Here is an 86,798-nt window from a genome sequence, read left to right as displayed (position 1 = left end):
GCTGCCGCTCGACGCTACACCGCTGCGGGTGGCAAAACCATGACGGTGGCCACAGCCCGGTCACGCGCGGCCTGGGCCGGCAGCCGCGGCCGTGCGGGCCGCAGCGGACGGCGGCCACGGCCTGCTACAGTACGTGCATGCAGTTCCCGATCCGCGCCGCGTGCGCCATGCTCCTCGTTTGCTGGTGCGGTCTTGCCCAGGCGCGCGCGCCGGCCAAGGCCGCCACCACCCCGCCGCCCGACGCCGCCCAACGCGAATTCGCCGCCGAGGTCGAGCGCGACGGAGGCCCGCCGGCTGCCACGGTGCTGGCCACGCTCGCCGGTGCCAAGCGGCAGCAGTCGATCCTCGATGCGATCTCCAAGCCTGCCGAGGCCACGCGGACCTGGGCCCAGTACCGGCCGATCTTCCTCGGCCAGCAGCGCATCGATGCCGGCGTGACGTTCTACCGCGAACACCGCGAATTGCTCGATCGCATCGGCGCCGAACAGGGCGTCGCGCCCGAGATTCTCGTCGCGATCATGGGCGTGGAGACCGGCTACGGCAAGATCACCGGCAAGTATCGCGTGCTCGACGCCCTGGCCACGCTGGCGTTCCATTATCCGCCGCGCGCCCGGTTTTTCCGTGGTGAGCTCAAGCAGCTGTTCCTGCTCGGCGACGCACACCTGGCCTATCCACTCGACGAGCTGCGCGGCTCCTACGCCGGCGCCATGGGCTGGGGCCAGTTCATGCCGACCAGCATCGCGCAGTGGGCACGCGACGAAGACGGCGATGGCCGCATCGACCTGTGGAACTCGCTGCCCGACATCAGCGCGAGCATCGCCAACTATTTCGTCGCGCACGGCTGGCAGGCCGGCGCGCCGGTGGCGATCCGCGCGCAGCCGGCCGCCACCGCCACGCCGCCACCCGAGCCCGGGCTCGATCCGGTCTATACCGTGCAGCAACTGGAAGCCTGGGGCTATGCGCCGACCGAGCACGTCGATGCCGCCACGCCCGCAACGCTGCTTGCGCTCGAAGGCGAGCGCAGCGTCGAGTACTGGCTCATCTTCGGCAACTTCCGCGCGATCACCCGCTACAACAAGAGTCCCATGTACGCGCTGGCGGTGTACCAGCTCGCGCAGGCGATCGCGGCAGGAGCCGCGGTGCCGTGACTGCGCTGGTGCGGCTGCTGGTGCTGGCTGCCTGCGTGCTGCTGGCGGCCTGTGCCAGCCGAGCGCCGCGCCCTGCCGGCAATCGCTCCGACCAGGCGCCGGCAGGCACGCACGATGCGGTCGATGACCTGCGCAAACCGCAGTCGCAGCGCTACCGCCAGGGCAGCGACGATGGTCCGGCGGCGCCACCGATCGACGTGTCGAAGATCCCCGAACCGGTGCCGAAGGTCGAGCCGCGCGCGCGCTACGGCAACAAGGACCGCTACGAGGTGCTCGGCAAGAGCTATCGCGTGCTGCCCGATGCGCGCGGTTACGTCGAGCGCGGCATCGCCTCCTGGTATGGCAACAAGTTCCACGGCTACCTGACTTCGTCGCTGGAGAAGTACGACATGTACGCGTTCAGCGCCGCACACAAGACGCTGCCGCTGCCCAGCTACGCCCGCGTGACCAACCTCGACAACGGCAGGAGCGTGGTCGTGCGCATCAATGACCGCGGTCCGTTCCACGACAATCGCGTGATCGACCTGTCGTATGCGGCGGCGGTCAAGCTTGGCGTTTGGCCCAAGGGCACCGGTCTGGTCGAGGTGCGCGCGATCGATCCGGCCCACCCCGACGCCGCCGTCGCCTCGCCGCGTGCCGCGGCACAACCGCTGCCGCCGTCGGTGGCGGTCGAACGCGCGCTCGACGCCACGCCGCTGCCAGTCGGCAGTGCGCGCATCTACCTGCAGCTGGGCGCCTATGGCGAGCGCGCCAATGCCGAGCGCGCGTTGGCCAATGCGCAGCGCGCGGGTCTGCGCGAGGTGTCGATCGCGAGCGTCGCGGTCGATGGCCGCACCATCCATCGCGTGCGCGTGGGCCCGCTCGCCGACGCCAACGCGGCCGATGCGCTCGGCGCGCGCATCGAAAAGCTCGGTCTCGGCACGCCACGCGTCGCGATCGAACGTTGATCGTGCATGAATGCGCCCGCGGTCTGCCGCTGCGTGGCCACCACGTGGGCGTGTCTTGCCAGGAACGCTCTGCGACAATCGCGGTCTTGAAGTACTCGCCCGGATCGGATCACCCGCAATGAAGCTGTCGTACCTCGCCGTCATCGCCGCCCTGCTGCTCGCCTTGAGCCCCGCCCACGCCAATCCGCGGAAATCGAAGCGTCCCGCCAACCGTCCTGCAGCCACCGCACCTGCCAAACCGGCCAAGCCCGCCGCTGCCACCGCTGCCGCCGCAACTGCCGCGGTCGCTGCCGGCGCCGCTGCAAGCAGCGCTGCCGAGCCGGCCGCGCCGGCGGCGCAGCCGCTCGATCCGAACGCGCCCCGTCCGCAGGCGGTGCCCAGGCCCGCCGCGCCTGGCAGCGCCCAGCCCGGCGCGGGTCCGACACCGCCGCCGCCGGCGATCGATGCCAAGGCCTGGCTGCTGATGGATTACGCCAGCGGCCAGGTCCTTGCCGGCGACAACATCGACACCCGCGTCGCGCCAGCCTCGATCACCAAGGTGATGACCTCCTACGTGGTGTCGGCCGAACTCGCCCAGGGCAAGATCAAGCTCGACGATGCGGTCACGATCAGCGAGAACGCCTGGCGCGGCGGCGGCGCCGGCACCGATGGTTCGACCAGCTTCCTCCAGCTCGGCAGCAAGGTGCCGCTCAAGGATCTGCTCTACGGCATGATCATCCAGTCCGGCAACGACGCCGCGATCGCGCTCGCCGAGTTCGTCGCCGGCTCCGAGGCGACCTTCGCCCAGCTCATGAACCAGTACGCGCAGCGACTGGGCATGACCGGCACCCACTACATGGATGCCAGCGGCCTGCCCAACCCCGATCACTACACGACCGCGCACGACGTGGCGCTGCTGTCGCGCGCGCTGATCCACGACTACCCGGAGGAGTACAAGGTCTACGCGGTCAAGGATTTCGAGTGGAACGGCATCAAGCAGCACAATCGCAACACGCTGCTGTGGCGCGACGACACGGTCGACGGCATCAAGACCGGGCACACCTCGGAGGCCGGCTTCTGTCTTGCGACCTCGGCGCGGCGCGGCGACCAGCGCCTGATCGCGGTGGTGATGGGCGCGCCAAGCGAGAAGGCGCGCGCCGACGACAATCAGGCCCTGCTCAACTACGGCTTCCGCTTCTTCGAAACGCAAAAGCTGTATGCCGCCAAGGCCGCGCTGGTGTCGCCCGAGCTGTGGAAGGGCGCGACGCCGACGCTGGCGTTGGGCGTGGCCGAGGACGTGCTGGCGACGTTCCCGCGCGGTCGCTACGGCGAGCTCAAGGCCAGCCTGCAACTGCCGGCGCGGCTCGTCGCGCCGATCGCGCAGGGCGAGCAGGTGGGCCTGCTCAAGGTCGAACTCGACGGCAAGACCCTGCTCGAGCGGCCGCTCATCGCACTCGCCCAGGGCGAGGAGGGTGGCTTCTTCAAGCGCATGAGCGACGGCGCGCTGCTGTGGTGGAAGGGCGATGCCGGCCCGGCCGTGTCGACTGCGGCCCCCAAATCGCCGTGAGCCTTGCCGCAGCGCCTGCCGCCCCCATCTGGCGGCATCGGCCACCTCGCGTGGCAGGCAGGAACCGGACATGAACGACCTCGGCGAACTCCACCCGCAGAATCCACGGCAGGGCTTCCAGTTTCCCGGCGTGTTCGAGATCACCGCGATGGGCAGCGCCCGCGAGCGGCTCGAGCACGAGGTCGTGCGCATCATCACCGAGGCGGGACTGGCCGTGCTCGCCGAGGCCGTGCGCGTGCGACCCTCGCGCGAGGGCAACTACGTGTCGGTGACGGCGAGCTTCACCTGCCCCAGCCGCGCCAAATACGACGAGGTCCACGCCGCGCTGCGCGCGCATCCGCACATCCGCTGGACGCTGTGAGCCGCGCTGTCGCGGGCGGCGCCGTGTGTCGGCCCCGATTCGTCGGTCGTTCCCCCGCGCTCAGGGGCCCCGCTGGAAAAGCGGCGCGCTCCTGCGCGCAGAAGTCGCTGACGAACGTTTCGCTCCCTCTGTAGAGCGGAGCTTGCTCCGCCCCACGGCGGGTCCATGGCGCGGCTCGTGCGCAAGCGCTCAATGTCGCGCGCGGGGCTGGGCCAGCAGCCGCACCGCCGCATTGGCGGGCTCGAGCCGCTGCAGCGTCGCGACCGCGTACTGCCAGGCACCCGCATTGTCGGCTTCCAGCCGCGTGCGGTTGGCGACCTCGGCCTCGGGCCAGGTGGTCGGGCCGCACTGGCTGCTCGTGTAGCTGCCCTGGTCGGCTGCGGCCCACTGCACGAACGCATCGTCGGGCGCAAGTCGCACCGCGCGGGCGACGATCTCCTGCGGCTTGGGCAGCAGGCGGTTGGCGGGATTGTCGTTGTCGAGCCAGATCCGACCCGCAAGCACCTGCACGCGCGGTGAGCCGTCGCTGCGCAGGATTTCGAGCTTGTCGCGCTGCTGCTGCCGGTAAGCCGCGACGTCAGCCTCATCCACCGTGACGGTCGTGGCCACTGCCGGCAACGCGGTCGCGGCGAGGGCGAGGGTCAACGTCGAGCCGAGTACGTGCTTGCGCATGTTCCACCTCCGTGCGTTGCGGCGTCGCGGCCAGTCTGGCAGCGTGAATCTGGCCATTTGCGGCCAAATCGGCGACAGTGTGCGCAGATCTTTCGCCCCACACCCTGCCTCATGTCCCGCCCCATCCTCGTGCGGCGCCTCGGCCGCCAACCCTACGTGCCCGTGTGGCACGCGATGCAGGCGTTCACCGACGCGCGCGGCCCCGATACGCCCGACGAGCTGTGGCTGCTCGAGCACGAGCCGGTGTTCACGCTCGGCCAGGCCGGCAAGTGGGAACACGTGCTGCTGCCGGGCGAGATTCCGGTGGTGCCGGTCGATCGTGGCGGCCAGGTCACCTACCACGGCCCGGGCCAGATCGTGGCCTATCCGCTGCTCGACCTGCGCCGGCTCAAGCTCGGCGTGCGCGAACTCGTCTGCGGCATCGAGCAGGCGCTGATCGACACGCTGGCCGAGTGGAACGTGGTCGCGGTGCGCCGCGCCGGCGCGCCGGGCGTGTACGTGGGCGAGGCCAAGATCGCTGCGCTCGGCCTGCGCGTGCGGCGCGGCTGCTCGTTCCACGGCCTGGCCTTCAACATCGACATGGACCTGGAGCCGTTCCACCGCATCAATCCCTGCGGCTACCAGGGCTTGGCCGTCACCCAACTGGCCGATCTCGGTGGGCCCGGCTCGCTGGCGCCGGTCGAGGACGTGCTGCTGGCCGAGCTGGTGCGCCAGTTCGGGCTTGAGCCGCAGCGGGCGCGTCCCCAGTTGCCGTCTGTCGGCCGTGATGCGCCGGTCGTACCGGCACGCTGAAGCCGCGCGCGCGACGAGGGAACGATCGGCGCTGCGGCATGGTCGTAGGCCCCGCATCCGCCGCGCGCCCGCAGCCGTCTGCAACATGGTGGCTGTCGGCGATCACGGCCAACCCCTATGATGGCAGGCAGGTCGCGGCTTGTGACCCGGCACGCGGGAGCGCGTGACTGCAAGGTAATCCAGTGGAGAGTGCAATGCGGAAATTCTTCGTCCTCGCGATCGCGCTGGCGTTCGCGAGCGCCGCCGTCGCCAAGCCGGCCGACACGCAGTCGGCGCCGCCGCTGCTCAAGCCAACCCCGACGCAGGCCGAGGCCGCGATCTGGGCGACGCGTTTCCTCACCCACTTCCACTACAAGCCGACGCCGCTCGACGATGCGATGTCGGAGCAGATCTACAAGCGCTACCTCGACGCGCTCGACGGCGACAAGCTGTTCTTCACCCAGGCTGACATCACGAAGTTCGACCAGTGGAAGGACAAGCTCGACGACGCGATCTACGACCAGGATCTGTCGGCGCCGTACGCGATCTTCAACATCTACGAGCAGCGCGTCGGCGATCGCGTGGCGCATGCGCGCGCATTGCTGGCCAAGGGCTTCGATTTCAGCAAGGACGAGAGCTACGACTACGACCGCGAGAAGGCGGCCTGGCCCAAGGATGACGCCGAGGCCAACGAGCTGTGGCGCAAGCGCATCAAGAACGACTGGCTGCGCCTCAAGCTCGCCGGCAAGTCCGACAAGGACATCCGTGAGACCCTCGACAAACGCTACGCCAACTATCTCGATCGCGTGCGTCAGCTCAACAGCGAGGACGTGTTCCAGACGTTCATGAACGCCTATGCCTCGTCGATCGAGCCACACACCAACTATCTGGGCCCGCGGGCTTCGGAGAACTTCGACATCTCGATGCGGCTGTCGCTGGAGGGCATCGGCGCCGTGCTGCAGCGTGATGACGACTACATCGCGATCCGCGAGATCGTGCCCGGTGGTCCAGCCGCGCTGTCGGGCAAGCTCAAGGTCGGCGATCGCGTCGTCGGCGTGGGCCAGGGCGAGAGCGGGCCGATGCTCGACATCATCGGCTGGCGCATCGACGACGCGGTGGAGAAGATCCGCGGCCCGAAGGACACCACGGTGCGGCTGGAAGTGCTGCCGGCCGATGCCGGTCCCGACGGCAGCCACTTCACCGTCGCGCTCGTGCGCAAGAAGGTCTCGATCGAGGAGCAGGCGGCCAAGAAGTCGATCATCGAGGTCAAGGACGGCGCCACCACGCGTCGCATCGGCGTCATTTCGCTGCCGACCTTCTACCAGGATTTCGATGCACGTCGGCGCGGCGACAAGGACTACAAGAGCGCCACCCGCGACGTGGCCAGGCTGCTCGCCGAGCTCAAGTCCGACAACGTCGACGGCGTGCTGGTCGACCTGCGCAACAACGGCGGTGGCTCGCTGGCCGAGGCCACCGACCTCACCGGGCTGTTCATCGGCAATGGCCCGGTGGTGCAGGTGCGCAACGCCAGCGGCCAGGTCGAAGTGGAGAAGGCGCCCGAAAAGAAGATGGTCTGGGACGGCCCGCTGGCCGTGCTCGTCAATCGCGGCTCGGCTTCGGCCTCGGAAATCTTCGCCGCCGCGATCCAGGACTACGGCCGCGGCGTCATCATCGGCGAACCGACCTTCGGCAAGGGCACGGTGCAGAACCTCGTCGACCTCGACGACGTCGCGCACAACGAGAAGCCGGCGTTCGGCGAAGTCAAGATGACGATCGCGCAGTTCTTCCGCATCAACGGCGGCTCGACCCAGCTGCGCGGCGTCACGCCCGACATCAGTTTTCCGCTCACGGTCGACGCCAAGGACTTTGGCGAATCGAGCTACGACAACGCGCTGCCGTGGACCTCGATCGCCGCCGCCAAATACACGCCGACCGGTGAGCTCAAGGCGATCGTGCCGATGCTCGAGCAGCGCCATGCGGCGCGTGTGGCGAACAACGTGGCGTGGCGCAACTTCGAGGCCGACGTGGCCGATGCGCGCGCGCTACGTGCGCAGAAGACGATCTCGCTCAACGAGAAGGTTCGCCGTGAGCAGCGCGACGAGCAGGATGCCAAGCGCAAGGCGCGCGATGCGGCCACCAAGGCGGCGCAGGAAGGCACCGCCACGGCGACCGACGCCAAGCCCGCAGGCAAGGCCCACGCCAAGGCGGATGCCGCGACCGGCGGCAAGGCGACGCCGCCGGGCGCTGACCGGGCCGCAAGCGCGGCCGCTGCCGCCAAGGCGGCCGACGGCGCGCCAGCATCGGCGCTCGACGAGGACGATGGCGATGTGCCCGACCTGTCGGGCGACGATGGCCTGCAACCCGACGAGCGCGGCGTGAGCAAGGATCTCGCCCGTGAGAAGGAAGCCAAGCAGCGCCGCGACGTGATCCTCAACGAGGCCGCCCACATCCTGTCCGACGAGATCGATCTCGTGCGCGCTGACGTCAAGCTGGCCCAGCAGGTGCTGCCGCACGTCGCGCGCCCGTCGCTCGACTGACGCGCCGCTGCGGCCACCGGAGCGAACCGGCAGCCGCAGTGGCGGTTGCCACGGTCAGGGCGCGGTGACGGTCTCGAAGCCGTCGGCGAAGATCAGGTCACTGCCCTGCAGCTCGAATGCACCGATGTCGGGTCCGCCGCCGACGCTGCGTGCAAAGCCGGCGCCGCGCTGGTCATAGGCCAGTGCATCGGCGTTGCTGCCCGCGTCGCGGGCGGGACTCGTCGTCGCCAGCGCGTGCGTCTGCGTGGGCCCGCCGTTGTCGGCCAGCGGCAGCAGTTGCGGGTCGGCCGTCAGCGTGTCGCCCGGCAGCGCGAAGGCGGTCGCCACGATGAGATTGTGGTCACCCGTGACGGTTGGCTGCTCACCGCTGCCGAGGTCGGCGCCGCTGCTGGCCGTATTGCCCGCGATGATCGTGCTGCGCAGCGTGGTGGCCAGCGCGTAGGCCAGGTACACGCCGCCACCGCCGTAGCTGGCCGTGTTGCCGGTGATCGTGCTGTTGGTGACCGTCAGCGTGGCGCCGCTCGCGGCGTCGCCGCCGTGGTAGAGGCCACCGCCGACCGCGGCAGCGGTGTTGCCGGAGATCGTGCTGTTGCGGATCGTGACGACGCCATCGGCGACCGCGCCGCCACCGGCGACCGCGCCGCTGTTGCCCGACAGCGTGCTCGACTCCAGCGTGAGATCGCCGCGTGCCAGCACGCCGGCGCCGGCGCCGTATTGGTCGCTGCTGTGACAGTCGCGCACCGCGGTGTCGACCAGAGTGATGCTCGCCTGCGAAAACAGGCAGCCGCCGCCGCCCTGGTAGTAGCCGTTGGTGATGGTGAGGCGCTCGATGCGCAAGGTGCCGGCGCCATAGTGGGTGAGCACGCTGCCGGCATCGCCGCCGTCGAGCGCGAGCGGCGTGGCCGGCCCGTGCAGGGTCAGAGAATCGAGATGGGTGCTGATCGCGCCCTGGGTCAGGGTGATGCTGGAGCAGCTCAACCCACTGAGGTCGACCGTATCGCCGCTGGCTGCGCCCGCCACCACGCTGCGCAGCGTGCCGCTGGAGCCATCGTCGGCGCAGCTCGTTACCGGCAGCGTGGCGCCGCCGCGCGTTGCTGCCGGCAGCGGCGCGTTCCGGCGCGGCAATGCGTGACGACCGAAGCTGCGCGCGGCTTGCAGGCGGGCCTGCAACGGCACGCTTGCGCGAACGGTCGCTGCGGCTGGCGTCGCGCCAGCCGCGGCAACCGGGCCGGCGATCAGGCTGGCCAGCGTGAACGTGATCGCTGCGACGAGCGGCTTGGGCGCCGGCATCGCGCGCAGGGCATTGGGAAACGAAGGCATCGGGAAACTCCGTGACAGGTCGAGGGCAAGATCATGCCGCCGCCGCAGGTCATGCCGGCGGCGGCGGTCGTGTTTCATCATAGGCGATGATGCCCGCTGGCCGCGCCGTGGCCTGCGGCCGCGTGGCACCCGGTCAGTGGTAGCGGCGCCGCAGGAACTCGAAATACGCGCGCAGGCCCTGCGCCTCGCCGCCGCGCGGACGGCCGGGCTTGTCGCCGTCGTTCCATGAATAGACGTCCAGATGCGCCCAAGCCTGCGCTTCGGGCACGAAGCGTTCCAGGTACAGCGCGGCCGTGATCGCACCGGCATGGCGCGAGGCGCCGGCATTGGCGAGGTCGGCAACGTGCGATTCGAGCATCGTCAGGTAAGGCCGCCACAGCGGCAGGCGCCACAGCGGATCACGGACGGCGTGTGCGGCGTCGAGCAACTGCGTGGCGAGTTCGTCGCGATTGCTGAACAGCGCCGGCAGATCAGGGCCGAGCGCGATGCGCGCAGCGCCCGTCAGCGTGGCGAAATCGAGGATCAGGTCGGGCTTCTGCTCGGCCGCATAGGCCAGCGCATCGCACAGGATGAGGCGGCCCTCGGCATCGGTGTTGTCGATCTCGACGCTGATGCCGGCACGCGTGGTGATGACCTCGCCCGGCCGCATCGCGTTGCCGGCGATCGAGTTCTCGACCGCCGGCACCAGCAGCGTGAGCCGCACCGGCAGGCGCGCGCCGAGCACGAGGCCGGCCAAGGCGATGGCGTGGGCGGCACCGCCCATGTCCTTCTTCATCCAGCGCATGCCGTCGGCGCTCTTGATGTCGAGACCACCGCTGTCGAAACACACGCCCTTGCCGACCAGCACCAGATGCGGCGCATGGGCCGGACCGTGCGTCAGCTGGACCAGGCGCGGCGCGCGATGACTGGCGCGACCGACCGCGTGGATGGTCGGAAATCCCGCCGCGATGAGCTCGTCGCCGACCCAGTCGCAATAGTCGGCGCCGTGCGTGGCGGCGAGTGCGCGCACCTCGGCCGCCAGCTGTTCCGGCCCAAGGTCCTCGGTCGGTGTGTTGACGAGGTCGCGCACGCGGCAGGTGGCCTGTGCGAGCGGTTCGACGCGGCTGGCAACCGCGGGGTCCACGACCAGGCGCGCCGGCGCCCGCGGCGCCTTGCGGTAGCGCGCGAACCGGTATGCGCCCAGGGCCCAGCCGAGCGCGACCTCGGCGGCATCGAGCGCGAGGCCGCGCCGATCGAGTGCGTAGGTGCCGGCGGGCAGGCGCAGCGGGAGCGAGGCGAGACCGAACAGGGCGTCGTGCGGATCGCAGCCGGCCAGCATCGCCAACGGGCGGCCGTCGCTGCCGGGCACCGCCACGAAGCCGCCTGCTTCGCCGCTGAAGCCGTTCGCGGCGCACCAGGCACCGGCGGTGGCACCGAGCGCGGCGGTGATCGCGCCCAGGCTCGCGCGGTCGACCACGATCAACGGCGTGGCATCGCCTGCGTCCGTCGCCAACTGCCAAGCTTCCATCGCATCGCTCCTGCCGGATCGGCCGTCCGCCGGTTCAGCGAACGATATAGGGTTTGAACGCAAACGTGGTGGCCGCGCCGCTGCGCGCAGCGGCCACGACGATGTAGTAGCGCCCTGCGGCGACCTCGTCGCCGGCAAGGTCGGCGCAGGCCATGCGCGCGGCCGAACGCGCCCGGCCCTGCGCGTCGAACCACTGCCAGCCTGCCGCGCTGCCGTCCCATGCCTCGACGCATGCAAGGTCCGCAGGGTGGGCCACGAGTCGCGCATTGTGCGCGAGATCGATGGCGAAAGTGCGCGTCTGCCCGGCGCCGAGTGTGACCTGCTGCCAGTCGTCGTCGACGATCGGCTGGGCCGCGGCGGTATCGGGCACCAGGCCGCTGGCACGCTGCGTGGTCGCAGCGGGCGCGCGCCGGGCCGCCTGCGCCTGCAACTGCCATTGCGCGGCGCGGTGCGAGGCGAGCAGCGCGTCGTCGCCCGTGATGGCGAGGTCGAACGCGCACGCGCCCTGCAGCGCCGCATCGATCACGCCGGCCGCGCGGCAACGTGCTGCCGCCGCTTGCAGCGTCGCCGCATCGGGCGTGGCGGGAGCCTGCGGGAAATCCAGCCGCTGGTAGCTGGCGGTGCCGGTGCCGTCGGCGTAGTCGAACAACGACTCGTCGGGGCGGATGCGCCACGATTCGAGGAAGGCGTCGAGCCCATCGTCCGAGCGCACGACGCTGCCGTCGCGCGCCGTGCGATCATTGTCGGCATTGCCATCCGCGCTGCCGAGCAAGCCGCGCTGGCCGGTCAGGTCGGCGTCGCCCGCGATGCGGTAGCGGAAGTCGATCCAGCCGTCACGCAAGTGCACGAACACATGCGAGCCGTCTGGCCAGACCATCGCCACCTCACTGGGCACCCCGCGGCGCGACCACATCCCGACGGCGCCGCCAGCATCGAGATCGATCTGGCGGAAGGCGGCGCCCCCGTCGGCCAAAGGCTTGCCATCGAGCAGCACATGCGGTTGCGGCAGGACGTACACGCCGATGCGATGCGTGCCGATGCCGGCCGCGATTGCGCTGATGCCGGCGACCTGGCGGCTGTCGCGCCACGGCTCCTGCCGCGTCTGCAGGCGCAGACCGTGCGCACTGTCCATCGCCCAGAACTCACCGGCCTTCTGGGTGCTGATGAACACACCGTCGGCGCTGACGTAATGCGGGTCGCCCATGCCGCTGCCGCCACCGGCCGCGGGCGGAACCGGCGCGCCGCCAGCGCCCGAGGTCGAGCCGCCAGCGGAATCAGGGCCGTCATCCGACGCGGAGTTCGCGCCGCTGTTGGCGCCCGAATTGGCGCCACCACCGCCGCTCGAGTTGGCATCGCCGCTCGCGCCCGAGTTCGCACTATCACTCGTGCTCGAGTTGGCATCGCCGCTCGTGCCCGAATTGGGGCCATCACTGGTGCTCGAGTTGGCATCACCGCTCGCGCCCGAATTGGCGCCATCACTCGTGCTCGAGTTGGCATCGCCGCTCGCGCCCGAATTGGCGCCATCACTGGTGCTCGAGTTGGCATCGCCGCTCGTGCCCGAATTGGTGCCATCACTGGTGCTCGAGTTGGCATCGCCGCTCGCGCCCGAATTGGCGCCATCACTCGTGCTCGAGTTGGCATCGCCGCTCGCGCCCGAATTGGCGCCGTCACTGGTGCTCGAGTTGGCATCGCCGCTCGTGCCCGAATTGGCGCCGTCGCCCGTGCCCGAGTTGGCGCCGCTGTTGGTGCCCGCGTTGGCGCCTGAGTTGGCGCCTGAGTTGGCGCCGCCGCCCGTGCCCGAGTTCGCGCCGGTGTTGGCGCCTGAGTTGGCGCCGCCGCCCGTGCCCGAGTTCGCGCCGCTGTTGGCACCCGAGTTGGCGCCGCCGCCCGTGCCCGAGTTGGCGCCGGTGTTGGCGCCTGAGTTGGCACCGCCAGCCGTGCCCGAGTTGGCGCCGCTGTTGGTGCCCGCGCTGGCGCCCGAGTTGGCACCGCCTGCCGTGCCCGAGTTCATGCCGCCGCCGGGCCCGGCACGGTTGCGGCCATCACCGCCGTTGCCGCGGGCGCCATCGGCGCGACCTGCGCTGACTGCGCGCGAATTCGATGCAGCGGGTTCGTCGGTGGCGGCCCGGTGCGCCTGTGCGAGGCCGATGCCTGCGAGCGGGGCCAGGAAGTCGATCAGCGCGGGTGATGCCGTGGCGGCGGTTGGCGGTGGCGATGACGCGTCGTGGTCGTCGCCGGTGCGATGCTGCAGCGTGCCGTCGGCGCGCTGCAGCCAGCGTTCGATACGACCCTCACGATCGCGCCGCAGCCATTCGATGGTTTCGTCACGATGGATGCGTTGCTCGATCGCCGCCTGCCCCGCGCGCTGCGGCAGCGTCATGCGCAGCACGTCGGCTTGCGGCCAAGCCGCGGTGTCCGGCGCCGGCGCGCCCGTGTTTGCCGCTTGCTTGCCGCACGCGGCCAGTCCGGCGAGGACAGTCAGAACGCAGCTGCGGAACAATGCCTGTCGGTGAGCCATGACGCCCCTTCCTCGTTGGAAGTCGGTGATGTCAGGGCAATACGCAAAACCGTTGCCCAGCGGGGCATGCGCCGGTGTCGGCATCGGTCGCGGCGAGGATGCGGCTCGCGAGTTCGCCAAGATCGCGCAGTTCGAGATCGGGACGCACGCCGGCCAGCGCGCCATGCGTCGGCCAGCGGCCACCGCTGCGATTGAGCCATGCGCTGCGCAAGCCGGCACTGCGCGCGCCGGCGACGTCGAGTTCGGGATCGTCGCCCACGTGCAGCACGTGCTCGGGCGCCAGCCCCAGCCGTGCGCAGGCGGCGTGGAAGATGCCGGCGCTGGGCTTGGCCATGCCCAGCTCGCGGGCGCTGAAGCTCGCCCTGAAATGACGCTGCAGGCCGATGCGGGCGAGATCGGCATTGCCGTTGGAAATGCTCACCAGCGGCACCCGTGCGGCGAGCGCGGTGAGCGCAGGCAATGCGTCGGCATAGAGGCTAACGTCGTTGCGCGCCTTGAAATACACCTCGAAGGCCTGCTGCACCAGCGCCTCCGAATCGATGCCACTGCTGCGCAGCGCGTGACGCAGCGTGAGCAGACGCTGCGCAGTGAAATCATGGGCCAGGTCCGGTCGCTGCGCGCTGATGCGATCACGCAGCTCGCGCAGCGCCGCGATCGGCCAGGCCTGTGCCACTGCGGGCAGGTGCTGCCGCAGCCACGCATCGAGCGCCTGCTCGGCACCGCCGATCGCCGGCTCGACCGGCCACAGCGTATCGTCGAGATCGAGCGAGACGGCAAGGATGCGCACGAGGCCGATCGGCTTACTTGCCTCCGGACGAACGCGGCTTGGGCTTGGCTGCCGCCTTGTCGCGCGGGGCGGGTTTGGCTGCGGGCGGCTCGGCCTGCTGTTGTGCCTTGGCGGCTTCGGCGCGGGCGAGGTTGGCGCGCGCGGCCTCGGTCGAGTCGGCGGCCGGCGCGGTCGCCACCTTCGCCGCCAGCACCGCACGTGGCGCCGACATCGGCTGGCTGTCGGCTGGCGCCGCGGCGGAGGCAGCGACGGTTTCGCGGCCGATGCGCTCGTCGATCAGGGCCATGCGGGCCTGGTCACGTGCGACCACGTCGCCCGCATCGGCATACGGAATGAGGTCGTGCTTGCGCAGGATCGCCTTGGCCGCCGGCGTCTGCAGGAACGCGGCGAAGCGTCCGACCGCGTCGTGGTGCGGCGAATCGGCGCGCGTGACCATGTACAGCGTGATGAACAACGGATAGCTGCCGTCGGCCACGCTCTGCGTGGAGGCACTGACGCCTTCGATCGCCAGTGCGCGCACCTTGGTGTTGCCGCGCGTATTGGCCAGCGTCGACAGGCCCAATCCGGCCGGATCGAGCGTGATCGCCTCCTCGAGCTTGGCCGTGTTGATGTACAGGCGCGGCGCGGCCACCGGCTGGTTGCCGTTGCGGTACACCAGCGCGCGCAACGAGTACTCCACGCCGTCGAGCGGACTGGCGATCGAGTACAGGTTGATCGGTTTGTCCGGGCCGCCCACATCCTGCCAGTTGGTGATGCGGCCAAAGTAGATGTCGTGGATCTGCTTGAGCGTGAGGCTGCGCACCGGGTTCTGCGGGTGGGTGATCAGCACCGCGCCATCGAGCACCACCGGCGTGAAATCGAGGCCGGCCTCTTCGGTCCGGCGCGCGTACTTGCCACGCGCCGAGGTGGCGAAGTCGGCGCTGCCCTGCGCCACGGCGTCGAGCCCCGACAGCGTGCTGAACGGCTGCAGGCTGATCGTGCCGAGCTTCTGCCTGGCGTACTCCTTGGCCAAATCGTCCATGATGGCGCGGCCGGTGGCGTGGTCGCCGCGCCAGACCAACTGATCGGCGGCGGCCACGCCCGCGCCATGGACGAACATCAACACAGCGGCTGCCCACAGGCAGCCACGCAACACGATCGCTTTCATGCCAATCAACCAGACCCGAATCGCAAGGCGCGCACCTTAGCACGCGCCCCGCAGCGGCACCTGAAGACGCGCTCACGCCCTGCTTATTGCAGCAGCAGGTAGAACGCCTCCTCGCCGCGCAACAAGGTCAACATGAGCTGGCGCGGGCGCTGCGCCAGCTGGCGCCGGAAGTCCTCGCTGCCGGCCAGGTCGCGGCGATTGACCGCGACGATGACGTCGCCCTTGCGCAAGCCGGCCGCGAACGCACGACTGGCGTCGCTGATGGCCTGCACGCTCACGCCGCCGACGCCTTGCCGGCGCAGGCTGTCGTCGAGTTCGCCGAACTGCACCCCGCTCAGGCGCGGATCGAGCCCGTCGCCGCGGATGAGCTGCAGCACCGGTGCCTTGAGCGTGGTGCTGACGCTGAGTGCGGCGCCATCGCGCTGCACGCCGACTTCGACGTCGGTACCGAGCGCGGTCAGCCCTTCGATGTTGTGCAGGTCCTGTTCGTTGGCGACCGGCTTGCCGGCCAGCGACACGATCACGTCGCCGGCGCGCAGGCCGGCGCCGGCGGCAGGCGAGCCGGCGCGCACGCGCGTGATCACGGCGCCGCGCGGTTCCTTGAGGCCGAGCAGGCGTGCCAGCTCGGGCGTCACGTCCTGGGCATCGACGCCGAGCGCGCCGCGCTTGACCGTGCCGGTGGTGACCAGTTGGCGCATCACGTCGACGGCGAGATTGGACGGGATGGCGAAGCCGATGCCGACGTTGCCGCCCGAGGGCGAGTAGATCATCGAATTGATGCCGACCAGCTGGCCGCGCAGGTTGACCAGCGGGCCGCCCGAGTTGCCGGGATTGATCGGCGCATCGGTCTGGATGAAGTTCTGGTAGCCGGCACCGCGCAGGCCGGTGCGGCCCAGCGCCGAGATCATGCCGTGGGTGACGGTCTGGCCGAGCCCGAACGGCTCGCCGACCGCGGCCACGAAGTCACCCACGCGCAGCGTCGAGGAATCGGCGATCGGCAGCGCGACGAGCTTGTCGGCGGCGATCTGCAGCACGGCCAGATCGGTGTCGGGGTCGGTGCCGAGCACCTTGCCCTTGAGCGCGCGACCGTCGGCCAGCGTCACCGTGATCGCGTCGGCGCCTTCGACCACGTGGTTGTTGGTGAGCACATAGCCCTTGGCGGCGTCGACGATGACGCCCGAGCCCAGTGATTGCTGCACGCGCTCGCGCGGCATGTCGGGCACGCCGAAGAAGCGGCGGAACACCGGATCGTCGAAGTAGGGATTGCGCACGGCCACGCGCGTCTGCGAGGCGATGTTGACCACGGCCGGCGTGACGTGCTCGAGCATCGGCGCCAACGACGGCAGCGGCGTGCCGTCGACGATCGGCGGCGGCGCTGCGCGGGCTTCGCGCGTTGCGCCGTGGCTGGCCAGCACGATGCCGAGGGCCAGGCCCAGACCCAGGGGCAGCAGCAGGAGAACGGCGCGGCGCAGCGAGGCGAGGCGGGATGACGACATGGCAAGGGCATCCATCGAAGCGGGTAGACGGAACGTTACAGACCACACGCGACGGGTTCGAGTGCGCCGGCGGCGCCTCCGGCGCGGCGCCTGCTGCAACCGGCGTTCAGCTTGGCGGGCGCCGACTGCTGCATTGCGGTAGCGGACAGGCTTTACAGGCGAGCCGCGTTCGGCGTACTGTCACACGTCGGCGTCACAAGATGTTGTGGTTGCACGCGCTGGCTGCAACTACTGCTTGTGATCCCATTGAAGGGGAACGTACGTGTCCGCCTTGGGAGAGGTGGTGCGTCGAAGGTACACAGCGCAGTGCGGTTGGACCGGCTGTGCCAGCAAGGGAGAACAACGAGATCCATGAGCACGGTCCGCCTTGAGCAACTCGCGCGCGGCGCGGTACAGATTCCGATGCAGCCGGCGTCCTGGGACATCTGGGACAAGAAATACCGGCTCAAGTCCAAGCAGGGCGAGCCGGTCGATGCCGACATCGACCACAGCTACCAGCGCATCGCCCGTGCGTTGGCCGAGGTCGAGGCCACGCCCGACAAGCGCAGCTACTGGTACGAGCGCTTCCTGTGGGCGCTGCGGCGCGGCGCGATCCCGGCCGGGCGCATCACGTCCAACGCGGGCGCGCAGGAGCACAAGCCCAAGACCTCGACGATCAACTGCACGGTGTCGGGCACCATCGAGGACTCGATGGACGACATCCTCGGCAAGGTCCACGAGGCCGGCCTCACGCTCAAGGCCGGCTGTGGCATCGGCTACGAGTTTTCGACGCTGCGTCCGCGCGGCGCCTATGTGTCGGGCGCGGGCGCCTACACGTCCGGGCCGCTGTCGTTCATGGACATCTACGACAAGATGTGTTTCACGGTTTCGTCCGCAGGCGGCAGACGCGGCGCGCAAATGGGAACCTTCGATGTCTCGCATCCCGACGTGCGCGAGTTCATCAAGGCCAAGCGCGAAAACGGCCGCCTGCGGCAATTCAACCTCTCGCTGCTCATCACCGACGGCTTCATGGAGGCGGTCGAGCGCGATGCCGACTGGCCGCTGGTGTTCCCGGTGCACGTGAAGGAGCAGCACGAGGTCGACCTCACCGACGCCGCCACGGTGGTATGGCGCGACTGGCCGACCCACAAGAACTACGTCACGCGCGACGATGGCCTGGTCGCCTGCAGGATCTACGGCCACGTGCGGGCGCGCCACCTGTGGGACATGATCATGGTCTCGACGTACGACTACGCCGAGCCCGGCTTCATCCTCATCGACCGCGTCAACGAGATGAACAACAACTGGTGGTGCGAGAACATCCGCGCCACCAACCCCTGCGGCGAACAGCCGTTGCCGCCCTATGGTTCCTGCCTGCTCGGCTCGGTCAACCTGACCACCTTCGTGCGCGATCCGTTCGGGCCCAAGGCGCGCTTCGACTGGGACGAATACAAGGAAGTCGTGCGCGTGTTCACGCGCATGCTCGACAACGTGGTCGAGATCAATGGCCTGCCGCTCGAGCAGCAGCGTGCCGAGATCCTCGGCAAGCGCCGCCACGGCATGGGGTTCCTCGGCCTGGGCAGCACGCTGACGATGCTCAAGCAGCGCTACGGCAGCGCCGAAGCCTGCCAGTTCACCGAGGACGTGGCCCGCGAGATGGCGCTGGCTGGCTGGGAAGTGGCGCTCTCGCTGGCCAAGGAGAAGGGGCCGGCGCCGGTGCTGGCGCAGGAGTTCACGGTCACCGGCGAAATGTTGCGCCGGCGGCCCGAAATGGCCGCCGACGGCTGGCAGGTCGGCGCGACGATCCCCGGTCGGGTGCTGCACGCGCGCTACAGCCGCTACATGCAGCGCGTGGCCGAGGTGGCGCCCGAACTGGTGGCCGAGCTGGCCGAGGTCGGGGCGCGTTTCACCCACCATTCCTCGATCGCGCCGACCGGCACGATCTCGCTGTCGCTGGCCAACAACGCCTCCAATGGCATCGAGCCTTCATTCGCGCACCACTACAGCCGCAACGTGATCCGCGAGGGCAAGAAGTCCAAGGAAAAGGTCGAGGTCTACAGCTACGAGCTGCTCGCCTACCGCGAGCTCATCAACGGCAAGGCCATGCCCGGTTCGCACGAGCCCGGCGAGAAGCTGCCCGACTACTTCGTGGCGGCCGACGACATCGGCCCACGCCAGCACGTGGACATCCAGGCCGCCGCCCAGCGCTGGGTCGATTCCTCGATCTCCAAGACCGCCAACGTGCCCACCGACTACCCCTACGAAGACTTCAAGGACATCTACCGCTACGCCTGGCAGCAGGGCCTCAAGGGGTGCACCACGTTCCGCTTCAACCCGGCGGCCTTCCAAGGAGTGCTGGTCAAGGAGCATGATCTGGCCAACACCACCTACCGCTTCGAGCTCGAGGACGGTTCGGTGGTGGAAGCAAAGGGCAATGAAGAGATCGAGTACGATGGCGAAACGCACACCGCGGCCAATCTGTTCGATGCGTTGAAGGAAGGCTACTACGGCAAGTTCTGAGGGCCGCGTCCGGACAGAGACGCGGCAGGTGCCGGTGGACGGGAGTCACTGCAATCCCTGCCTGCCGGCCGACGAGCCGCAGTGGTGTCGCGTCAAGTCATTTTCGACCAGTCCGTTCGTCCACAGTCAGCCAAAACTCGGAGAGGGGATTCGACCATGCACAGTGAAGGCGGTTCGTTCGACAGTTTGAAGGAAGGTGCGGCGCAGATCGGTGGTGCGATCAGCGACGCCGCAAGCGCGGCGGCGACATCGGTCGGCAACGTCGTCAGCGACGCCAGACAGGCGGTGGAAAGCACCGTGAAGAAGGCCGCCGACACCGCCGTCACGGTGAAGAAGCAAGCCGCACGCCGCGTGCAGGGCGTGGTGGCCAAGGTCAAGCAGCTCGCCAGCAAGGCCGAGGCCAGCGAGAAGAAGGCCGTAGCCAGCGCCAAGCGCGCAACGAAGAAGGCCGCCACCAAGGCCAAGAAGGCGGCCGGCAAGGTCAAGGCCAAGGCCAAGGCGGACCGGCGTGCAGTGAAGAAGGCGGTCAAGAAGGTCGTCAGGAAGGCCGCTGCGGCGAAGAAGGCCGTGAAGAAGGCGGTGAAGAAGGCCGTCAAGAAGGCCGTGGCGAAGAAGCCGGCCAGCAAGGTGGCGAAGAAGCCCGCCAAGAAAGCCGTCGCCAGGAAGCCGGCGAAGAAGGCGATCAAGAAGGCTGCCGCCAAGCCCGCCCGGAAGGTCGTCAAGAAGCCCGCGGCGAAGAAGGCCGTGAAGAAAACCGCCAGGAAGGCGGCGCGCCGCCGCTGAATCCTGCTGGATGCGATCGGCCAGCCTCGGAAGCGGCTGGCCGACGCCTCGAACCCGCAGCCCGGAGCAACCATGGCTACCCGCAGACGCACCACGATGTACAGCAGTGCCGGCAAGAAGCTCTATGCCGTCCGCAACGCCGATGGCACGTTCAAGGACATCCAGACCTATCAGCGCGCGCATGCCGCCGATCTGCGGCACAAGAGCAAGGCCGAGCTCGAGGCGGCGGCCGGCAAGCCGCCCCGCAAGGCCGCAAAGAAGGCCGCCGCCAAGAAGTCGACGGCGAAGCAGGCGGTGACGAAGGCCGCGAACAAGGCGACCGCCAGCAAGCCGGTGGCGAAGAAGGCGGCGAAGAAGGCCGTCAAGAAGGCCGTCAAGAAGGTCGCAAAGAAGGCGGTCACGCGGCGCAGCACGCGCTGACTGGCGCAGCACCGGACCAGCAACCCGACCCCGGCCGACGCCAGCGTGCGTCCGCCGCCGGTCACGTATTCCGAGTCGAAACCGATGAAGATCACCAAGAAGATCAAGGCCTATACCGTCGTCAAGCCTGACGACACCGCTCCGACCATGGCGCCGGCCGCGACGGCCGGCACGACGACCGATGCCGGTGCCGAAGTCATCCAGATGCACGAGAAGGTCGAGCGCCCCGAGACGCTGATCGGCGCCACCTACAAGATCAAGTCGCCGCTGTTCGAGCATGCGTTGTACGTGACGATCAACGACATCGTGCTCAATGCCGGCACCGAGTACGAGCTGCGCCGGCCGTTCGAGATCTTCATCAATTCCAAGAACATGGACCACTTCCAGTGGATCGTCGCGCTTACCCGCATCATGAGTGCGGTGTTCCGCAAGGGTGGTGACGTGACTTTCCTGGTGGAGGAACTCAAGGCCGTGTTCGATCCGCGTGGCGGCTACTTCAAGGCGGGCGGCGTGTACATGCCCTCGATCGTGGCCGAACTCGGCAACGTCATCGAGCAGCACCTCAAGATGATCGGGCTGCTGCACGATCCCGAGCTCGACGAGAACCAGAAGAAGCTCATCGCCGAAAAGCGTGCGGCCTACGAGGCGCGCACAAAAAAAAAGCCTGAAAAACGCCGGGTAGACGAAGCCGGCGGCGCGATCAGCGCCGACCTCGCAGGCGCCGGCGGCGAAGCCGCCCGCCGCGATGCCGATGCCGGCGACGCCGCCACCACCAGCAGCAGCGCATTTCCCGCCGGTGCCACGAGCTGCCACAAGTGCAACACCGCGGCCGTCATCGTCATGGACGGCTGCGAGACCTGCCTCAACTGCGGCTATTCCAAGTGCGGCTAGGCGCCTGAGCGGCGCCGGCTGCTGCGCGCTGCGCAGCGGCGTGACCGGCGTCACCATTGCCCGCCACCCGCAGTGCTGTAATCGTTCGCGTTGCGGACGTTGCTGGCGGAGGTCGTATGCGTTGGGCTTGGTGGTGGGTCTTGCTGCTGGTGGGTTCGGCTGCGCACGGCGCGGCCTTCCACGTCGATCCGGTCACTGGCAGCGACAGCAGCGGCGATGGCAGTGCCGCGCATCCGTGGCGCTCGCTCGCGCACGTGTTCGACGCGGGACTCATCGAGACGCGCGACTGGCCCGACTATCCCTATCAGCCGGGCATGACACTGGTGACGGTGCATGCCGGCGCACCGGTACGGGCGGGCGACACGATCTACCTGCGCAATGGCTACCACGGCGACGTGTCGATCCAGCACGCCTACAACAGCGCGCCGATCACGCTCGCTGCCGAGCCTGGCCATATCCCGCAGCTGCGCAGCCTGCTGGTGCGCTCGGCGCAGAACTGGATCATCCGCGGTCTCGCCGTGAGCCCTTCGTTTGGCGGCAACTATGAGCCGATGACGATCGTCGAGGTGGCCAACCATTCGTGGTTCGGCCCGAGCTGGGACGTGACCATGTCGAATCTCGACGTGTTCTCGGTCGCCGATGCCTCGGCGTGGGGTCCAAACGAATGGGTCAACCTCGCCTCGAGCGGCGTCGCGATCGAGGGTGATCGCGTGAGCCTGTCCGACAGCCGCGTGCGCAACGTGCGTTTCGGCATCTCGGTCGGCGGCGAGGACGGCGTGGTGCGGCGCAATCTCGTCGATGGCTTCTCCGCCGACGGCCTGCGTGGGCTCGGCGATCGCGGCGTGTTCGAGTACAACCGCGTGCAGAACAATCTCATCGGCGACGAGTTCGACGCCAACCACGACGACGGTTTCCAGAGCTGGTCGTATGGCGCCGGTGGCGTCGGCACCGGCGAAGTCGTCGGGGTGGTGTTGCGCGGCAACGTGTTCATCAACGCGACCGATCCGTCCAATCCGCTGCGCAGCGAAATGCAGGGCATCGGTTGCTACGACGGCTTCTTCCGCGGTTGGATCGTCGAGAACAACGTGGTCGTCACCGACCATTGGCACGGAATCAGCTTCTACGGCATGCGCGACTCGCGCATCGTCAACAACACCGTCATCGACCTCGCGGCCGGCACCCCGGGGCCGCCGTGGATCATGGTGCATGACCACAAGGACGGCCGCCGCAGCAGCAACGTCGTGGTGCGCAACAACCTCGCTGCCGACTTTTCACTCGATGGCGACGGGCTCGTCATCGATCACAACATCCAGTTCAACGCCGCCACCGCGACGAGTCTGTTCATCGCCCCGCCGTTCGACCTGCATCTGCGCGCCGCGGCGGCGGCGATCGACGCCGGCAGCGCCACGCTGGCGCCCGCGCTCGATGTCGAGGGCACGCCGCGCCCGCAGGGCGCCGGCTTCGACATCGGCGCCTACGAGTATCGTGGCGACCTCATCTTCGCCAACGGCTTCGACGCCGCCGGTCCGGGCTGAGCCTGGCGGATCAGGCACCGCGGCAGGCCGGCCCGGCGCGGGCGCCGGCATGCTGCCGCGATGGCCGCAGGCCGTTCTTGGCGCCGGCGTTCAGCCGTCGAAGCCGTCGGCAAAGATCGCATCAGCGGCGAATTCGTAGGCGCCGATGTCGATGACGCCGTTCACGGCGCGTGGCGCGCCGGCGCCCGGATGCACGTAGATGCGCGTCGGCGACAGTGGCTCGCCGGCGCCACTGCCCGGATCGATGCCGGCGTCGATCACCGCGCTCGCGCTCGGCAGCAGGCGGTAGTCGTAGTTGGCCGCATCGAGGAACAACGCCGCGTTACCCGCGTAGTTGTGGTCGAGCACGGTGTCGCCGCGCGAACTGATCGTGCCGTTGCCATGGAAGATGTTGTTGCGCGCCAGCGCCGGCTGGCTGGCCCCGTTGGCCAGCTGCAGGAAGGTGCCGGCGCCGCGGTCGTTGACGAAGGTGTTGTTCACCACGAACAGGCGATGGTCGGTATTGCCGCCCGCACCTTCGCTCAGGTAGTCGAGCATCGCGCCGTTCTGGCTCGTCGCCGGCTGCTCGATCAGGTTGCCGATCACGAACGCGAGCCCGCCGTTGGGCAGCGTGAGCTCATAGCTGTCGCTGCTGCCGGTCTCGCCAGTGAGGCGGTTGTAGAGGATGTCGTTGCGGATCGCGCGCGACTTGAGCAGGTGGCCGACCTCGGCATGGTGCGACCAGTTGTGGCGGAACACGAGCCGGCCGACTCGGCCGATGTAGAGGTTGTGCGTATAGCCGTCGCCAAAACCGTTGTGGGCGAACTCGCTGTACTCGATCGTGATCGTGCTGGCGCTGTCGGCGCTGGTCAGGATGCCGTTTTCGTTGTGGTGGAAATACACCTGGCGCAGCGTCAGGTTGCGACCTTCCTGGCGGATTGCAGCGCCATTCTCGTCGGGCACATGGCAACCCGACATCTCCACGTTCTCGATCGTGGTGTCGTTGCCGACGATGACCCAGATCGCCTTGCCCTGCGCGTGCTGGCCGTTGGCAGCGATGTGCGGGCGGCCGTTGATGCCGCGCAGGGTGAGGCCATTGCGGCTCCAGGTGCAGACATCGCCGGCATAGTTGCCGGCCGCATCGACCAGGATCGTGTCGCCATCGCCGGCCGCGGCAACCGCGGCGCAGGGCGTCGCGTAGGGCTGGCCGGGGCCGACCTGCCGCGTGGCCGCGTGTGTTGTGGCGGCAAGGCCAGCCAGCAGCAGGGGCAGACAGCAGTGGCAGCGCGCGGGCATGGCGGCTCTCCGGCAGGTTGGCCGATCATGCCATCGCCGTGCGTGCTCGTCGCGCGGGTGGGTCGCAGTTCGCGCGACGCCGGGCCACGCATCCCGGTTAGGATGGCACCATGATCCGACTCTCCCTGCCGCGCTGGCTGCGGCGCCTCGCGTGGCTGCTGTTGGCACTCGTCGTGGTGGCGCTTGGCATCCTGCTCGGGCGCGCCTTCGAGGCACGCGGCAAGCCCGAGCTCATGCCTTGGCACCGACTCGTGCTGGCGGCCGAGGTGCATGCCGATTCATTGCCGGCGCAGGCCCGCTGGGCGGACTACCTCGCGCGCGAACAACGTCTGTTCGATGAGCTGCGCAGTGCGCTCGCCGCGGCGCCGGTATCGGGTCGGTTGCGCTACGAGGTCGACAGCCACATCGGCCCAGCGGCCGCGGCGCGCGACTGGAACCGCTCGTTCGAATCCACGCCGCCCGCGCCGCGCGGCGGCGTGCTGCTGTTGCACGGACTCACCGATGCGCCCTACAGCGTGCGCGGGCTGGCCACGCTGTACGAGCAGGCCGGCTTCGCCGTGATCGCGCCGCGCCTGCCCGGTCACGGCACGATCCCGTCCGGCTTGCTCGACGTGCGCTGGCAGGACTGGCGTGCCGTGGTGGCGCTGGCCATGCGCGAGCTGCGCGCCCGCGTGGGACCGGACCGGCCGCTGCACATCCTGGGTTATTCCAATGGCGGCGCGCTCGCCCTCGACTACACGCTCGATGCCCTCGATGCGGATGGCGACGCACTGCCACGACCGCAGCAGCTCGTGCTGGTCTCGCCGATGATCGGCCTGCGTCCGTACGCCGGCCTGTCGCGCTGGTTGCCGCTGTTCGGCGGCATCGAATACTTCGAGAAATCGCGCTGGCTCGACATCCTGCCCGAGTTCAACCCGTTCAAGTACAACTCGTTTCCGGTCAATGGCGCGGTGCAGTCGTACCTGTTGACCACGCGCCTGCAGGCACGTCTGCTCGCGCTGGCCAGCAGCGGCCGCAACCAGCGCCTGCCGCCGATCCTCGGGTTCCAGTCGGTGCTCGACGGCACGGTCAGCAGCCATGCCGTGGTGCACTCGCTGTTCGAGATGCTGCCGGCCAACGGCAGCGCGCTGGTCCTGTTCGACATCAATCGCGCGAGCCTGCTCGCCGACATGTTCAAGGTCGACGCCGCCAACGCGCTCGACGTGTTGCACGATGACCGCCCGCAGACCTATCGCGTCGATGTGCTCGGCAATGCCGATCCGGCGACCCTGGCGCTGGTCGAGCGCCGCTACGACGCCGGTGCGCGCGACGCCGTCGTACGTCCGCTGCAGCTCGCGTTTCCGCCCGAGGTGTACTCGTTGTCGCATGTGGCGCTGCCGTTCGCCTGCGACGATCCACTGTATGGCATGGAGCCGCGCATGGACGAGGATTTCGGCATCCGGCTCGGCACGCTGCGCCTGCGCGGCGAACGCGGCGCGCTGGTGGTGGCGGCCGACCAGTTCAGCCGCCTCGGCTGCAATCCGTTCCATGCCTATCTGCGCGAGCGCATCGCGCAAACCTTGCCGCCGCCGCCCGCCAGCGGCGCGGGCGCGGCGCCGTCACCCTGAGCGCGGCGACCCGCTGACGGCCCGCCGCGCTGCGGGCTCAGTCGAAGCCGTCGCGGAAGATGCCTTCGCTGCGCGCCGGGCCACCTTCGAACAGGATCGCGTTGGCGCTGGCCGGGCGATAGCTGCCGAACTGGCCATTGTCGAGCGTGAGCTCCCAGGTGTCGGCGGCGATCCGATTGGCGCGGACACTGAAGTCATGCCAGCCCAGCGTGGCCGGATCGCCCGGGATCGCCGGGCCGAAGTAGCGCATGCCAAAGCCGCTGCCGAAGCTCGCGCCATGGAACTTGAGTTTCACCTTCGCGCTTTGGCAGTCCTGGATCTCGAAGCGCGCGAGCTGGCGCGGGTAGACGTAGTCGTCGCCATAGCTCGACACGTCACGCCCGTGATAGGCCGCATACACCGATTGCACGTCCATCGCCTGGCTGCATTGGCCCGCCAGTGGGGTGATCGAAACGGTGAAATACGGCTGCAGCGTCGCCGGTTGGGCGTTGCCGTCGGCGCTGGCGCTGGTCAGCGAGCCCACGCCCGGCTGCAGCGCATCGGCGATGCCGTCGGCGTTGCCGTCACCGCCGTTGGGCGCCGCCTGTTCAACCGCGTCGGGGACGCCATCGGCATCGCTGTCGGGCAACTGGGTGATGCTCCACACGCCACTGGTGGAGCCGGCGTAGAGCACGCTCGGATCGACCGGGTCGACCTGCAGCGCGGTCGCGGCGTCGGCCGGCAAACCGATGCTGATCGAATGCCAGGTGGCGCCGCCGTTGCTGCTCTTGTACACGCTGCCCGGATTGGCGTCGCTGCCGGCGCCCGAGGCATAGAGCACGTTCGGTTGTGACGGGTCGACGAGAAGTGCGCGAATGTCGGTGGCGCTGATGCCGTTGCTTGCGCTGCTCCAGTTCGCGCCGCCATCGACCGTGTGGTAGATGCCGCCGCTCGCCGCGCCGCCCACGCTGAGGTCGACCACCGAGCACCACAGTTCGAGCGGGTTGGCCGGGTTGATCGCCAGGCTCAGCACGTCGAGCGCGGTATGGCTCGAGCCGGCGCGACGCGGCAGACCGTTGCTGCGGAACACCCAGTTGGCGCCGCCGTCAGTGCTCCTGAATACACCACTTTGGATCGTGGGTGCGGCCAAGGCGGTCGCGTCGTAGTTGGCGCTGGTGCCGACGTACAGTTCCTGCGGATTGAGCGGGTTGATCACGATCGGCACCACGAGCACGGACTGCCGCTGCGGGGTCGCGGCGTCGATCGGCTGCGGGATGCCGGTGTCGCTGCTGAGCCACGAGTCGCCGCCGTTGCCGCTCTTTAGGACGCGGAAGCTGTCGGTGCCGGTTGCGCCATCGTGCTTGCCGTTGGAGGTCGCATACAGCGTCTGCAGCGGCCCGCTTGCGCACGGGCCAGAAGGGGGCGGCGCCGCGCACGAACGCGGATCGAGCACGAGATTGCGCACGGTGCCGACATTGGCCGCCGGCGGGTTGCCGCTCACGGGCAAGCCCACATCGATCGTGGTCCAGGTGCCGCCGCCATCGAGGCTGCGGTAGATGCCGCCGTCCCTTGCATCGAGGTCCGGATAGGGCCCGGCGCGCCCGGTCGCATACAGGCGCGTGCTGCCGATGCCGCCGCTGCGGGTGGTCGGGTCGATCGTGATCGAACGGATCTGGTAGGCACCGAGATTGGTGTTGGAAGGCGCCCATGACGAGAATGGCGTGCCGGGGCCGGCGTTGTTGCCGCGGAACAGCGCTGGCGAAGGTCGGAACGCGTCGCCATACCCGGCGAACATGCGGTGGGTGGCCGCATCGTGGAACATCGCCAACGCACGGATGTTGGTGGCCGCCAAGCCATCGCTGCGCGCAGTCCAGCTGGCGCCGGCGCTGGCACTGAAGTAGATGCCCGCTTCCTCGGTGCCCAGCCACAGTTGTGCGGCGGCGGGATAGTTTGGATGCATGACGATGCGGTTCACCGACGCCGGCATGCCGGCCGTCACGATGAGGCCGGTCGTGAGCGGCGTGCTGCTGACGCCGCCGTCGGTGGACCTGGCCAGGCCCTTGTAGCCACCGATGAAGACCGTGTTGGGCGTGGCCGGATCGGCGCGCACCGCCATGATGCTGTTGTTGTAGGGCGGCCCGAGCAGCGGCCCGGTCCAGCTCGCGCCACCATCGTCGCTGCGGTACAGCGCATCATCGACCGCCGCATAGACCTTGCCGCCGGCGCCGAAACTGATGTCGGTGACACCCATGTAGTACGACGCACTGCCGAGCGTGCCGGTCCAGCTCGCGCCGCCATCGGTACTGAGATAGATCGACTCGGTGTGCAGCGGGTCGGTGGCATCGTATCCGCGTGTGCCGGCGAGCATGCGCAGCGGATTGGCCGCATCGATCGCGAGGTGCGCGAGCGGCACGCCGGCCGGCAGGCCGCTACCGCTGGCGGTGAAGCTGGCCCCGCTGTCGTTGCTCACGAGCACACCACTGGTCTCGGTGACGAGGTAGAGCCTGCCCGTGCCGCCCGGCGCATCGACGATCTGGTTGACGTCGTATGCGGGCCGGCTGTAGCCGGTCAACGCCCAGTTGTCGCCGCCGTCGCTGCTGCGATTGACGCGACCGACACCGTCGACCAGCCACAGCGTGTTGGCTGCCTCGGCGTCGATCGCGAGCGAGATGCCGGCGACGCCGAGACTGCCGCTCAGGCCGGCCTCCTTGCGCACCCAGCTCACGCCGCCATCGTTGCTGCGGAAGATGCCGCCGCGGGTTCCCGCGTAGAGCGTGCCCGGGGCGGCCGGGCTCACGTACAGGCGATAGACGATGCCGCCATACGGCCCTTCCGAGGTCCAGGTGCCGCTGCCGGCCAGCAGCGGGCCGCTGCAGACGGCGGCGGCTGCCGCCAGAATGAAGGTGCGTGGTTTCATCGTCGTGCTCCCCGTGGCGCATGCAAGGGACGGCGTCGGGCGCCATCCGGTACGGCGAGTGTGCACCCTGGCCTCGCCACCATGGCGTGACGTGCGAACGGGCTTGGGCGTGCGTGGTACGCGCCGCGAACGTGACGGGGTTGGCAACCGCGAGCAGCCGTGGCCAGCACCCGGAGCCGCGTCGCGCGCGGCTCGCTTTGCGCCGCCGCCTGCGATTGCGCAGAATGACGCGATCGCGGCACGCGTGCCGCCGTCCATCACCCGTCCCGTCCGCGAACCGTTGCCAGCCCGGTCGGCTCGCCCGCAGCAGGAACCCAGCATGAGCAGCATCGAGGTCAAGGTCCCCGACATCGGCCACTACAAGGGCGTGCCGGTCATCGAAATCCTGGTCAAGCCGGGCGATGCCGTTGCCAGGGATCAGGGTCTGGTCACGCTGGAGTCGGACAAGGCGACGATGGAGGTGCCCTCGAGCGTGGCCGGCGTGGTCAAGGAATTGCGCGTCGGCATCGGCGACGAAGTGGCCGAAGGCAGCGTCGTCGCGCTGGTCGAGGTCGCCGCTGCCACCGCGGCCCCCGCACCGGCAACAGCAGCCGCAGCGCCGGCACCGGCCGCTGCGGCATCAGCGCCGGCCGCGGCCCAACCTGTCGCCAGCAGCGGCCGCCAGCCCGACTTCGACTGCGACGTGGTGGTGCTCGGCGCCGGGCCGGGCGGCTACGCCGCGGCCTTCCGCGCCGCGGACCTCGGCCAGAGCACCGTGCTCATCGAGCGCTACGCGCAACTGGGCGGTGTCTGCCTCAACGTCGGCTGCATCCCGTCCAAGGCGCTGCTGCATGCCGCGCGCGTGATCGACGAGGCGCTGCATGCCGGCGAACTCGGCATCGAGTTCGGCCGCCCGCGCTTCGATATCGACAAGCTGCGCTCGTACAAGGACAAGGTGGTGGCGCAGATGAACGGCGGCCTCGCCGGCATGGCCAAACAGCGCAAGGTCACGCGCGTCACCGGCGAGGGGCGTTTCATCTCGCCACATGAGATCGAAGTCGCCACCGCCGAGGGCACCAGGCTCGTGCGCTTCCGCCACGCGATCATCGCGGTGGGCTCGCGCGCGGTGAAGCTGCCCGGCATGCCGTGGGATGACCCGCGCATGATGGACTCGACCGATGCGCTCGCGCTCGCCGACATCCCGCAGAAGCTGCTCGTGGTCGGTGGCGGCATCATCGGCCTGGAGATGGCCTCGGTGTACAGCGCGCTCGGCAGCCAGGTCACGGTCGTCGAGCTCATGGACCAACTCATGCCGGGCGCCGATCCCGACCTCGTGCGTCCGCTGCAGCAACGTCTGGCCAAGCGCTTCGCCGGCATCCATCTCAAGGTCAAGGTCGCCGGCATCGAAGCGACCAAGGCCGGCCTCAAGGCCAGCTTCGAAGGCGAGCAGGCGCCCGCGCCGCAGGTCTACGACCGCGTGCTCGTCGCGGTGGGACGCGCGCCCAATGGCGGCCGCATCGATGCCGACAAGGCCGGGGTCCTCGTCAGCGAACGCGGCTACATCGCGGTCGACCGGCAGATGCGTACCAACGTCCCGCACATCTTCGCGATCGGCGACGTGGTGGGCCAGCCGATGCTCGCCCACAAGGCGACCCACGAGGGCAAGGTCGCGGCCGAGGTGGCGGCCGGACACAAGAGCGAATTCGTCGCCCGCGTGATCCCTTCGGTCGCCTTCACCGATCCGGAAATCGCCTGGGTCGGCGTCACCGAGAGCGAGGCGAAGCGCCAGGGCATCGCCTATGGCGTGGGCAAGTTCCCGTTCGCGGCATCGGGTCGCGCGGTCGGCATCGGCCGCACCGAGGGCTTCACCAAGCTGCTGTTCGACGAGGCCACCCAGCGCGTCATCGGTGGCGGCATCGTCGCGCCGAGCGCGGGCGACTTCATCGGCGAGGTCGCGCTCGCGATCGAGATGGGCTGCGAGGCCGCCGACATCGGCCTCACGATCCACCCGCATCCGACGCTGGGCGAATCGGTCGGCATGGCGGCCGAGGTCTACGAAGGCACGATCACCGACCTGTATTTGCCGCGCAAGAAATAATTCCGCCTGGTCGTCGTCGTTGGTTGATGCGTGGACTGCCCGATAGCTCTTCACACAGTTTTCGCAGGTACCACGCCATTACGATGTCGATGGGGAGGTGACCGTGTTGATTATTGACGTGGCATGGGGGGGCTAGCAATGCTCGCAACTTAAGCCCATCTTGGCTCATCAGGATGTTGCTTTCCGATACCCCGTGGCGTACACCTGCTACACGTAACATGTTGATATAACTAAATAATATGAACTCGAACACTCGCTCCTGCCGCGATTCTTTCTGAGTTCTCCGCCGCCCTCCACGACGGCGACCTGCTGGCTTCCCACCGACTCGCTCCCGCCGCCTTCACGCGCCGGCGCAAGCTGACGCTGCCGCGCGTACTGGCGCTCATGCTCAGCGGCATGTGCGCGCGTGCAGACGCAGCTGGATTCGTTGTTCGCGCAAATCGGCGGCGCGCCAGTGCGCGTGCACGGGGCGACGCGCCAGGCGTTTGCCAAGGTGCGTCGCGGCTTCTCCGCCACGGTGTTCGACACGCTCAGTGCGCACCTGCTGCGCCTGGCGCAGCCGTGTATCGACGCCCATCGCTGGCACGGCTTGCGGGTGGTCGCCGCCGACGAATCGCGTCTGCGCGTGTCGACCCGCAAGGGCGCCGCGCTGGAGGCCGATCGCTACGCCTTCGGTTTGTATCTGCCCGGCGCGGAGCTGACCTTGCACGCCGCCCTGCATGGCGCCGACGGCTGCGAGCGGCAGATGCTCTTCGAGGCGCTGGATGCGACGGAGGCGGACGATCTGCTCGTGCTCGATCGCGGTCTGATCGGCAATACCGTGGTTGCCTCCCTGCGCCAGCGTGGGCGCCACTTCTGCATGCGCGTGGACGCGAGCGGTTACGCCTGCGTGCGCGCCTTCCTGCGCAGCGGCAAGAGCGAGGCGCTTGGTGCGGCTGGAGCCGCCGCGCCCGGCCGATCGCCTGTCCCATGAGCTGGAGGAGCTGCCCACCACCGTGCGCCTGATTCGCGATGTGACGCCCAGCGGCTCCATCCGCATCCTGATGACCTCGCTGCTCGATGTGCAGCGCTACCCCGCGCACGCGTTCGGCGCACTCTACCATCGCTGCTGGCGCATCGAGGAAGCCTTCAAACGCATCAAACACCGACTGCGACTGGAGGCCGTCAGCGGCCTCACTCACCTCGCCTTGCAGCAGGACTTCGCCGCCAAGATCGTCGCCGACAACCTGCACACCTTGCTCGCCACCGCGCACGATGCGGCGGCCATCGAGCCCGAGGTCGTTGCCACCAGCCGCCCCAATCGAACCTATGCCCTGGGCGCGCTCAAGCCGATCCTCGCCGGCTGCCTGCTCGGTCTGCGCCATCGCCTGCGCACCCTCGGCGCCGCGCTTGACGCGATCGCGCGCAACCGATGCCGCATCCACCTCGGTCGCGCCTACCCGCGGCCGCCACGAACCAAGCCGCATCTGCACTGCGCCTATCGATTCAGTTGTTGAGGGCCGGGGATGGACGCGTTAAGTTGCGAGCATTGATTGGGGGGCTACGATCTATCCGCCTCGCGTCGAGACTAGGTATGACTGGAGCGAAAATGTCACGGAAACTTCTTGCCAGCGCGATGTGCGTCCTCACATTGGTGCCCGCTACATGGCTGGCTGCCGCAACGTTGGACCATAGGCGAGCAACCCCCAGTTACGGCACGATTCAATTCACCTATGTCCGATCTGATGGCGTGCAAATCAGGGAAACTCGAGCCATCGACATGGATTTGTATGTGACCTCGGGAGGTAGGAACGTCGACCCTGTCCAAGGGGTACAACAAAGTGAGTGCCAGCCACCGACGCTACCAACTGTTCCGGTCTTTCCGCCGCCTGCTCCGCCACCAAATCCGTTGGACTTCCCGCCGAGCGTTTCCAACGTAATCATCTACCAGGATCCGATAGGGGGATCTCAAGGTGGGTGGTGGCAAAAGGTTGAATATCGCCGCCGGACGTTTCCGAAACCCGATGGTACTTGGGCTCCTCCAGGGGATTGGAGCCCACCGATCACCAACCAAGGTCAAGGCCCGCATCCGAACGCGATATGCAACTCTTCAGAGAGTTGATTTTCTACAGCTGCCTTTGGCAGTGAGGGGGTTGGGGCGCCGCAGCTGGCGCTCCAATTCCGTGGCAGTGCGCACGACTGGTGTTCGTTCGCCGGATCGTCGTCTCAACCCGCGCTGCGGATCAGCACCGAGGTCGCGTCGATCTGCAGCTCGCGCGCAGCCGCCGCCTTGGCGCCATCCTTCTTCAGGTGCTCCTGCTCCTGCGCCGACAAGGTCTTTTCGCTGAGCGTGCCGTAGACCACGGCGTCGCCCTTGGCGTCCTTGGGCACGCCGAAGGCGTGATCGTGCATGATGACGCGCGCGAACTCGCCGTTGCTGGCGCTGAGTACGAGCCAGCACCCCTGCATCTGGCACACCTGGGTGATGCGTCCGCTGAACGCGCCGCTCTTGCCGATCAGCGCCGCCGGTTTCGCCACGACGTCGTCCAGGCTCAGCGGCGCCGGCGGCGTGGCCGGCAGGCTGGCGCCATACACGGCGCCCTCGGCGGTGGTCTGCACCGGCGCGATCGGCGCCATCTCGGACTTGGCGCCGTGGTCGTGGTGGCCGGCCTCGTCGTGCGCAAAGGCGGGGGCGGCGAGCAGCAGGGACAGGGCAAGGGCGAGACGCATGGCGTGGTTCCTCGGCAGGCTGAAACGCCGATTATGCCTGTGCCGGCGTGTGACGGTGGGTGCCGGGTGGTGGGCGTGGCCGCGGCGGTGCGATTGCCGGCATTGCGCGGGGCGGCGCCAGCCGTGCGATCATGCCCGCGCTCGCAGTGGGGAGGAGATGCATGATGCAATGGCTCGGCTGGCTGGTGGCGCTGCTCGCGATCGCGGCTGCCTTGTGGTTCGTGCGCGCGTGGCGCGGCGAACAGGCACGCGCCAACGAACTGCTGTACGAGAAGATGGATCTGGAAAACGAGCTCGACACGATGCATGCCGAGCGCGTGGCCAATCCGCCACCCGATCCGATGCCGGCGGCGATGCCGGCCGCAGCCGTGCTGGCGCCGTCGAGCGAATCGCCGGCGGTGCAGATCGCGCTGGCGCACCTGCGCGAACTCGGCACGCAGATCGAGGACTACCGCAAGTGCAATCGCGCCTACGACCTCGCCGTGCAGCAGTGCCTGCAACCGCTCGAATTGCTGATCGGCGCCGATGCAGCGACCATGGCCAGCGCGCTCGGCCACATCGACAAGGCGCGCAAGCCGTTGTTCGCGGCGCGCGCGGCCGTGCAGAAATCACCGCTGCAGCGCGCCGCAGCGGCGCTCGATGCCGCCTGCGCGGCGCTGGCCGATCCGACCGAGGCGGCGACCGATGGGCTGACAACCGAGGCCGCGCACACCGCACCCGCACCGTGACGCGATGACGACCTGCCTGGTCTTCGGTGCCAGTGGCATGGTCGGTCAGTTCCTGCTGCCGCGCCTGTCCGCAGCGGGCCTGCGCGTCCTTGCCGTGAGTCGTCGCGCGCAGCCGGCGCTGCCCGACGGGCAGTGGTTGCAGGCCGCTCTCGACCAGCCGTTGCCGGTGCCGCCGGGCAGCGAGGCGACCATCAGCTGTGGCCCGCTCGATGCGTTCGCGCGCTGGTATGCGGACGCCGCGACCGGCGCCGGTCCCGTGGTCGCGCTCGGATCGATGAGCGCCGTCAGCAAGCGCACTTCGCCCGATCCGCTCGAGCGCGAGCTTGCCGCGCGCCTGGTGGCCAGCGAACAGCAGCTGCTTGCCAGCGCCGCGCAGCGTGGTGCGCGCGCCGTGATCCTGCGGCCGACCCTCATCTATGGCAGCGGCCGCGACCGCTCACTGGCGCGCATCGCGCGCTTTGCGCGGCGCTGGCGCATGTATCCGCGCCTGCATGGCGCCAGTGGCCTGCGCCAGCCCGTGCATGCCGATGATCTGGCGCAGGCCTGCCTGGCCCTGCTGACGCCACCGGCTGCCGGCGTCTACGCCGTCGGTGGTGGCGAACGCCTCGACTGCGCGCAGATGATCGAGCGCACCTGCTGTTCGCTCGAGGTGGCCTGCCTGCCGATCCCGTTGCCGGTGGCCGTGCTCGGCTCGCGCGCGATCGCCGGCATCGCGCGCGCGATGGGCTGGGGCGCGCTGCATGCGGCCAGCATCGCGCGCCTGCGCGAGGACCTCGTTGCCGACAATGGTCCGGCCGCGCGTGATTTCGGCTGGGCACCCCGCCCGTTCGAGCCGGCGGCAGCGAGCTGGCCGCGCCTGCCGTGAGTGGCGGTCGCCGGAAGGCCGCTGCCGGCGCCGGCGCGCACGCGCAGCGGGACACGGTTTTTGCGCGCGCTGCGCACGGCTGCGGACCGGTGTCGGCAGCGGCGCACCATACGCCACCGCATTTCGCCGCAGTGCAGCGTTGCCAAGCCTTGATTGGAGCGCCTAAGATGGCCCGGTTTTCACACTTTCTTCGCATTCGGGACGCAGCCAGAAGGGGCTTGTCATGCAGCTTCGATTGATCACACTTGCGGCCGCCGCCGCGTTGGCATTGGGTACGTTGGCCGCCCCGAGCGCGCATGCGTACGATTACCGGGCACCGGTCGCGCCGCACACCGTGGTGGGCTTCGATCCGAGCCACAGCGTGATCCCGTTCCCGAACAATCTGCTGTTCGCGGGCACCACCGATCTCACGCTCAACATCCCGGTGGCGGCTGGCGCGCCCGACGCGATGCCCAAGCAGGCCATGAATGCGCAGGACGGCTTCAGCACCAGCGCGCCGTGGTCGATGACCTTCTCGGCGCCGATCGATGCGGCCTCGCTGGCCGGCAACGTGCACCTGTACGAAGTCACGCTGAGCGGTCCGGCCGGCGCCGTGACCGGCGTCGTGCGCGAACTGGCCTCGCCGGCCGAGTTCGTGGCCACGCTGGCGGCCTCCGACAGCACGGGCAAGACGATGGCGATCGTGCCGACCAAGGCGCTCAAGCAGCGCACTTCGTACATGGCCGTGGTCACCACCGGCGTCAAGGACGCGGCCGGCGGCAACGTGCGCGGATCGTTCACCTACCTGCTGGCCACCGGCAAGCGCGCGCTGTGCGCGGGCGGTCATTCGACCTCGCCGGCACTGCCCGACGCGACCGCCTGCCAGCTCGAACCGCTGCGCCAGCTCGTCAACGCGCAGGAAGCCGCGGCGCAGGGCGCCGGCATTGCGGCCGGCTCGATCGCGATGTCGTGGACGGCGACGACGCAGAGCATCACGCCGACGCTGCAGGCCGTGGCCGCGATCACCCAGGCTTCGCCCGCCGCCGAAACGCACACCGCGTCGACCGGCATGACGCTGGCCAGCCTTGGCCTGGGCCTGCCGCCGATCGCCGACATCTACGTCGGCACGATCAAGCTGCCGTACTACCTGGCCGCACCGACCCAGGCCGATCCGCTGGCGCCGCTGACCAAGAACTGGAACGCCGCGCCGGGTGCCTACATCCAGCAGTGCGCCGGGTTTGGCCTCGATCCGACCTCGACCAACCTGACCGCCTGCAACCCGATCCCGGTCGCCAAGTCGGCCGAGGTCGTGCCGCTGCTGCTGACCTTGCCCAACGCGGCGTCGGGCAAGACCAAGCCCGCCGCGGGTTGGCCGGTGGTGATTTTCCAGCACGGCATCACGCGCAATCGCACCGACATGTTCGCGATCGCGGGTACGCTGGCGGCCCAGGGTTTTGCGGTGGTCGCAATCGACCTGCCGCTGCACGGCATCACCAGCACGAGCAACCCGTTCTACATGGGCAGCTCGTCGCCGTTCGCGGCGCTCGGCGCGCATGAGCGCACCTTCAACCTCGACGTGCAGAACAACACCACCGGCGCCGCCGGTCCCGACGGCACGATCGACAGCTCGGGCAGCCATTTCATCAACCTCGCCAGCCTGCTCACCTCGCGCGACAACCTGCGCCAGGGCGTGGCCGACGTGATGCAGCTCGCCCACGCAGCCGGCACGCTGCCCAACGTCGACGGCAGCAATCCGCGCTTCGTCGGCCAGTCGCTCGGCAGCATCGTCGGCACCGTGGTGATGGCGGTCGACCCGTCGATCAAGACCGCCGTGCTGAGCGTGCCCGGTGGCGGCATCGCGCGCCTGCTCGACGGCTCGCCGACCTTCGGTCCCGTGATCCGCGCCGGCCTCGCTGGTGCGGGCGTGGTGGCGGGGACGCCGGCCTACGACAGCTTCATGCTGGCCGCGCAGACCGTGGTCGATTCGGGCGACCCGATCAACTTCGCCGGCAACGGCACGCTGATCGCGCCGCAGGCCGCCGGCACGCTGCCTTACCGCAAGAACATCCTGTTGCACGAAGTGATCGGTGGCGGCGACGTGCTGCCCGACCAGGTCATTCCCAACCGCGTCGCCAGTGGGCCGCTGTCGGGCACCGAGCCGCTGATCGCCGCACTCGCGCTGCCGGCCATCGATCATTCGATCGCGCCGAGCGCCGATGGCATCCATGCCGCCGCCCGTTTCGTGCAGGGCGTGCATGGTTCGCTGCTCGACCCCACCAGCTATCCGTATGCGACGGTCGAGATGCAGGGCGAGATGGCGAGCTTCGTGGTCAGCAATGGCGCCGCGCTCGTGGTCAACAATCCGACCGTGCTCAAGCCGGTACCGACACCCTGAGCCACGTGCTCCAGGCAAACGAAAAAGCGCGCCCCGGTGGCGCGCTTTTTTTTGCCCGGCAGGCCGCGCTGCGGTGCGAGGCGCGCGGCTCAGTCGAGCTGGATGTCGGCCAGGCGACGCAGTGCCTCGGCGTATTTCGCCGCGGTCGCGGCGATGATCGCGGGCGGAACATGCGGCCCCGGCGCGCTCTTGTTCCAGTCCAGCGTTTCCAGGTAGTCGCGCACGAACTGCTTGTCGTAGCTCGGTGGGCTGCTGCCCACGCGATACTCGTCGGCCGGCCAGAAGCGCGACGAATCGGGCGTGAGCATCTCGTCGACGACGTGCAGCCGGCCTTCGGCGTCGAGGCCGAACTCGAACTTGGTATCGGCGATGAGGATGCCGCGGCCGGCGGCATGGGCTGCCGCGAAGTCGTAGATCGCCAGCGTCGCCGCGCGCACCTGTTCGGCAAGCTCGCCGCCGATCAGCGCAACCACCTCATCGAAGCCCACGTTCTGGTCGTGCGCGCCGACCGCGGCCTTGGTCGAGGGCGTGAAGATCGGCTGCGGCAGGCGCTCGGCCTGGCGCAATCCAGCCGGCAGGCGGATGCCGCACACCGCACCGGTGGCCTGGTAGTCCTTCCAGCCCGAGCCGATGAGGTAGCCGCGTGCGATCGCCTCCACCGGCAACACGCGCAGGCGCTTGGTGATCACGCTGCGTCGTTCGTACAGGGCGGCATCCACGCCGGCCGGCAGCGCGCTGGCCACGCTGCGTCCGGTCAGATGGTTGGCAATGAGCTGGCTGGTGCGCGCGAACCAGAAATTGGAGATCTGGCACAGCATCTCGCCCTTGCCGGGGATCGGGTCGGGCAGCACCACGTCGAACGCACTGAGCCGGTCGCTGGCGACGATCAGCAGCTCCTGCGCCGACAGTGCGTAGACATCGCGCACCTTGCCGCGGTGGACGAGTTCGAGGCCGGGCAGATTGGATTCCACGAGTACGGTCGGCACGCGCTGTTCCCGCTGGCGAAAGGCCGCCATTGTAGCGATGCCCGGCGCGGCGGAAGGCCTTGCTAGAATGTGCGGCTTCACCGCCGCGACGTCTCGCTCCCGTGTCCAGCGCCGCCTGCCACCACGTCCCTGCCTGCCGCACCGCGCGCCGCGAGGCCGCGCGGTGAGGATCGTCGGCAAGATCGTCGGCGCCATCATCGGCGTGCTGCTGTGGCGCAACCCGGTCGGACTCGTGCTCGGTGGCGTGCTCGGCCACATCTACGACCAGGCCAGCGAGCGCCTGCGGCCGCCCCGCTTCGACCTCGACTTCGTCGGCCCGCTGTTCGCCTACGCCGGTGCCCTGGCCAAATCCGACGGGCGCGTCTCCGAGCCCGAGATCGTCGCCGCCGAAGCGCTGATGGGGCGCCTCAACCTCGATGCCGAGGCGCGCCGCGTGGCGATGGCGCGCTTCACGGTCGGCAAGCAGCCCGAATTCAACAATACGGTGCCGCTGGCCGAACTCAGGAACTGGTGCCGTGGCCGGCGCGACAATGCCTTCATCGTGCTCGACCTCCTGCTCGATCTCGTCTACGCCGAGGGCCTCGTGGTGCAGCCCAAGCTCGCGCTCGTGCAGAAGCTGTGCGCGGCACTGGGCGTCACCGAATACGAGCTCACCGCGCTGTCGGCGATGAAGGGTTACGGGCCGGCCTGGCATCGCGCGCAGTACGAGCGCACCGCGCGGCCGCGCGAGCGTGGCCCGTGGCAGGAAGCGCCGCCGCCCCCGCCTCGGCGACCCTCCGAAGTCGATCCCTACGCCGTGCTCGGCGTGGCCAACGACGCCGACGACGCGGCGGTCAAGCGGGCCTATCGCAAGCTGATGAGCCAGCACCATCCAGACAAACTGGTGGACGCGCCCGATGAGGTGCGCCGCCGCTCCGAGGAACGCGCGCGCGAAATCAACGCCGCCTATGAGCGCGTCCGCGAACAGCGCGGCCAGCGCTGACTGCCACCACCCCAATCCCGCCCGCGCCTCCCGCAGGTATCTCGCCATGGCCAAGCAAAGCCCGATCATCGCTCCCTCGATCCTGTCCGCCGATTTCGCCCGCCTCGGCGCCGAGGTCGATGCCGTCATCGCCGCCGGCGCGCAGTGGATCCACTTCGACGTGATGGACAACCACTACGTGCCCAACCTCACGATCGGGCCGCTGGTGTGCGCGGCGCTGCGCAAGCATGGCGTGAGCGCGCCGATCGACGTGCACCTGATGGTCAAGCCCGTCGACCGCATCGTGCCCGACTTCGCCCAGGCCGGTGCCAGCCTCATCAGCTTTCATCCCGAGGCCAGCGAGCACGTCGATCGCACGATCGGCCTGATCAAGGATCACGGTTGCCAGGCGGGCCTGGTGTTCAATCCGGCCACGCCGTTGACGTGGCTCGACCACGTGCTCGACAAGCTCGACCTCGTGCTCATCATGTCGGTCAATCCGGGTTTCGGTGGTCAGGGCTTCATTCCCGGTGCACTCGACAAGCTGCGCGAGGCGCGTCGTCGCATCGATGCCAGTGGTCGCGCGATCCGGCTCGAGATCGACGGTGGCGTCAAGGCCGACAACATCGCCCAGATCGCGCAGGCCGGCGCCGACACCTTCGTCGCCGGCTCGGCGATCTTCGGCGCCGCTGACTACGCCGCCATCATTGCGCGCATGCAGGCCGCGATCAGCGGCGGCTGAGCCGCGCCGCGCAAAAAAAAACCGCGCCGGGGCGAGAGGAGGGAGGGGAGCGCCCGGCGCGGGCCTCGCGCGAAGGGCGCGGATGCAACAGCGTCCGCGCCGCGGATCAGATCACCTGCCAGTCGGCATCGACGGCGCGCTCGGCCGCTGGCGGCGCGGCGTCGCTGCTCAGCTCGCGCCACCACGATGGCGCGATCATCGCTTCGGCACCGAGCCACAACGCCGTGGCATCGTCGTCGGACGCGGTGGTCGTGAATGAGCGCAGTGGATCCAGCAGCAAGTTCATGGCGACTCCATCATCAAGGCTGCAATGCAGCGAGGAAACCGAGCAGCAGGGCGCCGATCGCGACGACCACGCGCAGGCTCTCGCGGCCATGAAGTTCGGCGTTTGGATCGGGTGGGTTGGCGTGCATGTGGCGCTCCGCTGTTCGGCACGGTGCAACTACACCGCCGCGGCCGGCCCTGCCGGCGGCGCGCGGCGGCGCTGGCGCCGACGAGTTGTGGCATTTTGCGGGCGTTGCAGGTGGCGCCATTGCGCCGCCGCGCGCCGCCGGTAAGCTGGCCGCAACCACCACGGAACCCGTCATGCCACGCCACATCGCCATCGTCGAGGATGAACCGCTGATCCGTGCCAACTACGTCGAGGCGCTGACGCGGCTGGGCTTTGAAGTGCGCGGCTATGCCTCGCGGCCCGAGGCGCAGACCGCGTTTGCCCAGCGCCTGCCCGATCTCGTCATCATCGACGTCGGGCTCGGTGACGAGCTCGAGGGCGGCTTCGAGCTGTGCCGCACGCTGCGCGCCCAGGCGGCCACGCTGCCGATCCTGTTCCTCACCGCACGCGACTCGGATTTCGACGTCATTTCGGGCTTGCGCCTGGGCGCCGACGACTATCTCGCCAAGGACGTGTCGCTGCACCAGCTCGCCGCGCGCATCCACGCGTTGCTGCGCCGGGTCGACGCGTTGCGTCAGCCGGTGAGCGCCGACAGCGTGATCGAGCAGGGCCCGCTCAAGCTCGAGACCGAACGCATGCGCGTGAGCTGGAATGGCGTCGACGTGCCGCTCACGGTCACCGAGTTCTGGATGGTGCACACGCTGGTGCGCTTCCCCGGCCACGTGAAGAGCCGCGACCAGCTCATGCGCGATGCACAGGTCGTCGTCGACGACGCCACCATCACCTCGCACATCAAGCGCATTCGCAAGAAGTTCATCGCCATCGACCGCGCCTTCGATGCGATCGACACCGTACACGGCGCCGGGTATCGGTGGCGCAACCCTTGAGATCGCCAGGCGCCATCGCACACCGGCGATGCGCTCGCGCCGACCGGCGCTCGCGCACCGCGGCGGCCGTTGCGCGAGCGCATGGCCGTCGCGCCTCCAGCCGCGCCGCCGGCCGATCGACGGCGGGTCACTGCCGAGTGCCGGCGCCATGTCGCTGCGCCTGAAACTGCTGCTCGCCGCGCTGTGCACGCTGGCCCTGCCGTGGGCGGGCTGGCAGTTCGTGCGCCTCACCGAGCAGCTCCTGCGCGAGGGCCAGCAGCAGGCCTGGCTGACCACGGCGCACCTGCTGGCCAAGGCGATGCAGGCACGCGGCCTGCAGTTGCCGGCCGGCGAGGTGGCCTATGTGCAGACTGCGCGCGAGCCGCTGCTGATCGATGGCTACGATGACGACTGGAGCGCGTTGCGGCCCTACGCGCAGGCGATGGGTCCGGCCACCGACGCAAACAAGCTGCGCGTGACGCTGGCACGCCGCGACGGCGATCTGTATCTGCTGGCGCAGGTCCGCGACGCCACGCGCGCACGCTTCGATCCGGCCGATCCGCGCAGCGCCAGCGGCGACCACGTCACGCTCGTGCTCGGCAAGGATGGCCGCACCGCGCGCTATCGGCTCATCGGCGCCGCACCGGGCAGCTTCGTGGCAGTGGCGCAGGGCGCTGCGCCCGAGTTGCCCGAGCAACTGCAAGGGGCATTGCAGGACGATGGTTCGGGTTATCGCATCGAGCTGCGCATCGCGCGCCCGTTCGCGCCGACGCGACTGGGTATCGCGGTCCACGACTCGGCGCAGCCGGGGTCGGATACGCCCGAACTGCGCCAGCTCGTCGGCGATGACGCCGCACTCGCGCACAACCTGCAGTCGTTGCTGCCGGCGCACACGCGCGCCCGCGTGGTGCTGGTCGACGGCTGGGTGCTCGCCGACGCGGGCGAGCTGCGCGCGGATGAGTTTCCATCCGCGCAGCGCGCCGGCGGCTTTGCCGCATGGCTGTATCGGCACTTCTTCGCCGCATCGGCCGATGCGGCGCAGCCACTGGCTGGGCGGCGGCCGCGACTTGACGCGGGCGAAGTCTGGCAGGCGCTGTCGGGCATCGCCGCGACAGGCTGGCGTCCGGCCGAATACGCCGGCGCGGTGGTGCTGGTGGCTGCGGTGCCGCTCGATGCGGGGCCGCGCGCGCACGCTGCGCTGCTGTTGGAGCAGGCCAACCCGACGCTGCCGCTGCTCGCCAACCGCGCGCTGGCAGGCCTGGTCAGCGCAACGCTGGTCGCATTCGCGGTGGCCGCCGCAATCCTGCTGCTGTTCGGCGCCTTGCTGTCGTGGCGCTTGCGGCGCCTGCGCAACGCCGCCGAGCAGGCGCTGCGCGCGGGCGGTCGACTCGACGCGCCGATGCCGCTGATCGACTCGCGCGACGAGCTCGGCGATCTCGCACGCAGCTTCCGCAAGCTGCTCGACGAGATCGGCGCCTCCACCGACTACCTGCGCACGCTTGCCTCCAAGCTCTCGCACGAGCTCAACACGCCGCTGGCGATCGTCAAGTCCTCGCTCGACAACCTCGAACATCAGGGCGTGCCGGCGCCGGCGCGGCCTTACCTCGTCCGCGCGCGTGACGGCGCCGATCGGCTCGGCGCGATCGTGCGCGCAATGAGCGAGGCCAGCCGTGTCGAGCGCGCGATCGCCGCGGCCGAGGCCGAGGACTTCGACCTGCGCGCGCTGGTGGCAGGCTGCGGCGACGGTTACCGGCCGCTGGCGGCACCGCGCGAACTGCGCCTGCAGTTGCCCGCCGCGGCGCTGCCGTTCCATGGCGCTCCCGAGCTGATCGCGCAGGCGCTCGACAAGCTGTTCGACAATGCCTGCTCGTTCACGCCGCCCGGCGGTTGGATCGCGCTCACGCTGGAGGCGGGCAGCGACGGCGCGGCCTGCATCCGCGTGGCCAATGCCGGCCCGCCACTGCCGGCAGCGATGCACGAGCGCGTATTCGATTCGCTGGTGTCGCTACGTGACCGCGCCACGCCGGGTGGCGCCACGCCGCACCTGGGCCTGGGCCTGTACGTGGTGCGCCTCGTCGCCGAGTTGCATCGCGGCCATGCCAGCGCCAGCAACCGCGCCGAGGGCGATGGCGTGGAATTCGTGCTGAACCTAGTCGGCATGCCGCGGCGGCCGCTGGCACCCGGCGCGACGCGCTGACGGCTGCCGCAGCGGAGCGCTGCCGCCCGGCTCGCGCACGGTTCCGCAACGCCGCACCCATGTCCAGGCCTGCACCGATCGTTGCGGGATTTTGCCGCCGTTTCGCGTAGGCCTCATCATCACCGTCCACAACCAGGCCCAGGGCAGGCAACCGGCATGACCCGTCAGCGCATCATCGCTTCCGCCATCCTCGCGCTGGGCTGCGCGCTGCCGGCGTGGTGCCTCGCCACCTCGGCCGTGACCAGCGGCCCGCAGATCGACTACCAGCCCGCGGTCATCCGCTCCAGTGATGACGGTGCGCGCATCGTGGTGTTCGAGCGCCTCGACAACGCAACCCTGTACGGCGACCTGTGGCTGACGCGCTCGACCGATGGCGGCACGAGCTGGAGCACACCAGCGGCGATCATCGCCAGCAGCGCCAACGAACGCCATCCGGCATTGCTGCAACTGGGCCCCGCCCGGTACTTGCTGCTCTATCTCAAGGGCGGCAGCACCAATTCGAGTTTCCGCATCTGGCGCGCCACCAGCAGTGACGGCATCGCGTTCAGCGAACAGGGCGCGCTCGATCTGGGCTGGAGCACAGGCGGCGAGATCAATCCCCACGCGATCATGCATGCCGATGGCACGCTCACGCTGAGCTACCAGCGCATCGGCGGCGGCAGTTACCTCGCGCAGTCCACTGACGGCGGCGCCAGCTGGGACCTGCTGCGCACGCCGATTGCCACCGGCAGCCAGTTGCCGCGTGTCGCCAGGCGCGAGCGCGACGGACTGTATCTGGCCAGCTATCAGGTCGGCAGCAGTGCGCTCAAGATCTACGTCAAGACCACTCACGATCCCTACGACTGGAGCGCGCCAGCGCAGGAGTTTGCCGCCAGCGGCAACAACCACGACTCGCTGCCCGTCGTGCTCGCGGACGGCGCGTTCGCGCTGTTCTGGATCCGCCAGAACGGCAACGGCTTCGATCTCGCCGTGCGCCGCTCGCCCGACGCGGTGAATTGGGCTGCACCGATCGCGCTGACCAACACCCCGAACGAGGATGACGTGGAGCCGCATCCGCTGGTCGGCACCTCGCCGCGCGAGGTCGAGCTGTACTGGGGCCGTGCCACCACTGCGATGGATTACGACATCGTGCGTCTGCCGGCTGCGCCGGTGCTTGATGACGTGGTCTTTGCCGACGACTTCGACGGAACCTGAGCGCCTGCGTCGCGCGCCACAGGCGCGGGGGCGGATTGTTGCGTTGCGGGATCGCCTGCTATCGTGGCCGGCCACGCCGTTGCCGGATGCCGTCCCGTGATCAGCCGCCAGCAGTTCGATGCGCTCGCCGCGCAGGGTTACAACCGCATCCCGGTCGTGCGCGAGGTGTTGTCCGACCTCGACACGCCGCTGTCGGTCTACCTCAAGCTCGCCGACGGGCCGTATTCCTACCTGTTCGAGTCGGTCGAGGGTGGCGAGAACTGGGGTCGCCATTCGATCATCGGCCTGCCATGCCGGCGCGTGTACTCGTTGCGTGGCCACACGCTCAGTGTCGAGGAACTGGGCGAGGTGATCGAGTCGCGCGAGGTGCTCGATCCGCTGGCCGAGATCGAGGCGATCCGCGCCAGCCACCGGGTCGCCCCGGTCGCTGGCCTGCCGGCGTTCTGCGGCGGTCTGGTCGGCTACTTCGGTTTCGAGACCGTGGGCTGGATCGAGCCGCGGCTCGCCTCGACCCAGCACGACGAGCTCGGCACGCCCGATGCGCTGCTCATGCGCAGCGAGGAAGTGGCCGTGTTCGACAACCTCAAGGGACGGCTCTACCTCATCGTGCAGGCCGATCCGCGCGAGACGCACGCCTATGCGCGCGCGTGCCGGCGGCTGGACGAACTCGTGTTCCGGGTTCGTCATGGCGCCTCGACCTATCCCGACGTGCTCGATCCGCGCGCCCTGATCGAGACCGATTTCCAGTCGAGCTTCACGCGCGAGCAGTTTGAGGCGATCGTCGCCCGCGCCAAGGACTACATCCGCGCTGGCGACATCTTCCAGGTGGTGCCCTCGCAGCGCCTGTCGGTGCCATTCCGCGCGCGCCCGGTCGACGTGTATCGCGCCTTGCGCGCGCTCAATCCGTCGCCCTACATGTACTTCGTCGACCTCGGCGCCACCCAGATCGTGGGTTCGTCACCCGAGATCCTCGTGCGGCTCAAGGAAGGGCGCGTGGTGGTGCGGCCGATCGCCGGCACGCGCCGGCGCGGCGCCACGCCCGAGGAGGACGTGGCCCTCGAACGCGAGCTGCTGGCCGATGCCAAGGAGCGCGCCGAACACCTCATGCTGATCGATCTGGGCCGCAACGACGTCGGCCGCGTCAGCAAGACCGGCAGCGTGCGCCTGACCGAGAGCTTCGTCATCGAGCGCTACTCGCACGTCATGCACATCGTGAGCCAGGTCGAAGGCGAGCTGCGCGACGGCCTGTCGTACATGGACGTGCTCAAGGCCACGTTCCCGGCCGGCACGGTCAGCGGCGCGCCCAAGATCCGCGCGATCCAGATCATCCAGGAGCTCGAGCCGGCACGCCGCAACATCTATGCCGGCGCGATCGGCTACATCGGCTGGAACGGCGATGCCGACACCGCGATCGCGATCCGCACCGCGGTGATCCATGACGGCCGTCTTCATGTCCAGGCCGGCGCCGGCGTCGTGCACGACTCCGATCCGACCAAGGAATGGGAGGAGACGATGAACAAGGGGCGCGCGCTGTTCCGCGCGGTGGCGCAGGCCGCGAGCGGCCTGTGAAGCGCCCCGCCTGCGCGACGACGCTGCACTGACGTTCGCCCGCAGCGCCTGGCATCCGCGGCCGGGCGGCGGGGCGGCGACCACCGCGCGCGACTGCGCCGCGCCGCCACGTGGTGGCTGCGGGCGGTGGCCCAGGCCCGCCACTTCGCGCCAGCCGCCTGACCCGGCCGTGAGCGGGTCAGCGCGCGGCCAACTCGGCGAGCAGCGTGTCGAGCTGCACGAAGGTTTCGGTCATCGCGTCCTGCGCGCCGGTGCCCGCGGCGTCGAGTGCGGCTGCGCTCGGATACAGCTCGCGCAGGATCAGCAGCGTTCGCCCATCGCGCTCTTCGAGTGTCACGGCGGTGACCGATCCCGCCTCACCCCCCTCCTCGTTGGTCCACACGATGCGCCGTTCGGGCACCACTTCGAGATAGGTGCCGAAAAACGCCATCGCGGTGGCCGCATCGTCACCGAATACGAGGCGGTACTTGCCGCCGCTGCGCACGTCCATCTCGCACGAGCGCAGTGTCATGCCCATCGAGCGCGGCAGCCACCACTGCCGGAACAGCTCGGGCCTGGACCACGCCTCGAACACGAGTCGCGCCGGCGCGTTGAACGTGCGCGTGACGACAACCTCGCGCGGTGACGTTTTCCGCACCACCGTGCGTGCGGATTCACCGTCTTTTCTGGCGACCACGGGCCTTCTCCTTGCGTTGCAGGACGTCGATGACACCGTCGAGGGCTTCGAAGCGCGCGTCCCACATCCGGCGGTAGCGCGCGAGCCACGCCAGTTCCTCGTCGAGTCGACATGGACCCAGACGGCAGGTACGCACGCGGCCGACCTTTTCGGTGCTGACGAGGCCAGCCAGCTCAAGCACGCCGACATGCTTCTTCATGCCCGTGAGGGTCATGTCGAAGCGATCGGCGAGGTCGCTGATGGAGGCGTCGCCGTTGGCGAGCTGGGCGAGAACGCCGCGCCGCGTGGCATCGGCGAGCGCGGCGAAGGAGGCGCTGAAGCGGGACGGGGAATACTGAACCATATGGCTCAGTGTGGACCGCTTGCGGTGCGCCTGCAAGCTGTGTCGCGCGGCCGCCGCAGAAAGCCCGCTCCAGTGCCGAGTCGAGATCAGGCGCCGGCATCCCCTGGCGTTTGGCCAGCGCCGGCGCGCCGCGCCTGCGCGGCGCTCCCCAACGCCGGCCTGGCGCGCTTGCCCGATACGCCCATCACCCCTAGGCTTGCGCTGATGGGCGTGCTCGCGATGCGTTCGGGCGCCGGTCGGCTCGGGCGGCTCGCCAGTGCCCGGCCACTGGCGCCGGGCGCGGCCAGGCACCGGCGAGCGCCGGCACGCTGCGCGCACAATCCCCATGAAACCAACCCACTTCAACAGGTTGCCGGATCCATGCTGCTGATGATCGACAACTACGACTCGTTCACCTTCAATCTCGTGCAGTACTTCGGCGAGCTTGGCGAAGAGGTGCGCGTGGTGCGCAACGACGCGCTGGACCGCGCCGCCATCAGCGCGCTGCGGCCCTCGGCGATCGTCATCTCGCCGGGACCGGGCACGCCCGACGAGGCTGGCGTGTCGCTCGACCTGCTGCGCGAGCCGCTGCCCGGCGTGCCCGTGCTCGGCGTGTGCCTGGGGCATCAGGCGATCGGCCAGGTCTTTGGCGGGCGCGTGGTGCGCGCGGGCGAGATCATGCACGGCAAGACCTCGCCGATCCGCCATCGCGGCGTCGGCGTGTTCGCCGGTTTGCCCGATCCGTTCCAGGCCACGCGCTACCACTCGCTCGTGGTCGAGCCGTCGAGCCTGCCCGATTGCCTCGAGGTCACCGCCTGGACCGAGCGCGCCGACGGCTCGCGCGAGGAGATCATGGGTCTGCGCCATCGCAGCCTGCCGATCGAGGGCGTGCAGTTCCACCCCGAGTCGATCCTTACCGAACACGGCCATGCCCTGCTGCGCAATTTCCTCGCGCAGGGTCTGGCGAGGGCCGCCTGAGCCATGACGATCACCCCGCAGGAAGCGCTGCAGCGCACGATCGAACACCGCGAAATCTTCCACGACGAGATGGTCGGCCTCATGCGCCAGATCATGCGCGGCGAAGTGTCACCGACGCTCGTCGCGGCGATCCTGACCGGCCTGCGCGTCAAGAAGGAGACGATCGGCGAGATCGCCGGCGCGGCGCAGGTGATGCGCGAGCTGTCGGCCCGCGTCGATGTCGGCACGCCTGCGCATTTCCTCGACATCGTCGGCACCGGCGGCGATGGCGCGCACACCTTCAACATCTCCACCGCGTCGATGTTCGTCGCGGCGGCCGCCGGCGCCAAGGTGGCCAAGCACGGCAACCGCAGCGTGTCGTCGAAGTCGGGCAGTGCCGATGTGCTCGAGGCGCTCGGTGCCGCGATTGACCTCGCGCCAGCCCAGGTGGCGCAGTGTTTCGCCGAGGTCGGCATCGGTTTCATGTTCGCGCCCAACCACCATCCGGCGATGAAGGCGGTGGCGCCGGTGCGGCGTGAACTGGCCGTGCGCACGATCTTCAACATCCTCGGCCCGCTGACCAATCCGGCCGGCGCGCCCAACATCCTCATGGGCGTGTTCCACCCCGACCTGGTCGGCATCCAGGTGCGTGCGCTGCAGCGGCTGGGCGCGCGGCGCGCGCTCGTGGTGTGGGGCCGCGACGGCATGGACGAAATCTCGCTCGGTGCGGCGACCAAGGTCGGCGAACTGCGCGATGGCCAGGTGCGCGAATACGACATCGAGCCCGAGGATTTCGGCCTCACGATGGCGTCGAGCCGCAACCTGCGCGTGGCCGACGCGCAGGAATCGCGCGCGATGCTGCTGGCCGCGCTCGGCGGTGGCGGCGGCATCGCTCACGACATCGTCACGCTCAACGCCGGCGCCGCGCTGTACGCGGCCGACGTGGTGGACTCGATCGGCGCCGGCATCGAGCGCGCCCGCGCGGCGATCGCCAGTGGTACCGCCCGCGCCCGCCTTGACGCCTTCGTCGCCACCACCCAGGCGCTGGCCGCCCGCGGCGGTGCCTGAAACGACCTGCCACAAACCGATCCCGACCCGCGCCAAGCATGGACATCCTGCACCGCATCCTCGCCCGCAAGGCCGAAGAAATCGCCGAACGCTGCGCGCGCCTGCCGCTGGCCGAACTGGCCGCGCGCTGCGCCGACCTGCCGCCCACGCGCGGCTTTGCCGACGCGCTCGAGGCGAGGATCGCCGGCGGCCACGCCGGCGTGATCGCCGAGGTCAAGAAGGCCAGCCCTTCCAAGGGCGTGATCCGCGCCGACTTCGATCCGGCCGCGATCGCCGCGAGCTATGCGCGCGCCGGCGCGGCTTGCCTGTCGGTGCTCACCGATGCCGATTTCTTCCACGGCAGCGAGGCCTGCCTGCAGCAGGCGCGCGCGGCCTGCGCGCTGCCGGTGCTGCGCAAGGACTTCACGATCGATCCCTATCAGGTCCACGAGGCGCGCGCGATCGGCGCCGACGCGATCCTGCTGATCGTCGCCGCGCTGGACGATGCCGCGCTGCTCGAACTCACGCTGTTGGCCAGCGAGCTCGGCCTCGATGTGCTGGTCGAGGTCCACGACGAGGCCGAGCTCGAGCGTGCACTCGACCTGCCGGTGCGGCTGATCGGCGTCAACAACCGCAACCTGCGCACGTTCGAGACTTCACTGGAGACGAGCCTGCGCCTGCGGCCGCGCGTTGCTGCCGGGCGCCTCTTGGTGGCCGAGAGCGGCATTCACGCGCCGGCCGACGTGGCCATGCTGCGTGCGGCCGGCATCGATGCCTTCCTCGTCGGCGAGGCCTTCATGCGCGCGCCCGATCCGGGCGCCGAGCTGGCGCGCCTGTTCGCAGCCTGAGCTATACGCTCAGCCGCGCCAGCGCACCGACGGTGGCTGCCAGCGTGCGAGCGCTTCGCGCGTGCGCAGGCGGCCAAGTTCGATGAGCTCGCTGGCGCGATAGAACTCGTAGAACGCGCTCGCATTGCGCGGAATCGTGATCAGCAGGTCGGGCGGCTGGGCAGCGAGCTTGAGCCGCGTCATCGTGGCCTGCATCACGTCGAGCGAGCGCGCGAACAGCTCGATGACGCCGGGATCGTGTTCGGCGGCGCGTTTCTCGTGGCGTTCGGCGAATGCATCGAGCAGGGCCGCAAAGCGGCGCTTGCGCGGGCCATGGCCCGCCTCGTGGCCGGCGTCGCCATTGCTGGCGGCAGTGGTGGCCGCAGCCGACGCGGCGCCACTCGCCGCCGCAGGCGGCAGCGCATCGTCGAGCGATTCGGCCGGCGCGTTGACGTCGACGGCGATGGTGGCCTCGGTGAGGTCGCGCAGCGTCGGTGACACCGGCAGCGGATTGAGCAGGCCGCCATCGACCAGCAGGCGACCTTCGTAGCGGTGCGGCCGGAACACGGTCGGAATCGCGATCGAGGCGCGGATCGCGTCGAACAGGCAACCGCGCGAGAACCACACCTCGCGATGTGCGTCGAGGTCGACCGCGACCGCGGTGTAGCGCACGGGCAGGTCCTCGATGCGCACATCGCCAACCAGCTTGCGCAGCTCGAGGCCGATGCGGTCACCCTTGATGAGGCCGCCGCCGCGCCAGCTCCAGTCGACCAGCCGCAGCACGTCGAGCCGCTGCAGCGGGCTGACGAAGTCGCGGTAGGCCTCGAGCTTGCCGGCGGCGTAGACGCCGCCGACCAGCGCTCCCATCGAACTGCCGGCGATGGCCTCGATCGTGTAGCCCTGCGCGCGCAGCTCCTCGATCACGCCGATATGGGCGTAACCGCGCGCGCCACCCGAGCCGAGCACGAGCGAGATGCGCCGCGGCGCCGCCGGCGCCATGGTGGCGGTCATGGCCGTGGCTCCTGATAGGCACCCAGCGCCAATTGCAGCATGATCTTCATCTCCTCGCGCAGCGGCACCGGCGCCACCACCTCGGCATCGGCCCCGTAGCGCAGCACGTCCATCAGCAGCTCGCGCGAATTGGAATAGGGCAGTTTGAGTTCGTAGCGGCCGTCGGGCAGGCGCGTGCCCTGCTGCTGCGAATGCCAGTGTTCGTCGGCGACCCAGCGCGCCGCGTGCGGGGAGAAGCGCAGCGTGGCCCAGGCCTTGGGTGCGCCCGAGAAGATGCCGTAACTGGCGGCCAGATGCGCGTCGAGTTCCTCGGCACCGCGATCGAGCGCGGCCTCGCCCAGCGCCAGTGGCGCCTGGATGCGATCGAGCGCAAAGCTGCGCAGCGCGTCACGGCTGTGGTCCCAGGCATCGAGATACCAGTTGTCGCGATAGTGGGCCAACCGCTGCGGCGACACCACGCGCTCGGTGCTCGCATCGGTCGAGCGCGCGCGGTAGCCGAAGCGCAGGCGCTGGCGCGCCAGCACGGCGCTGGCAACCGTGCGGAACACATGCTGGTCGAGGCGGCGCGAGCCGCTCGCCAGCACGCGGATGCGCTCGACCGGCAGGCTCTTGCCGCTGCTGTGATCCGACAGCAGGCGTTCGATGCGGGCGCGGAAGGGCGCCAGCGCGCCGGCCAGCACTCCAGGGTCACTGCGCCCGAGCAGTTCGTTGAGCGCGAGCAGCGCGGCCAGTTCCTCGCTCGACAGCCACAGGCCCGGCAGTTCGAAGCGGTCGCCCTCGCCGGCGGCATAGCGGAACGCGGCCTGTTCGCCCTCGCCGCCCTCGATCGGCGCGCCGAGCGCGTCGCGCAGGAAGGCGATGTCGCGGTACACGGTCGCACGCGAGCAGCCCAGTTCGTCCTTGAGCTGGGCGAACGGCACGGGATAGCGCGCCGACTTGAGCGTGCGGTGCAGGGTCAGGATGCGTTCGTAGCGGTCCATGGATTGTCCTGAAGGCAGGCGCTTTTGCGTTCTGTGGGCTGACGCCGGTGTGGCATCGTACAGGTGCCGCGTCGGCGTGGCGCTGTGACGCGATCAATGACCCCGATACAGGAGCAGACGATGACTGGTTTTTTCAAGGCCGCGACCCTGATGGTGCTGCTGCTGGTGCCCGCGCTGGCACCGGCTGCGGCGAGCGACGAATTGCGCAGCGCATTCGTCAAGTTCCTCGCGGCCAAGAGCTTTCGCGCCACCGTGACCGACGTGAAGAAGGGCAAGCAGCTCTCGCAGATGAGCTTCGTCGCGCCCGACCGCTACCGCATCGACGCCAACGGCAACGTCAGTGTCGTGATCGGCGACACCATGTACATGGATCTCGGCGGCGGCCAGTTGCAGCCGCTGCCGGTGCCGGGCGTGGGCAAGCTGATCGCGCAATATCGTGATCCGACCTTCGTCGACGACATCGCGGCGGGCATGCAGGTGCAGCTCGTCGGTGACGACAGCCTCGATGGCGAGCCGGCGCGCGTGTATGCCTACACCGTCAGTCGCCCCGTGAAGGCTGCCGCCAAGGCCTGGGTTTCGCTCGCCAGCGGTCTGCCGCTGCAGGTCGAATCGACCGCCACGATGCTGGGCCGCGCCAGCACCACGCGCGTGCGCTACCAAGGCTACGACGACGCGGCGATCCGCATCGACGCGCCCTGAATGACGGCCGGGCGGATTGCCGGCCCACTGCGCCGCGTCCGCGGCGCACGGCGCCAGCGGCGCCCGCTTTGCGTATGATGGCCAATCCAGTCCCGCGGGCGGCGGGTTGCGCGGGCGCGCGCAGCGCCGTCCGCCGTCCGCACCGCGCACCATCGGTGGAGATGCGATGAAACTGCTGCCCCTGCCTGGCCTCATCCTCGTTGCCGCCCTGCTCGGCGCCTGCGCCGCGCCGGTGGCGAAGAAGCCCGCCGTCGTCGCGGCGCCGGTGACGGCACCGCCACCGGCATCGGTCGCGGCGGGCCCGGCGCCCGATGACAATCTCAATGCGGTGGCCTGGACCCAGACGTCGGTCGAGCACGACCTCATCTACCGTGAGGTCTACCGCAACGCCACCGACCGCCTCGACCACGCACTCGCCGACCGGAGCTGGGATGCGCTGCCGCACGAGGAGCGCACGGGTCCGCTGCGCGGACTCAAGCCCGCGATCATCCTCGACATCGACGAGACCGTCCTCGACAACACGCCCTATGCGGTGCGCCGCATGCGCGAAGGCAAGGGTTACGAGAGCGCGTCGTGGCGGCAATGGTGCGAGGAGAAGGCCGCCAAGCCGCTGCCGGGCGCGCTCGAGTTCACGCGCCATGCGGCCAGCCGCGGCGTCACCGTGTTCTACGTCACCAACCGCAGTCACGATGTCACCGACGCCACCATCGCCAACCTGCGCGAGCAGGGCTTTCCGCTGGCCGCCGGCGAGGATGTGGTGCTGGCGCTCGGCACGGTCGTGCCCGGCTGCGAGCCCAGCGGCAGCGACAAGGGCTGCCGGCGCCGCCTGGTCGCACAGCACTACCGCGTGCTGATGCAGTTCGGCGACCAGCTCGGTGATTTCGTCGATGTGCGCGACAACACGCCGGCCGGGCATCGCGCCGCCGTGGCGCCGTATCTGGGCTGGGTGGGCGAGCGCTGGTTCGTGCTGCCCAACCCGACCTATGGCGCCTGGGAAGCGGTCCTGTTCGGCAACGACTGGAAGCTGCCGCCCGAGCAGCGGCGCGCATTGAAGTACAGCAACATGCATTGACAATCAATGCGTTACACGATACAATTTGATGTATTGCATTACAAATAACCGCTAACTAGAATAGCGCTGACGTTTTTCCGACGAGTGGGTCCACGCCCCGTTGGCGAGACGCCAGACATCCCCCTCCGGCATTGCCGGACTTGACCCGGCCGATTCCCATCCGCCGGGTTTTTTTATGTGCGTCGCAGCGCGCACCGCTGCGCCCGGCTGCCACTGCGGTTCACCCGCGACCTGCTAGAGTGCCGCTCCTGTTTCCACCAACAATCCTGGGTACGTTCATGTCCAAGTCCCTGCTTCGCACCGCCCTGCTGGGCGCCCTGCTTGCCTTCACGATCGGTTGCCAACAGCAGTCGCAGGACGCTGCGGCGCCGGCGGTGCAGGGTGCGCAGGCCAATTCCCCCGATGCCGTGCTGATGGCGACCGTCAAGTCGCTCAAGAACGGCGACTTCGACGGCCTCATGAAGAATGCGCTGCCGCCGGCCGAGTACGCCCGCATCAAGGCTGACTGGGGCAAGGACCAGGAGCCGATCAGCGACGAGGATCGCGCCAAGTTCGCCGAAACGATCGGCAAGCTGACCGCGCCCGACGCCGAGAAGACGCTGTTCGCCGAGATCGAGCCGCAGCTCAGCGCCTTTGACGCGCAGTACCAGCAGCAGGTGCCGATGTACGTGGCGATGGGCACGGGCTGGCTGCAGAGCACGATCCAGCAGAACAAGGACATGTCCGAGGAGGCCAAGACGCAGGCGCTGGCCGCCGTCAACGCGCTCGGCAAGTGGGTCACCGACACGCGCTTCACCGATCCGGACAAGGTCAAGCAGGTCCTCGCGATCGCGGTCAAGGGCGCGCGTGACCTCAACCTCAAGACGCTCGACGAGGCCCGTGCACTCAGCTACGACGAAGGCATGGCGAAGGGCCGGGCCGTGTTCGGTTCGTTCAAGGATGCGCTCAAGGTGTATGGCCTGTCGCTCGACGACACGCTCGATTCGATCAAGGCCGAAGTGGTGTCCAACGACGGCAAGAACGCCAAGCTCAAGCTCAGCTACACGCTGCTCGGCACGCCGCTGACGGGCGAGGCCGAAATGGTCCAGGTCGATGGCCGCTGGTACGGCAAGGACACCATCGACAAGCTCAACGAGAAGGCGCTGGCCAGCAATGGCGCCGGCAACGGCGCGGTGCAGGCCGCCGAGGGTGCCGCCAAGGCACCGTCCAAGGACTGATCCGCGGCCGCGTGCGGCGCACGCGGACACCGACAGCGGCCGGCCCTGGTGGTCGGCCGCTGTCGTTTGCGGACACAGCCGCTAGACTGCGCGCATGAATGAACCTTCGACCGCGGCGGCCGCGCCCGCCGCCGCGCAGGCGCCGGCCTGGTTGCGGCTGTTCGGGGCCCTGTTGCGACCATGGGTACGCATCCAGCGTGCGCCCGAGGACGTGCGCGCGCTGCTGCCCGAGGATGAGCGTCCCACGGTCTACGTGATCGAGCGCTACGGCCTGTCCGACACGCTGATCCTCGAACGCGCGTGCAAGGAAGCGGGCCTGCCTTCGCCCTATGCGGTCGAAGGTCGCCTGCCGATCAAGCGTCGTCGCGCGGTGGTCACCTTGTCGCGGCGGCCACGCCTGTTCGGTCGGCCGCCGCACCCGACGCGCTCGGAGACGCTGAGTCTGCTGGCCGAGGTGGTCCGCGCCGATCCCGAGCGTGACGTGCGCCTCGTGCCGGTGTCGATCTTCGTGGGTCGCGCGCCGCAGCGCGAGTCGGGCTGGTTCTCGGTGTTGTTCTCGGAAAACTGGGTCGTGGTCGGCCGCTTCCGGCGCCTGCTCGCGCTCGCGCTCAACGGCCGCGACACCCTGGTCGAATTCGCCGCGCCGGTCAGCCTGCGCGAAGTGGTCGCCAGCAGTGCCAGCGCCGAGCGCGGCGTGCGCAAGCTGCAACGACTGCTGCGCGTGCATTTCCGCCGCGAGCGCGCCGCCGTCATCGGTCCCGACCTGTCGCATCGGCGCACGCTGATCGACGGCGTCATCAACGCCGCGCCGGTGCAGGAGGCGATCAGGACCCACGCCGGGCGCGACGGTGTCGACGCGGAAGTGGCGACGGCCAAGGCGCGCGCCTTCGCCTGGGAGATCGCCGCCGACCAGTCGCACCTGGTGGTGCGCTCGGCCTCGTTCCTGCTCACCGCGCTGTGGGAGAAGATCTACCGTGGCGTGCATCTGCACCACTTCGACAAACTGCGCGAAGTCGCCAGTGGCCACGAGGTGATCTTCGTGCCGTGCCACCGCAGCACCACCGACGATGCGCTGCTGCCGTACCTGCTGTATCGCAACGGCCTGGCCGTGCCGCATATCGCGGCCGGGGTCAACCTCAACCTGCCGCTGATCGGCCCGCTGCTGCGGCGTGGCGGCGCCTTCTTCCTGCGCCGCAGCTTCAGCGATCCGCTGTATTCGAGCGTGTTCCGCGAATACATGAGCCAGCTCATCGCGCGCGGCATCTCGCTCATGTACTTCATCGAAGGCACGCGCTCGCGCACCGGCCGCATGCTGAGCCCGCGCGGCGGCCTGCTGTCGATGACGCTGCGCAGCGTCCTGCGCCAGCCCGATCGCCCGGTGGTGTTCCAGCCGGTCTACATCGGTTACGAGAAGATCATGGAGGGCGACTCCTACATCGGCGAGCTGTCGGGCAAACCCAAGGAGAAGGAATCCTGGGGCGGGCTGATCCGCAATCTCGGCGCGCTGCGCCGCAACTACGGCACGGTCAGCGTCAATTTCGGCGAGGCCGTGTTCCTCACCCCGCTGCTCGACGGCGTCGATGCCAACTGGCGCGACGCGATCGCCGATCCCGAGGCCAAGCCGACCTGGCTCAAGCAAGCGGTCGACGTGCTCGGCGAGCGCATCCTCGTCAACATCAACCGCGCCACCGACGTCAATCCGGTCAACCTGCTTGCCATCACCATGCTGGCCACGCCCAAGCACGCGATGGCCGAGGCCGATCTCGTGGCGCAGATCGAGTTGTCGCGTGACCTGCTGCAGGCGCTGCCGTATTCCGAGCGCGTGACCGTCACCAGCCAGTCGGCCGCGCAGATCATCGGCCACGGCCAGGACATGCAGTGGATTCGCCGCGTCGCGCATCCGCTCGGCGACGTGCTGGCCGTCGACGAAAAGCCCGGCGTGCTGCTGAGCTACTTCCGCAACAACGTCACCCACCTGTTCGTGGCGGCGGCCTGGATCGCCTGCTGTTTCCTCAACAACCGCCGCATGGGGCGCAGCTCGATCCTGCGCCTGGGTCGCATCATCTATCCGTTCGTGCAGGCCGAATTCTTCCTGCCGTGGGACAGCGACGGCTTCTGCGCGCGCCTGCAGCAGACCATCGACTTCCTCGTCGAGCGCGAACTGCTGCATGCCAGCGCCGACGGCCGCATCGTCAGCCGCGGCCCCGGCCAGACCGATGCCGCGTTCCGCCTGCGCGTGCTGGCCGACAACCTGCTGCCGGCGATCGAGCGCTACTACATCGCGCTCGCGCTGCTGGTCAGGCATGGACCGGGCACGCTCAGCGCCGGCGAGCTCGAGACCTTGTGCACGCTCAGCGCGCAGCGGCTGTCGCTGCTGCAGGAGCTCAACGCACCCGAGTTCTTCGACAAGAGCCTATTCCGCGGTTTCATCCAGAAGCTGCGCGAGCGCGGTGTGGTGCGCGTGGGCGAAGGCGGCAAGCTCGACTTCGATGTGGCGCTTGCCGACGTGGTGCGCGACGCGCGCGTGATCCTCAGCCGCGAGATCCGTCACGGCATCCTCAAACTCACGCCCGAAAAGCAGGCCGAACTCGCCCAGGCCGGCGGCGCCGCCTAGGCGCCGCCAACCGGCCGACCTCGGCCAATGCCGGCGTCTCTCAGCTGCCGAACAGGCGCCCGATCCAGGCCGTCGCCGCCATCGCCAGCGCGCTCCAGAACACCACGCGCACGGCACCGCGCAGCATCGGCGCGCCGCCGGCGCGCGCCGCCGCTGCGCCGAGCGCGGCCAGCGCGATGAGCGAGCAGGCCAGCACCGCCGCCAGCAGCCGATCGCGGCTGGCGATCACGCTCACGAGCAGCGGCAGGGCGGCGCCGCTGGCGAATGCCGCGGCCGACGCCAGCGCGGCTTGCAGCGGCCGCGCGCGCAGCTCCTGGGTGATGCCGATCTCGTCGCGCGCGTGCGCGCCGAGCGCATCGTGCGCCGTGAGTTGCTCGGCGACGCGACGCGCCAGCGTGGCTTCGAGCCCACGCTGGCGGTAGATTTCAGTGAGTTCCTCGAGTTCGTCCTGCGGTGCGGTCGCGAGCGCATGACGCTCGAGCGCAAGGTCGGCATCTTCGGTGTCGGCCTGCGAGCTCACCGACACGTATTCGCCCGCGGCCATCGACAGCGCGCCCGACACGAGCCCGGCGATGCCGGCCAGCAGGATCGCATGGCGCTCGGCGCCGGCGGCGGCGAATCCCGCGATGAGGCTCGCGGTGGACACGATGCCGTCGTTGGCGCCGAGCACGGCTGCGCGCAGCCAGCCGACACGGGCGCTGCGGTGTTGTTCGTGATGGTGCGTGAGCATGCTCAGCGCCCGTCCGAGGCGGGCACGCCCACCGGCGTCACCGGTTGCGCGCGCAGCGCCGGCACCGGCTGCGCGGCGAGGCGCTGCTGCAGGTTCGCGATCGCCGCGTCGAGCTGGGCGTCGCCGCCGTGGCCGGTCGCCCAGGGCAGGTTCTCGACGTCGATCTCGGGCGCCACGCCGCTGCCCTCGACCAGCCAGCGGCCGCTGAGGTCGAACTGGCCCGTTTCGGCCACGCGCGCCAGACCGTTGTCGGCCAGGCGATTGCGATCGGACAGCCACACGCCGGCGCCGGCCGTGTGCCTGCCGATGACCGGCGCGAGCTTGAGCGCCCTGACGGCCGCGGTGAAGGTTTCGCCATCGGAGTAGGTGAATTCGTCGGCGAGCACGACGAGCTGGCCGCGGAAGGTCTGCTGCATGTTCGTGGTGGGCGCGCCGTGCGGTGGCTGCCAGAACTCCCACACGCGGCGCAGCAGCTTTTCGATGATCCAGCTGTCGATGTTGCCGCCGCGGTTGCGGCGCACGTCGATGATGAGGCCGTCGCGTTCGACCTGGGCGTAGAACTCGCGCGCGAAGTTGGCGACGTCGTTCGGTCCCATCGCGTACAGGTGCAGGTAGCCGAGCCGGCCGCCGCCGGCCCGTTCGACGCGGGCGAGGTTGCCGCGCACCCAGTCGCCGTAACGCAGCTGCGCATCCTTCGCGGCATCGACCGGGCGCACCACCGTGCGCAGCGTGCGCGCGTCCCGGCGCAGCTCGAGCAACACCTGTTGCCCGGCCTGCGCACGCAGTGCCAGCGCCACCTGGCCCGGCGTCGTCACCGGACGGCCGTTGACGGCGATGATGCGGTCGCCCTCGCGCGCATTCACCGCGGGCTGCTGCAGTGGTGCGCGCTGGCTCGGCAGCTCGGCATCGGTGCGGTAGATGTGTTCGATGCGCACGCCATCGCCGGCCGCAGCCAGGCGGGCGCCGAGCCAGGCGGGCGCGGGCGCGGCCGGGTCGTTGCGGTACTCGCCGCCGCGCACCTGCGAATGCAGGATGCCGAGCTCGGCGCTCATCTGGCCGAGCAGATCGTCGAGCTCGTGGCGATCGGTGACGCGCGCCACCAGCGGCAACAGGCGGGCCCGCACCGCGTTCCAGTCGGCGCCACGCATCTTTGGATCGAACGAGAACTGGCGGTGCATGCGCCAGGCGTCGTCGAACATCTGCCGCCATTCCTCGACCGGATCGACGACGAGCTGCCACGGCTCCAGTTGCACGCGCGACCGGTCCAGCTCGGCCGGCGCCTTGGCGCCGACATCGAGCAGCAGCACCTCGCCGACCACGTCCTTGCCAGCGGTTGCCACCAGCAGACGCTTGCCATTGGCGGCCAGGCGATAGTCGCGCACGTTGGCCATGAAGGTCTCGACCTTGCGCTGGCGCGGCTTGATCTCGACCGTCTGCAGTTGCGCCTTGTCGAAGCTGCCCGCGGCCGCGTCGAGCACGTACAGGCGATCGGCCGTCACGCCGAGGTTGCGGAAGTTGCCGGCCTCGACGCCGACTTCGTGCAGGCGCGCGGCGAGGCCGTCGAACTCGATCGCGGGCAGCGCCATGGCGGGCGCCGCCTTGTCCTTGCGCTGGCTCTTGCCGTGCTCGGCCGGCTTGGCCGCGCTGGCGTCGGCGGCGTCGGTCGCGGGCGCCAGCTCGTCGAGGGGTTGGAACGGGAAACGCAGTCCGTCCTGCAGCGCCAACGCGAAGATCTGGCTGCGCTTGTCGAACAGTGCGCCCATGTTGCGATCGCCCCACGGCGCGCCCGGCGTCGGCACGAAGCGGCGATCGGAGAGGAAGTAGAGCCAGTGGCCGTCGGGCGCGAAGGCCGGGCTCGAGGATTCGTAGCGATCGCTCGTCACCACCGCGTGGCGCAGGCTGGCCGCCTCGGCCACGAACAGTTGCGCGCGCTGCTGCGTGCTGTCGGGGCGCGACCAGGCCAGGTAGCGGCCATCGGCCGACCAGACCACGTCGGTGTAGGCCTCGTCATCACCGTAGGGCGATTCGTCGAGCACACGGTTGCCGCCGCCGCGCAGGTCGATCAGCGACAGCCGCGCGCGCTTGTCGGCGTGGGCGAGCCAACGGCCGTCGGGCGATGGCCACAGCTGCCAGCGATGCGTGCCTTCGTCACCGAGCAGCACCTGCCCGGCAGGCGAGCCGTCGGCTGCGAAGCGCTGGATTTCGCTGCGGCCATCGACGTCGACGATCGCGAACACCGATTTGCCGTCACTCGCCGGCACCGCCGCCCGCGCCCGTGCATGCGCGGGCACCGCCAGCGCGATCCGCCGCAGCGCCTCGGTGCCGGCCAGCGCGACCTGGCCGCGTGCGCTCAGCGCCACGCGCTCGCCTTTGGTGTCGACTTCCATGCCGGTCAGGTATTTGAGCGGTTCGCCGATGAAGCGCTCGCGGCGCTGCACGAAGTCCGAGTCGAGCTCGATCGCGAGCCGGTGCTCGCTGGCGCTGGCGGTGTCGTAGAGATAGATGTCGGCACCGAGCTGGTAGACGATGCGCCCGCCGTCGAGCCGTGCGCCGCGCACGTGGGCGTCGCGGTGCGTGGTCAACGCCTGCACCGGGCCGCCATCGACGAGGTAGAGGTTGGCGCGGCCGTTGGCATCGCTCACCGCATAGACCTTGCCCTGCCACCACATCGGCTGGCTAATGTTGGCGTTGAGCCCTGCCGCCACGCGCGTGGCTTCGGCCCGGTCGGCCGTCTCCCAGCGCCACAGCTGAGCCATCGCGCCGCCGCGGTAGCCGACCGCATGGTCGCCCGAGACTTCGAGCCCGAAGCGCGTGAACCACGCCGTGCCACCGTCGGCATCGAGGACGAGCTCGCGCGCGTCGGCCAGTGGCCAGTCGCGGGCCGCGCCGGTGCGCGGATCGACGCTGCGCAGCGCACGGCTCATGCCAGGACCGACCAGATACTCGCTGGCGTAGACGATCTCGCCCTTGGCCGTGTAGGGCGACAACCAAACGCGGCTGCCGTCGAAGGTCAAGCGGCGCGGCTCGCCGCCGGCCAGCGGCATTTCGTAGACGTCGGGCGCGCCGTCGTAGTTCGCGACGAAGGCGACCGAGGCGCCATCGGGCGAAATGACCGGCTGCGACTCGAGCGCCGGATGCGTGGTCAGGCGCTGCGCGCGTCCACCGCTGGCAGCGACGCGCCACAGGTCGCCCTCGGCGACGAACACGAGCGTGTCGCCATGCAAGGCCGGTTCGCGGTAGTAGCCCGGCGCCGCACTGGCGCTGGCCGCAAGGAATACACCAGCAGCCAGCAGCGGCCGCAGCACGTCGCGCATCGCAATCTCCAATGGCAAACCCCGCGCCAGCTTTCCGCAGCGACGCGGCGCCGGCAAGGGTCGGTGGTCATGGTCGGCCGCGCATGCCGGTGCCGATGTGCGCCAGTGCTCACGCTGGGCGCACCCGGCGTGATCGCCCAAGCACCCGTCGCCGGCGCGCGCTACAGCCCGTAGCTGCGCAGCAGTGCCTCGGGCCGCGGCTCGCGACCGCGAAACGCGACGAAGCTCTCGAGCGCCGGGCGCGAGGCACCGACCGCGAGGATCGCCTGCCGGTAGGCGGCGCCGGTGGCGGCGTCGAACACGCCATCTTCCTCGAACCGCGCGAACGCGTCGGCCGACAGCACCTCGGCCCACAGGTAGCTGTAGTAGCCGGCACCGTAGCCGCCGGCGAAGATGTGCGTGAATGCGTGCGGGAAGCGTTGCCACGGCGGCGGCTGGATCACTGCGACCTCGTCGCGCACCTCGCCGAGGATGGCCATCGCGCGCGCGCCGCGTGCGGGGTCGTATTCGCGATGGATGCGCAGGTCGAACAGGCCGAACTCGAGCTGGCGCACGAGGAACAGGCCGGCATGGAAGTGCCGCGCCGCCTGCATGCGCGCGAACAGTTCGTCGGGCAGGCGCTCGCCGGTCTGCCAGTGGCGCGCGAACAGGTCGAGTGCCTCGCGCTGCCAGCCGAAGTTTTCCATGAACTGGCTCGGCAACTCCACCGCGTCCCATTCCACCCCGTTGATGCCGCCGACTCCGGGCAGGTCGACCTCGGTGAGCAGGTGGTGCAGGCCATGGCCGAACTCGTGGAACAGCGTGAGCACGTCGTCGTGGGTGAGCAATGACGGCGTCGTGGCGGTCGGCGGCGCGAAGTTGCAGGTCAGGAAAGCCACCGGCCGCTGCAGGTGAGTGCCGTCGCGCCAGCGGTTGCGGCACACGTCCATCCATGCGCCGCCACGCTTGCCGCTGCGCGCATACAGGTCGACGTAGGCCCCGGCGAACACCTGGCCGTCGGCAGCGACCAGATCGTAATAGCGCACGTCCGGATGCCAGACATCGACGTCGTCGCGCCGTTGCAGGCGCACACCGAACAGCCGCGTGGTGATCGCGAACAGGCCGTCGATCACGGCATCGAGCGCGAAATACGGCTTGAGCTCCTCTTCGCGCAGCGCGTACTTGCGCTCGCGCAGCTTCTCCGCGGCATAGGCCACGTCCCAGGGCTGCAGGTCGGCCAGGCCCAGTTCGTCGCGCGCGAACGCGCGCAGTTCGGCCAGCTCGCGCACTGCGACGGGCTTGGCGCGCGCGGCCAGATCGTGCAGGAAGGCCAGCACCGCCGCGGGCGATGGCGCCATCTTGGTCGCCAGCGATTCCTCGGCCGCATCGTGGAAGCCGAGCAGTTGCGCCGCCTCGTGGCGCAGCGCGAGGATCTGCTCGATGCGCGCCGAGTTGTCGAACTCGCCCGCGTTGGGCCCCTGTTCGGAGGCGCGCGTGTGATAGGCGCGGTAGACGCGCTCGCGCAGAGCTTGATCGTCGGCGTAAGTCAGCACGGCCTGCACGCTGGGCTGCTTGAGCGTGACGAGCCAGCCGTCCTGCGATTTTTCCTCGGCGGCGCTGCGCAGCACGGCGCGCCCCGATGCGGGGATGCCGGCCAGTTGCGCTTCGTCGCCGAGCGCCTCGCTCCACGCGTCGGTGGCATCGAGCACGGCTTCCTCGAACTCGGTGGCCAGCCGCGCCAGCTCGCTCGCGATCTCGCGGAAGCGCGAGCGCGCCGGTTCCTCGAGCGCGACGCCCGACAGCCTGAAGTCGCGCAGCTCGTGCTCGATCAGCGCGCGTGCCGCCTCCGGCAGGCTGGCGCTGTCGCTGCGCTGCGCCACCGCCGCCACCGCCGCGTACAGCGCGCGGTTCTGGCCCAGCTCGCTGCCGAATTCGACGATGCGCTCCTGCGCCGCGGCGTAGGCCTTGCGCAACGCCTCCGAATCGGCCACGCCGTGCAGGTGCGACACCGGCGCCCACATGCGGTTGAGCCGATCCTCAAGCGCTTCGCCCAGACCGAGCACGCCAGCGAAGTCGCGTGGTGCCGTGCTGGCCAGCATCGCCTCGATGCGCGTGCGGTAATCGGCGAGCACCGCCTCCACGGCCGGCTCCACGTGCTCGGGTCTGATCGCGGAAAAGCGGGGCAGGCCGGCATCGGCCAGAAGCGGGTTGTCGACATTCATCGCGGGCGGCGTCCTTCGAGGCAATCGCCCAACGTGGCGCGGCCGCACGGCAAAATCAAGCGGCCCGCGGCGCGCTGGCGCCGCGCCGTCGCCTTGCCGCATCATGCCGCCATGAGCATCCGTGCATACAGGAACGCCGTGCCGCGACTGGCCGGCGGCGTCTACGTCGACCCGGCCGCGCAGGTCATCGGCGACGTCGAGATCGGCGAAGACGCCTCGCTGTGGCCCGGCGCCGTCGTGCGCGGCGATGTGCACTACATCCGCATCGGCGCGCGCACCAGCATCCAGGACGGCGCAATCCTGCACGTGACCCACGACGGGCCGTACACGCCGGGCGGCTTCCCGCTACTGGTCGGCGCCGACGTCACGGTCGGCCACGGCGCGATCCTGCACGCCTGCACCGTCGGCGACGCCTGCCTCATCGGCATGCACGCGACGCTGATGGACGGCGCCGTGATCGGCCGCCACGCGATCATCGGCGCCGGCGCGCTCGTGCCACCCGGCAAGGACGTCGGCGAAGGCGAGCTGTGGCTCGGCAACCCCGCGCGCTGCGTGCGCAAGCTGGACCCGGCCGAGATCGAGCGCCTGTACTACTCGGCGCGCCATTACGTGAAGCTCAAGAACGAGTACCTCGCGGCCGAAGCAGGCGCCCAGGTTCCTGCGGCCGGTCCCGTGGCGGGTCGATGAATCTGGCCGTATTCCGCTGATCGAGCAGCATCTGAAAATCTGACACGAGAAACGCGAGAGAGGCGAAACAACACTTTCAGGGGTGCGCTGCGTCGCCACGGCTGACCCTCGCCGCAACGATTGCGTCAACAGCCCTCTCGAAGACATCGGATTCCCGCGGGGCGATTGATGCACGCGCATACTCTTCCGCGCTCATCGGGTGGTCGCAAACCAAAAAGCACAATCGCACCGAAAACGCATCATATTGCGAGCACCCGCCGAATATTCTGCAAGCAGCGACCATTGCCGCATAGTCCGCGGCGTCTTTTTGTATCCCCGAGGGGTAGCCAAACCGCGCCAATCCGATTGCCGGCGCAGATGTCTGATTCAGAAGTGTCATCGTCTCCAAGAATTCATATTTGCTATTAATGTTTCTGATTTTATCTACTACGAAATCCGTAATATCCCCGTGAGAGACCGCAGGATCAGACCTGTTCTCAAGGAGATCGACGAACACTGCGGTATCTTGAAACGCAATCGAATTCTTCGACAAAAAGTCAAAAACGTCTTCCCGATCATGAGCTGCACCAGCGCCATTCCAGGAGCCACAGAGTCTTGCGCGCAACAACTCCGTCGTGGAAACCACGCTCTCTTTCCCGGCCGCTGACGCCTTGTAATGCTCTATCAGTTCTCGGGTTGAGAACTGCTTCGAGAGTGATGGATCATCACAGAGATCCATTGCAGTCCAGGATTGGATCGTCGCATCGAAACCACGATCCTCGGAATTGGCGCTCTCGCTTGGTTTAAACTTGGTTTTCGGTCGACCGTCGCCTGGCACTTCGTTCCGATCGATCAGTTTCTTGCTAGCGGCCTCATCGCGCATCAAGGCTAGACTGGTTGGGGCTTCTGATGCGGGCTCGTCAGGAGAACGGGTCAACAACATAAATCCCGCGCCAAACGCGACCAACACAAACAAAAAGACAACCACGATTCTCATCCCGATATGCCCCTTTGAGATCCAAGTGCAGATATTTGGAATGAGCGTCATCGCCGCTCGAATCTTTCGTATGAAACACCGTTCATGGAGTGGTGAAGTCTAAAGTCGTCCGCCCAAGCATAAACGGGTGAACGCCGGCAGCACTGAAGATTTTGGCAACTGCCGGCGCTTTATAGATACGTTCTTTACGGACCTTCACAGGATCCGGCCGGAACTAACCCCATATCCGTCATAAACGGGTCTGTGACAGTCCACCGTTGACTTGTCCCTGGAGCGTATTGAATATTGTATATTCCTCGCCGATTGGCTGGGTTTCCGATACTCTGTGCGATAGTTTGCCTTGCAGCCAACCCACGTTCTAGGTCGCTGCTATTCCCGCAAGTGAGATTTTCATCTGATTGCTTATCGCCGCGGAAAATATTTGGTTTGCGAAATATGTTGACCCAGCCCTGCCCGCCGCCGCTACCGCCGGTAGGCACATGGCTCGTAGCGACGACATACTGAGAGTATCCTCCTTGGAACGGGATTACCTTAATAGTCGGAAGCTCTTGAGGCGGGTCACAAATAGATTTGTCGGGATGTACGGTTCCGTTCCCTATGGATGACGGCGGCGAAGAGGTCTCAACATAGTCTTCCGCTGTTGCGAGTCTAGAAGCTGCGTTTGGATCATAGAATGTGTATTCCAAAACCCATGTGTTTCCATAGCTCCAGCGATACACTGCAGAGTTATCGCTAGATTCGTTCGTTACGATGCTTTTGCTATCAGGTGTAGGACCTTGACCATACGGAATATAGCCGCACCCAGCGGCCCATGCCGTGCTACCCAGCGACAGGCCCACAAGCATGGTAGTTGCAAGGTTTCTCAAAGCGATCATGGTATCTCCTTATTCATCGCGTCGATAAATGCCACCGCTGCAGATGCAGCGGCCGCGGCACAGTAGGTATCGGGGGGGGCGTAGTCAAGGTCGTAGTTCACATTTTGAAAAAATTGAAGGAAGAACGGGGCAATGCCGGCAACTTAACGTGGCCATTCCCGGCCCTCAACAACTGAATCGATAGGCGCAGTGCAGATGTGGTTTGGTTCCTGGCGGTTGCGGGTAGCCGCGAGCGAGTTGGATGCGACATGGACTGCGGGCGATCGCGTGGAGTGCGGTGTTCAGGGTGCGCAAGCGATGGCGCGGACCGGGCCGGCAGCCGCCGAGCAAAGCCCGGGGTCGTAGTCGGCCTTGTCCAGTCGACTTCCCGGGCGTGTCCCTGCAGCAAACGTACAGTCGCGCCCAGCTTGCGGGCTTCCGCGCCAATCGGGTTGGGCGAAGCCCGGCGGCACCTCTCCCGCGAGGGCCGCCGCGGGAACTTCGGCCGCCTTGCGCAAGACGAACTGCCTCGCGATCCGGGCTTGTCGTGTGCGGTCGCTTCGGAGATTGTCCGGTGGCCTTCGTCGCGGCAATCGCGCCGCTTTGCTGGTCGTGTCGAACGGGCAAGCTAGCGGCAAGGATGGCGCGAATGTTGCGCCGCCGACGGAGCGGGTGGCGGTGATTGATGCCGGATCAGATCGCCCGTACGGGGGCGCGGCCAGGTTGCCGCGAAGCAAGCCGCGACCGCCTGCGGTTCTTCTCCACCGGATGTTGCATGAAGACGGATCTTTCGGTGTTCATCATCGCGCGCGACGAGGCTGATCGAATCGGTCGCACGATCGCATCGGTCAAAGGCTTGTCCGCCGACATCGTCGTCGTGGATTCGGGATCTTCCGATGCCACGGTCGAGGTGGCACGCGCGCTGGGTGCGCGGGTCGTGCACAAGGACTGGGCGGGGTACGGTCCCCAGAAGCGGTTCGGCGAACGACAGTGCGCGTTCGACTGGGTGCTCAATCTCGACGCTGACGAGGTCGTCTCTCCCGCGTTGCGCGAGGAGATTGCCCGCCTGCTCGTGGCCGGGTCGCGGGCGGATGCGTATTACCTGCGCATCGTCGATGTCTGCCCTGGCGACGACGTCCCGCGCGTCGGCGCGCATCACCATGACTATGTCCGGCTCTACGACCGGCGCCGTTGCGGCTTTTCGGAGTCTGCGGTGCACGACACCGTGCATCTTGCCGGACCCGTGGCGACGGCGCGGCTCAAGGGCCACGTCCATCACTTTTCCGTGCGCAGCTTTGCAAGGCAACTGGAGAAGTACAACGGCTACTCCGACCAACTGGTTGCGGACTTGCTGGCCCACGAGCGGCGCATCCCGCGTGCCCGGTTGTTCGTCGAATTCCCGGCATCGTTCGTGAAAGCCTATGTATTGCGCCGCTACTTCCTGCGCGGCACCGTCGGCTACAACCTGGCCATGAACTACGCGTTCTTCCGCTTCATGCGGCTGGCGAAGTACTTCGAGGCCAAAGGGAAACGAAAGGCTGGTCGATGAGCGCTGGCGGCGCGAGCCGCAAGACAGCGCTGCCGGCCACTTGCGCTGCAGGCGGGCAGCGTCAGCGTCCGTCACGCTGCATCATCGAGCGTGGCGCGGCGCGAACGCCGCGCATGCACTCAGCCGGCAAGGCTCTGGCAGTCGATCACGAAGCGATACTTGACGTCGCTGCGCAGCATGCGTTCGTAAGCCTGGTTGATGTCCTGCGCGCGGATCAGCTCGACGTCGGCGACGATGTCGTGCGCGGCGCAGAAGTCGAGCATTTCCTGCGTCTGCGCGAGGCCGCCGATCAGCGAACCGGCCAGTGCGCGGCGGTGGAACACGAGATTGCCCACGTTCGGCGTCGGGTGCGGTTGGGCGGGTACGCCGAGCAGCACGAGCGTGCCGTCGCGCTTGAGCAGCGACAGGTTGGCGTTCAGGTCGTGCGGCGCGGCGATCGTGTCGAGGATGAGATCGCAGCGGCCGCGCTGCGCCTTCATCTGCGCGGCATCGCGCGTGACCACGACCTCGTCGGCGCCGAGCGCGATCGCATCCTCGCGCTTGGCGCTGCTGCTGGTGAAGGCGATCACGTGCGCACCCAGCGCATGGGCGAGCTTGATGCCCATGTGGCCGAGGCCGCCGATGCCGGCCACGCCGACCGTCTTGCCGGGGCCGGCCTGCCAATGCCGCAGCGGCGACCAGGTGGTGATGCCGGCGCACAGCAACGGTGCGACCCCGGCGAGCCGCTGCGTGGCATGTCCCACGCGCAGCACGAAGTGTTCGTCGACCACGATGCGCTGCGAATAACCACCGAGCGTATGACCGGGTGGATCGGCGCTGGCGCCGTTGTAGGTGCCGACGAAGCCGCGCTCGCAGTACTGCTCGAGATCGGCTTCGCAGGACGCGCATTGTCGGCAACTGCCGACAAGGCAACCGACGCCGACCACGTCGCCGACGCGGTGGCGACTGACCGCGCTGCCGACCGCGCTGACACGGCCGACGATCTCGTGGCCGGGGACGCACGGGTAGAGCGTGCCGGGCCATTCCGAGCGCACCGTGTGCAGGTCGGAGTGGCACACCCCGCACCAGTCGATGTCGATCTGCACGTCGCGCGCGCCGGGCGCGCGCCGCTCGATGTCGAGTGCTTCGAGCGCGCGGTCGGCGGCGTGTGCGCCATAGGCCTTGATGCTCATGTTCGGACCCTCGGGGTGGTGGGGCAGGGCGAGGGCGCCTTCAGCGTGCCTTGCCGTGCGGACTCACATAGTCGCCGACCTTGGAGCGGAACGCGATCGCCATGCGGTTCCAGCCGTTGATCGCGATCACGGCCAGGGTCAGGTCGACAATGGCCTGCTCGTCGAAATGCTCGCGCACCTGTTCGTAGAGTCCATCGCTGACGCCGTGCACCGAGATTTCGGTGACGGCTTCGGTCCAGGCCAGCGCGGCGCGCTCGCGATCGCTGTAGAACGGTGCTTCGCGCCAGGCGTTGAGCAGATACAGGCGCTGTTCGCTCTCGCCTTGCGCACGCGCGTCCTTGGTGTGCATGTCGAGGCAGTAGGCGCAGCCATTGATCTGTGAGGCGCGCGTCTTGACCAGTTCGATCAGCGACGCCTCGAGGCTGGAGGCATGCACCTGTTGCTCGGTGTGCAGCAGCGCCTTGAACGCTGCGGGAGACGCCTGTTTGTAGTCGAGGCGTGGTTGCATGGTCGATCCTCCGTGCGATGTTGACTGGCAGTGGCACGCCGGCGCCGCGTGCAAGCCAGCCATGCTACGCCGATGGCGAGCGAAGACCACCGGCGCGACGCCGGGGCGTGGCGTCCCGGCAGGCACCGCCCGCGGGCGGTCGCTAGCGGGCGCCGGCCCGGTCGCCGTCCTTGCGCTGCAGGCGGTACACCGCCGTCGAGAGTGCGCTGACACCTTCGGCCGCGAACGCAGGCTCGTGCGCGAGGATGTCGCGCCGCTCGACGAGCGCGACGTCCCAGCGCGGACCGAAGCTCGTGCGCACCTCGACCTCCTCGACCGAGAACGGCGGGCCTTGCTTCTCGGCCTGCGGGTATTCGAGCGTGATCAGCAGGCCGCGACAGTCGGTCGGCAGGCGGCCATGGAGCTCGTCGACATACCTTTCGCGCAAGTCCGGCGGCAGCGCGATCAGCGCGGCGCGGTCGTACACGCCCTGGCAGTCGGCCAGCGTCGCCGCATCGAGCGCGAAGGCGTCGCCCTCGATGATCTCGATGGCGCCGGCGACGTGGTGCCTGCCCAGCGGCGACGCATGCACCTGCATCGCCAGCGCGTTGTCACTCGCGAACTGCGCGATCGCCAACGCTGACAGCTCGACGCCGAGCACGCGGTATCCCTGTGCGGCGAGCCAGATCATGTCGAGTGACTTGCCGCACAGCGGTACCAGCACGCGACTGCCGCGCGCCAGCGCAAGCGAGTCCCAGTGCCGCTGCAGCAGCGGCATGACCTCGTTGCGGTGAAAGCCGATCCGGCCCTCGCGCCAGCGCTGCAACCAGAATGCGTGATCCATCGTGTCCGCCCGCCTTGCGTCGACGCGATTGTGCGCGCTGGCCGCGGTGGCGACCAGCCGGGCGCGCGCCGCTGCATCAGCGCGGCGGCGCGGTGGCGACCTCGAGCGCAGCCAGCGTCGCCAGTGCCTGAGCGCGGCTGGCGCCGCACATCGATGGAGTCGGTCGCAGCGCCGCGCATACGGCCGGGCGCAGGGGCGAGCCGAAGATCGCGCAGCTGAAGTCGTGCTGCAGTTGCACGCAGGGCACGCCAGCCGGCTTGCCAGCCGGCATGCCCGGTATCGGCGAGGAGATCGAGGGCGCGATGCAGCAGGCGCCGCAGCCGGCGCGGCAATTCATGCCGGGGTGGCGACCATCGCGTGGATCGCGGCGGTGGCGGGCCGCACGCCATGCCACAGTTCGAAGGCTTCGGCCGCCTGTTCCACCAGCATGCCGATGCCGTCGCACACGTTGGCCGCGCCGGCGGCGCGCGCCCAGTCGATGAACGGCTGCGCGATGCGGCCATAGGACAGGTCGTAGCACAGTGCATCGCGCGCCAGCAGGCGCGGCGGCAGCGCGACCGTAGTGCCGCCGTGGCCGATCGAGGTCGCGTTGATGACGAGGTCGTACTGGTCGTCCAGCAGCTCGACCTTGGCAAGATCGCAGGAAAACACGCAGTCGCTGGCCAGGCTGCGCGTCAGTTCCATCGTGCGCACGCGCGTTCGATTGACGATCATGAGATCGTGCACGCCAACCTCGATCAACGCGGCGGCCACGGCGCGCGCAGCGCCGCCGGCGCCGAGCAGCAGCACGCGCCGGCCGGTCGGATCGAAACCGTGGCGCTGGCGCAGGTCGCGCAGCAAGCCCGCGCCGTCGGTGCTGTCACCGCGCCAACTGCTGCCATCGAGGATGAGCGTGTTGACGCTGCCGGCGCGACGCGCGCGGTCGCTCGTGCTCGTGCACAGCGCGAAGGCGTCGAGCTTGAGCGGCAGTGTCACGTTGGCGCCGATGCCGCCCGCGCGGGCGAAGTCGGCCAATGCCGCCGGAAACTCCGCGTGCCCGGCTTCGATCGCGCGGTAGTCGACGGCGATGTTGAGCTGCGCGCCGAACGCGGCATGGATGCGCGGCGACAACGAGTGCGCCACCGGTTGGCCGAACAGGGCGAGGCGGGAAGTCGTGGATGCCGGGGTCATGGAATCGTCGGGGTTGCGATGGGGCCTCGATCGCCGGTCGTCGCTGCGACCGTGCGCTGGATTGCCGCATGACGTCGGGCCTGCGCCGCGCCGCTGCCCCGCCATGCCGCTTGGGTTCGCTCCCTGTCGCGGTTGCGGCAGCGCATCCGGCGCGGCCGTGCTGCGGACGCTGCCGCGCTTCAGTGGGCCTCGCGCAGCCAGCGCGCGGCATCGAGCGCGAAGTAGGTCAGGATCGCGTCGGCGCCAGCGCGGCGGATGCCGGTCAACGCCTCGAGCACACAGGTGCGCTCGTCGAGCCAACCGTTGCCCGCCGCCGCCTTGAGCATCGCGTACTCGCCGCTGACCTGGTAGGCGAAGGTCGGCACGCCGAAGCGCTCCTTCACGCGGCGAACGATGTCGAGATAGGGCAAGGCGGGTTTCACCATCACCATGTCGGCGCCTTCCTCGAGATCGAGTGCGACCTCGCGCAGCGCTTCGTCGGAATTGGCCGGGTCCATCTGATAGGTGTACTTGTTGCCCTTGCCGAGGCTCGCTGCCGAACCGACCGCATCGCGGAACGGGCCGTAGAACGCCGAGGCGTACTTGGCCGAGTAGGCCAGGATGCGCGTGTGCACGAGACCGGCCGCTTCGAGCGCACTGCGCACGGCGCCGATGCGGCCGTCCATCATGTCCGATGGCGCCACCACGTCGGCACCGGCCTGCGCGTGCGAGACCGCCTGCTTGACCAGCGCCGCGACGGTCGCGTCGTTGACGACGTAGCCGCTCTCGTCGATGAGGCCATCCTGGCCATGCGTGGTGAACGGATCGAGCGCGACGTCGGTGATCACGCCGAGCGCGGGATGGGCCTGCTTGAGCGCACGCACCGCGCGCTGGGCGAGACCGTCGGGATTCCAGGCCTCGCGCGCATCGAGCGATTTGGCTTCGGGCGGCGTGACCGGGAACAGCGCCAGCGCCGGGATGCCCAGTTGCTGCGCCTGCTCGGCCACGCGCAACAGGCGGTCGATCGAAACACGCTCCACGCCCGGCATCGACGGCACCGGTTCGGCGAGGTCACGCCCTTCGCGCACGAACACCGGCAGGATGAAATCGCTGGCCGACAGCTCGGTTTCGCGCATCAGTGCACGCGAAAACGCGTCGCGGCGCATGCGGCGCAGGCGGGTGTGTGGATAGGCCATTGACGGCGACCGCTCGCGAAAAGCGGCGATTGTACCGCGCGCGGCTGCGGCCAATCGTGGCCTTTGGTCGCAGACCGTGGGCTTGGCAGGCTTCGTGCATGCTTCCGTGTGGACACTCGGCCAGCAAGGATTCAGTTAAATACTTGTTATGTCGGCGTTGCTGTGGTTCCATTGGGCACCTGAAGTTTGTCATTTAACTCATTGTTCGCGCATGTAATCAGGATATGTTGCTGCCCTTGCTCTGGATGTTGTGCATTGCCGCAGTCGTGGCCTTGGCCGCGAGTTCGGTCCTGCGCATCCCCGAAGGGCAGGTCTACGCGCTGCGCCGCCTCGGTGGCCACATGCGTCGCGTCGGTCCGGGCACCCACTTCGTGCTGCCGCTGGTCGAGCGCATCGCGCGCAAGATCGATCTGGCCGGCGCCACGCTGGCCGTGGACGGCCTCGAACGCGACGGCGCCAGCCTGCGCGCGACGCTGTACTACCAGGTGCTCGATGTCGAACGCGCCGATGGCCTGCTCGATGACCTGGCCGGCGTGCTGCGCGAGCACACCCGCGCGCTCGTTGCCAGCGCCGACTTTCCGCTTGCGGTCGATGCGCGTGCGCGCTGGACGCGCCAGGCGCTCAATGCGCGCCTGCGTGAACGCGGCGTGTTCGTCGCCCGCGTCGACCTGCACTGACGACGCTGGATTTTGCCCGCGCGCGCGGTCGATACTGCGCGGCCCGAGTGCTGCGCCCCGTCCATGACCGACCGCGAGCCACTGCGGCAGCGCCTCGTCGCGGGGCTGGCCGAACTGCATTGCGACCTGCCGCCCGCCGCGATCGAGCGCCTGCTCGACTACGTGGCGCTGCTCGCGCGCTGGAATGCCACCTACAACCTGTCGGCCGTGCGCGAGCCTGCCGCGATGGTCACGCGCCACCTGCTCGATTCGCTGGCGGTGGCGCCGTGGGTGTGTGGTCACACGTTGGTCGATCTCGGCACCGGGCCGGGGCTGCCCGGCATTCCGCTCGCGATCGCCGCGCCGCAGCGGCAGGTGACGCTGGTCGACTCCAATGGCAAGAAGACGCGCTTCCTGCGCGCCGCCGTGCGCGAGCTCGGGCTGGCCAACGTGCAGGTGGTCGAGGGCCGCGTCGAAGCGCTGTCCGGGCAGTACGACTGCGTGACCGCGCGCGCGTTCGCCAGCCTTGCCGACATGCTGGCCTGGGGCGGGCACCTGCTCGCGCCGGGTGGTCGCTGGCTCGCACTCAAGGGCCGTGTCGGTGACGAGGAACTGGGCGCGCTGCCGGCACCCTTCGTGGTGCAGGCCGTGCAGGCGCTCAGCGTGCCGGGTTTGGACGCCGAGCGCTGCGTGGTGATAATTGCCGGCTCCGGCCAGCCGGCCGGCGCTCCCGCAACCCGGATCCAGTCATGACGCGCATCATCGCGATCGCCAACCAGAAGGGCGGCGTGGGCAAGACCACCACGGCGGTCAATCTCGCCGCGGCCTTGGTCAGCCCGTCGCGGCGCGTGCTGCTGGTGGATTTCGACCCGCAGGCCAATGCGACCATGGCGGCCGGCATCGACAAGCGCGACGTCAGCCCCAGCGGCTGCGAGGTGCTGCTCGACGAGGCACCGATCGACAAGGCGATCGTCACCACCGAGGCGGGCTTCGACCTGTTGCCGGCCAACGCCGACCTCACCGCCGCCGAGCTCAAGCTCATGGACGCGCTGGCGCGCGAGTCGCGCCTGAAGGAACACCTGGCGCGACTGGGCGAGCGCTACGACGTGGTACTGATCGACTGCCCACCCACGCTCAACCTGCTCACGATCAATGCACTGACCGCCGCGCATGGCGTGTTGATTCCGGTGCAGTGCGAGTATTTCGCGCTGGAAGGCCTCACCGACCTGCTCAAGACGATCAAGGCCGTACGTATGCGGCTCAACCCCGGCCTCGAGGTCGATGGCCTGTTGCGCACGATGTACGACACCCGCAACAACCTCGGCAACGAAGTCTCGCTGCAGCTCACCAAGCACTTCGGCGACAAGGTGCTGCGCTCGATCATTCCGCGCAACGTGCGCCTGGCCGAGGCACCGAGCCACGGCAAGCCGATCAACCTGTACGATCCCGAATCGCGCGGCGCGCTCGCCTACCAGAGCCTGGCCGGCGAGATGATGCGTCGCGTCAGTGCCGCGCCCGCGCCCTGAGCGCGCCCCACGGAAGCTACCGATCATGGCAAGCAGGAAACGCGGTCTCGGACTCGGACGCAGCCTCGACGAGCTGCTCGGCGACGGTGCTCCCGCCGCGGGCGGCGAGACCGAGGGCGAGCTGCGCACGCTCGCGATCGCCGCGATCGTGCCCGGCAAGTTCCAGCCGCGCGTGCACTTCGACGAAGGCGCGCTCGACGAACTGGCGGCCTCGATCAAGGCACAGGGCCTGATCCAGCCCATCGTGGTGCGCGAGACCGGCAAGGGCCGCTACGAGCTCATCGCCGGCGAACGCCGCTGGCGCGCCGCGCGCAAGGCTGGGCTGCAGGAAGTGCCGGCGCTGGTCAAGGCCGTGCCCGAGCAGGCCGTGGTGGCGATGGCGCTGATCGAGAACATCCAGCGCGAGGATCTCTCGCCGCTCGAGGAGGCCAAGGCGATCGAGCGCCTCATCGGCGAGTTCGGCCTCACCCACCAGCATGCGGCCGATGCGATCGGCCGTTCGCGCGCCAGCGTCACCAACCTGCTGCGCCTGCTCGAACTGCCGGCGCCGATCCGCGACCTGCTCGATCGTGGCCAGTTGCAGATGGGCCATGCACGCGCGCTCGCTGCGGTCGAGCCCGCGGCGCGCGCGATCGCGCTGGCGCGGCAGGCCGCCGAACAGGACTGGAGCGTGCGCGAGCTGGAGGAGGCCGCGCGTCGCGTCGCGGCGCCAGCGGCCGGCAAGAGCACGGCGCCGGCAGCGCGCCGCGATCCCAACATCGACGCCCTCGAACGCGAGCTGGCCGAGCGGCTCGCGACGCGCGTGCAGCTTGCGCACGCGCGCAACGGCCGCGGCAAGCTCGTCATCCATTACCACAGCCTCGACGAACTCGACGGCATTCTCGGCCGCATCCGCTGACGGCGCCGGCAGCGCCTGCGGCGCAGGGTCGACGGCCACGCGGCACTGAACTGCCGCTGCCGGCGCGGGTCTGTGTGTCCTCGCCGCCCGATGGTGGCCAGACGCGTGACGCACAGGGGGGCGGGCAATGAGCAGGCGCGAGAATGCAAGCCCGGGCGCGACTGGCCGGTCTGCGACTGCGTTGGGTCGACACCAGGCGCAATTCGAACAACTCGTGCACACGCATTCGGCCGAACTCTATCGCCACGCCTACTGGCTGTGCGGCCAGGAGGCGCTGGCCCAGGATCTCGTGCAGGAAACCTTCCTGCGCGCCTGGCGCGCCCTCGACAGCCTGCGCGATGGCGCTGCGGCCAAGGCCTGGCTGCTGACGATCCTGCGCCGCGAACACGCGCGCCTTTACGAGCGCAAGCCGATGCCGAGCGTCGATATCGACGATCTCGACCTGCTCGATGCCGGCCCCGGACCGGAAGCTCGGCACGATCAGGCCGCGCTGCGCGCCGCGATCGCCAGGCTCGAGCCCAAGTACCGCGAGCCACTCGTGCTGCAGGTGCTCGGCGGCTTCTCGCTAGCCGAGATCGCACGCCAGCTCGGCAGCACCGAAACCGCCGTGATGACGCAGGTGTTCCGCGCGCGGCAACGCCTCAAGGCGATGCTCGAAGGCGCCACGCAGGAGGACAACGATGGACTGCCTTGATGTACGGCGGCAACTGCAGGCCGCCGCCGACTGCGATGCGCTGGTCTGGGAGCACCTGCAGACATGCAGTGACTGCGCGCGTGCCTTCGGCTTCGATGCCGGTTTCGGCCAGGCGCTCGCGGCTGCGCTGGCGGTTCCGGTGCCGGTCGACCTCGCCGCGCAGCTGATCGCGGCGCAGCGTCGCGCCGCTGCTGCGGCGCCGCTGCGGCGCCGGCGTGCACCGCGGTGGCTGGCGCTGGCGGCCGCGGCGGCGCTGGCCCTGGCGCTGGGCATCGTGCAGTGGCGCGATGCCCATTCGCTGCCGGCACAGGCCACCGCGCACGTGACCGCGGAGCACGAAGCGGCCGCATTGCAGGCCCGCCAGCCGCTGCCCGAAGCGAGAATCGAGGCGGCATTCGACGCCCACGGCCTGCACCTGCTGGCAGCGCCGCCCAGCGGCATTGCCTATCTCGCCAACTGCTCGGTCGGCGGCAGCGATGGCCTGCACATGGTCATGGACTCGTCCGCCGGCCCGGTCAGCGTGCTCTACCTGCGCGGGCGCAAGGTCGATGCCTGTGTCGATTTCCACCGTGACGGCCTGGTCGGCCGCATCGTGCCGCTGGCCGACGGCGCGCTGGTCATGCTCGCGCGCGAGGATCGCGACTTCGACGGCATCGAGGCGGCCTGGCGCAATGCGCTGGAAGGACCGCGCACGGCCGCGCGCGGGACGCTGTAGGCGTCGCGGCGCGTTGCGCCCGCGGCGGCGCCATGGCGCCTGCGACCGCGTGCCTCGGCCTGGCAGGCGCCGCGCGTGCGGGCTTTTGCGATAATCGCCCCCTTTCCCGTCCAAGTCCGCATCGATGTCCGAGCTGTCCGTGGTCGTGCCGGTGTACAACGAGCGCGACAACATCGCGCCGCTGGTCGCCGAGATCGTCGCTGCGCTGCGTGGTCGCGTGGACTTCGAAATCGTCTATGTCGACGATGCGAGCAGCGACGACTCGCGCGACGTGCTGCGCCGGCTCAAGGACACCACGCCCGAACTGCGCGTGATCGGCCACCTCCGCCAGTGCGGGCAGAGCACGGCGATCCGCAATGGCGTCAAGGCCGCGCGCGGGGCGTGGATCGCCACGCTCGATGGCGATGGCCAGAACGATCCGGCCGACATTCCGCGCCTGCTCGCGATCCGCGACGCCGGCGCCTCCGATGCGATCAGGCTGTTCGCGGGCTGGCGCGTGAAGCGGCAGGATTCGGGCAGCAAGCGCTGGGCCTCGAAGTGGGCCAACGCGATCCGCTCGCGCCTGCTGCGCGACGCTACTCCCGACACCGGCTGCGGCATCAAGCTGTTCGAGCGCGCAGCCTTCCTCGACCTGCCGTATTTCGACCACATGCATCGCTACCTGCCCGCACTCATGCAGCGCGCCGGCTGGCAGGTGCAGTCGGTGCCGGTCAACCACCGTCCGCGCAGCGCAGGCGTGTCCAAGTACAACAACCTCAACCGCGCCCTCGTCGGCATCGCCGACCTGCGCGGCGTGGCCTGGCTGATCCGCCGTTCGCGCCGCAGCGACGTGCAGGAACTGTGAGCGCAAGCCATGCCGACCTCGATCGTCATCGTCGATGATTTCCTCAGCGATCCGCACGCATTGCGCGCTGCCGCGCTGCGCCTGACCTATCCGCCGCAGAATGGCGCGTTCCCGGGCCGCAACTCGCTCGAACGCATCCAGCTCGATGGCCTCGTGCCGCAGGTGTCGCGCATCCTCGGCGAACCGTTGCGGCTGCTCGACCCGCCGCAGTCGCATGCCAAGTGCCGCATCACGCTGGCCGGCGATGTCGGGCGCGCACGCGTGCACGTGGACCAGTCGCACTGGTCGGGCATCCTCTACCTCACCCTGCCCGAGCATTGCCGCGGCGGTACCGACTTCTTCCGCCACAAGCGCAGCAACAGCGAACGCGGCCCGACCAGCCTCGAGGAACTGCATGCGATGGGTTACGCCTCGATGCAGGAGTTGCACCAGGACATCATCGAGCGCGACAGCAACGACACCGCGGCGTGGGAACTGACCATGAGCGCGTCGATGCGCTTCAACCGCCTCGTGCTGCTGCGGCCGTGGTTCTGGCACAGCGCGGGCGAGGGCTTTGGCGACAGCCTCGCCAACGGGCGCCTGGTCTACCTCATGTTCTTCGGCAGCGCCGCCTGAGCGCGCGGCTCCAGCCTCAGCCGCTGTTCTGCAGCCCCAGCGCGACTCCGTGCACCGAGGCGGCGAGGGCCGCGAACAGCTCAGCATCGTCGTCCTCGCCGGCACGCCAGCGCCGCAGCAGATCCACCTGCACGAGGCTCATCGGATCGATGTAGGGGTTGCGCAGTGCGATCGACTGCGCGAGCCGCGCATCGTCGGCCAGCAGGCGCCCACGCTGGCGCAGGCGCAGCACGCCGCCGACGCTGCGCTCGAATTCGGCGCGGATGCGCGGGAAGAACTGCTCGTGCAGTGGGCCGGCCAGCTGCGAGAAGCGTTCGGCGATGTCGAGATCGCACTTGGCCAACTGCATTTCGAGATCTTCGAGCAGGGTGCGGAAGAACGCCCAGTCGCACGCCATCTCGCGCAGCGTGGCCTCGTGGCCGTCGGCGCACAGCCGATCGACCGCGCTGCCGACGCCGTACCAGGCGGTGAGGCCGGCGCGCGACTGCGTCCACGCGAAAACCCACGGGATCGCACGCAGCGCATCGAGGCTGGCGCCACCGCGGCGCGCCGGGCGCGAGCCTAGCGTCATGCGTTCGATCACGTCGATAGGCGTGGCGCTGCGAAAGTAGGTGGCGAACGCGGGCGCCTGCAGCAGCTCGCGGTAGGCCTGCTCCCCGTGCGCGGCGAGCGCCCCCATGACCTCGCGCCAGCGTGTCTCGCGCGGCTCGGGCGGGCGCGGGCGCAGCGTCGCCAGCAGCACCGCGCCGACGCTCTGCTCGAGCGTGCGCAGCGCCAGTGCGCGGATCGCGTACTTCTGGTGGATGATCTCGCCCTGTTCGGTCACGCGCAGGTGACCGTCGATGGTGCCGCGCGGCGCCGCCATCACGGCGCGCGAGGTCTTGCCGCCGCCGCGGCTGACCGAACCGCCGCGCCCGTGGAAGAACTCGATGCGCACGCCGGCCTTGCGCGCGACCTCGAGCAGTTCGACCTGCGCGCGTTGCAGCGCGAAACGTGCGGCAAGGATGCCGCCGTCCTTGGCGCTGTCGGAGTAGCCAAGCATGACGACCTGGCGCTGGCCGCGCGCGGCCAAGTGGTCGCGGTAGACCGGCTCGGCCAGCAGCGCACCGAAGGTCTCGGCGGCGCCATGCAGGTCGGTGATCGTCTCGAACAACGGCGCGATGTCGAGCGGCACGTGGCCAGCGTCGTCGACGAGACCGGCGGCGCGCGCCAACGCGAGCACGCCGAGCAGGTCGGCCACGCAGCCGGCCATGCTGATGATGTGCAGGCCGAGCGCGTCATCGCCATGGCGCGCACGCGCATCGGCCAGCGTCGCGAACACGGCGACCGCCTCGACCACCGCCCGATCGTCGGCGGCGACCGGCAGCCGGCGCGCGCCGCTGGCGTAGGGCGCCAGCAGGCTCGCGCGTCGATCGGCCGCTTCCGGCCAGTGGCCGAGCGCGGCAGCGAGCACGCGCGCGTACACGCGTGCGTCCTGGCGCGTGTCGAGCCGCGCCAGATGGAAGCCGAAACTGCGGCTGCGCCACAGCAGGCGCCGCACTGCGAACCAGCCCGCGTGTGCGCCGGCGTTCTCGCGCAGGCTGTCGGCGATCGCTTGGATGTCGTGGCAGAACTCGGTGGCGTCGGCGTAGGCGTCGGGGCCATCATGGCTGGTCGCCGCCAGCCGCGCACCGATGAACTGCAGCAGGCAGCGATAGGGCATGTTGGCATGCCGCGGGCGGATCCTTGCCGCTACCTGCGGCAGGCGCTGACGATAGTCGGTGAGCCGTTGCTGCAGCGCGGCCGACACGCCGACGCGGTCGAGCGTCTGGCTGAGCAACTGCGCCAGTTGGGTGCATTCCGCGCGATAGCGCCTGATGACCACGCGGCGCTGCTGGCGCAACGTTGCCGCGGCGGTGCCGGCATGGGCGTTGGGATTGCCGTCCATGTCGCCGCCGACCCAGTTGGCGAAGCGCACCATGCGCGGCAGTGCGGGGCAGGTGCCGTAGACGTCGACCATGGCCTGCTCGAACGCCTCGTAGAACACCGGGATCACGCGATAGATCGGTTCGGCGAGGTAGTAGTCGACGTGGTCGAGTTCATCGAGCACGCCGGGGCGCTCGTGGGTGGTGTCGGCAGTCTGCCAGGCGCTGGTTAGCGCCATGCGCAGGCGCGCCCAGTCGGCGCGCCGCTCGGCCGGCGTATGTGGTCCGACCAGGCCGTTGATGAGCGTGCGGACGATTTCCTGCTCCTTTTCGAGCAGGGCACGTCGCGACACCTCGGTCGGATGCGCGGTCAGCACGGGTTCGATGTCGAGCCGCGGCAGCGTCGCCAGCAGCACGTCGGCGCCGACACCTGCATCGCGCAGGCGCGTCAGCACGTCGTGCAGCCCGTCGGGCTGCGGCCTGGCGCCGGCGATCTGGTAGGCGCGCCGGCGCCGGATGCGCTGCACGCGTTCGGCCACGTTGACGACCTGGAAGTACAGCGAGAACGCGCGCGCCAGCGCCTGCGCGTTGGCCGCGTCGAGGCCGGCCAGCGCGCCGGCCAATGTGGCGAGCGCCACCCCGTCGCGGCGCCGCGCGATGGCGGTCGTGCGTAACACCTCGATGCGTTCGAAGAACGCGGTGCCCAGCTGCTCGACCAGCAGCTCGCCCACGAGCGCACCGAGCCGACGCACGTCCTCGCGCAGCGCGGGATCGGTCGGTTCGGGGTCGGCGGGTCGGGTCGTGGGCATGACAGGCCCCCGGGCAAGGGATCGGCCGAGCTTAACAGCATGCTGCAATGCGACAGGCGCAGTCCGGCGGCAGCCTGGCTGGGCGCCGCGGTACCGGCTTGCTGCGTGCGCCAAATTGGGCTATAAAGCCCGGCTCGCTGCAGCTATCTGGCCCTTGTGGGCTGGCGCGGACAGGCGGTCTTGCGATCCGCCCGCGCCGTGCTGCAGCACTTCCGGCATCGCAAGGCGCCACGTCGCCGCCGGGCCGCCGCCGTCCTGGCCAAGGGCGGCATCGTCCACCGCGAGGTTCGACCATGTCCAAGGTGTGCCAAGTCACCGGCAAGAGTTTCCAGTCCGGCAACAATGTTTCCCATGCCAACAACAAGACCCGGCGCCGCTGGCTGCCGAACCTGCACGAGCGCCGCTTCTGGGTGCCGAGCGAGAAGCGCTGGGTGTCCCTGCGCGTGTCCAGTCACGGACTGCGCACGATCGACAAGAAGGGCATCGAAGTCGTTCTCGCCGACCTGCGCAAGCGCGGCGAAAAGATCTGAGGAGTAGGCAACCATGGCATCCAAGCGCGACAAGATCCGTCTGATCTCCTCGGCCGGCACCGGCCATTTCTACACCACCGACAAGAACAAGAAGAACACGCCGGAAAAGATGGCGGTCAAGAAGTACGACCCGGTCGTGCGCAAGCACGTCGAGTACAAGGAAGGCAAGATCAAGTGACGATGGGCGGCGCCGGTCCGGCGCGTCGCGACGGCGCGCACCGGCTGGCAACACCGCAGGTCAGCAAGAAAACCCGCCGCGAGGCGGGTTTTTTTTTGCGTCCGTTGCGGCCCGTCAATGCGCGCGCTGCGCGGGTCGCCATGGCAACAACGCGATGCAGGCCACGATGAACACGAACAGCACTGCGGTGGCACCGTAGCGGCTCAGCGCGAGTCCGCCGTGGGCGAGCGGCTTGTCGAGGAAGTCGCCGAGCACGGCGCCCAGCGGCCGCGTGAGGATGAAGGCGGCCCAGAACAGCAGCGTCGGGGTCGCCCAGCGCAGCAGGTGCAGCGCCGCGACCAGTGCCAGTGCGGCGCCAAAGATGGCGATGCCGCCGTCGTAGCCGAGGCCAGCGCTGTCGGCGGTCCAGTCGCCGAGCGCGGTGCCCAGCGTCTGCGAGCACATGATCGTGAACCAGTAGTAGGCCTCGGCGCGTGGCCCCGTCACGCTGTCGACCGCGACCGTGCCCAGTGCGCGCCGCCACGCCCACAGCGATCCGAGCACGAGCGCAAGCAGCAAGGTCGATCCACCCAGGTAACCGATGCCGAGCGAGCGGTCGACGAAATCGGCCAGGGTGGTGCCCACCGTGGTGCTGGCGACGATCGCGAACCAGTACGGCGCGGGATGAAAGCGGCGCATGCGGATCTGCAGCCAGACCGCGGCCGCGAACACCACCGCCAGCAACGTGGTGCCGATCAGATAGCCGTAGGGATGGGGCTGGCTGGTGGTCTCGCCGAGCCAGCTCATCGTCACCGCATCGCCGCCGGTCTCGCCCAGCGTCGTTGCCGCGATCTTGACGATCCAGAACAGCAGCGTGACTTGCGGCACCTTGGCCAGCGGGGCGGCGGCATCGCGGACGAGGTCGTTCGAGGGCATCGTGGAATCCTCAGGGGTGGCCGGCGGCGCGCTCGAGCGCGGCCTGTTGCAGCGAGCCGTCGGCGAATGCGGCGGCCGCAGTCTGGTAGTAGCTGATCGCCTGCAGCGTGAGCGCCGGATCCTCCGGCAGCGGCGGCTGCGGCGTGTCCCACACGTAGGCCGGCTGCAGTGTCGCGACCTTGCGGTGCGGCGCGAGCTCGACCAGCGTGTCGTGGCGCAGATAGCCGAGCAATTGGTAGGTGCCGATGAACGCGCGCTCGCGGCCGGCTGGCAGTTGCGCCATGTCGACGCCGAAGAATTGGCTGGCGTAGCTCACCCCGAGCAGGCCCAGCAGCGTCGGCGGAATGTCGATCTGGCTCATCGTGCGCGCATCGTGGCCCGGTGCGATCTGGCCGCCCGGCGCGTAGATCCACAGCGGGATGTGATAGCGGAACACCGGCAGCGCGGCGATGCCCGCGCTGGAGGCGCAATGGTCGGCCGTGATGACGAACACGGTGTGGGCGAACCACGGCTTGTTGCGGGCGCGGTCGAGGAAATCGCCGATCGCCCAGTCGGTGTAGGCCACCGCGCTCTCGCGCTTGCCCTGCGGCCACGGTCCGCGGTCGGCTGGAAACGTGTACGGGCGATGGTTGGAGGTGGTCATGATATGGGCGAAGAACGGCTTGCCTGCAGCGGCATCGGCGTCGAACTCGCGCAGCGCCAGCGTGTAGAGGTCTTCGTCGGCCACCCCCCAGATGTTGGCGTGGTGAATATCGCCGGCGGCGATGTCGCTGCGGTCGCGCACGTCGTAGCCGTTGTGCGCGAAGTAGTAGTTCATGTTGTCGAAGGCACCGTAGCCGCCATACAGGAACATCGAGTGGTAGCCCTGGTCGCGCAGTACCTGCCCGAGCGTGGCGAGGTTCTCGTTGTGTTCGCGCTTGACGATCGATTCGCCCGGTGTCGGCGGTACCGACAGCGACAGCGCCTCCAGTCCGCGCACGGTACGCGTGCCGGTCGCCCACAGCTGGTCGTAGACGCGGCTGGCGGCGCTCAGCGCGTCCAGCCGTGGTGTCAGGCTGACGGGGCGGCCATAGGTGCCCGAGTATTCGGCCGACAGGCTCTCCACGCTCACCAGCACCACGTTGAGGCGTTGCTGCGGGCGCGTCGCCTCGATGTGGCGCGCGATGCCGGTCGCTCCGTAGAACGTCGCCTCCGGTGTGGCCACTTGCGTGCGCACCTGCGCCCAGGCCTCGCTGATCGGCACCGTGCGGTAGTAGCGCGCATAGTCGAGCGAGGCACTGCGATAGGCCGCGAAGAACTGGTAGATGCCGTTGCCGGCCAGCTCGTTGACGTAGGTGTTGGTCGTGCGATCCTTGAGGTCGCCACTGACGAGCCAGGTACCCAGCACGCTCAGCACGAGCCAGATGCCGACCACGAGACTGCGCCGACCGAAGCCGGCGCTGTCGATCGTCACGCGGCGCCAGCCCGCGGTCGCCGCGAACAGGCCCAGCGCCGCCCCCGCAAGACCCGGCAGCAGCCAGCCCACTGGATAGGATTCGCGGATGTTGCCGATCACCTCGGTGGTGTAGACGAGGTAGTCGACGGCGATGAAGTTGAAGCGGGCCTGGAACTCCTCCCAGAACGTCCATTCGGCCAATGCCACGAACAGCAGTACGAGCAGCAGCACCAGGCACAGCCCGCCGACCAGCCAGCGGCCACGCCGGCGCAACAGCCAGCCGCGTGGCAGCAGCCACAGCAGCAGCACGAGTGGCCAGGCGAAATAGACCAGGCTCACGAGGTCGTAACCGAGGCCGACGCCGAACAGGTACAGCCAGTTGCCAGCGGTCGCCGGCACGCCGTGCCCGGTGGCGATCAGCAGCACGAGGCGAGTCAGTGTCGAGAGCGCAAGCAAGCACGCAGCCAGCCACGCCAGCACGCGCAGGCGCCCGTGGCGCACGGAATCGATTCCGGTCATCGCAGCCAATCCAGCAACAAGGTGCCCAGTCTGACGGGTGGTCCGTTGCCGACGCTCAGCCCAATCTCAGCGATTCGTTAACACGGCGCGTTGCCGTGGTGGCAGGCTAGGCACATGACTGAGGCAACAACGACGGGCATGCGCGTCCTGCTGATCGAGGATCAGCGCGACATTGCCGCCAACATCTGGGATTTCCTCGAACGTCGTGGCCACGAGGTCGACCATTGCGGCGACGGTGCCACCGGCCTGGCGCGTGCCCTCGCCGGCGGGTTCGACGTGATCGTGCTCGATCTGGGTCTGCCGCGCCTGGACGGGCTCGAGCTGTGCCGCCGGCTGCGCGCGGCCGGTCGCGGCGTGCCCGTGCTCATGCTCACCGCACGCGACACGCTCGAGGACAAGCTGCGGGGCTTTGCCGAGGGCGCCGACGACTACCTGGTCAAGCCGTTCGCGCTGCGTGAGCTCGAAGCCCGCATCCGCGTGTTGCTGCGGCGTGGCCGCGGCCACGGCCAGCGGCTCTGCCATGGTCCGCTGGCCTATGACGCCGACACCTTGTCGGCCGAGCGCGAGGGTCGACGGATCGCGCTGACGCGCCTGCAGGGCGCCCTGCTCGATGCGTTGCTGCGCGAAGCGCCGCGCATCGTTTCGCACGAACGGCTCATCGACGCCGCCTGGGGCCGGGCTGGCGCCGACACGGCGGCCTTGCAGACCCAGGTGTATGAGCTGCGCCAGCTGGTCGACAAGCCGTTCGCACGGCCGCTGATCCACGCCGTGCGCGGCGTTGGCTATCGGCTCATGGAGCAGCAATGACCTCGCCGCTGCCGCTGCGCGCGCGCTTCACCTGGCTGGCCGTGCTGCTCGGCTTCGTGCTGAGCGCGCTCGCCGCGTTCGTCGTCCTCGCTTTGGCCGAGGACTACGAGTACATCGTCGCCAACGAGATCCTGCGTGGCCAGGCCGAAGACTACGGCCTGCGCCTGGCCAATGGCCTGCCGGCGGCGTTGCCGCAGACCAACCGCCTGCGCGGCTACACCAGCGACGCGCCCGACCTGCCGCCAGCCTATGCCGCGCTGGCGCCCGGCGTGCACGAGGATCCGGGCAACGACGACATCCACATCGGGGTGTTCGACACGGCCGCCGGGCGGCTCGTGTTCGTGATCGATCTCGGCGACATCGAGGTCATGGAGCGGCATCTGCATCTGCTCGTCGCCCTCATGCTCGTGCTCGGTACGGCCCTGTTCGGCATCCTCGCCTGGCTCATCGCCGGCATTGCGCTGCGCCCGCTGCGCGAGCTGGCGGTGCAGGTCGAGGCGCTGCCCGTGCTGGCGCAGGCAACGCGGCTCGCGGACGGCTTCGGTCACGACGAGCTCGGCCGGCTCGCGGCGGCGATCGACGCCTACCAGACGCGCCTGGTCGACGCCGATGCGCGCGAGCAGGCCTTCCTGGCCGATGCCAGCCACGAGCTGCGCACGCCGCTTGCGGTGATCGGAGGCGCCGTCGAAGTGCTGGCCGACGATGCCGCGGCGGTGCCGCGCCAACACGCGCCGCTGCAGCGGCTCGAACGTGGCGTGGCGCAGATGCAGCGCCTGCTCGAGGCGATGCTCGCCGCGGCGCGGCGACGCCCGCTGCAGGCGGAAACGGTGGCAGCCGCCGATGTGCTGCG

General features: G+C 69.1%; 74 protein-coding genes (1 of these 74 only partly in view). 45 read left to right on the top strand and 29 right to left on the bottom strand.

Annotated elements, in window-relative coordinates; genetic code table 11:
* Positions 1–137: 137 nt before the first annotated feature.
* The 4 genes from mltB (at position 138) to KF903_RS05585 (ending at position 4,002) form a co-directional block, all read left to right on the top strand.
* The gene (mltB, locus tag KF903_RS05600) at positions 138–1,148 is read left to right on the top strand and encodes a lytic murein transglycosylase B (protein ID WP_291212175.1); all 1,011 of its coding nucleotides are present in this window, start codon (positions 138–140) and stop codon (positions 1,146–1,148) included.
* Entirely contained in the window at positions 1,145–2,095 is a 951-nt protein-coding gene (locus KF903_RS05595) for a septal ring lytic transglycosylase RlpA family protein (RefSeq protein ID WP_291212172.1), read from the top strand. The genes mltB and KF903_RS05595 overlap by 4 nt, the downstream gene beginning before the upstream one ends.
* Positions 2,096–2,213: 118 nt before the next feature.
* A complete protein-coding gene (locus tag KF903_RS05590; protein ID WP_291212169.1) occupies positions 2,214–3,641 on the top strand; it encodes a D-alanyl-D-alanine carboxypeptidase family protein in 1,428 nt (475 codons plus the stop codon).
* 70 nt (positions 3,642–3,711) lie between these two features.
* The gene (locus KF903_RS05585) at positions 3,712–4,002 is read left to right on the top strand and encodes a DUF493 family protein (RefSeq protein WP_291212166.1); all 291 of its coding nucleotides are present in this window, start codon (positions 3,712–3,714) and stop codon (positions 4,000–4,002) included.
* A 189-nt stretch (positions 4,003–4,191) separates the two neighbouring features.
* Here the strand turns inward: KF903_RS05585 and KF903_RS05580 are convergent, their stop codons facing one another.
* The gene (locus tag KF903_RS05580; RefSeq protein ID WP_291212164.1) at positions 4,192–4,674 is read right to left on the bottom strand and encodes a hypothetical protein; all 483 of its coding nucleotides are present in this window, start codon (positions 4,672–4,674) and stop codon (positions 4,192–4,194) included.
* Between the two features lie 111 nt (positions 4,675–4,785).
* On the opposite strand from KF903_RS05580, the gene lipB reads away from it, so the two are divergent.
* The gene (lipB, locus tag KF903_RS05575) at positions 4,786–5,466 is read left to right on the top strand and encodes a lipoyl(octanoyl) transferase LipB (RefSeq protein ID WP_291212161.1); all 681 of its coding nucleotides are present in this window, start codon (positions 4,786–4,788) and stop codon (positions 5,464–5,466) included.
* Between the two features lie 194 nt (positions 5,467–5,660).
* Complete coding sequence (locus KF903_RS05570; protein ID WP_291212158.1) at positions 5,661–7,982, top strand: carboxy terminal-processing peptidase; 2,322 nt, start codon at positions 5,661–5,663, stop codon at positions 7,980–7,982.
* A gap of 54 nt (positions 7,983–8,036) precedes the next feature.
* On the opposite strand, the gene KF903_RS05565 is transcribed toward KF903_RS05570, so the two are convergent.
* The 6 genes from KF903_RS05565 to KF903_RS05540 all read right to left on the bottom strand — a co-directional run bounded on the left by KF903_RS05565 (position 8,037) and on the right by KF903_RS05540 (position 16,757).
* Positions 8,037–9,302 (bottom strand): right-handed parallel beta-helix repeat-containing protein, encoded by a 1,266-nt coding sequence (locus KF903_RS05565; RefSeq protein ID WP_291212155.1) that lies wholly within the window; start codon positions 9,300–9,302, stop codon positions 8,037–8,039.
* Positions 9,303–9,435: 133 nt separating this feature from the next.
* Complete coding sequence (locus tag KF903_RS05560) at positions 9,436–10,809, bottom strand: leucyl aminopeptidase family protein (RefSeq protein ID WP_291212152.1); 1,374 nt, start codon at positions 10,807–10,809, stop codon at positions 9,436–9,438.
* Positions 10,810–10,843: 34 nt separating this feature from the next.
* Complete coding sequence (locus KF903_RS05555) at positions 10,844–13,327, bottom strand: hypothetical protein (protein WP_291212150.1); 2,484 nt, start codon at positions 13,325–13,327, stop codon at positions 10,844–10,846.
* Positions 13,328–13,358: 31 nt separating this feature from the next.
* Positions 13,359–14,114, bottom strand: coding sequence for an HAD-IA family hydrolase (locus KF903_RS05550; RefSeq protein WP_291212147.1), 756 nt, complete (start codon positions 14,112–14,114; stop codon positions 13,359–13,361).
* Between the two features lie 13 nt (positions 14,115–14,127).
* A complete protein-coding gene (locus tag KF903_RS05545) occupies positions 14,128–15,261 on the bottom strand; it encodes a substrate-binding domain-containing protein (protein WP_291212144.1) in 1,134 nt (377 codons plus the stop codon).
* Between the two features lie 83 nt (positions 15,262–15,344).
* Entirely contained in the window at positions 15,345–16,757 is a 1,413-nt protein-coding gene (locus KF903_RS05540; RefSeq protein WP_291212141.1) for a Do family serine endopeptidase, read from the bottom strand.
* 351 nt (positions 16,758–17,108) lie between these two features.
* Between KF903_RS05540 and KF903_RS05535 the strand changes: the two genes are divergently transcribed.
* From KF903_RS05535 to KF903_RS05515, 5 genes are all read left to right on the top strand, one after another.
* Positions 17,109–19,256: an adenosylcobalamin-dependent ribonucleoside-diphosphate reductase gene (locus KF903_RS05535; RefSeq protein ID WP_291212138.1), complete on the top strand. Its 2,148-nt coding sequence runs from the start codon at positions 17,109–17,111 to the stop codon at positions 19,254–19,256.
* Between the two features lie 156 nt (positions 19,257–19,412).
* Positions 19,413–20,039, top strand: coding sequence for a hypothetical protein (locus KF903_RS05530; RefSeq protein ID WP_291212135.1), 627 nt, complete (start codon positions 19,413–19,415; stop codon positions 20,037–20,039).
* Positions 20,040–20,111: 72 nt separating this feature from the next.
* On the top strand, positions 20,112–20,459 hold the full coding sequence (locus KF903_RS05525; RefSeq protein WP_291212132.1) for a hypothetical protein: 348 nt from the start codon (positions 20,112–20,114) through the stop codon (positions 20,457–20,459).
* 84 nt (positions 20,460–20,543) lie between these two features.
* The gene (locus KF903_RS05520; protein ID WP_291212129.1) at positions 20,544–21,350 is read left to right on the top strand and encodes an NrdJb; all 807 of its coding nucleotides are present in this window, start codon (positions 20,544–20,546) and stop codon (positions 21,348–21,350) included.
* 116 nt (positions 21,351–21,466) lie between these two features.
* Positions 21,467–22,885: a choice-of-anchor Q domain-containing protein gene (locus KF903_RS05515; protein ID WP_291212126.1), complete on the top strand. Its 1,419-nt coding sequence runs from the start codon at positions 21,467–21,469 to the stop codon at positions 22,883–22,885.
* A 90-nt stretch (positions 22,886–22,975) separates the two neighbouring features.
* Here KF903_RS05515 and KF903_RS05510 read toward each other — a convergent pair whose 3' ends face one another.
* A complete protein-coding gene (locus tag KF903_RS05510; RefSeq protein ID WP_291212123.1) occupies positions 22,976–24,160 on the bottom strand; it encodes a right-handed parallel beta-helix repeat-containing protein in 1,185 nt (394 codons plus the stop codon).
* A 110-nt stretch (positions 24,161–24,270) separates the two neighbouring features.
* Between KF903_RS05510 and KF903_RS05505 the strand changes: the two genes are divergently transcribed.
* Entirely contained in the window at positions 24,271–25,767 is a 1,497-nt protein-coding gene (locus KF903_RS05505; RefSeq protein ID WP_291212120.1) for an alpha/beta fold hydrolase, read from the top strand.
* 37 nt (positions 25,768–25,804) lie between these two features.
* Here the strand turns inward: KF903_RS05505 and KF903_RS05500 are convergent, their stop codons facing one another.
* The gene (locus KF903_RS05500; protein ID WP_291212117.1) at positions 25,805–28,663 is read right to left on the bottom strand and encodes a sialidase family protein; all 2,859 of its coding nucleotides are present in this window, start codon (positions 28,661–28,663) and stop codon (positions 25,805–25,807) included.
* A 319-nt stretch (positions 28,664–28,982) separates the two neighbouring features.
* Here KF903_RS05500 and lpdA point away from each other — a divergent pair, with 319 nt between their 5' ends.
* From lpdA to KF903_RS05485, 3 genes are all read left to right on the top strand, one after another.
* Positions 28,983–30,740 carry a dihydrolipoyl dehydrogenase gene (lpdA, locus tag KF903_RS05495; protein ID WP_291212097.1) on the top strand — a complete coding sequence of 586 codons (1,758 nt, stop codon included), beginning with the start codon at positions 28,983–28,985 and terminating at the stop codon, positions 30,738–30,740.
* A 406-nt stretch (positions 30,741–31,146) separates the two neighbouring features.
* Positions 31,147–31,713: a hypothetical protein gene (locus KF903_RS05490; RefSeq protein ID WP_291212094.1), complete on the top strand. Its 567-nt coding sequence runs from the start codon at positions 31,147–31,149 to the stop codon at positions 31,711–31,713.
* Positions 31,670–32,236 carry a transposase gene (locus KF903_RS05485; protein WP_291212091.1) on the top strand — a complete coding sequence of 189 codons (567 nt, stop codon included), beginning with the start codon at positions 31,670–31,672 and terminating at the stop codon, positions 32,234–32,236. The genes KF903_RS05490 and KF903_RS05485 overlap by 44 nt, the downstream gene beginning before the upstream one ends.
* Positions 32,237–32,945: 709 nt before the next feature.
* Here KF903_RS05485 and KF903_RS05480 read toward each other — a convergent pair.
* The gene (locus KF903_RS05480; protein WP_291212089.1) at positions 32,946–33,449 is read right to left on the bottom strand and encodes a DUF4920 domain-containing protein; all 504 of its coding nucleotides are present in this window, start codon (positions 33,447–33,449) and stop codon (positions 32,946–32,948) included.
* A gap of 161 nt (positions 33,450–33,610) precedes the next feature.
* On the opposite strand from KF903_RS05480, the gene KF903_RS05475 reads away from it, so the two are divergent.
* The 3 genes from KF903_RS05475 to KF903_RS05465 all read left to right on the top strand — a co-directional run bounded on the left by KF903_RS05475 (position 33,611) and on the right by KF903_RS05465 (position 37,416).
* Positions 33,611–34,177: a hypothetical protein gene (locus KF903_RS05475; RefSeq protein ID WP_291212086.1), complete on the top strand. Its 567-nt coding sequence runs from the start codon at positions 33,611–33,613 to the stop codon at positions 34,175–34,177.
* Positions 34,178–34,181: 4 nt separating this feature from the next.
* Positions 34,182–35,042, top strand: coding sequence for an NAD-dependent epimerase/dehydratase family protein (locus KF903_RS05470; protein WP_291212084.1), 861 nt, complete (start codon positions 34,182–34,184; stop codon positions 35,040–35,042).
* 223 nt (positions 35,043–35,265) lie between these two features.
* Complete coding sequence (locus tag KF903_RS05465) at positions 35,266–37,416, top strand: Ig-like domain-containing protein (RefSeq protein WP_291212082.1); 2,151 nt, start codon at positions 35,266–35,268, stop codon at positions 37,414–37,416.
* An 89-nt stretch (positions 37,417–37,505) separates the two neighbouring features.
* On the opposite strand, the gene KF903_RS05460 is transcribed toward KF903_RS05465, so the two are convergent.
* Positions 37,506–38,402: a phosphoribosylaminoimidazolesuccinocarboxamide synthase gene (locus KF903_RS05460; protein WP_291212080.1), complete on the bottom strand. Its 897-nt coding sequence runs from the start codon at positions 38,400–38,402 to the stop codon at positions 37,506–37,508.
* A gap of 163 nt (positions 38,403–38,565) precedes the next feature.
* On the opposite strand from KF903_RS05460, the gene djlA reads away from it, so the two are divergent.
* Together djlA and rpe are read left to right on the top strand one after the other, a co-directional pair.
* Complete coding sequence (djlA, locus tag KF903_RS05455; RefSeq protein ID WP_291212077.1) at positions 38,566–39,384, top strand: co-chaperone DjlA; 819 nt, start codon at positions 38,566–38,568, stop codon at positions 39,382–39,384.
* A 46-nt stretch (positions 39,385–39,430) separates the two neighbouring features.
* Entirely contained in the window at positions 39,431–40,105 is a 675-nt protein-coding gene (gene rpe / locus KF903_RS05450) for a ribulose-phosphate 3-epimerase (protein ID WP_291212074.1), read from the top strand.
* Positions 40,106–40,211: 106 nt separating this feature from the next.
* Here the strand turns inward: rpe and KF903_RS05445 are convergent, their stop codons facing one another.
* A complete protein-coding gene (locus KF903_RS05445; protein ID WP_291212071.1) occupies positions 40,212–40,391 on the bottom strand; it encodes a hypothetical protein in 180 nt (59 codons plus the stop codon).
* Between the two features lie 299 nt (positions 40,392–40,690).
* Between KF903_RS05445 and pdsR the strand changes: the two genes are divergently transcribed.
* From pdsR to trpE, 4 genes are all read left to right on the top strand, one after another.
* On the top strand, positions 40,691–41,383 hold the full coding sequence (gene pdsR, locus KF903_RS05440) for a proteobacterial dedicated sortase system response regulator (RefSeq protein ID WP_291212068.1): 693 nt from the start codon (positions 40,691–40,693) through the stop codon (positions 41,381–41,383).
* A 148-nt stretch (positions 41,384–41,531) separates the two neighbouring features.
* Complete coding sequence (locus KF903_RS05435; RefSeq protein WP_291212065.1) at positions 41,532–43,559, top strand: ATP-binding protein; 2,028 nt, start codon at positions 41,532–41,534, stop codon at positions 43,557–43,559.
* Positions 43,560–43,715: 156 nt separating this feature from the next.
* On the top strand, positions 43,716–44,753 hold the full coding sequence (locus KF903_RS05430; protein WP_291212062.1) for a sialidase family protein: 1,038 nt from the start codon (positions 43,716–43,718) through the stop codon (positions 44,751–44,753).
* A gap of 96 nt (positions 44,754–44,849) precedes the next feature.
* Positions 44,850–46,322 (top strand): anthranilate synthase component I, encoded by a 1,473-nt coding sequence (gene trpE, locus KF903_RS05425; protein ID WP_291212060.1) that lies wholly within the window; start codon positions 44,850–44,852, stop codon positions 46,320–46,322.
* A 178-nt stretch (positions 46,323–46,500) separates the two neighbouring features.
* On the opposite strand, the gene KF903_RS05420 is transcribed toward trpE, so the two are convergent.
* Entirely contained in the window at positions 46,501–46,998 is a 498-nt protein-coding gene (locus KF903_RS05420; protein ID WP_291212057.1) for an SRPBCC family protein, read from the bottom strand.
* Positions 46,976–47,341 (bottom strand): metalloregulator ArsR/SmtB family transcription factor, encoded by a 366-nt coding sequence (locus tag KF903_RS05415; RefSeq protein WP_291212054.1) that lies wholly within the window; start codon positions 47,339–47,341, stop codon positions 46,976–46,978. Before KF903_RS05415 ends, KF903_RS05420 begins: the two co-directional genes overlap by 23 nt.
* A gap of 360 nt (positions 47,342–47,701) precedes the next feature.
* On the opposite strand from KF903_RS05415, the gene KF903_RS05410 reads away from it, so the two are divergent.
* Genes KF903_RS05410 through trpC form a run of 3 tightly spaced genes read left to right on the top strand, consistent with a single transcriptional unit; the run spans position 47,702 to position 50,172 of the window.
* Positions 47,702–48,298, top strand: coding sequence for an aminodeoxychorismate/anthranilate synthase component II (locus tag KF903_RS05410; RefSeq protein WP_291212052.1), 597 nt, complete (start codon positions 47,702–47,704; stop codon positions 48,296–48,298).
* A 3-nt stretch (positions 48,299–48,301) separates the two neighbouring features.
* Positions 48,302–49,345 (top strand): anthranilate phosphoribosyltransferase, encoded by a 1,044-nt coding sequence (gene trpD / locus KF903_RS05405; RefSeq protein WP_291212049.1) that lies wholly within the window; start codon positions 48,302–48,304, stop codon positions 49,343–49,345.
* A 38-nt stretch (positions 49,346–49,383) separates the two neighbouring features.
* Positions 49,384–50,172, top strand: coding sequence for an indole-3-glycerol phosphate synthase TrpC (gene trpC / locus KF903_RS05400; RefSeq protein ID WP_291212046.1), 789 nt, complete (start codon positions 49,384–49,386; stop codon positions 50,170–50,172).
* Positions 50,173–50,181: 9 nt separating this feature from the next.
* On the opposite strand, the gene KF903_RS05395 is transcribed toward trpC, so the two are convergent.
* Both KF903_RS05395 and KF903_RS05390 read right to left on the bottom strand, forming a co-directional pair.
* The gene (locus KF903_RS05395; protein WP_291212043.1) at positions 50,182–51,162 is read right to left on the bottom strand and encodes a patatin-like phospholipase family protein; all 981 of its coding nucleotides are present in this window, start codon (positions 51,160–51,162) and stop codon (positions 50,182–50,184) included.
* On the bottom strand, positions 51,159–52,142 hold the full coding sequence (locus KF903_RS05390) for a YafY family protein (protein ID WP_291212041.1): 984 nt from the start codon (positions 52,140–52,142) through the stop codon (positions 51,159–51,161). The genes KF903_RS05395 and KF903_RS05390 overlap by 4 nt, the downstream gene beginning before the upstream one ends.
* A gap of 120 nt (positions 52,143–52,262) precedes the next feature.
* Between KF903_RS05390 and KF903_RS05385 the strand changes: the two genes are divergently transcribed.
* The 4 genes from KF903_RS05385 (at position 52,263) to plsB (ending at position 57,744) form a co-directional block, all read left to right on the top strand.
* Positions 52,263–52,841, top strand: a complete 579-nt coding sequence (locus tag KF903_RS05385) for a hypothetical protein (protein WP_291212038.1) — start codon at positions 52,263–52,265, stop codon at positions 52,839–52,841.
* 166 nt (positions 52,842–53,007) lie between these two features.
* The gene (locus tag KF903_RS05380; RefSeq protein ID WP_291212035.1) at positions 53,008–53,913 is read left to right on the top strand and encodes a 5'-nucleotidase, lipoprotein e(P4) family; all 906 of its coding nucleotides are present in this window, start codon (positions 53,008–53,010) and stop codon (positions 53,911–53,913) included.
* 278 nt (positions 53,914–54,191) lie between these two features.
* The gene (locus KF903_RS05375; protein WP_291212032.1) at positions 54,192–55,130 is read left to right on the top strand and encodes a hypothetical protein; all 939 of its coding nucleotides are present in this window, start codon (positions 54,192–54,194) and stop codon (positions 55,128–55,130) included.
* Between the two features lie 94 nt (positions 55,131–55,224).
* Positions 55,225–57,744 (top strand): glycerol-3-phosphate 1-O-acyltransferase PlsB, encoded by a 2,520-nt coding sequence (gene plsB / locus KF903_RS05370; RefSeq protein ID WP_291212029.1) that lies wholly within the window; start codon positions 55,225–55,227, stop codon positions 57,742–57,744.
* A gap of 40 nt (positions 57,745–57,784) precedes the next feature.
* Here plsB and KF903_RS05365 read toward each other — a convergent pair whose 3' ends face one another.
* From KF903_RS05365 to KF903_RS05355, 3 genes are all read right to left on the bottom strand, one after another.
* Positions 57,785–58,474, bottom strand: a complete 690-nt coding sequence (locus KF903_RS05365; protein ID WP_291212027.1) for a VIT family protein — start codon at positions 58,472–58,474, stop codon at positions 57,785–57,787.
* 2 nt (positions 58,475–58,476) lie between these two features.
* Positions 58,477–61,788: a S41 family peptidase gene (locus tag KF903_RS05360; RefSeq protein WP_291212024.1), complete on the bottom strand. Its 3,312-nt coding sequence runs from the start codon at positions 61,786–61,788 to the stop codon at positions 58,477–58,479.
* 161 nt (positions 61,789–61,949) lie between these two features.
* Positions 61,950–63,989, bottom strand: a complete 2,040-nt coding sequence (locus tag KF903_RS05355; RefSeq protein ID WP_291212022.1) for a M3 family metallopeptidase — start codon at positions 63,987–63,989, stop codon at positions 61,950–61,952.
* Between the two features lie 111 nt (positions 63,990–64,100).
* Between KF903_RS05355 and KF903_RS05350 the strand changes: the two genes are divergently transcribed.
* Positions 64,101–64,676, top strand: a complete 576-nt coding sequence (locus KF903_RS05350; protein ID WP_291212019.1) for a gamma carbonic anhydrase family protein — start codon at positions 64,101–64,103, stop codon at positions 64,674–64,676.
* Between the two features lie 76 nt (positions 64,677–64,752).
* Here the strand turns inward: KF903_RS05350 and KF903_RS05345 are convergent, their stop codons facing one another.
* Complete coding sequence (locus KF903_RS05345) at positions 64,753–65,703, bottom strand: hypothetical protein (RefSeq protein ID WP_291212016.1); 951 nt, start codon at positions 65,701–65,703, stop codon at positions 64,753–64,755.
* Between the two features lie 1,578 nt (positions 65,704–67,281).
* Between KF903_RS05345 and KF903_RS05340 the strand changes: the two genes are divergently transcribed.
* Positions 67,282–68,055 (top strand): glycosyltransferase family 2 protein, encoded by a 774-nt coding sequence (locus tag KF903_RS05340; protein ID WP_291212012.1) that lies wholly within the window; start codon positions 67,282–67,284, stop codon positions 68,053–68,055.
* Between the two features lie 119 nt (positions 68,056–68,174).
* Here the strand turns inward: KF903_RS05340 and KF903_RS05335 are convergent, their stop codons facing one another.
* From KF903_RS05335 to hemB, 6 genes are all read right to left on the bottom strand, one after another.
* The gene (locus KF903_RS05335; RefSeq protein ID WP_291212009.1) at positions 68,175–69,227 is read right to left on the bottom strand and encodes an NAD(P)-dependent alcohol dehydrogenase; all 1,053 of its coding nucleotides are present in this window, start codon (positions 69,225–69,227) and stop codon (positions 68,175–68,177) included.
* A 40-nt stretch (positions 69,228–69,267) separates the two neighbouring features.
* Entirely contained in the window at positions 69,268–69,735 is a 468-nt protein-coding gene (locus KF903_RS05330) for a carboxymuconolactone decarboxylase family protein (protein WP_291212006.1), read from the bottom strand.
* A gap of 142 nt (positions 69,736–69,877) precedes the next feature.
* Positions 69,878–70,558, bottom strand: a complete 681-nt coding sequence (locus KF903_RS05325) for a thiopurine S-methyltransferase (protein ID WP_291212003.1) — start codon at positions 70,556–70,558, stop codon at positions 69,878–69,880.
* A gap of 76 nt (positions 70,559–70,634) precedes the next feature.
* Complete coding sequence (locus KF903_RS05320) at positions 70,635–70,895, bottom strand: YkgJ family cysteine cluster protein (protein ID WP_291212000.1); 261 nt, start codon at positions 70,893–70,895, stop codon at positions 70,635–70,637.
* Positions 70,892–71,728 carry a shikimate dehydrogenase gene (aroE, locus tag KF903_RS05315; protein WP_291211998.1) on the bottom strand — a complete coding sequence of 279 codons (837 nt, stop codon included), beginning with the start codon at positions 71,726–71,728 and terminating at the stop codon, positions 70,892–70,894. The genes KF903_RS05320 and aroE overlap by 4 nt, the downstream gene beginning before the upstream one ends.
* Positions 71,729–71,907: 179 nt before the next feature.
* On the bottom strand, positions 71,908–72,903 hold the full coding sequence (gene hemB, locus KF903_RS05310; protein WP_291211995.1) for a porphobilinogen synthase: 996 nt from the start codon (positions 72,901–72,903) through the stop codon (positions 71,908–71,910).
* A 224-nt stretch (positions 72,904–73,127) separates the two neighbouring features.
* Between hemB and KF903_RS05305 the strand changes: the two genes are divergently transcribed.
* The 8 genes from KF903_RS05305 (at position 73,128) to KF903_RS05270 (ending at position 78,851) form a co-directional block, all read left to right on the top strand.
* Complete coding sequence (locus KF903_RS05305; RefSeq protein ID WP_291211992.1) at positions 73,128–73,580, top strand: hypothetical protein; 453 nt, start codon at positions 73,128–73,130, stop codon at positions 73,578–73,580.
* Between the two features lie 63 nt (positions 73,581–73,643).
* Entirely contained in the window at positions 73,644–74,312 is a 669-nt protein-coding gene (gene rsmG, locus KF903_RS05300) for a 16S rRNA (guanine(527)-N(7))-methyltransferase RsmG (protein ID WP_291211990.1), read from the top strand.
* A complete protein-coding gene (locus KF903_RS05295; RefSeq protein ID WP_291211987.1) occupies positions 74,309–75,085 on the top strand; it encodes an AAA family ATPase in 777 nt (258 codons plus the stop codon). Before rsmG ends, KF903_RS05295 begins: the two co-directional genes overlap by 4 nt.
* Positions 75,086–75,110: 25 nt before the next feature.
* A complete protein-coding gene (locus KF903_RS05290) occupies positions 75,111–75,983 on the top strand; it encodes a ParB/RepB/Spo0J family partition protein (RefSeq protein WP_291211984.1) in 873 nt (290 codons plus the stop codon).
* A gap of 127 nt (positions 75,984–76,110) precedes the next feature.
* Entirely contained in the window at positions 76,111–76,677 is a 567-nt protein-coding gene (locus KF903_RS05285; RefSeq protein ID WP_291211980.1) for a sigma-70 family RNA polymerase sigma factor, read from the top strand.
* Positions 76,664–77,392 (top strand): DUF3379 family protein, encoded by a 729-nt coding sequence (locus tag KF903_RS05280; protein WP_291211978.1) that lies wholly within the window; start codon positions 76,664–76,666, stop codon positions 77,390–77,392. The genes KF903_RS05285 and KF903_RS05280 overlap by 14 nt, the downstream gene beginning before the upstream one ends.
* A gap of 124 nt (positions 77,393–77,516) precedes the next feature.
* Positions 77,517–78,236 (top strand): glycosyltransferase, encoded by a 720-nt coding sequence (locus KF903_RS05275; protein WP_291211976.1) that lies wholly within the window; start codon positions 77,517–77,519, stop codon positions 78,234–78,236.
* Positions 78,237–78,245: 9 nt separating this feature from the next.
* Positions 78,246–78,851, top strand: a complete 606-nt coding sequence (locus KF903_RS05270; RefSeq protein ID WP_291211974.1) for a DUF6445 family protein — start codon at positions 78,246–78,248, stop codon at positions 78,849–78,851.
* Positions 78,852–78,867: 16 nt separating this feature from the next.
* Here the strand turns inward: KF903_RS05270 and ppc are convergent, their stop codons facing one another.
* The gene (ppc, locus tag KF903_RS05265) at positions 78,868–81,564 is read right to left on the bottom strand and encodes a phosphoenolpyruvate carboxylase (protein ID WP_291211971.1); all 2,697 of its coding nucleotides are present in this window, start codon (positions 81,562–81,564) and stop codon (positions 78,868–78,870) included.
* A 293-nt stretch (positions 81,565–81,857) separates the two neighbouring features.
* Here ppc and rpmB point away from each other — a divergent pair, with 293 nt between their 5' ends.
* Entirely contained in the window at positions 81,858–82,094 is a 237-nt protein-coding gene (gene rpmB / locus KF903_RS05260; protein WP_291211968.1) for a 50S ribosomal protein L28, read from the top strand.
* Positions 82,095–82,107: 13 nt separating this feature from the next.
* Entirely contained in the window at positions 82,108–82,272 is a 165-nt protein-coding gene (gene rpmG / locus KF903_RS05255; RefSeq protein WP_131995653.1) for a 50S ribosomal protein L33, read from the top strand.
* A 114-nt stretch (positions 82,273–82,386) separates the two neighbouring features.
* Here the strand turns inward: rpmG and KF903_RS05250 are convergent, their stop codons facing one another.
* A complete protein-coding gene (locus KF903_RS05250; RefSeq protein WP_291211961.1) occupies positions 82,387–83,187 on the bottom strand; it encodes a hypothetical protein in 801 nt (266 codons plus the stop codon).
* A gap of 10 nt (positions 83,188–83,197) precedes the next feature.
* Positions 83,198–85,141 (bottom strand): LTA synthase family protein, encoded by a 1,944-nt coding sequence (locus KF903_RS05245; RefSeq protein ID WP_291211958.1) that lies wholly within the window; start codon positions 85,139–85,141, stop codon positions 83,198–83,200.
* Between the two features lie 138 nt (positions 85,142–85,279).
* Here KF903_RS05245 and KF903_RS05240 point away from each other — a divergent pair, with 138 nt between their 5' ends.
* Positions 85,280–85,948, top strand: a complete 669-nt coding sequence (locus KF903_RS05240) for a response regulator transcription factor (protein ID WP_291211956.1) — start codon at positions 85,280–85,282, stop codon at positions 85,946–85,948.
* A protein-coding gene (locus KF903_RS05235) for a HAMP domain-containing sensor histidine kinase (protein WP_291211954.1) crosses the window boundary here: on the top strand, positions 85,945–86,798 show its 5' portion. Its footprint extends 364 nt past the window's final position; 854 of the gene's 1,218 nt are visible here — the first part of the coding sequence; the start codon lies at positions 85,945–85,947; its stop codon lies off the right edge, out of view. The genes KF903_RS05240 and KF903_RS05235 overlap by 4 nt, the downstream gene beginning before the upstream one ends.

Origin of the sequence: Dokdonella sp., assembly GCF_019634845.1 — a bacterium.
Lineage (GTDB): Bacteria > Pseudomonadota > Gammaproteobacteria > Xanthomonadales > Rhodanobacteraceae > Dokdonella_A.
This window is presented reverse-complemented; position numbering and strand designations above follow the sequence as displayed.

Excerpts from the sequence above, each read along its gene's own strand:
- mltB (WP_291212175.1), top strand. The coding sequence starts at position 138 with ATGCAGTTCCCGATCCGCGCCGCGTGCGCCATGCTCCTCGTTTGCTGG.
- KF903_RS05590 (WP_291212169.1), top strand. The coding sequence starts at position 2,214 with ATGAAGCTGTCGTACCTCGCCGTCATCGCCGCCCTGCTGCTCGCCTTG.
- KF903_RS05585 (WP_291212166.1), top strand. The coding sequence starts at position 3,712 with ATGAACGACCTCGGCGAACTCCACCCGCAGAATCCACGGCAGGGCTTC.
- KF903_RS05580 (WP_291212164.1), bottom strand. The coding sequence starts at position 4,674 with ATGCGCAAGCACGTACTCGGCTCGACGTTGACCCTCGCCCTCGCCGCG.
- lipB (WP_291212161.1), top strand. The coding sequence starts at position 4,786 with ATGTCCCGCCCCATCCTCGTGCGGCGCCTCGGCCGCCAACCCTACGTG.
- KF903_RS05570 (WP_291212158.1), top strand. The coding sequence starts at position 5,661 with ATGCGGAAATTCTTCGTCCTCGCGATCGCGCTGGCGTTCGCGAGCGCC.
- KF903_RS05565 (WP_291212155.1), bottom strand. The coding sequence starts at position 9,302 with ATGCCTTCGTTTCCCAATGCCCTGCGCGCGATGCCGGCGCCCAAGCCG.
- KF903_RS05560 (WP_291212152.1), bottom strand. The coding sequence starts at position 10,809 with ATGGAAGCTTGGCAGTTGGCGACGGACGCAGGCGATGCCACGCCGTTG.
- KF903_RS05555 (WP_291212150.1), bottom strand. The coding sequence starts at position 13,327 with ATGGCTCACCGACAGGCATTGTTCCGCAGCTGCGTTCTGACTGTCCTC.
- KF903_RS05545 (WP_291212144.1), bottom strand. The coding sequence starts at position 15,261 with ATGAAAGCGATCGTGTTGCGTGGCTGCCTGTGGGCAGCCGCTGTGTTG.
- KF903_RS05540 (WP_291212141.1), bottom strand. The coding sequence starts at position 16,757 with ATGTCGTCATCCCGCCTCGCCTCGCTGCGCCGCGCCGTTCTCCTGCTG.
- KF903_RS05535 (WP_291212138.1), top strand. The coding sequence starts at position 17,109 with ATGAGCACGGTCCGCCTTGAGCAACTCGCGCGCGGCGCGGTACAGATT.
- KF903_RS05530 (WP_291212135.1), top strand. The coding sequence starts at position 19,413 with ATGCACAGTGAAGGCGGTTCGTTCGACAGTTTGAAGGAAGGTGCGGCG.
- KF903_RS05525 (WP_291212132.1), top strand. The coding sequence starts at position 20,112 with ATGGCTACCCGCAGACGCACCACGATGTACAGCAGTGCCGGCAAGAAG.
- KF903_RS05520 (WP_291212129.1), top strand. The coding sequence starts at position 20,544 with ATGAAGATCACCAAGAAGATCAAGGCCTATACCGTCGTCAAGCCTGAC.
- KF903_RS05515 (WP_291212126.1), top strand. The coding sequence starts at position 21,467 with ATGCGTTGGGCTTGGTGGTGGGTCTTGCTGCTGGTGGGTTCGGCTGCG.
- KF903_RS05510 (WP_291212123.1), bottom strand. The coding sequence starts at position 24,160 with ATGCCCGCGCGCTGCCACTGCTGTCTGCCCCTGCTGCTGGCTGGCCTT.
- KF903_RS05505 (WP_291212120.1), top strand. The coding sequence starts at position 24,271 with ATGATCCGACTCTCCCTGCCGCGCTGGCTGCGGCGCCTCGCGTGGCTG.
- KF903_RS05500 (WP_291212117.1), bottom strand. The coding sequence starts at position 28,663 with ATGAAACCACGCACCTTCATTCTGGCGGCAGCCGCCGCCGTCTGCAGC.
- lpdA (WP_291212097.1), top strand. The coding sequence starts at position 28,983 with ATGAGCAGCATCGAGGTCAAGGTCCCCGACATCGGCCACTACAAGGGC.
- KF903_RS05480 (WP_291212089.1), bottom strand. The coding sequence starts at position 33,449 with ATGCGTCTCGCCCTTGCCCTGTCCCTGCTGCTCGCCGCCCCCGCCTTT.
- KF903_RS05475 (WP_291212086.1), top strand. The coding sequence starts at position 33,611 with ATGATGCAATGGCTCGGCTGGCTGGTGGCGCTGCTCGCGATCGCGGCT.
- KF903_RS05470 (WP_291212084.1), top strand. The coding sequence starts at position 34,182 with ATGACGACCTGCCTGGTCTTCGGTGCCAGTGGCATGGTCGGTCAGTTC.
- KF903_RS05465 (WP_291212082.1), top strand. The coding sequence starts at position 35,266 with ATGCAGCTTCGATTGATCACACTTGCGGCCGCCGCCGCGTTGGCATTG.
- rpe (WP_291212074.1), top strand. The coding sequence starts at position 39,431 with ATGGCCAAGCAAAGCCCGATCATCGCTCCCTCGATCCTGTCCGCCGAT.
- KF903_RS05445 (WP_291212071.1), bottom strand. The coding sequence starts at position 40,391 with ATGAACTTGCTGCTGGATCCACTGCGCTCATTCACGACCACCGCGTCC.
- pdsR (WP_291212068.1), top strand. The coding sequence starts at position 40,691 with ATGCCACGCCACATCGCCATCGTCGAGGATGAACCGCTGATCCGTGCC.
- KF903_RS05435 (WP_291212065.1), top strand. The coding sequence starts at position 41,532 with ATGTCGCTGCGCCTGAAACTGCTGCTCGCCGCGCTGTGCACGCTGGCC.
- KF903_RS05430 (WP_291212062.1), top strand. The coding sequence starts at position 43,716 with ATGACCCGTCAGCGCATCATCGCTTCCGCCATCCTCGCGCTGGGCTGC.
- KF903_RS05415 (WP_291212054.1), bottom strand. The coding sequence starts at position 47,341 with ATGGTTCAGTATTCCCCGTCCCGCTTCAGCGCCTCCTTCGCCGCGCTC.
- KF903_RS05410 (WP_291212052.1), top strand. The coding sequence starts at position 47,702 with ATGCTGCTGATGATCGACAACTACGACTCGTTCACCTTCAATCTCGTG.
- trpD (WP_291212049.1), top strand. The coding sequence starts at position 48,302 with ATGACGATCACCCCGCAGGAAGCGCTGCAGCGCACGATCGAACACCGC.
- trpC (WP_291212046.1), top strand. The coding sequence starts at position 49,384 with ATGGACATCCTGCACCGCATCCTCGCCCGCAAGGCCGAAGAAATCGCC.
- KF903_RS05395 (WP_291212043.1), bottom strand. The coding sequence starts at position 51,162 with ATGACCGCCACCATGGCGCCGGCGGCGCCGCGGCGCATCTCGCTCGTG.
- KF903_RS05390 (WP_291212041.1), bottom strand. The coding sequence starts at position 52,142 with ATGGACCGCTACGAACGCATCCTGACCCTGCACCGCACGCTCAAGTCG.
- KF903_RS05385 (WP_291212038.1), top strand. The coding sequence starts at position 52,263 with ATGACTGGTTTTTTCAAGGCCGCGACCCTGATGGTGCTGCTGCTGGTG.
- KF903_RS05380 (WP_291212035.1), top strand. The coding sequence starts at position 53,008 with ATGAAACTGCTGCCCCTGCCTGGCCTCATCCTCGTTGCCGCCCTGCTC.
- KF903_RS05375 (WP_291212032.1), top strand. The coding sequence starts at position 54,192 with ATGTCCAAGTCCCTGCTTCGCACCGCCCTGCTGGGCGCCCTGCTTGCC.
- plsB (WP_291212029.1), top strand. The coding sequence starts at position 55,225 with ATGAATGAACCTTCGACCGCGGCGGCCGCGCCCGCCGCCGCGCAGGCG.
- KF903_RS05365 (WP_291212027.1), bottom strand. The coding sequence starts at position 58,474 with ATGCTCACGCACCATCACGAACAACACCGCAGCGCCCGTGTCGGCTGG.
- KF903_RS05360 (WP_291212024.1), bottom strand. The coding sequence starts at position 61,788 with ATGCGCGACGTGCTGCGGCCGCTGCTGGCTGCTGGTGTATTCCTTGCG.
- KF903_RS05355 (WP_291212022.1), bottom strand. The coding sequence starts at position 63,989 with ATGAATGTCGACAACCCGCTTCTGGCCGATGCCGGCCTGCCCCGCTTT.
- KF903_RS05350 (WP_291212019.1), top strand. The coding sequence starts at position 64,101 with ATGAGCATCCGTGCATACAGGAACGCCGTGCCGCGACTGGCCGGCGGC.
- KF903_RS05345 (WP_291212016.1), bottom strand. The coding sequence starts at position 65,703 with ATGACGCTCATTCCAAATATCTGCACTTGGATCTCAAAGGGGCATATC.
- KF903_RS05340 (WP_291212012.1), top strand. The coding sequence starts at position 67,282 with ATGAAGACGGATCTTTCGGTGTTCATCATCGCGCGCGACGAGGCTGAT.
- KF903_RS05335 (WP_291212009.1), bottom strand. The coding sequence starts at position 69,227 with ATGAGCATCAAGGCCTATGGCGCACACGCCGCCGACCGCGCGCTCGAA.
- KF903_RS05330 (WP_291212006.1), bottom strand. The coding sequence starts at position 69,735 with ATGCAACCACGCCTCGACTACAAACAGGCGTCTCCCGCAGCGTTCAAG.
- KF903_RS05325 (WP_291212003.1), bottom strand. The coding sequence starts at position 70,558 with ATGGATCACGCATTCTGGTTGCAGCGCTGGCGCGAGGGCCGGATCGGC.
- KF903_RS05320 (WP_291212000.1), bottom strand. The coding sequence starts at position 70,895 with ATGAATTGCCGCGCCGGCTGCGGCGCCTGCTGCATCGCGCCCTCGATC.
- aroE (WP_291211998.1), bottom strand. The coding sequence starts at position 71,728 with ATGACCCCGGCATCCACGACTTCCCGCCTCGCCCTGTTCGGCCAACCG.
- hemB (WP_291211995.1), bottom strand. The coding sequence starts at position 72,903 with ATGGCCTATCCACACACCCGCCTGCGCCGCATGCGCCGCGACGCGTTT.
- KF903_RS05305 (WP_291211992.1), top strand. The coding sequence starts at position 73,128 with ATGTTGCTGCCCTTGCTCTGGATGTTGTGCATTGCCGCAGTCGTGGCC.
- rsmG (WP_291211990.1), top strand. The coding sequence starts at position 73,644 with ATGACCGACCGCGAGCCACTGCGGCAGCGCCTCGTCGCGGGGCTGGCC.
- KF903_RS05295 (WP_291211987.1), top strand. The coding sequence starts at position 74,309 with ATGACGCGCATCATCGCGATCGCCAACCAGAAGGGCGGCGTGGGCAAG.
- KF903_RS05290 (WP_291211984.1), top strand. The coding sequence starts at position 75,111 with ATGGCAAGCAGGAAACGCGGTCTCGGACTCGGACGCAGCCTCGACGAG.
- KF903_RS05285 (WP_291211980.1), top strand. The coding sequence starts at position 76,111 with ATGAGCAGGCGCGAGAATGCAAGCCCGGGCGCGACTGGCCGGTCTGCG.
- KF903_RS05280 (WP_291211978.1), top strand. The coding sequence starts at position 76,664 with ATGGACTGCCTTGATGTACGGCGGCAACTGCAGGCCGCCGCCGACTGC.
- KF903_RS05275 (WP_291211976.1), top strand. The coding sequence starts at position 77,517 with ATGTCCGAGCTGTCCGTGGTCGTGCCGGTGTACAACGAGCGCGACAAC.
- KF903_RS05270 (WP_291211974.1), top strand. The coding sequence starts at position 78,246 with ATGCCGACCTCGATCGTCATCGTCGATGATTTCCTCAGCGATCCGCAC.
- ppc (WP_291211971.1), bottom strand. The coding sequence starts at position 81,564 with ATGCCCACGACCCGACCCGCCGACCCCGAACCGACCGATCCCGCGCTG.
- rpmB (WP_291211968.1), top strand. The coding sequence starts at position 81,858 with ATGTCCAAGGTGTGCCAAGTCACCGGCAAGAGTTTCCAGTCCGGCAAC.
- rpmG (WP_131995653.1), top strand. The coding sequence starts at position 82,108 with ATGGCATCCAAGCGCGACAAGATCCGTCTGATCTCCTCGGCCGGCACC.
- KF903_RS05250 (WP_291211961.1), bottom strand. The coding sequence starts at position 83,187 with ATGCCCTCGAACGACCTCGTCCGCGATGCCGCCGCCCCGCTGGCCAAG.
- KF903_RS05245 (WP_291211958.1), bottom strand. The coding sequence starts at position 85,141 with ATGACCGGAATCGATTCCGTGCGCCACGGGCGCCTGCGCGTGCTGGCG.
- KF903_RS05240 (WP_291211956.1), top strand. The coding sequence starts at position 85,280 with ATGCGCGTCCTGCTGATCGAGGATCAGCGCGACATTGCCGCCAACATC.